Source organism: Ochrobactrum sp. P6BSIII (assembly GCF_014138065.1).
In the GTDB taxonomy this organism is placed as follows: Bacteria; Pseudomonadota; Alphaproteobacteria; order Rhizobiales; family Rhizobiaceae; genus Brucella.
The window spans coordinates 1-91338 of the sequence record NZ_JACGXB010000020.1; the positions used below are offsets into that span (position 1 = coordinate 1).

Below are 91338 nucleotides of genomic sequence, written 5' to 3' on the forward strand. Positions count from 1 at the left end.
CCGGATCAGGTAATCCTGGTTGTTGATGTTGTGGAGAAGTCTACCGGTGAATTCTCCATCGGCGGCGGCTACACCACCGGCGGTGAAACGCCGGGTGCGTCGGTCGAAGGTGCGATCACCGAGCGTAACTTCCTCGGTCGCGGCCAGTATATTCGTCTTAGCGCCGGTGCCGGTCAGGACGATATGCGCAATTACGGCCTGTCCTTCACCGAGCCTTACTTCCTCGGCTATCGCGTCTCCGCAGGTTTCGACGTGTTCCGTCGCAGCTATCGCGTGAACGACGACTACGATGTCGAGCAGACCGGTGGTACGATTCGTTTCGGCCTTCCGATCACCGAGAACTTCTCGGTTGGTCTCGCCTACAACCTGGTTCAGGAAAAGTATGACCTGTTCCGTGACAACATCGATAATTACTACGCTCCGGCTCTAGTCGAAGCAGCCGAAAACAGCCCATGGTTGCGTTCGTCTGTCAGCTACTCGCTGACGTATAATTCCATCGATGACCTGAAGAACCCGCATGACGGCCTCTATGGCAAGTTCACGCAGGAATTCGCGGGCCTTGGTGGCGATGCGAAGTTCATGAAGACGACCTTCAAGGGTAACTACTACAAGACGCTTGCTCAGGAAGCCGACATTGTCGGTATGCTGGGTGTCGGCGGTGGTTATATCCATGAATTTGGTAGCGATGGCGTCCGTATCTTCGATCTGTTCAAGAACAATTCGGACATTATTCGCGGCTTCAAGTTCAACGGTATTGGTCGTTACCAGGATTCGGCTAGCGGCCAGCGTTACTGGCTCGGTGGTACGACCTACATTAACGGTACGGCTGAAGTTCAGTTCCCGATGCCTGTTGTTCCTGAGAGCCTCGGCATTCGCGGTGCATTCTTCGCAGATGCGGCGATGCTCTACGGCGGTGCAGACGAATTGGGCGGCTCGCCGGTTTTGGGCGACGACAAGAAGCTTCGCGCTTCGGTCGGCCTCAGCCTGATGTGGGCTTCGCCGTTTGGTCCGCTGCGCTTTGACTATGCATTCCCGGTCGCGAAGGCTGATACCGATAAGGTTCAGAACTTCAACTTCGGTGTTTCGACCAAGTTCTAACCGATTTGCCTTTCCCCGGGGCGGCTACGCCCCGGGAGAGAAAGTGTACTGATGGCAGATCCTGTCTTTTTCTCGCCTTCTCGTGAACTCACGATTGGCGATGTGGCTGATTTCACCGGTGCAAGACTTCGTGACCCGAAGCTTGCACCGCGTTCTGTTGAGCGCCTGGCTTCCATGAAGGATGCCGGAGAGGGTTCGCTTATCTTCGTGGAAGGTAAGAAGAACGCCGAGGCGCTGGCCGGAATCAAGGCTGCTGGTGTTCTTTGCAAGGAAGACATTGCGCCAAGCGTGCCTTCGCATATGGCTGCGCTGATTACCCGCAACCCGCATCGCGATTTTTCGGCTGTCGGACGCATGTTATTTCCAACGTCGGCCAAGCCGGAAAGCTGGTTTGGCGAAACCGGCATTTCCCCACAGGCATTCATTCATCCGTCGGCACATATTGAAGATGGCGCAACGATTGAAGCGGGTGCGGTGATCGGTAAGGGCGTGACCGTCGGTTCGGGCACCTTGATCGCTGCTACGGCTGTGATTGGTGAAAACTGCCAGATTGGACGCGACAGCTATGTTGCGCCGGGTGTGACCGTCCAATGCTCTTTCATCGGCAATCGCGTTTTGCTGCATCCGGGCGTGCGCATCGGACAGGACGGTTTTGGCTACGTGCCCGGTGCTGCCGGTCTTGAAAAAGTCCCGCAGATCGGCCGTGTCATTATTCAGGATAATGTGGAGATCGGCGCCAATACGACGGTTGATCGTGGGGCGCTGACCGACACGGTGATCGGCGAGGGTTCCAAGATCGATAATCTTGTCCAGATTGCGCATAATGTGCGCGTCGGTCGGTTCTGTCTTATTGCCGCGCATTGCGGTATTTCCGGAAGCTGTGTGATCGGTGACGGGACCATGCTGGGTGGTCGCGTCGGCATTGCGGATCACCTTATTATCGGCTCGGGCGTGCAAATTGCAGCTGGCAGCGGCGTTATGAACGATATACCCGATGGAGAACGTTGGGGTGGTCTTCCCGCACGTCCTATCAAGCAGTGGTTCCGCGATATCGCGAACATTCGCAGCATCGGGCAATCAAGAAAGGAGCAATCCTCAGATGAGTGATACGGAACAGACGAAACTCGAAGCAGCAGATATTCAAGAACTTCTGGCCGTGCTTCCGCACCGTTATCCTTTTCTGCTGATCGATCGCGTCGTTGATATCAATGGCGATCTGTCGGCAACCGGTATCAAGAACGTCACGATCAATGAGCCGCATTTTACCGGACATTTTCCGGAAAAGCCGATCATGCCGGGCGTATTGATCATTGAGGCCATGGCGCAGACCGCCGGTGCAATCTCGCTGCTTCAGCGCAAGACTGGCCGCCCCGGCGTTGTCTATTTCATGACCATCGACAATGCGAAGTTCCGCCGTCCGGTCATTCCGGGTGACCGTCTGCTTCTGCATGTCAAAAAAGTGAAACAGCGCGCCAATATTTCGAAGTATGAATGCGTGGCTGAAGTTGATGGTGTGAAAGTTGCCGAAGCAGAAGTTGCGGCAATGATTAATGCCGGTGAAGAAAGCCAGTGAGCATTACAATGAAAGAAACAATCATTCACCCCACCGCTCTTGTCGAGCCGGGCGTGGAACTGGGCCAGGGTGTGTCTGTCGGGCCTTTCTGTCATATTCAATCGGGCGCCGTCATTGGCGACAATTCCGTTCTGATGAGCCATGTGGTTGTCACGGGCGGAACCACGCTTGGCGCGGGCGCGAAGGTCTATCCACATGCTGTTCTCGGTTGCGATCCGCAGAACGGCAAGCACAAAGGTGGCCCAACGACACTCACGGTCGGCGCGAATTGCCTCATCCGTGAAGGCGTCACCATGCATCGCGGCTCGGACAGCGCGCGCGGCTATACTTCGGTGGGCAGCGATTGCACCTTCCTCGCTTATGCGCATGTGGCGCATGATTGTGATGTTGGCGATCACGTCACCTTCTCGAACAATGTCATGATCGGTGGTCACACGACCATCGAACACCACGCCATTCTGGGCGGTGGTGCGGCCGTGCATCAGTTCGTGCGTGTCGGCCATCATGCATTTGTCGGCGGTATGGCTGGCGTTGTGGGCGATGTTATTCCTTATGGCATGGTCATTGGCAATCACGCGCATCTGGGCGGTCTCAATATTGTCGGCATGAAGCGTTCCGGCATGCAGCGCGCGGAAATTCACATGCTGCGTCATGCCGTGCGCATGCTGTTCGATCGTACCAAGCCGGTTCGTGATCGCGCTGCCGACGTGCTGGCAGCGTTTCCTGAATCTCAGGCTGTTGCCGATATGATTACTTTCATCAGTGTCGACGCGAAACGCGCCTATACAACGCCACCACTCGACGCGGCTCATGGCGGAGTCGGGCATGACAGCGACGAAAGCTGAATCTTTGGCACGTCCGCCCCTTGAGGGCGGACGTGTCGGTATTATTGCGGGCAACGGCCTGTTGCCCATTGCGGTGGCCGAGGCGCTTCAGAGCGCCGGTACCCCCCCATTCATCGTCCCCCTGCGTGAAGAAGCCGACCGGGTGCTCTACAATTACGAGCATCAGGAAATTTCAATGGTCGAATTCGCAAAGCTGATTCGGTCCATGAAGGCTGCTGGCGTTTCGCAAGTCGTTCTCGCTGGCGGCGTGCGCAACAGGCCGCATCTTGGCGATCTGAAGCTCGACTGGCCGACATTGCGGGGCATTCCCTATGTGCTGCGGGCACTGGGGCAGGGTGATGACGCTTTGCTGCGTGCCTTTATAGGCCTGCTCGAGTCATTCGGCTTCAAGGTCGTGGGCGCGCATGAAGTTGTGCCCGATCTTCTGTCTCCTTCGCCTGCTCGTATTCTCACCAAAGTTGCGCCCGATGCGCGCGAAACTGCGAATATGAAGCTGGCTATGGAGTCCGCTTTGCGGCTTGGCGATCTCGACGTCGGACAGGGCGCTGTTGCAACGGGCGGTCGTGTTGTGGCGCTGGAAGGCGCGGAAGGCACCGATCTGATGATCGAGCGCGTTCGTGAACTGCGTGAAGCCGGGCGCATTCCCAAGCGTGGCGGAGTCCTTGTGAAAATGGCCAAACCTCGTCAGGATGAGCGGGCGGATTTGCCTGCCATCGGCATTTCCACTGTGCTGAATGCCAAACGTGCCGGTCTTGCAGGAATTGCAGTTGAGGCGGGGCGCACATTTATCCTAGGTTTCGGCGAAACTATTGCGGCTGCAAATGAAAGCGGTCTCTTCATAGAGACGATCAGTCGGGACAAAAAGGACGCTTAAGCTTGAGTAACACCAGCCGGCCATTGAAAATAGCAATCGTGGCCGGTGAAGAATCCGGCGATCTTCTCGGTGCGGATTTGATCGACGCCTTGCGTCAACAGACCGACAGGCTGGTCGATCTTGTTGGTGTGGGTGGCGATCATCTGGCGGCACGTGGCCTTAAAACCTTCTTCGACCCCCATGAAATTGCTCTCATGGGGCTTGGCGCGGTCATCAAGAACCTGCCGGGACTGGTGTTGCGCATCCGGCAGACGGCGCGGCAGATCGTGGCGGAGAAGCCGGATTGCGTTCTGCTCATCGACAGTCCGGATTTCACTCATCGCGTGGCAAAGAAGATCAGAGCCGCCGCTCCGTCCATTCCGATTGTCAAATATATAGCTCCCAGCGTCTGGGCCTGGCGTCCGCAGCGTGCACGCGCGATGCGCGCCTATATCGACCATGTGCTCACGGTATTGCCGTTCGAGGTTGATGTGATGCAGCGGCTGAATGGCCCTCAGTCAACCTATGTCGGGCATCGCCTGTCGAGTTACGCGCCTATCCTCGATACGCGTGCCGCGCAGCTGGCGCTTGAACCGCAGCGGTCTGAAGCCGGCAAACATACATTGCTTTTGCTGCCCGGTTCGCGTCGCACGGAAATCCAGATGCTGATGGAACCTTTCGGCAAAACGGTCGAAGAGCTTTCGTCGCGGGTTGAAAAGCTTGAGGTTATTCTGCCCACCTTGCCGCGTATCGAGGCAATGGTGCGTGAACTTTCGCGTGACTGGACAGTCAAGCCGTTGATCGTCGTCGGCGACGAAGAGAAATGGAAGGCTTTTGCGCGGGCCGATGCTGCGCTTGCCGCTTCCGGCACCGTTTCGCTAGAACTGGCGCTGTCGCGCATTCCAAGTGTGCTTTCCTACAAGGCGGATTGGTTTGCGCGCAAATTTCTGGTGCCGAAGATTACGATCTGGAGCGCAGCGCTGCCTAACATCATTGCTGACGAGCCGGTGGTGCCGGAGTTTTTCAATGAATTCGTCCGTCCGGGGATGTTGGCCCGCAATGTGGAACGCTTGATGCGCCCCGGTTCGGCACGTCAGGCGCAGCTGGACGGCTTTGACGCGGTTGCTTCTGTCATGTCGACAGAGCGGCCTTCCGGCGAGATTGGAGCGCGGGTTCTGCTTGATGTTATCGAAAGCGGTCGCAAGGGCTGAACGGCTTCGTCAATACGGGAACTGCTACGGATAAAAAGAAACCCCGGTCGCCATTGGCAACCGGGGTTTTGTTTTCAGCGTTTGCCGCACTTATTTGCGCTTTGCAACCGGTACGTAGTCGCGTTCTGTGGCGCCCGTGTAGAGCTGGCGCGGACGGCCGATCTTCTGCTGCGGATCTTCGATCATTTCCTTCCACTGTGCGACCCAGCCGACGGTGCGGGCGAGTGCAAAGAGAACTGTGAACATTTCGGTCGGGAAGCCGAGAGCCTTCAGCGTGATGCCGGAGTAGAAATCGATGTTCGGATAGAGCTTCTTCTCGATGAAGTACTCGTCCGTCAGAGCGATCTTTTCCAGTTCCATTGCAACGTCGAGCAATGGATCGTCCTTGATGCCCAGTTCGCCCAGAACCTCATGGCAGGTCTTCTGCATGATCTTGGCGCGCGGATCGTAGTTCTTGTAGACGCGGTGACCGAAGCCCATCAGACGGAACGGATCGTTCTTGTCCTTGGCGCGCGCGACGAATTCCGGAATGCGATCTACCGAGCCGATTTCGGCCAGCATGTTGAGCGCTGCTTCGTTTGCGCCGCCATGGGCAGGGCCCCAGAGGCAGGCAACACCAGCTGCGATGCAGGCGAATGGGTTGGCGCCCGACGAACCGGCAAGACGTACGGTCGAGGTCGATGCATTCTGCTCGTGATCAGCGTGCAGGATGAAGATGCGGTCCATGGCGCGGGCCAGAACCGGATTGACCTTGTAATCCTCGCAAGGAACGCCAAAGCACATGTGCAGGAAGTTCGAAGCGAAATCGAGATCGTTCTTCGGGTACATGAACGGCTGGCCGATATGGTACTTATAAGCCATTGCAGCGAGCGTCGGCACCTTGGCGATCAGGCGGATCGAAGCGACCATGCGCTGATGCGGATCGGTGATGTCGGTCGAGTCGTGGTAGAATGCGGACATGGCGCCAACGCAGCCAACCATGACGGCCATTGGATGCGCATCGCGGCGGAAGCCGGTGAAGAAGCGCGTCATCTGTTCGTGGATCATCGTGTGACGGGTCACGCGATAATCGAAATCGGCCTTCTGGGTTGCCGTCGGCAGTTCACCGTAAAGCAGCAGGTAGCAGGTTTCGAGGAAGTCGCCGTGCTCGGCAAGCTGGTCGATCGGATAGCCGCGATAGAGCAGGGTGCCTTCGTCGCCATCGATATAGGTGATCTTGGACTCGCACGAAGCGGTCGAGGTGAAACCTGGATCGTAAGTGAACGCATGCGAATTCTTGTAAAGCGGACCGATATCGACGACGTCCGGCCCGACAGTGCCTTGTCGCACAGGCAGATCGAACGTATTGCCGTCGAGAGTAAAGCTGGCTGTCTTAGCTGACATCATGTTTCCTTTCATGTCCACTTTGCCGCCTTAGGCGGCAGTATTGCATTCGCTGCTATAACTTGTCTCGTATCTCTTGGCGGGCACCCCAAAACAGCGGGATGCCCGATTTTTAACGCATTACGGCTACGATTTTGATCGCCAAACTATCCCAAACCGTCCGTGATGCAATGCGAAATTTGAACTATTTAAGCAAGCTACGTCACGTCAGCGTGAATGATAGCACCTTAACCGATTTGATCGCGAATACGGCCCAAAGACTCTTCACGACCCAGTACAAAAAGCACATCAAAGACGCCCGGTGAGGTAGCGCGACCGGTCAGAGCAGCACGCAGCGGTTGCGCAATCTTGCCCAGTTTCAGTCCGGTTTTCTCTGCATGGGCTCGAACCACCGCATCCAGTGATTCAATGGTCCAATCTCCGGCAGCTTCCAGATCGGGCAGCACGGATTTTAAAACGGCGCGGCCCTCTTCGTTAAGTAGCGAGGCTGCCTTTTCGTCCAGATCGAGCGGGCGGGTTGCAAAGATGAACTTCGCGCCGTCTGCCAGTTCAACGAGCGTCTTGGCGCGGTCCTTGAGGCCCGACATGGCTGCGAGGAGCTGCGCGCTGCGCTTGTCGTCGAGCGCTGCGGCGAGTTCCTTGCCGCCTTCGATTTCCGGCAGGACAGCCACCAGAGCGTCGAACAGTGTCTTGTCGTCGCTGCCACGCATATAAAGACCGTTGATCGCTTCGAGCTTCTGGAAGTCGAAACGGGCAGCGCCCTTGTTGATGTCCGTCACGTCGAACCATTCGATCATCTGTTCGGTCGACATGATTTCGTCGTCACCATGGCTCCAGCCAAGACGGACGAGATAATTGCGGAGTGCCGCCGGCAGGTAGCCCATGGCGCGATAGGCATCGACGCCGAGAGCGCCGTGACGCTTGGAAAGCTTCGCACCATCCGCGCCGTGGATCAGCGGAATATGCGACATCTGCGGCACATCCCAACCCATGGCGTCATAGATCACGGTCTGGCGCGCTGCATTCGTCAAATGATCGTCGCCGCGGATGATATGCGTGACGCCCATGTCATGGTCGTCAACGACAACCGCGTGCATGTAGGTCGGCGTGCCGTCGGAACGCAGAATGATGAAATCATCGAGATCCTTGTTGGGGAAGCGCACATCGCCCTGTACGGCGTCGCGCACGAGTGTTTCGCCTTCCTGCGGCGCCTTGATGCGAATGACAGGCTTTACACCTGCAGGCGCTTCGGACGGATCGCGGTCGCGCCAGCGGCCATCATAACGCGGCGGGCGGCCTTCGGCACGCGCCTTCTCGCGCATTTCTTCCAGCTCTTCCGGCGTCGTGTAGCAGTAATAGGCTTTGCCTAGAGCGACGAGTTCTTCGGCGACTTCGCGGTGACGCGGAGCGCGTTCGAACTGCGAGATCGCATCGCCTTCCCAGTCGAGACCAAGCCAGGTCAGACCGTCGAGAATGGCCGCGGTGGCTGCATCGGTGGAACGTTCACGGTCGGTGTCTTCAATACGCAGCAGCATCTTGCCGCCCGTGTGCTTGGCATAAAGCCAGTTGAACAGGGCAGTACGGGCACCGCCGATATGAAGATAACCCGTGGGCGAAGGGGCAAAACGGGTGACGACCGGTTTCGACATGGTAGCTCCACTTTATTGCGCGCCCGTCAAGACAGCGGCAATTGCCGGGGCAGGGGCGCAAAACTGAATTCCGATACTCGCTTCCAAAGAGCGAGAACGAGGATTTCTATAACGAAACCCTCTCGATTTCGACTGGCGTTCATGTAGCATAGGCAGCACTACGCGCAAGGGCTTCGCGTTTGTTTCGGCGCCTTGCGGCATTGTTCTTTTGGGGTATTTCGACAAAAAGACCTTTTTTGCAGTCAGGCGGGGGCATGACGCGCTTAGGTGATATGGCCAAGGCTTCGGATGAGGCCAATGAGCGGGCGCTTGTCAAAAGCCTGCCCGATGGCCTGACGTGTTCTTATCTTCCAGAACCGTGGCCTGAACCCACAACCGCGCCTGCCGATCATGATGGCCAAAATCAGCCGCCTGACGTTCAACCAACCGGCTGGCGCGACACCGTTGCCGACATGGCGCGGAGAACTCCCGCTGCTTTCGCGGAAGCCATCCATCTCGAAACGGCGCGCGGAATTTTCTTTCTGCTGATTCCGATTTTCAGCGGATTGGGTGCGGTGATCTATTTCACTTTCTCCTTCGAACCTGATTGGACGCCCATTCTGGCCTTACTGGTCGGGCTGGTTATCATTCGCATACTGATGCGGAAGCACTTCTTTGCCGGGCAGGTGCTGACATTGGCAGTTGCTTTCCAGCTTGGTCTTGTGAGCGGCAAATGGGAAACCGTACGCATGGCAACGCCGATGCTCGGTTCCGATGTGTCGACGCGTGTCACTGGCCGGGTTGTTGCACTGGATGCACAGGATAATGGAAGCTGGCGTATCACACTGGATTTGCTGACAACAGAACGCCCGACACTGCGCTTTTCACCGACACGTATTCGCATCAATGCGCGAGATATACCGGCGGATACATCGATCGGTGGCGGATTGACCGGCTTTGCGCGGTTGCGGGTGCCGTCAGGCCCGGTGCGTCCGGGCAATTACGACTTTTCCTTCCATGCCTATTTCAACGGTATCGGAGCAAACGGGTTCTTTCTGGGAAATCCGAAGACGGCAAATGTTCCGCCACAGACAAGTCTGACGGCAGAAATCAGCGAATGGATTGCCTTGCTCCGCGTGCGCGTGTCGGAACGGGTCGAGGAGGTGATCGGCGGTGAAGATGGCAATGTCACCGCCGCATTGATCGCCGGTACGCGCGGTGGCATCAGCGAGGAGACCAATGAGGACCTTCGCAAGGCCGGTCTGGCGCATATTCTCTCAATATCAGGTCTGCACATGGCGCTGGCGGCGGGTGTCGTGATGTTTGCTCTCAGGTCTGCCTTTGCGCTCTTTCCAGCCTTCAGCGTCCGGCACCCGGTCAAGAAATATGCCGCTTTCCTGTCGTTGCTAAGCTGCACGTTCTATCTCGCCATGTCTGGTGCCGACGTTGCAGCCCAGCGCAGCTATGTGATGATCGCCGTCATGCTTAGCGCATTGCTGTTTGACCGCGCTGCACTCAGCATGCGCAATGTGGCAGTCGCCGGTGTGGTGACAATAGCAATCTCACCGCATGAAATACTCGGGCCGAGTTTCCAGATGTCCTATTCGGCAACGGCGGCGCTGATTGCTGGCTATGCGTGGTGGGGAGCGCGTAAAGCCAAAAAATTGCAGCATGTGGAGAGGCGTGCGGCTTCGCCAGCGGCCGGTTTGCCAATGAAGGTTGTTAAATCAGCTATTGCTGCTGCCGGGACATCGCTTGTGGCAGGAATTGCGAGCGGCATTTTCGCCGCCTATCATTTCAACAATACCGCACCGTTCGGGCTGATCGGCAATGTGCTGGCCGATCCGGTGATCGCCACACTGGTCATGCCTTTTTCCGTTCTGGGCCTCGTATTGATGCCACTTGGCCTAGATTGGCTGCCATTGACCATTGCCGGGTCTGGTATCTGGATTGTCCGCACCCTTGCGAGCATGATCGCGTCATGGTCGCCTGATGGCAATCCGGGAGCGATGCCGATAGCAGCGCTCGCATTCTGGACCATAGCGCTCGTGATCGCTGTATTGTTCACAACGCGATTCAAGATTCTGGCGTTACTATTTGTTTTGGCGGGATTTATTGCCTTCGTGCACGAGCCGTTTCCAGATGTTGTGATATCCGAAGATGCAAAGCTGGTTGGGGTTCGTCTGCCCGATGGGCGTTTTGCTGTGAACCGCGACAGGCCGTCAAAGTTCACAATAGACAACTGGAAAACAGCCTATCTCGCAACGCAATTCCTGATACCACAGCACGCAAAAGACAGGCTTCGCGGAATACCGACTGACGGCTTTATCTGCGAAGACGAATTATGCGCGATTACATTACGCGATGGGCGTGTACTGGCCTATACGGCTGATCCTGCCGTTCAGGACGTCGCTTGCGATGTCGGTGATATCGTTATCCTCGCGATAGCCGGGAAAATACCGGGATGTGCACATCAAAAGAGGCTCGTCATCAACCGCCGTGATCTGGCGTTGCGAGGCACAGTGGAGATGAGACTTGGCGACAAGAAAGACACGACCGGCAATTCTATCGTGGCTCTTGCTGGCGATCTGACGTCCGTAAACGACAGCACACCTCAGCGGCGCAATTTTACCGATCCGCGTTATGACGACAGGCTAGCTTTCGCCATCGATGAGCCACGGCGTCCGTGGCATCTGTTCCGGCTCTATTCGCGCGCGGCACGTGGCTTACCTGATCGGGAATATAAGAAGAAGCAGCCTACTCAAAAGGCAGAAACGCAATGCCTGGCCACTGACGATCAGGGGCCGGGCAGATGCGAATGATAATAGTGTTTTGAGCGCGTTGCAATTCAACTAGTCGGCGGTTCAAGCCGCATTTTGCGCATGTCCGTCCGAAAACGCGGTTCCATTTTCGGACCTAACGATCAGTACCGGCGGATCAATCCGACCAGCTTGCCCTGCACGCGAACGCGGTCTGGGCCGAAGATACGTGTTTCATAAGCTGGGTTTGCGGCTTCAAGCGCAATAGATGCGCCCTTGCGGCGGAACCGCTTCAAGGTTGCTTCTTCATCATCAACCAGTGCGACAACGATTTCACCCGGGTTGGCGATATCGCCGCGCTTGATGATGACTGTATCGCCATCGAAAATCCCGGCTTCGATCATCGAGTCGCCCTTGACCTCCAGCGCATAATGTTCGCCCGCACCAATCATCTCCGGGGGGAGGCTGAGCGAATGCGTCTGGCTTTGAATGGCTGAGATCGGCACACCGGCGGCGATGCGACCCATGACCGGTACCGATACGGTCGCCGAAACATCATCATTGGTCGCAACAGGTGCGGAGCGTAACGGCTGCACCGGTGCAGGAGGGGCCTTGCCCAGGCTGCCTTCGATGACGCTCGGCGCAAATTTCTTCTGCGCGTTCAGTCCCGGTGCAATCGAATCCGGCAGGCGAAGCACTTCCAGCGCACGTGCCCGGTTCGGCAGCCTGCGAATGAAGCCCCGTTCTTCCAGAGCGGTGATCAGCCGATGAATGCCCGACTTGGAAGCAAGGTCGAGCGCTTCCTTCATTTCGTCAAAAGATGGCGGAATACCTGTTTCTTTCAGACGATCATGAATGAACAGCAGAAGCTCGTGCTGCTTACGGGTCAACATGCGCGACACCCTCCGACCAGATAAGAATCGAGAAAAACAAAACCAGAACGAACACTATATGTTCCAGTCTTGTTCTGCAATGGTTTTAAAATGATTAACGGGCTGGCGGCTTGTTGCCGGAACGTTCACAGGGCCCCGTGACGGGCCGGTCCTTATCCAAGGAAGCGTTTTATTTTCAATCCATTGTGGCTTTTGCTTCGCGTTGTTTCGAGGCAGCAAAAGTGACCATTCTGGTGCTTTTTAACGTAGCATAAGCACGCGGCACGAACTGCCTGCATCTGCTGCCGGGGCATTTTCGTCACGAATGAGCAATGCATTGGAGCCGACGAGGGCTGTCAGCATGGACGAATCCTGTACTGGAAATGGTGTTGCCAGCAGCGTTCCATCGCTTTGCGATTCGACCGTGGCGCGTACAAAATCGCGCCGATGGTCATTGGCAGGCATCGCCTGACCGAGTTTCGCAGGGCGGATATCTGCCGTCAGATCGGTGCCTGCAAGTTTCGCGATCAGCGGGCGAAGAAAAACGAGGCTGCAAACGAGGCTTGAAACCGGGTTTCCGGGCAGGCCTATCACATGGACGGTGCTGCCGTCGACAGTCTTGCGCCCGTACATAAGTGGTTTTCCGGGACGCATGGCGATTTTCCAGAAACCGAGATCGACACCGCAATTGCGTAGAGCACTATGCATGTAATCGCGATCACCGACCGATGCGCCGCCAACGGTCACCAGAATATCGGTTCCACTGTTCAGAGCGCTGGCAATAGCCGATTCAATCTGTGTCGGATCGTCCGGAATGATGCCCATATCTTCGGAGTAGCCGCCAGCGCGGCGCACGATTTCGGCAATGCCCACACTGTTCGAAGCGACGATCTGGTCCGGTCCGGTCGTGGCTCCGGGCGGAACAAGTTCATCGCCGGTAGCCAATATGGAAATGCGCGGTTTGCGAAACACATCGAGCGATGGATTGCCGCTTGCAGCAGCCAGTGACAGGGCGGGTGCGTCCAGTTCGCGACCGACCGGTATGACGGTCTTGCCGGGAGCAAAATCGAGACCGGCCCGGCGGATATGCCGTCCGGGTTCGATGCCTTCCAGAATGGTCAGCTGATCGCCGGAACGTTCGGTATGTTCCTGAATGACAATCGTATCAGCGGCTTCAGGTATCGGCGCGCCGGTGAAAATGCGCACGGCCTGTCCGGGCAGCAGGGAGCCTTCGAAACGCTTGCCAGCAGCGGATTCACCGATAATGGTCAACTGAAGGGGATAGGCGATTTCTGCAGGCGCTATCAGCGCATAGCCATCCATGGCCGAGCAGTCGAAAGGTGGTTGCAGGAAACGGGCCTCGACGGCGCGGGCAACAACGCGCCCGCCAGCTTCATTCAGCGTAAGAGTTTCAAGGCCATGCGGTTCTGCGGAGGAGAGTATACGCGCCAGAGCATCTTCGACCGGGAGAAGGGACATCGTATTTCCTCTCGAACTCAGTTTTGTGAGGCCGCTTCAGACCTTCCAGTCGCCGGACTTGCCACCGCTCTTTTCCACAACGCGAATATTGCCGATTTCCATATGGCGATCGACAGCCTTGGCCATGTCATAGATCGTCAGGCACGTCACGGAAACGGCTGTGAGCGCTTCCATTTCAACGCCAGTGCGGCCGTTCAGTTTGGCAAGCGCACGCACGCGCAGACCGGGCAATGCGTGATCCGGGACTATATCCACCGCGACCTTGCTCAGCATGAGTGGATGGCAAAGCGGAATGAGGTCGGCGGTTCTTTTCGCAGCCATGATGCCTGCAAGACGCGCTGTGCCGATCACATCGCCCTTGGCTGCATCGCCCGCCAGAATGAGCGCCAGCGTTTCCGGTTTCATGGTCACGCTGCCTTCGGCAACGGCCTGCCGCTCCGTCTCATCCTTGGCGCCGACATCCACCATATTGGCAGCGCCGGTCTGGTCGAGATGGGTGAGCTTGGCCGCATCCGAGGTCATGACATTAAGCCTTGCCGGTCAGAAGCTCGCGCGTGGCGGCGGCAACATCGTCCTTGCGCATCAGGCTTTCGCCGATGAGGAACGTGCCGATGCCGGACTTTTCCAGACGCAGGCAATCGTCATGGGTGAAGATGCCGCTTTCGCCAACCAGCAGACGGTCGGCAGGGGCCGTTTTCGACAGGCGTTCGGAAACGGTCAGGCTGACTTCAAACGTGCGTAGGTTGCGATTGTTGACGCCCAGCAGACGCGAAGAAAGCTTGAGCGCACGTTCCATTTCGGCCTCGTCATGCACTTCGAGGAGCGCATCCATACCGAGTTCGAAAGCGGTTTCTTCCAGTGCCCTGGCCAGATCGTCATCGACGCTTGCGAGGATGATCAGAATGCAGTCCGCACCCCAGCTGCGCGCTTCATAGACCTGATAGGTGTCGAACAGGAAATCCTTGCGCAAAGCAGGCAGGCTGCATGCTTCTCGCGCTGCCATCAGGAATTCCGGCGCGCCCTGGAAGGATGGCGTATCGGTCAGAACTGAAAGGCAGGCAGCGCCACCGTCTTCATAGGCTTTTGCCAGTGCTGGCGGATTGAAATCCGGGCGGATCAAACCTTTGGAAGGGCTGGCCTTCTTGATTTCAGCGATCAGTGCAAACTGATCGGCTGCACGTTTCGCTTCAAGCGCCTTGAGAAAACCGCGTGGTGCGGCCTGATCCTTGGCGCGCGCCTTCAGGTCTTCAACCGTGTGACACGCCTTGGCAGCAGCGATTTCCTCGCGCTTATAGACTTCGATCTTACGGAGAATGTCGGTGGACATGATGCGCTTCCTCTCGTCAGACTGTCTTGTCGTTTGAGACAGCGATTACTTTTTGCAAAACGGCCAATGCCGCGCCGCTATCAATGGAATGGGCTGCCTGAGCGATGCCGTCCTTCAGATCCTCGGCCTTGCCTGCGATCACGAGCGCAGCGGCGGAGTTGAGAAGCACGATGTCGCGATAGGCGTTCTTGGCGCCTTCGAGAACGGCGATCAGCGCCTTGGCGTTCTCCGCAGCATCGCCACCTTTCAGCTCTTCCGGCTTGCAACGGCGTAAACCGACTTCCTCAGGCGTGATTGTGAACGTGCGGACAGTGCCGTTTTCAAGCGCCGCGATCTGCGTGGTGCCAGCGGTGGTCATCTCATCAAGGCCGTCGCCATAGACGACCCAGACGGCTTCCATGCCAAGCTCGTTGAGCACATGCGCCAGAGGCTCAACCCACTGGGCCGCAAATACGCCCAAAAGCTGGCGCTTCACGCTTGCCGGGTTGGCGAGCGGTCCAAGTATGTTGAAAATCGTGCGCGTTCCAAGCTCGACGCGGGAAGGGCCGACGTGGCGCATGGCGGAATGGTGCATCGGGGCGAACATGAAGCCGAGACCGGCTTCCCGGGCGCTACGGCCGATTGTTTCCGCATCGGCTTCGATATTGACGCCAAGTGCGGCAAGCGTGTCTGCAGCGCCGGAGCGCGAGGACAGGGCGCGGTTGCCGTGCTTCGCGACCGGTACGCCAGCGCCAGCCACGACGAAGGCCGAGCAGGACGAAACATTATAGGAACCGGACTGATCGCCGCCCGTGCCGACAATGTCGATGGCGTTTGAAGGGGCGACGACCGGCAGCATGCGCGACCGCATGGAAGCGACTGCGCCGACGATTTCCGGCACGGTTTCGCCACGCACGCGCAAAGCCATCAGAAAGCCGCCGATCTGCGAAGGCGTTGCCTGACCGGACATCATGATGTCGAACGCGGCCTTGGAATCCTCCTGCGACAGTGGTTCGCCGGAGGCCGCTTTCGCGATGTATGGTTTCAGATCAGCCATTTTCTTTCTGCCGCTTGTTTATGTGAATTCTCGCGTTAGGGAGCTGTGCTCAGCAGAACCTAGAATGCGAGAGCATTGTTGATGACGGTCTGGTTGATCTTCACCGGATACTGCTTCTGCAATTCTCCAACCATCTGTTCCAGCACATCGTCGGAAAGAGCGGTCGACAGATAGTTGCGCTGCTGTTCAGAAATGGTGTCCGGACCGGCACTTGCTGGTTCGGTCACTTCCGTCACCTTGAAGAGAATCTGCGCGTCGTCGGAAGGCGCTGCCGCGGTGCCGGTGAACCCGTTCGGGCCGCGGAAAATCTGCGCTGCCGCAGCCGAGCCGATATCCGCATCGTTCGTCGAGCGGGTCACGCCACGCTTGGTCTGCTTTTCAAGGCCAAGCTCGGATGCAATCGCATCAAGCGTTGCGCCGCCATCGAGACGCTTCTTCAGGTCTTCCAGACGCTGATTGAGGCGCTTGACGGCTTCTTCACCCTTCCATGCAGCCACAACCTTGTCCTTGACTTCGTCGAGGGTACGGTCGCGGGCAGGGGTGACGCCATCGATCTGGTACCAGAGATAGCCGACATTGCCCATGGTCAGTGCGTCATTGTCAAAGCCCTGTTCCGCCTGGAAAGCAGCGGCCAGAAGCGCCTGTCCGTTCGGCAGTTCAACCGGCTTGCCGGACGGGTCGTTGCCTTCGGTATCGACTGCATCGATGGTAACGGTCTTGAGGCTCAGGCCCTTGGCGACATCGGCCATCGATGCACCATCAGAGCGCTGCTGCTCGTAGGAGTCGTGAATGCCGCTGATGCTGCTTGCCGCGATGTTGTTGGCAAGGGTCGTGCGGATTTCAGCTTCAACTTCCGAGAGCGGCTTGACATGCGCCGGGTCGATCTTGGTAACGCGCAGAATGACCGGGCCGAAACCGCCCTTGACGACAGGGCTTACGCCGTTTTCCGCCAGCGCAAAGGCTGCATCGGCGATGGTCTGGTCAGGAATGGCGCTTTTCTCGAAGGTGCCGAGCTTCAGATCGTCTTCGGTCTTGCCCTGTTCCTTGCCGATATCGAGGAAGCTGGTGCCAGCGGCAATCTTTTCCTGCGCTGCATTGGCCGCAGCTTCATCCGCAAAGCTGATCTGCTCGATGGTGCGCTGCTCGATCGTGCCGTAGCGCGCCTTGTTCTTCTCGTAATATTCGTTGATTTCTTCCTGCGTCACGGCAGCCGGATCGGCAATGTCGGCTGGCTCCAGCTTGACATAGGTGACCTTGCGGTATTCAGGCGCCTTGTACTCATCTTTATGCGCATCGAAATAGGCCTTGAGGGCGTCGTCCGACGGGGCAGGGATCGCGTCTGATTTTTCCACAGTAATGGTGATGTAGTCGACGCTGCGGCTTTCGCCCTGATAAAGCGCCAGTGCCTTGAGCATCGCGTCAGGCATCTTGATGCCATCGGTCGCCGCTTCGACCATCTGCTGGCGGCGGGCAACCTTGGCGCGATTTTCGAGATAATCCTGGGCGCGAATGCCAGACTGGCGCAAAACCGCATCAAACTGCGCGCGGTTGAAATTGCCGCTGGCATCCTGGAAAGCCGGGTCTTCCGCCGTCAAGCGCGCAATGCCGTCCTTCGACAGGCCGAGCTGCATGTTGCGTGCGCCTTCATCGAGCACGACGCCGGCTGCGAGCTGCGCCAGAACCTGGTTTTCAACGCCGATAGATTTTGCCTGTTCCCGCGTCAGACGCTGGCGGAACTGCTGCGACAGGCGCATGACCTGCTGTTCATAAGCGAAGCGGTAGTCGGTCGCGCTGACTTCGGAACCGCCTGCTGTCAGCGCGGCATTGCCTGTCATGCCACCGCGGAAAACATCCGCGATACCCCAGACGCCGAAGCTCAGGACGAGCACACCAAGCAGAAGCTTGGAGATCCAGGAGCGAGAGGCAGAGCGCAGGCTGTCGAGCATGGGAAACCCTTCGATTATGATATAAAGCTCGGCTTTGGTTGAGTTGAGCCAGTCATTGAATTGAACCGTTCAGGGGATAACCCCAAGCAAGCCCCATATGCAAGGTCTCATTGAGGCTCTGCAACCAAGAACATTTGCATTGCGACACGAATATGCTTAGTCAGTGGCAAAATTCGGCGCAGCCATGCGTTATTCGCTGGAAGCGCCTGCCGTTTACAAAGGCGAGGAGAATACAATGACTCCGGGTATCCGTCCGTTGGTCGCTGGCAACTGGAAGATGAATGGCACGGGAGAATCTCTCACCGAACTGCGCGCGATTGCAGCCGGTCTGAGCTCCGATTTCGGCAGAAAACTCGATGCCGTGATCTGTGTGCCTGCTACTCTTTTGTCACGCGCTGCCGAAACGCTCTCTGGCGAAACCACGGTCGGCCTCGGCGGACAGGACAGCCACTCGAAGGTTTCCGGTGCGCATACCGGCGATATTTCGGCTGAAATGCTGAAAGAAGCGGGCGCAACCCATGTCATCATCGGTCATTCCGAGCGCCGCACCGATCACTGCGAAACCAACGATGTTGTGAAGGCAAAGACCGAAGCCGCCTGGGCAGCAGGTCTTGTGACCATCGTTTGCGTCGGCGAAACGGCTGACGAACGCAAGTCGGAACGCACACTCGAAGTCATCGGCTCGCAGCTTGCAGGTTCCCTGCCGGATGGGCTGACCGCCGAAAACACCATCATTGCCTATGAGCCTGTATGGGCGATTGGCACGGGCCTGACACCGACGGTGCAGGATGTCCGCGCCGCTCATGCCTTCATGCGCGAGCAGCTGACCGAGCGCTTCGGAGCCAAGGGCGCGCATCTGCGTCTTCTCTATGGCGGTTCGGTCAAGCCGTCCAACTCCACCGAACTGCTCGGCATTGCCGATGTGGACGGTGCACTTGTTGGCGGTGCGAGCTTGAAGGCGACCGACTTCCTCGCCATATGCGAGACCTATCGCAACCTTTAAGCGGTGCCTTGCCCTGCCGTGCTCTAACTTGGGCGGCGGGGCTTGGATTATCACGCAATAGCGTGTAAAGAGCCGCATCTATTCTGTCTGCAGTCTGGACATGTTCATGTGATGTGTCCTGAAATTGCTTTAGTTCAGGGACGTAAAGACCGTTACCCATGCAAACCGTACTCATTGTCATTCATTTGTTGATCGTGCTGGCGCTTGTCGGCGTTGTGCTTATCCAGCGCTCTGAAGGCGGCGGCCTTGGCATTGGCGGCGGTTCTGGCTTCATGACGGCGCGGGGTGCAGCCAATGCGCTCACCCGTACGACTGCCATTCTGGCAATCGGCTTTTTCGCGACGTCGCTGGTTCTCGGCATCATGGCGCGTTATGGCGAACGCCCGACCGACATTCTGAACCGTATTCCGGCAGCATCCGGCAGCCAGACGGCTCCGGCAGGCGGCAACGGCACTGGCGGCGGCATTCTCAATCAGCTTGGTGGCGAGTCTTCGCGCACCGACTCGAATGGGACTGCACCCGCTGCACCGGGCGCTGCTCCAGCCGCTCCGACGGGAACCACCGCACCGCAGGCACCGGCTACGCCGGAAGCTCCGGCCAACCCGGTTCCGAGCTCACAGTAAAAAGAGCTCTATGAATCAAGAGATTGTGAAACCGGCCCACTGGGCCGGTTTTCTTTTTGTTAACCGTCAAATTGCAAAGTGTTGCAAGCAGGCAATAGGCTTTCACGAATCGCATTGCACAACCGTTGCAACGAATTGAGTCGTACCTGCGTTTACAGTATGGAAAGCGAAAGCTTGGTCGCAGAGTTGCGGCAGCTATTTTCCGCTTGTGCTTGAATTTTCGGGAACTGATCATGTTTTCACGTCGTATTCTTATGGCTGGCATTGCAAGCCTTTGCGTTGGAGTTTCCGCGCCGGCTTTTGCCGCTTCGCCGGTCGGTGCCGAGGCACAGCTGAATGAAGCCGCTGCCGCTAACGTGCAGCAGGTTGCGCTTTCGAGCGACGCCAAGGCCAATCCGGACAAGCCGAAGAAGAAGAAAAAGAGCGCTTCCAACGGCAATGCCGGTGTGAAGGCCAACAAGTACAATATCGATCCAAAGTTCCGCGCGCAGGAAGTGGCCTTCACGGGCTACAAGCCGGGCACCATCGTGATCGATCCGAAGCAGCGCTTCCTCTATTATGTGGAAACCTCGACGACCGCGCGCCGCTATGGCATCGCAGTTGGCAAGCAGGGTCTTGAGTTCAAGGGTTCCGCTACGATCAACGCCAAGCGTGAATGGCCGCGCTGGATCCCGACCAAGGAAATGGTCGAGCGTGATCCGGGCCATTACGGTCGCTTCAAGAACGGTATGGATGGCGGTCCGGGCAATCCGCTCGGCTCGCGCGCCATGTATCTGTTCCAGGGCAACAAGGATACCTATGTCCGTATTCACGGCACGGTTCAGCCATGGACTATCGGCAGCTCCGCTTCGAACGGCTGCTTCCGTATGATCAATGAAGATGTCATGGATCTTTACGAGCGCGTCGGTCTCGGCACCGAAGTCGTCGTTCTCTGATCCATATTGACGATCTGATAAATGGCCGGGCTTTTGGGCCCGGTTTTTCTTTGGCCGTTCCATCCATGACGCTGTGCCTCGGTTGAGGCCTTATCTGTGGATTTCGGGCTTCGGCATGGAAATGTCGGGCAGGGGCCATTAAGACGTTACTACGTATTCGCTCCGGAGGTCGTGCTCCGGTCATGTTCAGCGTATGGCGTTCACATTCGTGCAATACGCTGAAGGTCTCGTGTCGCTCTCCAAACGTTCCGTTTTGGGGTGGCATGTCTGGGTTCAACAACGATTACCGCATCGCTTCGGTGAAAAATCACTTCGAGGCGCATTTTTTTGTGGCGGAATCAATTAAGAAAGTCTAACGAGATAAGCCCATGGCGCGATATGTTTTCATCACTGGCGGCGTGGTTTCTTCCCTTGGAAAAGGCATAGCTGCTGCAGCACTGGCTGCACTCCTTCAGGCACGCGGTTACCGCGTGCGTATCCGTAAACTCGACCCTTATCTGAACGTCGATCCCGGCACGATGTCGCCTTACCAGCATGGTGAGGTGTTCGTCACTGACGATGGTGCCGAAACCGACCTCGATCTCGGTCATTACGAGCGGTTCACCGGTCGTCCTGCCAACAAGCAGGACAATATCACCACCGGTCGCATCTACCGTAACATCATCGAAAAGGAACGCCGCGGCGACTATCTCGGCGCGACGGTTCAGGTCATTCCGCACGTTACTGACGAGATCAAGAACTTTGTTCTCGAGGGCAACGAGGATTATGATTTCGTCCTGTGCGAAATCGGCGGCACTGTTGGCGACATCGAAGCCATGCCGTTCCTCGAAGCGATCCGTCAGCTTGGCAATGAATTGCCACGCGGAGCAGCGGTTTACATCCATCTGACGCTGATGCCGTATATCCCGGCGGCGGGCGAACTCAAGACCAAGCCAACGCAGCATTCGGTCAAGGAACTGCGGTCTATCGGTATTGCTCCGGATATTCTTCTGGTGCGTGCGGACCGTGAAATTCCGGAATCCGAACGCCGCAAGCTGTCGCTGTTCTGTAACGTGCGTGAAAGCGCCGTTATCCAGGCGCTCGACGTGGCAACGATCTATGATGTGCCGATTGCTTACCACAAGGAAGGCCTCGATTCGGAAGTCCTTTCGGCGTTCGGTATCGACCCGGCTCCAAAGCCGCGCATGGATCGCTGGGAAGAAGTTTCCCATCGCCTGCACAATCCGGAAGGCGAAGTCACCATCGCTATCGTCGGCAAATATACGGGTCTGAAGGACGCGTATAAGTCGCTGATCGAAGCGCTTTATCACGGTGGCCTTGCCAACAAGGTGAAGGTCAATCTCGACTGGATCGAAGCCGAAGTCTTTGAAAGTGAAGATCCGGCTCCGCATCTTGAAAAGGTTCACGGCATTCTGGTGCCGGGTGGCTTTGGCGAGCGTGGCGCAGAGGGCAAGATTCTTGCGGCGAAGTTTGCTCGTGAGCGGAAAGTTCCGTATTTCGGCATTTGCTTCGGCATGCAGATGGCCTGCATTGAAGCAGCGCGTAATCTGGTTGGTATCGAAAACGCGTCTTCGACCGAGTTCGGCCCGACCAAGGAGCCGGTTGTTGGTCTTATGACCGAATGGCTCAAGGGCAACATGCTCGAGAAGCGCGCAGCAGCGGGCGATCTTGGTGGCACGATGCGTCTTGGCGCCTATGAAGCAGCCCTTGCTCCGGGTTCCAAGATTGCGGAAATCTACGGTTCGACCGATATTTTCGAGCGTCACCGTCACCGCTACGAAGTCAATGTCGACTATAAGGCGCGTCTCGAAGAGGCTGGCCTCAATTTCGCAGGCATGTCGCCGGATGGCGTTCTGCCGGAAACGGTCGAATACCCTGACCATCCATGGTTCATCGGCGTTCAGTACCATCCGGAACTGAAGTCCCGTCCGTTCGAACCGCATCCGCTCTTCGCTTCGTTCATCGAAGCGGCGATTGAACAAAGCCGTCTGGTTTGATGCATGAATAGCGATCTCGCGCGCAACGCTCGTTCGGTCGACCATCTGGTTCTGCCGGTTGAACAACTGGACGAAGCGCGCGCGAGACTTTCCCTCTTGGGATTTACAGTGGCCCCGAATGCCCAGCATCCATTCGGCACCGCCAATGTGTGCAGCTTTTTTGCTGACGACACCTATCTGGAAATGCTGGCAGTCGACCGCGAACCGCTTTATGTGGCCGCCGCCCGTCGCTCGAATAGTTTCATTCTCCGCGATCAGGCCTACCGCTTCCGTAGCGGACAGGACGGCTTTTCAGGAATAGCCTTCAAGACCGATGATGCCCGCGCCGATCATGCCGAGTTCAAAAGGCGTGGGGTTTCAGGTGGCCGTATGGTCGAGTTTTCCCGCGCGTTTCTCAGCCGGGAAGGCAAGCGCGAGATCGCGAGTTTCCGTCTGGCTTTTGCTGCGGATTTGCGTGCGCCCGATGCTTTTTTCTTCTGTTGCCAGCGATTGGCCTATCCGAAAACGGATCGTTCGCATCTGATTGCGCATGAGAATGGCGTCACCGGCCTGCGCAAAATCCTGATCTGCGAGGAAAATCCGGCAGAGTTTTCGGAATTGCTGCAAGGTGTGTTTCATGCGCCTGCGCGCAAGCACGACGGTGGTTCTCTGGAAATCACCGCTGGCAATGCCGATATAGAGATCCTTCCTTCCAAACAGTTTGAACAGAGCTTTGGATGGTTGCCAGAACTGCATGGCCGTGGTTTGCGGCTTGCGGGACTGGTCTTCACGGTTGCTTCACTTTTGACAGTCGAGCAGCTTCTTGACCGCAATGGTGTCACGTTTCTGAAAAGAGATGGCCGTATCATCGTTTCTCCGGCTAAGGGCCAGGGTACGTTGTTCGTATTTGAAGGTGTTGAGTAAATGACGACCGCCAATTCCTCCGTCAAAGTCGGTAATGTTACCTTCTCCAACAGCGCGCGTTTCGCGCTGATCGCTGGCCCCTGCCAGATGGAAACGCGGGAGCATGCCTTCGATATGGCAGGCCGCCTGAAGGAAATCACCGACAAGCTGGGTATCGGTCTCGTCTACAAGTCCAGCTTCGACAAGGCCAACCGCACGTCGCTGAAAGCAGAACGCGGTATCGGTCTCGAAAAGGCGCTGGAAGTCTTTGCCGATCTGAAAAAGGAATTCGGCTTTCCGGTTCTGACCGATATTCACACGGAAGAACAATGCGCTGCCGTCGCACCGGTTGTTGATGTGCTTCAGATTCCAGCCTTCCTTTGCCGCCAGACCGACCTGCTGATCGCCGCCGCAAAGACGGGCCGCGTGGTCAATGTCAAGAAGGGCCAGTTTCTGGCGCCTTGGGACATGAAGAATGTTCTGGCCAAGATCACCGAAAGCGGCAATCCGAATGTGCTCGCAACCGAGCGCGGCGCGTCTTTCGGCTATAATACGCTGGTTTCCGACATGCGCTCGCTACCGATCATGGCTGGCCTTGGCGCGCCGGTGGTGTTCGATGCGACCCATTCGGTACAGCAGCCGGGCGGGCAGGGCGGTTCGTCAGGCGGACAGCGCGAATTTGTGGAAACACTGGCTCGCGCAGCAGTGGCTGTCGGCGTGGCCGGCCTCTTCATTGAAACCCATCAGGATCCCGACAATGCGCCGTCGGACGGACCAAATATGGTGCCGATCGACAAGATGCCAGCATTGCTGGAAAAGCTGGTGGCTTTCGACCGGATTGCCAAGGGGCTTTAGTGTCTGTTCCAAAAGCCGTCATGCCGGGCTGCAAATGGCAATTTCTGCGCTTCCGGTGCTCACGTACCCAAAAGTACGCTGCGCTCCGGTTCTCGAAATCACCATTTTCGCCGCTGCCTGCCATCTTTTTGATTCAGACACTCGGAATTCAAAGCGAATTGTGAAAGGCGGGGGATTTTCCTCCGCCTTTTGTTTCGCTAAGGATGTGCCCACATCGGATTTGTTCAGCAGCTTCGCGGATAAGCGGAGCGATCTATAGGGAAGGACTGGCTCCTATGACTGCAATTATCGACATCGTCGGCCGCGAAATTCTTGACAGCCGCGGCAACCCGACCGTCGAAGTGGACGTAGTGCTTGAAGATGGCTCTTTTGGCCGCGCCGCTGTTCCATCCGGCGCATCGACCGGCGCCCATGAGGCCGTAGAACTGCGCGATGGCGGCAGCCGCTATCTCGGCAAGGGCGTGGAAAAGGCTGTTGAAGCCGTGAATGGCAAGATCTTCGACGCCATTGCAGGCCTCGATGCTGAAAGCCAGCTGCTCATCGACCAGACGCTGATTGACCTCGACGGCACTGCCAACAAGGGCAATCTCGGCGCCAACGCCATTCTCGGCGTGTCGCTGGCTGTTGCCAAGGCCGCCGCTCAGGCAACCGGCCTGCCGCTCTATCGCTATGTTGGCGGTGCGAATGCACATATTCTGCCAGTGCCGATGATGAACATCATCAATGGCGGCGCACATGCCGACAATCCAATCGACTTTCAGGAATTCATGATTCTGCCGGTTGGCGCATCGTCGATCCGTGAAGCCGTGCGTTATGGCTCGGAAGTCTTTCACACGCTGAAGAAGCGCCTTAAAGACGCTGGCCACAACACCAATGTCGGCGACGAAGGCGGCTTTGCTCCGAACCTCAAGAGCGCACAGGCTGCACTCGATTTCGTTATGGAATCGATCGAAAAGGCCGGTTTCAAGCCGGGTGAAGACATTTCCATCGGCCTCGATTGCGCATCGACCGAGTTCTTCAAGGACGGCAACTACGTCTATGAAGGCGAACGCAAGACCCGCGATCCGAAGGCGCAAGCCAAGTATCTGGCCAAGCTCGTTGCCGATTATCCGATCGTCAGCATTGAAGACGGCATGGCCGAAGACGATTGGGAAGGCTGGAAGTACCTGACCGATCTCGTTGGCAACAAGTGCCAGCTGGTTGGCGACGATCTGTTTGTTACCAACTCGGCCCGACTGCGCGATGGTATCCGCATGGGCGTTGCCAATTCGATCCTCGTGAAGGTCAACCAGATCGGTTCGCTGTCGGAAACGCTCGATGCCGTCGAAACCGCGCACAAGGCCGGTTACACCGCCGTCATGTCGCACCGTTCGGGCGAAACCGAAGATTCGACCATTGCCGATCTCGCAGTTGCCACGAATTGCGGTCAGATCAAGACCGGCTCGCTGGCCCGTTCGGACCGTACGGCGAAGTACAACCAGCTCATCCGTATCGAAGAAGAACTGGGCAAGCAGGCTCGCTATGCAGGCCGCAGCGCGCTGAAGTTCCTCTAATCGGAATAAAGTAATTGATGAAAGGCGGGCCATGTGCCCGCCTTTTTCGTTGCCCCTGACTGAGGCCGCATCGATATGTCATTCCGTCCTGGTTTTGACTCTTCCCAATTATATTGATATCAATGTTATTGTCGTTGCCATTGGCTGGCCCTGAACTGGGCGCAGAATGGCGGACATGAAGCGGCTCAATCCTGTACCGACCCGAGCCGTATTGGGGGGGAAATCAAAGGGAGAGAGAAAATGGCTTATATTGAAGGTTTCGTCGTCGCCGTTCCTAAAGCGAACAAGGAAATCTATCGCAAACATGCCGCGACCGCTGCCGAACTGTTCAAGGAGTTTGGCGTCACGCGCATGGTCGAAGCTTGGGGAGACGATGTCCCCGATGGCAAGGTGACTGACTTCCGTCGGGCCGTGCAGGCAACGGACGACGAGGAGGTGGTTTTCTCCTGGTTCGAGTATCCCGACAAGGCCACGCGCGATGCGGCCAATCAGAAGATGATGAGTGATCCTCGCATGGCGGCGATGGGCAGCGAGATGCCTTTCGATGGCAAGCGCATGATCATGGGCGGCTTCTCAACGATTCTCGATGTGTGATCGTTTGGACGTCTGACAAGGAATAAATCGGCAATCAAGGATTGATCATGATTGCCGATCTCCCTCTTTAAGGGTGAATTTTAGAAAATACACCGTCTTGTGAACACCTAATCTGTTTCACAAAAATAGGGTTAATCTTTCCCTGACATATGGCTGCGGTAAAGCTCTGTTAAGCAAAATAATGCTTCATGGTGGAATTCGGATTGGCGGTTACAGCTTGAGATTCGCTACCGTCAAAAACATCCGGGAAGGAAGCCGCAATGTGGACCAAGCAGAAACGTAAATCGATCCGTGGGCGCTTTATTTTGCCCATCCTGACGGCTGCGTTTCTCAGCTATTTCGGCTTCCACGCCTATCACGGCGAATTCGGGCTTTACGCCCGTATCCAGCTTGAAGAGCAAAAGGCGAACCTGACAAAGCAGCTCGAAAAAATCAGCGGCGAGCGTGCCGCACTCGAAAAGCGCGTCGGGCTTCTGCGTGATGGATCCATTGAAAAGGATATGCTTGACGAGCAGGCGCGCAGAGCGCTTAATCTCTCCCATCCCGATGAAGTGACAATTATTACCTCTCGGGAAGACAGATCGAATTAACTGAATTCCGGTTAATTGTCTTTTTGTGATATGTTTTTAAGGGCTTGGTAGCATAGCAGCTATGCTCTGGGTGCATATTGTATCTTGTAATATGCCCGTATAACGTCACAATATAACGACAATCTTAGGGAGCGAGATATGGCACCGAGGGCTAAAAGGGCGCCTGCTGGCAAAACGCAGACGTCTTCCGTCACTACCCCCAAGGCACCTGCGCCTGTAAACTTCACCAAGGAGCAGGAGCTGCACGCCTATCGCGAGATGCTGATGATCCGGCGTTTCGAAGAAAAAGCCGGCCAGCTTTATGGCATGGGCTTCATTGGTGGCTTCTGCCATCTCTATATCGGACAGGAAGCTGTCGTCGTTGGTATGCAGACCGCGCTGAAGGAAGGTGATCAGATCATCACGTCCTATCGCGACCATGGTCACATGCTGGCAACAGGCATGGAAGCGCGCGGCGTTATGGCCGAGCTGACCGGACGCCGTGGAGGCTACTCCAAGGGCAAGGGTGGCTCCATGCACATGTTCTCCAAGGAAAAGGGCTTTTACGGCGGTCACGGTATCGTCGGCGCTCAGGTTCCACTTGGTACCGGTCTTGCCTTTGCGAACAAGTATCGCGGCAATGACAACATTTCCGTCACCTATTTCGGCGATGGCGCTGCCAACCAGGGCCAGGTCTACGAAGCCTTCAACATGGCATCGCTGTGGAAGCTTCCGGTGATCTACGTCATCGAAAACAACCGTTACGCCATGGGCACCTCGGTTTCGCGTTCTTCCGCTGAGACTGATTTCTCCAAGCGCGGCGTTTCGTTCAACGTTCCGGGCATCAAGGTCGACGGCATGGATGTTCGCGCCGTTGCTGCCGCTGCCGCACTCGCTGCCGAATGGACGCGTTCCGGCAAGGGTCCGCTGATTCTCGAAATGGAAACCTATCGCTATCGCGGTCACTCTATGTCCGATCCTGCAAAGTATCGCTCGAAGGACGAAGTGCAGAAGATGCGTTCGGAGCATGATCCAATCGAGCAGGTCAAACAGCGCCTGATTGAAAAGAACTGGGCCACCGAAGAAGAGCTGAAGGAAATCGACAAGGAAGTCCGCGACATCGTCGCTGATTCGGCCGATTTCGCTCAAAACGATCCGGAGCCGGATGTTTCCGAGCTCTACACGGATATTCTGCTCTAATTCGGGAAAGGTGTTGTCATGCCCGTAGAAATTCTCATGCCCGCCCTTTCTCCGACCATGGAAGAAGGCACGCTTTCCAAGTGGGTGAAAAAGGAAGGCGACAAGGTTACGTCCGGTGACGTGATTGCCGAGATCGAAACCGACAAGGCGACGATGGAAGTCGAAGCCGTCGATGAAGGCGTCATCGGCAAGATCCTGATCGCAGAAGGCACCGAAGGCGTGAAGGTCAATACGCCGATCGCCGTGTTGCTCGGCGACGGTGAAAGCGCTTCCGATATCGGTTCGGCTCCGGCTGCCAAGGCTGAAGCGCCGAAAGAAGAAGTCAAGGAAGCTCCGAAGACCGAAGACAAGCCAGCTGCCAGCGTTCCTGCTGCGCCGAAGGTTGAAGTCGCGTCCGATCCTGATATTCCGACTGGCACGGAAATGGTTTCGATGACCGTGCGTGAAGCACTGCGTGACGCCATGGCCGAAGAAATGCGCCGTGACGAGAACGTCTTCATCATGGGTGAAGAAGTTGCCGAATATCAGGGCGCTTACAAGATCACCCAGGGTCTTCTCGACGAATTCGGCCCGCGCCGTGTTGTCGATACGCCGATTACCGAGCATGGCTTTGCCGGTGTGGGCGTTGGTGCGGCTATGGCTGGCCTCAAGCCAATTGTTGAATTCATGACCTTCAACTTCGCCATGCAGGCGATTGACCAGATCGTGAATTCGGCTGCCAAGACGCTCTACATGTCGGGCGGCCAGATGGGCGCTCCGATGGTGTTCCGCGGTCCTTCGGGCGCTGCTGCACGCGTCGCCGCACAGCATTCGCAGTGCTATGCCGCATGGTACAGCCAGATTCCGGGCCTCAAGGTCGTTATGCCTTACTCGGCTGCTGATGCGAAGGGTCTTCTCAAGGCTGCAATCCGCGATCCGAACCCGGTCATCTTCCTCGAAAACGAAATCCTCTACGGTCATCATTTCGAAGTGCCGAAGCTTGATGATTTCGTTCTGCCGATTGGCAAGGCCCGCATTCACAAGCAGGGCAAGGACGCGACCATCGTTTCGTTCGGCATCGGCATGACCTATGCGGTCAAGGCTGCTGAAGAACTGGCGGAGCAGGGCATCGATGTTGAAGTCATCGATCTGCGCACCATTCGCCCAATGGATATTCCGACGGTTGTGGAATCGGTCAAGAAGACCGGTCGCCTCGTCACCGTTGAAGAAGGCTATCCGCAGTCGTCCGTTGGTACCGAAATCGCCACCCGGGTCATGCAGCAGGCCTTCGATTATCTCGATGCGCCGATCCTGACCATTGCGGGCAAGGACGTTCCGATGCCTTACGCCGCAAATCTCGAAAAGCTGGCGCTGCCGAATGTGGCCGAAGTCGTGGAAGCGGTGAAAGCCGTGACCTACTCCGCTTAACGAAAGGGTCTGGACATGCCGATCAATATCACCATGCCAGCGCTTTCTCCCACGATGGAAGAAGGCAACCTGTCGAAATGGCTGGTTAAGGAAGGCGACAAGGTTACATCCGGCGATGTGATTGCCGAGATCGAAACCGACAAGGCCACGATGGAAGTCGAGGCTGTTGACGAAGGCACCGTTGCCAAGCTGGTTATTCCGGCTGGCACCGAAGGCGTCAAGGTCAACGCGCTGATCGCCATTCTGGCCGCTGACGGCGAAGACGTCGCGGAAGCAGCAAAGGGCGGCGGCGCTGCCGCTCCCAAGGCTGAAGCAAAAGCCGAGGCTCCGAAGGAAGAGCCAAAGGCCGAAGCCAAGAAGGACGCTGCACCTGCTGCAGCGCCTGCTCCGGCAGCCGCTGCGCCCGCACAGGCACCTGCGAAGGGAGAACGCGTTTTCGCTTCTCCGCTTGCTCGCCGTATTGCCAAGGACGCCGGCGTCGATATCGCCGCAGTGAAGGGCACCGGTCCGCATGGCCGCGTCGTTCAGCGCGATGTGGAATCCGCTATTCAGTCGGGCGGTGCGAAAGCAGCTGCCGCTGCGCCGCAGACTGCGGCCAGTGCTCCTGCTGCCAAGCCGATGTCGGACGATGCCGTTCTCAAGCTGTTCGAGGAAGGTTCTTACGAAATCGTGCCGCATGACGGCATGCGCAAGACCATTGCTCGTCGTCTGGTGGAATCGAAGCAGACCGTTCCGCATTTCTATCTGACGATCGATTGCGAACTCGATGCACTTCTGGCGCTTCGCGCACAGATCAACGCGGCTTCGCCGATGATCAAGACAGAGAAGGGGGAGGTTCCGGCCTACAAGCTCTCCGTCAACGACATGATCATCAAGGCTACTGCTTTGGCGCTTCGTGATCTCCCGGAAGCCAATGTTTCCTGGACCGAAGGCGGCATGATCAAGCACAAGCGTTCGGATGTCGGCGTTGCCGTTTCCATCCCGGGCGGCCTTATTACGCCAATCGTCCGCCACGCGGAAAACAAGACGCTGTCCGCCATCTCCAACGAGATGAAGGATTTGGCCAAGCGCGCGCGTGATCGCAAGCTGAAGCCAGAGGAATATCAGGGTGGTTCGACCTCGGTCTCCAACCTCGGCATGTTCGGCGTCAAGGATTTTGCCGCCATCATCAACCCGCCGCATGCGACCATTTTCGCAATCGGCGCAGGTGAAGAACGCGTCGTGGTGAAGAAGGGCGAGATGAAAGTGGCGACAGTCATGTCGGTCACGCTTTCCACCGATCACCGCGCAGTCGATGGCGCTCTTGCCGCCGAACTGGCGCAGGCCTTCAAGCGCCACATCGAAAATCCGATGGGCATGCTGGTCTGATGGAATTGAAGCCGCGCCCTTCTTTTTAGATGGGCGCGGCCTTTCCGCTTTCAGGAATAAGGGCAAGAACTATGGCCGACATTTACGACGTTATTGTTATTGGATCGGGACCGGGCGGTTATGTAACGGCGATCCGTGCTGCGCAGCTGGGCCTCAAGACGGCAATCGTCGAGCGCGAGCATCTGGGTGGCATCTGCCTCAACTGGGGCTGTATTCCGACCAAGGCGCTGCTGCGTTCGGCGGAGATTCTGCATTTCGGTGAACATGCCAAGGACTACGGTCTGAAGCTGGAAGGCACCATCACGCCTGACGTGAAAGCTGTTGTGCAGCGTTCGCGCGGCGTTTCGGCGCGTCTTAACGGCGGCGTCGCCTTCCTCATGAAAAAGAACAAGATCGACGTGATCTGGGGTGAAGCCAAGCTCGTCAAGGGTGCTTCCGGCTCCAATCCCGCCGAGATCACCGTCGGCAAGACCACGAAGCAGCCAATGCTCCCGCAGAACCCGGTGCCGAAGGGCGTGCTGGGCGAGGGCAGCTACAAGGCCAAGCACATCATCGTCGCGACTGGTGCGCGTCCGCGTGCGCTGCCTGGCATCGAGCCGGACGGCAAGCTGATCTGGACCTATTTCGAAGCTATGGTGCCGCAGGACTTGCCAAAGTCGATGCTGGTCATGGGTTCGGGCGCAATCGGCATCGAATTCGCGTCGTTCTATCACGACATGGGCGTCGATGTGACGGTTGTGGAAGTGATGCCGCAGATCATGCCGGTGGAAGATGCGGAAATCTCCGCCATCGCTCGCAAGCAGCTTGAAAAGCGCGGCCTCAAGATCATCACCGACGCCAAGGTTACGAAAGTGGAGAAGGGCGCCAACAACGTCACGGCCTCCATCGAAACCAAGGACGGCAAGGTGCAGAAGCTGACTGTCGACCGGATGATTTCGGCTGTTGGCGTTCAAGGCAATATCGAGAATCTCGGCCTTGAAGCGCTCGGCGTGAAGACGGATCGCGGCTGCATTGTCATTGATGGCTATGGCAAGACCAATGTCGAAGGCATCTACGCCATTGGCGACGTTGCCGGTCCGCCGATGCTGGCGCACAAGGCCGAGCATGAAGGCACGATCTGCGTCGAAAAGATTGCAGGCGTTCCGAATGTGCATTCGCTCGACAAGGGCAAGATCCCGGGCTGCACCTATTGCAACCCACAGGTTGCTTCGGTTGGCCTGACGGAAGCCAAGGCCAAGGAACAGGGTTTCGACATTCGTGTCGGTCGCTATTCCTTCACGGCCAACGGCAAGGCGATTGCTCTCGGCGAAGATCAGGGTCTGGTCAAGACGATCTTCGACAAGAAGACAGGCCAGCTTCTGGGCGCACATATGGTTGGTGCGGAAGTCACCGAGCTTATCCAGGGCTTCGTGATTGCCATGAACCTTGAGACCACCGAAGAAGAGCTGATGCATTCGGTCTTCCCTCATCCGACCCTTTCGGAAATGATGAAGGAAAGCGTACTCGACGCTTATGGCCGTGTGCTGAACGCATAATCCCGAAAAGTTGCAGACTTTTCGGATAGGATTGTGCGGGTGAATACCGCTTAAACAGCAGGAGTTGCGCATATTCCGCTGATCGAAAATGGAGAGCCATGGCGGCGTGCCGCCTGGCCGATCATAAAATGGTGTACCGTCATCGGTCTGGCGCTGGGATTTGTAGCTGGCGTCTTGAGTCTGCTCGGCGGTAACACCATATCGGTCAACGGATTGGCGCTCGCTGGCTGGTACGGTGTCTGGACGCTTACTTTGGCGCTTGGCGTTGGCGGCTTGGTCTTCGGCCTGATCTGGGCTCTGGTTTTCAGGGCTCTCGGCATGGCTGCGCGGCGATGAGTAGCAAATGGTCCAAGTTGACAGGTCTGTGGTCAGGGCTTAGGACCGGACCGAATTAAGGAGCGTTCCACATTCTCTTGGGAACAGGCTCCGGATAGGCAGGAAACAGCATGGTTACAGTTCTCAATACGGTCAACCAGAGCGGACGTCTGCGGCACCCGGAAAAGGCGCACCGCCCGGACAATGAAGTCCTGAAGAAGCCCGACTGGATTCGCGTCAAGGCTCCGGTCTCGCGCGGCTATAATGAAACGCGCGAAATTGTGCGTTCCAACAAGCTCGTGACCGTCTGTGAAGAAGCTGGCTGCCCGAATATCGGCGAGTGCTGGGAAAAGAAGCACGCCACTTTCATGATCATGGGCGAAATCTGCACACGCGCCTGCGCGTTCTGCAATGTTTCGACTGGCATTCCGACGCCGCTTGATCCGAATGAACCGGAAAATGTGGCCAAGGCCGTCAAGCAGATGGGTCTGACGCATGTGGTTATCACCTCAGTGGATCGCGACGATCTGGCCGATGGCGGCGCACAGCATTTCGCCGACGTTATTCTCGCTATCCGTGCGGCTGCGCCTGCAACGACTATCGAAATTCTGACGCCGGACTTCCTGCGCAAGGAAGGCGCATTGGAAATCGTCGTCAAGGCACGCCCGGACGTGTTCAACCACAATCTGGAAACTGTGCCGTCGCGTTACCTGAAGGTTCGTCCTGGCGCGCGTTATTTCCACTCGATCCGCTTGTTGCAGCGCGTCAAGGAACTCGATCCAACCATTTTCACCAAGTCTGGCATTATGGTTGGCCTCGGCGAAGAGCGGAATGAGATCTTGCAGCTGATGGACGATCTTCGTTCGGCTGACGTGGATTTCATGACCATCGGTCAGTATCTGCAGCCGACCCGCAAGCATCATCCGGTCATTCGCTTTGTGACGCCGGACGAGTTCAAGTCGTTCGAAACCATCGGCAAGACCAAGGGCTTTCTGCTGGTCGCCTCCAGCCCTCTGACGCGTTCTTCGCATCACGCTGGCGACGATTTTGCAAAGCTAAAAGCCGCCCGCGAAACGCAGATTGCGAACCGGGCATCGTAACACATGCCGCAATTTACGACCGTCAGACGGGTGCATCACCGGGCCGATCAGATGTTCGCGCTCGTTGCGGATATCGAGAAATACCCGGAGTTCTTACCAATGTGCGAAGCCTTGTCGATCCGCTCCCGTAAGGAGCGTGACGGCAAGGCTTTGCTGATTGCCGACATGACGGTCGGGTACAAGCTGATCCGCGAGACCTTCACAAGTCAGGTGCTGTTGAAGCCAGACGATAGCGTCATCGACGTCAAATATCTCGACGGCCCGTTCCGCTATCTCGATAATCGCTGGACGTTCAAGTCTGTCGAGGACGAAGCCTATTGCGACGTTGAATTCTTCATCGATTATGAATTTAAGAGCCGCACACTCGGCCTGCTGATGGGCACCATGTTTGATCTGGCCTTCAAGAAATTCTCAGAAGCCTTCGAAAAGCGCGCCGACCAGATCTACGGTCTCTAATCAAACGACGCTTACTGCGCCGTATAGCCCCCATCCACCATCAGTGACGATCCTGTGATGAATGAGGCCTCGTCGCTGGCGAGGAACAGAACGGCGTTTGCCACTTCCTCGGCGCGGCCGAGGCGGCCCATCGGGTGCAGGGCAACCAGAGCGTCCTTCTTGTCGTCCGGAACATCTTTCAGAAGCGGTGTGTCGATATAGCCGGGGCAGACGGCATTCACGCGGATGTTCTGCGTGCCATAATCGATAGCCAGCGTCTGGGTCAGAAGCTTCACACCGCCTTTTGCCGCTGCATAGGCCGTCACGCCCGACTTGCCGACATGGCTGTGGATCGATCCGCAATTGACGATGACGCCGCCGCCTTGCGAACGCATCTGGTCGATTGCGTATTTATCGCAGAGGTAAACGCCGGTCAGATTGATGTCGATGGTCTTCTGCCAGGCGCTTTCGTCAAGCTCGTCGATGGGGCCGTCCGCCGCAATACCCGCATTGGCGAACATGATGTCGAGACGACCGTAATTTTCCACTGTTCGGGCAATAAGCTCCTGAACAGCTTTGGTTTTTGTTACATCTGTCTTGATGAAGATGGCCTGCTGGTGTGTTCCGGCAAGCTCGTCGGCCAGTCGTTGGCCGTGATCGGCATAATCGGCAATGACGACATTGGCGCCTTCACGTACAAAAGCCCGGGCCGTCGCTTCCCCAATACCGCTTGCCCCGCCCGTTACGATGGCCACTTTGCCTTTGAAACGCATTGCCTATGTTCCTCATCTTGAACTGATAAGCAGAGGATAGGGCGACAGTGCGGAAAGTACATGCGTTGGCGTCAGGCGTTGCGCAAATTTGTCAGTATCAGCTCCAGCGCGGCAAGAACCGTTGCACGGCGAATGTCCGCACGGCTTTTCGGGCCGAAGCGGCATTCGCGGTGCAGCGTTGGGTGACCATTGCGTGCGGAAGCGATATGGACAAGCCCAACAGGCTTTTCGTCCGAGCCGCCGCCGGGTCCCGCAACACCGGTCACTGCAATGCTGATGCCTGCGCGCGAATGCTTCAGCGCGCCTTCGGCCATGGCAATCGCCACTTCCTTCGAGACCGCGCCGACCTGACCGATCAGTTCCATCGGCACGCCGATCATTTCATTCTTGGCTTCATTGGAATAGGTGACAAAGCCACGATCGACCACATCGGACGAACCGGCAATGTCGGTCAAGGCGCCAGCAATCAGCCCGCCGGTGCAGGATTCCGCGGTCGCAATCATCAGACCAGCCTTGCGGCAGGCTTCCAGCACTGCGATTGCTTCTTTCTCTGCGACGAGTTCGCTCATTCCGGCACCTCGCCGGGATAAATGACGGTCGCCGTCGCAATGGCGGCAATGCCTTCACGGCGTCCGACAAAGCCGAGCTTTTCGTTGGTCGTGGCCTTGATCGATACGCGGTCGGCGGCAATGCCGAGCATATCGCAGAGCGCTTCCGTCATAGCGGCGCGATGTGGACCGACTTTTGGTGCTTCGCTGATCAGTGTCACATCGACATTGGCGATGCGCCCGCCAGCCTCGCGAACGATCTTGGCCGCATGTTCGATGAAGATGCGCGAGGCTGCGCCCTTCCATTGCGGGTCCGATGGCGGGAAATGCGTGCCGATATCGCCTGCGCCGCGCGTGGCGAGCAGGGCGTCGGTGAGGGCGTGAAGCGCCACATCGGCATCGGAATGGCCATTGAGCTTTGCTTCATGCGGGATTTTCACGCCGCAGAGCGTGACATGGTCGCCCGGCTCGAAGGAATGTACGTCATAGCCATTGCCCGTGCGAATATCCGGAAAGGCGGCGTGGTCTTGCCGCAGGCGCTTGTCTGCCATTTCGATGTCCTTTGCCCAGGTAAGCTTTGTATTGTCGGCCGAGCCTTCGATGATGCGCACGGCGAGGCCCTGCCATTCGGCAATGGCGGCATCGTCGGTGAAATCCGTGCGACGGATAGCGAAGGCTTTTTCATGTGCGTCGAGTATAGGCGCATAGGGAAATGTCTGCGGGGTCTGCGCCGCAAACAGACCGGCGCGGGGAACGGTGGTCTTGACTGTTCCGTCGATGGCCGATTGTTTCAGCGTATCTGAAACGGCCAGCGCGGGCAGAACGCCTTCCTCCGGTGTCAGATTGCCAACGATCCGTTCGAGCAGTCCCTGCGTGATGAAGGGGCGCACGCCGTCATGGATCATCACATAATGCGGCGCGTGGTCCTTGAGGGCGAAGAGCCCTAGTCGCGTGGATTCCTGCCGTGTCGGGCCACCAGTCACGACGATGACGTCTTCGTGGCTCTCCGGTACGGCGCGTTCATAAAGCAGGTGATCGTCGGGATGGATGACGACAACGATCTTGTCGACCAGCGGACAGTCGATAAAGGCGCGCAACGTCCGCGCGAGCACGGCTTCGCCGCCGATGCGCCGAAATTGCTTCGGCCCTTCGACGCTTTGCCCCGCCCGTTCGCCCCGGCCGGCTGCCACAATGACCGCTGCTGTTTTCGAAATGATCTTCGCCTTTGCCAAAGTTGGTCGCTTGGAAGCCGAATAATGCCTTGCATCGACAAATGCCAGACTGCAATTGATTTATTGCATATTCCAGAAGCATGCCTCCCAAAAGCGGAAGCTGCTTTCGGAGTAAAGATACGCATAAAAACAATAAGTTAAAGCGTACTTCTCAAATGCCGCAAAATGCAACGCTATCTGCGTGCTTTTCCTTGCGTTCAAAAGACGAACTGATTAAAGTGTGTGCGTTATGCATCATGCACATGAAATAGGCATTTATTTGTGACTTCTATCGATCAGCCCTTGGATATCCGTGGCGTGGTGCTCAAGAATCGCGTTTTTCTGGCGCCGATGTCTGGCGTCTCCGATTTGCCATTTCGCAAGCGCGCAGCTGCTGCCGGAGCGGGAATGGTCGTTTCGGAAATGGTCGCCAGCGCGGAACTTTGCAATCGTCACAAGGAAAGTCTGCTGCGCCTGTCGGGCGAAGGTCTGGGCACGCATGTGGTTCAGCTCGCCGGGCGTGAAGCGCATTGGATGGGCGAGGCCGCCAAGATCGCCGAAGGCGAGGGCGCGGATATCATCGATATCAATATGGGCTGCCCGGCCAAGAAAGTGACCGGAGGCTATTCGGGATCGGCGCTGATGCGCGATCTGGATCACGCCATGACGCTTGTCGAGGCGACTGTGGCTGCCGTGAAGGTGCCGGTCACGCTGAAGATGCGGCTTGGCTGGGACGAAAACAGCATCAATGCGCCGGAATTGGCCAAACGTGCCGAAGATGCGGGTATTGCAATGGTCACCGTGCATGGACGTACACGCTGCCAGTTCTATGAAGGTCATGCCGACTGGGACGCCATTCGCGCCGTGCGCGATGCAGTGAAAATTCCGCTCGTCGCCAATGGCGATGTGACGTCGCGTGAAGACGCTGAAGAGATTCGCCGCCGGTCCGGTGCGGATGCGGTGATGGTTGGACGGGCTACCTATGGACAGCCATGGCTGCCGGGTTTGATTGCGGGCAGTTCACCATCGGCGCAATCCGAAACAGAGATTATCGATTATATTATAATGCATTACGAAGATATGCTCGACCATTATGGTAGCAAAACGGGTATTCGCCATGCGCGCAAGCATCTTGGCTGGTATCTGGATCGTCATGCCGGAGAGGCTTTGACCTCAGCGGATAAGGCGGAAGTGATGACGCTGACCGATCCCGCAAAGGTTGTTGACGCGCTGCGCCGGATTTTTGCGACGCGGACGACTGATGCGCCAGAGTTGAAATCGGCGTTCAGAAAGGTCGCCTGATGCGCGAAAGAGAAGAAAAGGGCAGCATCCCTTCAGTTATTCTGGATGCGATCAGCCAGCCGGTCATTATGGTCGGGCCTGACAATCACATTGTCTATGCCAATCTGGACGGCGAGCAGTTTTTCCGCTCCGGTTCGTCCATCTTGGCGCGCAACCGGCTGGAGAGCTTTCTGCCTTTCGGCAGCCCGCTTCTGGCTCTTATCGATCAGGTTCGCGCCAGCCAGATGCCAGTCAATGAATATCGCGTCGATATTTCCTCGCCGCGTCTTGGTGCTGAACGCATTGTTGATCTTTATGTTGCGCCCGTCGTTGAAATGCCGGGCGCTGTGGTCATCCTGTTCAAGGAAAAGACCATGGCGGAAAAGATCGACCGCCAGATGACCCATCGCGGCGCGGCGCGTTCGGTTACCGGTCTTGCCTCGATGCTGGCGCATGAGATCAAGAACCCGCTATCGGGTATTCGCGGCGCGGCCCAGTTACTTGAGCAGGTGGTTGGCGATGAGGATCGTGCTTTGGCGCGGCTCATCACCGATGAAACCGACCGTATCGTGTCACTGGTGGACCGGATGGAGGTTTTCTCCGACGAACGACCCATCGAGCGCACCGCGGTGAATATTCACGCGGTTCTGGACCATGTGAAGGCCGTGGCGCGCAATGGTTTTGCCCGTCATATCCGTTTCTCGGAAGATTACGATCCGTCACTGCCGCCGGTTTTCGCCAATCGCGACCAACTTGTGCAGGTGTTTCTCAATCTGGTGAAGAACGCAGCTGAGGCCATTGGCGACCGCGACCACGGAGAAATTCTTCTCTCAACGGCCTATCGTCCGGGTATTCGCCTTCAGGTGCCAGGTGCGCGCGACCGCGTGGCGCTGCCGCTGGAATTCTGCGTGCACGACAATGGACCCGGCGTGCCGCAGGATATGCTGCCGCATCTCTTCGATCCGTTTGTGACGACCAAGACCAACGGTTCGGGCCTTGGATTGGCCCTGGTGGCAAAAATCATCGGCGATCATGGTGGCATCATCGAATGCGACAGCCATCCGTCGCGCACCACTTTTCGTATTCTTATGCCTGCCTGGAAAAGCTCGGATGTTGCTTCCCGGCCAAGCAAATTCACGACTGATTATACCGGAGACGATGCATGATAGCAGGACGCCCGACGGGTACCGTATTGGTGGCGGATGACGATGCGGCGATCCGCACTGTGCTCAATCAGGCACTCTCCCGGGCCGGTTACGATGTGCGAGTGACGTCGAATGCCGCGTCGTTGTGGCGTTGGGTGGCGGCAGGCGATGGCGATCTGGTGATCACTGACGTCATGATGCCGGACGAAAACGCTTTCGACCTGCTGCCGCGTATCAAGAAGATGCGGCCTGATCTGCCGATTGTGGTGATGAGCGCCCAGAACACGTTCATGACGGCCATTCGCGCCTCGGAAGCCGGCGCTTATGAATATCTGCCGAAACCGTTCGACCTGACGGAACTGATCAATATTGTCGGTCGCGCGTTGTCCGAACCAAAGCATAAGCCGATTGCCACGCTTCACGACGAGCCCGGCGAGAATATGCCGCTTGTCGGCCGTTCGCCTGCGATGCAGGAAATCTATCGCGTTCTGGCGCGTATGATGCAGACCGACCTGACCATGATGGTGACCGGCGAATCCGGTACCGGCAAGGAGCTGGTCGCCCGCGCGCTGCATGAATATGGCCGCCGCCGCAAGGGACCATTCGTTGCGATCAATATGGCTGCCATCCCGCGCGATCTGATCGAATCGGAACTGTTTGGCCACGAGAAGGGCGCGTTCACGGGCGCACAGAATCGCTCGAGCGGCCGCTTCGAACAGGCCAATGGCGGCACGCTCTTCCTCGATGAAATCGGCGATATGCCGATGGAAGCGCAAACCCGCCTGCTTCGCGTGTTGCAGCAGGGCGAATATATGACAGTCGGCGGACGCACGCCCATCAAGACCGACGTGCGCATTGTGGCGGCGACCAACAAGGATTTGCGCCAGCTGATTGCTCAGGGCCTCTTCCGCGAAGACCTCTATTACCGTTTGAATGTGGTGCCGTTGCGGCTGCCGCCGCTACGTGAGCGCAGTGAGGACGTGCCCGATCTGGTGCGTCATTTCTTCAAGCGCGCTGCTGAAGAAGGCTTGCCTGAAAAGCGCATTACCAATGCCGGTCTCGACATGATGCGCCGCTATCCATGGCCGGGCAATGTGCGCGAACTGGAAAATCTGGTGCGCAGGTTGGCGGCGCTCTATCCGCAGGAAGAAATCTCGCCGGAAATCATCGAAACCGAACTGAAGGCGGAACTGTCGAAGCCCGACACGATTCCAGCGGTAACGGGCGATGCGGAGAATGTCACGATCTCGCAAGCGGTCGAGCAAAACATGCAGCGTTATTTCGCTTCATTCGGTGCCGACTTGCCGCCACCGGGGCTTTATCACCGTGTGCTGGCTGAGCTTGAATATCCGCTGATCCTAGCCTGCCTGACGGCAACGCGCGGCAACCAGATCAAGGCAGCGGATCTACTTGGCCTCAACCGCAATACACTGCGCAAGAAAATCCGCGAGCTCGGCGTGAATATTTATCGCGGCGGCAAGGGAAACTAAGTCCGTTCGCTGATCTTTACGTTGTGATTTATTATATTTGCTCTTGTTAGAGCCACCGTCGCCTCGACGTGGGAAGCGGCGATGGCATTTCCATTCAGATCGACCGCGTGTTAATGCCGGATCGGCTTCTTAACAGGCTTTCTGACAGGCTTTTTCGCGCGTTTTTTAGGCGCTGGCTTTTTTGCCTTAGCCTTTTTGATTACCTTGACCTGATGGACAAGACCGGAGGAAATGTGGCTTTGGGCAGCAAATGCAGTGGGAGCGGCAAGAAAGGAAAGCGCGATTGCTGCGGCAAAGATTTTCTTCATAATCAGTATCCTCATTGATTTCAGTAAATCAATAATACATCTACAGATTGTTCTGTTTGGGGCTAAATTGTAAATGAATGTTTCTATATGGGTATTTCGTCTATATTTCCGATACTGATAAATGAAATATAGCCTGTTTTGAAAACGCGAAAATATTTCGTCATCCATCAATCGAATCAAATATCGGAAAAATCAGCCGGAAGTATCTCTGATGAGGTAGTATTTCTTTGCTGAGACGAATTACCAATGACACGATGCGCAAATTCGTTAGGGATTCGACGGTTAGTACTGTAACGCAGCTAAATGGCGTTCATGAAAAATATGGCGATGACCACCAGAATAAATGAAAGCCCAAATGCGAATAATGCAATGTCGAATAGAAACATTGGTAAGTATCAACTCGTTTGGTCGTGAGCAGGTGTTTCGTCGCGACGACGGTCTTTCCTTAATTTCACGATGTGGAGCGAGAGACACGAGTGTGTAGAAACCGTGCCTCTCGCGGGGGCGGGCAATTGCTTAGGCTGCCCGGCGCTGGCCATATCGCCTAGGTGTTTTAGCTGCAACTTTTAAACGCAATGCGTGTGCCGTATTGGGTCAGAACCGGATATCTCGGCGTGATTAGACAAGGCATGAGCCGGCATTTGCCATTTGCGTTCCTATCTTGTTCTCGCCCACATTAGAGAACTGTTGAGGAAAGGGGCTGGAGTGCCCGCAGATCGCTGAAGCAGACGCCGAGATGTCATAAGGTGAGGGGGCGTTTCAGGTTCGCCAGTAGAATCCATGGCCAGCTTGTGACGCAAAGTGAGAGACAGTTCCGAATCGGAACTCGTTCAACTGCCTGAAAATAAATGGAAATATCTCTTGCCAGAGAAAATAATGGTGCCCCCAGAGAGACTCGAACTCCCGACCCCCTGATTACAAATCAGGTGCTCTACCAACTGAGCTATAAGGGCACTTCACGATACAGTGTGTATCGAACCGCTTTTGGTTGCAAATCGCTTCCGTTATACGGTCTGCGCTCGATTAGCATAAATGACGCGTCTGTAAAACGAAAAATCATCGCAAAGAGGTCATGGCAACAGGGTTTTTCATGTGATAGCCAATAGACCGCGATGAGGACATGGCAAACTTATCAGGGTTGAGCCGGGGAGCGAGACAGTAGACATGAACGACAAATCACTCGCGCTTCATTTTCTCTCGTCCGGGACCGAAGAATCACTCGCGGCCCAGAAAGATCTTGTGAATCGCTACGGGCATGTGTCGGGCGAAGATGCCGACATTATTGTTGCGCTCGGTGGTGATGGCACCATGCTTCAGGCACTGCGGGATTTCATGAATAGCGGTACACCGATTTATGGCATGAACCGCGGGTCTGTTGGCTTTCTGATGAATGAGTTCAGTGTTGATAATCTGTGCGAGCGCATTCTGGCCGCGCAGATGGAAACAATCCGCCCGCTTGTGATGATTGCAGAGACCGAAAATTCTGCTCCGGTCGAGGCGCTTGCAATCAATGAAGTCTCATTGTTCCGCCAGTCCTATCAGGCGGCGAAGGTGCGCATAACCATTGATGGTAAAGTCCGGCTGGAAGAATTGGTCTGTGACGGCGTGATGGTTGCGACGCCTGCTGGCTCAACGGCCTACAATCTCTCGGCGCAAGGGCCGATTCTGCCATTGGAAGCGCCGCTTCTGGCGCTGACGCCGGTCAGTCCCTTCCGCCCGCGTCGCTGGGGTGGTGCATTGCTGCCCAAGCATGTGACCGTTCGCATGGATTTGCTGGAAACGGAAAAGCGTCCGGTCAATGCCGTTGCCGACAATAATGAGGTGAAGTCCGTAACTTCGGTTACGGTACGCGAGGCGCCGAACAGTCAGGTGGCTATTCTGTTTGATAAGAACCACTCCTGGGACGAGCGAATTCTGACAGAACAATTCCGGCATTGATCTGAATAGTCGACAGGTTTTCGAGTAAGATTACGCACAAGCAAAGTTGTCAAACTACCGTGGCTGACAATCCTCTAATTGTCATCAATTTGATTTAATTCGATTAGAAAAGACGTAGATTGGCGTCATTTGTCGTTATCAGCAGGAATATCAAAGCAATTTGATATCGGATGTTGGTATTTTGGTTGACTTTTGCACGCTGCGGACGTAGGCGATGCTGCAAGAAAACGCTAGATGCGTTGCAGACGCCTTTTCTGCTTTGGTTCCTGCGCCGGATGACGCGGCTGCAATGACAGGATGGGCGGAACACGTTTCCGAACCAGAGAGCTGCGCCTCCATTGACGACATTTGCCGAACTCGGTCTTTCCCCGAAAGTGCTTGCTGCTGTAGAAGCGGCTGGATACACCGCGCCCACACCTATTCAGGCAGGCGCTATACCGCCCGCGCTCGAGCGCAAGGATGTGCTTGGTATCGCCCAGACGGGAACGGGCAAGACGGCTTCTTTCGTTCTGCCGATGCTGACGCTGCTGGAAAAGGGCCGGGCTCGCGCCCGCATGCCGCGCACGCTCATTCTTGAGCCGACCCGTGAGCTTGCTGCGCAGGTTGAAGAGAATTTCGTCAAATACGGCGTCAATCACCGCCTCAATGTTGCTCTGCTGATCGGCGGCGTTTCGTTCGACGAGCAAGAGCGCAAGCTTGAGCGCGGCGCAGACGTTCTCATCGCCACGCCGGGCCGTCTTCTCGACCATTTCGAACGCGGCAAGCTGCTTTTGACCGGCGTTGAAATTCTGGTCATCGATGAAGCCGACCGTATGCTCGACATGGGCTTCATTCCGGATATCGAACGCATCTGCAAGCTGATTCCGTTCACGCGTCAGACGCTGTTCTTCTCGGCGACCATGCCGCCGGAAATCACCAAGCTAACCGAGCAGTTCCTGCATTCGCCAACGCGTGTCGAAGTGGCCAAGGCTTCGTCCACGGCAAAGACCGTGACACAGCGTCTGGTCAAGTCGAGCAGGAAAGATTGGGACAAGCGCGCTGCCCTGCGCGATCTCATCCGCGCCGAAGGCGACACGCTCAAGAATGCGATCATCTTCTGCAATCGCAAGAAGGATGTGTCGGAATTGTTCCGTTCGCTGGTGCGTCATGAGTTCAACGCCGGTGCATTGCACGGCGATATGGACCAGCGCGCCCGCATGACGATGTTGGCCAACTTCAAGGAAGGCAAGCTGCAACTGCTGGTCGCTTCCGATGTGGCAGCACGCGGCCTCGACATTCCGGATGTCAGCCACGTCTTCAATTTCGACGTTCCGATCCATTCGGAAGACTATGTCCACCGCATTGGCCGCACGGGTCGCGCTGGCCGCTCCGGCAAGGCGTTCACGATCGTCACGCCATCGGACACAAAATATCTTGCCGCTATTGAGAACATGATCGGCGAGAAGATTGAATGGGTCGATGGCGATCTGTCCACGCTTGCACCGTCCGACGAGGCTGACGATCAGCCGCGCAAGGGCAAGAATGCGCGCGGCAAGGGCAAAGACTCGCAAAGAGATAACAAGGGTAAAGATAAGGGGCGGGACAAGAGCATGGACAAGCCAAAGGAAAAGGTAGCTTCGACCGAAGCGCTCGATCCGGCGGAACAGCCGCAGCCCGTTATCGAAACCCACGACCGCCGCGATGCGATCCGCGCTTCCAACGACGAACGTCGTGGCAAGCCGCAGCACGACCAGCATAAGCGCCGCCGTGATCGCGATGATGATGGTCCGTCGCCTGTTGGTTTTGGCAACGACATTCCTGCTTTCATGCTCATTCCAACGGGCATGTAAGCGGAAAGCACTGTTAGATTTATTATTCGGCCGTGGGGGATCGCTTCGCGGCCGATTTCTTTTGGGGTTTGGACTGACCGCTGCGTAGAGCCGCTTCATAGGCGAGGCGGGCCCATTCGGTCATGATTTCAGGATCATCGAAGGCTTCGCTCGGCACGCTCCAATAGGGCATGCCAATGGGATCGCCGCCCTTGCGTCCTTCATAGGTCCATTGCACCGATCCGGCGTCGATAAAACGCGGGATGGTCAATTCGTCGGCTTTGAAAAGCAGTTCATCGCGAACGACAAGCGCGAAGATCAGTCCCTGATGATAAATGCCTTTGCCGCCGAACATGCGACGGATGGTGACCGGGCCGAAATCCTGCAACAAATCGCGGAGGGTTTCGTCATCCATTGGGGAGATTCCTTCGGAAGACTATCCTCGTGGATCAGGTCAGGCCGCGCCCTGCATCTGGCGAAGGCTTTCTGCCGAGGCAGGGGTCAGTTCAACCGATTCACCGCAGCCGCAGGCAGAGGTCTGGTTCGGGTTGTTGAACACGAAACCGGTGCGGAGCGTCGTCACTTCGAAATCCATCTGGGTTCCGAGCAGGAAAAGAACGGCTTCCGGGGCGATAAAGACCTTGGCGCCATCTTTCTCGGCAACATCATCACCGGCTTTCGCTTCGCTGGCGACATCGATGGTATATTCCATGCCCGCGCAGCCGCCTTTTTTCACGCCGACACGAATGCCCAGCGCGCCTTCGCGCGACTCAACAATTTCGCGAACGCGATTTGCTGCGGCTTCGGTTAGCGTCATGACTGCGAAACGGCCCATGGTTCTTCTCTTCCGGTGCTATGCAGTGGCCTTGAGGCTGTGGCTTCACGGGCGAGAATCAACCAATCTCGTGTGAAACCAGCGAGTTTCAAACCTCGCTGCCACGTTTTCACTATAGTTAGTGTTGTAACATCATTACCGCAAGACACCAAATCGAGAGCGCAGGCCGCGTGTCCGGCTGGCGGGTATTGGGGAAAGAGGAGGTATAAATGTCGATTGATCGGATGAAATCTCTGAGGCTGGCTGTTTTCGTGAGCGCGCTCGGCCTGTCCGTTGCTCTCCCGCAAGCCTATGCACAGGAAGCGCCCAAGCCTGCCGCGAAGGAAGCGCAGAAGCCTGCATCGAAGGAAAGCGCTGAACCGACGGCACAGAAAAAGCCTGAAGCCGAGAAAAAGGATCAGGCTGAGGAAACAAAAGCGCCTGTAGAAGAGACAAAGCCGTCTGAACAGACGCAGGACGCGGCCAATGGCGTTACCGTGCCGGAATATCACGATGACCGATCCTCGCCGCAGGCGCTGATCGAATCCTATTATAATGCGATCAACCGCAAGGAATATACGCGCGCTTACGGTTATTACTCGGAAGAAGGGCGGGAACCCGACTTCAAGACCTTCGTGAAGGGCTATGAGAATACCAAGAGCGTCAAGGTCGCCTTGCGCAAAACCGAGCCGGACCCGGGTGCAGGCCAGATTTACTGGAGCCAGCCGCTAGCTATTGAAGCCGAGAGCAATGATGGCAAGAAAGAAGTCTTCGGCGGTTGCTACACGATTCACCTTACCAATCCCGCCATGCAGGAAGAGCCGCCATTCAAGCCGATTGAGATCATGACCGGATCGTTGAGCAAATCGGAACTGGAGCTTGAAAAGAGCGTGCCGGAAGCCTGTGAAGCCCCGTAATCTTCCGAAGGCGACCTGATTTTCTGGTCGCCTCTTTGGGAATGATCACCGGAACAGCACTGTTCAGAGAAAGCATTTTTAGCGCTTGACCTTACCACGATGGAAAGGTGCATGGTGCTTTTGGTTGGAGCTATTGTCTTGAGGTGAAATCTCGAAAATCGCTCTATCTCTTTGTTTATAAACATTTCCAGCCCGTATCGGTGCGTTTTTCTGGAAATGTTCAGGTGTGGAGTCAGTCAATGATGAAGTTTTCCGTTCCCAAGATGAAATGCGGCGGCTGCGCCGACAGTGTGACTGCCGCTCTGCGTAAGCTCGATGCGACAGCGCCGATTGAAATCGACCTCGACGCCAAGGAAGTCGAATTTGGTGGCAATGCATCCAGAGATGCGGTTGTTTCCGCGCTGGCGGCTGCGGGTTATCCGGCTGCAAACGCTCAATAATGTGATTTTGCGGGTGCTTGCGCCAATGCAAAGCAGGATGTACGTGCCGGGAAGCCTCGCTTTCCGGCATTTTCTTTCCGTAACGGGAGCCGGACCGCAAAGGTTCATTCCGGTGAGTTCAAGTGCCGCAAATGCGGGTGTTTCGCAGCTGTTTCATTGACTGCACTGGCGATTTTTGCCACATCAACGGCAAATCTCGTTTATGGTGCACTCGCAGCGAGGTTTGGACCAACGCTGCGGAGTGCTTTGTGATATGAAACATCGCGTTAGGCGATAAAGAAGGGTTGAGGGCTATGGCAGCCGATTTCCAGGATCTTCGCACAAAGATGGTCGACAATCAGATCCGTACGACGGACGTAACCGATCTGACGGTTATCGACGCTTTCCTGGCCGTTCCGCGGGAAGCCTTTGTGCCGACCGTCCGTCAGGCAGTTGCCTATATTGACGAAGATCAGCCGCTCGAAGCCGAAGGTGGCGCGCCGCGCTATCTCATGGAACCGTCGCCTTTCGCAAAGCTCATCCAGCTTGCCCGCGTAAACAAGAACGATGTCGTGCTCGATATCGGCTGCGGCACGGGTTATTCCTCGGCCATTCTTTCGCATCTGGCTGGTTCGGTGATCGGTCTTGAGAGTGATTCTGCGCTTTCTGCCGCTGCGACCGCTCGTCTTGCCGAGCTAGGCTATGACAATGTTGTGATTGTTTCTGGAGATATGCACGCCGGCTATCCGTCGGAAGCTCCTTACGATGTCATCATGATCGAAGGCGGTGTGGATTTCGTTCCCGACACCTTGTTCGCGCAGTTGAAGGAAGGCGGACGTCTCGTCGCCGTCGAAGGCCGTGGAAACGCTTCGGTTGCCCGGATTTATGTTAAAGAAAATGGTGTTGCATCGGGGCGAATTGCGTTCAACACTGCGGTGCGCCCACTTCCGGGATTCGAGCGGATTCCTCAGTTCGAATTCTAATTTTCGGGATTGGTACAATTCTGCAACGCTGCGGAATTTCTTTGTGCATGCTCTGGGCGGGGCGATGGAAATAACCGATTTTAAAGGTTATTTAAGGTTGCCCGAACTGATTGGTTCGATTTACTGAATTTGGCTATTCTTAAGATGAGGTACCCGGTGTTCAAAACGTACAAAGGACTGGTCGCAGCGGCAGCATTGTTGGCCGGCACCGTTTTATCGGGGCAGTCCGCCTGGTCTGAAAACCTCTCCGGTGCTCTGGTCAAGGCTTATAAGAATAACGCTACGCTTAATTCTTCACGCGCAGGTGTGCGCGTTCAGGACGAAAACGTGGCTATCGCCAAGTCGAATTACCGTCCGCAGATTACCGGTACGTATGATGTAAGCCGCAGTCGCGCGCCGACGAGCGGTTACCGCACCAGCGGCACGGTCGGCATCCAGCTGAACCAGATGCTGTTCGACGGTTTCCAGACCAAGAACAACGTCGCTGCAGCAGAAACGCAGGTTTTTGCGCAGCGCGAGAATATGCGCAACGACGAGCAGAACACGCTTTATAGCGCTGTCGCTGCCTATATGGGCGTTTACCAGAATCGTCAGATCGCAGTGCTTCGCGAGAAGAATCTGGCTGCGATGAATGAACAGGTGCGTGCAGCCCGTGCGCGTCTGGATGTTGGTGAAGGCACGCGCACAGACGTTGCACAGGCCGAAGCCAGCCGTTCGACCGCTGTTGCCGAACTGAACAGCGCTCGTGCCAACGTCAAGTCGGCTGAGGCAACCTATATCCGCATCGTCGGTGCACAGCCGGACCGGCTTGCCGCTGCCGCTGCTGCGAAGAACCTGCCGAAGTCGCCGAACGAAGCTTACGCTATCGCACAGGCCGGACACCCGGGCATTCTCGCAACGCAGTATGCTGTCAACGCTGCAGGCTACAATGTGAAGGCCAAGGAAGGCGCAATGCTGCCGACCGTTGGTCTGTCGGCTGGCGCCAGCCGTCTGGATACCTTTGCTGGTCTGGATACGGGTGATGGCAATTCCGCTTCGGTCGGTATCGGCGTGACCATTCCGATTTATACGGGTGGCCGCACCTCGGCGCAGATTCGCCAGTCCAAGGAACAGCTTGGTCAGGCACGGATTGAAGTCGATGTCGTACGCGATCAGGTTCGTGAAGCCATTGGTTCGGCATGGTCGCAGCTTGAAGCTGCCCGCGCTTCGGTCAAGGCAAACCGCGATGGTATCGCCGCTGCCCAGCTCGCACTGGATGGCGTGATCGAAGAACGCAAGGTTGGTCAGCGCACCACGCTGGACGTGTTGAACGCCCAGAACGATCTGACCGCTGCCGAAATCACTCTCGTCCAGTCGGAGCATGATGTGGTTGTCGCCAGCTATGCGCTTCTCAATGCGACGGGCCGCATGACCTCCAAGCAGATGGGCCTTCAGGTGGCTGAATATAAGCCTGAAGAACACTACGACGCCGTCAAGGACAAGTGGTTCGGTCTGCGCACGCCGGATGGTCGCTAATCAGCGAGAATTTCAGATTGAACGGCGCCTTCGGGCGCCGTTTTCGTTTGGCGACGATTCGCTGGCGGTTGCGGCTAATCCTTAACAAAATGATAAAGCTGTGGGTTGAATTGCGCAGCGTTCTTGCGGGGATTCTCAAATCGCCGAACGTCCGGTACCCTTAATTCATTGATTCTCTGTCCTTTGCAGGATGCGGCTTTGGAAGCTACGGAAGGTTTTTCCGCGCGAAACCAGCCTCTCCACACAGAGAAGGAGAACTATGTGCGGCCCTGCGGGCGCGCATTGCTCTATTCTGAAATAGGGAAGATGGACAGCTATGGCACAGACATCCAGCGCATCACGCGAACCGTCCATGGAAGAGATTCTCGCTTCCATTCGGCGCATTATCGAAGACAGCGATGTTAGCCGCCACCCTGTGTCCACGTCGGCGAATTTTCCGTTGCGCGGCGAGGTGGCTGAATTCCGTCGCCCAACGCCCGCACAGGAACAGCCTGCAGCGGAAGCACCAGTTTCAAGACCGGCTGAGAAGCCGGCCATGATGCGCGATATCCTCAAGGACGAGCCAGTCTTGCGCGGACCGATTGACGAGCCGGTGAAAGCTGCGCCCGCATTCGAACCGGAAATCGAAGAGGAAGAAGAGGACATTGTCCTCGACGCGCAAAATGATGACCGGCGTGCAGTTGAAGTGCAGCAGGCAGCGTCCGCCGCAATTGCGCCCGAAACTGCGACTGAGGACAATTCCATGGAAGCGCTTGACCGTTCGCTTGAGGACGGAATTGCCGAAGCCATTGAAGAGTTACTTGAGCCTGATCTGGACGAGCCCGTCGAGGCGTATGTTGAACCGGTTGTGGAAGCAGCTCCGGAAGCACCGGTCGCTAGCACGGCTCCGGCAGCGCCCATATCCGAACCACTGGCAAATGCGACCGTGGCTCCCCATATTCTGTCACAAGTGGCAGAACGCCAGGTGGCCGCAGCTTTTCAGGATCTGAGCCACGTCGTGCGTGCAGAGCCGCGTCGTTCGTTTGACGATATCGCAGCCGAGATTTTGCGTCCCATGTTGCAGGATTGGCTGGACAACAATCTGCCGACCCTTGTGGAGCGGCTTGTTCGCGAAGAAATCGAACGAGTGGTGCGCGGCGACCGATAATCGACGTGTTGCCTGAATAAAACGGCCTTTGAGTTCAAAAGCCCGTCTGTCTCGCAGGCGGGTTTTCACTTTTAAAGTGATTTATCACCCGTTTGTTGTTATTGAGCGCTCAATCCTTTCATTGCGCAAAAAGACCGGATAATTCCATGCTTGAGAAGACTTATGACGCCGCGGCCATAGAGCCGAAAATTGCCGAACGCTGGGAAGAAGCAGGGGCATTTAAAGCGGGAGCAGGAGCGAAGCCAGGAGCCGATCCTTTTGCCGTGGTCATTCCGCCGCCGAATGTAACCGGATCACTGCATATGGGCCACGCGCTCAACAACACGATCCAGGACATCATGGTTCGTTTTGAACGCATGCGCGGCAAGAATGTGCTGTGGCAGCCGGGCATGGACCATGCCGGTATCGCAACCCAGATGGTTGTCGAGCGTCAGCTTGCCGAGCGGAAGGAGCCGAACCGTCATGCCATGGGCCGCGAGAAGTTCATCGAGCGAATCTGGCAGTGGAAATCCGAATCCGGCGGCATGATCTCCAATCAGCTGCGTCGCCTTGGCGCGTCGTGCGACTGGTCGCGCGAACGCTTCACCATGGACGAAGGCCTGTCGCGCGCTGTTCTGGAAGTTTTCGTCTCGCTCTATAAGCAGGGCTTGATCTATCGCGACAAGCGTCTGGTCAACTGGGACCCGAAGCTGCTGACCGCTATCTCTGATATCGAAGTCGAATCCCGCGAGACGAAAGGCCATCTCTGGCACTTCCGCTATCCGCTGGAAAATGTGCCCTTCGATTCAGAAGACCCGCACACTTATATCGTTGTTGCAACGACTCGCCCTGAAACCATGCTGGGCGATACAGGTGTTGCTGTTAATCCGAAGGATGAGCGCTATCACGCTCTCGTTGGTAACGATGTCGTTCTGCCGCTGGTTGGCCGTCATATTCCGATTGTTGCCGATGATTACGCCGATCCGGAAGCCGGTTCTGGCGCGGTCAAGATCACGCCTGCTCACGACTTCAACGACTTTGAAGTCGGCAAGCGCAATGATCTGCGCGCAATCAATATTCTGACGCCGGCAGCGGCCGTCACGCTGAAAGACAATATCGACTTCCTTGAAGGCCTCCAGCTGACGCCGGAATTGAAGGCGCTGATTGCCGAGCTGGACGGGCAAGATCGCTTTGCTGTTCGCAAGCGCATTGTCGAACTGATGGACGAGCGCGGCTATCTAGAAAAGATCGAGGATCACACTCACGCCGTTCCGCATGGTGATCGCGGTGGCGTGCCGATCGAGCCTTATCTGACTGACCAGTGGTATGTGAATGCAGCCGAAATGGCGAAGCCAGCCATGGCCGCTGTTCGCGACGGTCGCACGCAGATCGTGCCGAAGAACTGGGAAAAGACCTATTTCGACTGGATGGAAAACATCCAGCCTTGGTGCGTTTCGCGTCAGCTCTGGTGGGGACATCAGATTCCAGCTTGGTACGGCCCCGATGGCAAGTGCTTTGTCGAGAAGAGTGAGGCGGAAGCCAAGGCCGCAGCAAAGGCGCATTACGGCGAAGACGTTGCGCTCGAACGCGATACCGACGTTCTGGACACGTGGTTCTCATCGGGCCTTTGGCCGTTCTCGACGCTCGGCTGGCCTGACAAGACCCCGGAACTCGCAACCTATTACCCGACCAGCGTTCTGGTGACCGGTTTCGACATTCTGTTTTTCTGGGTTGCCCGCATGATGATGATGGGCCTCCACTTCATGGAGGAAATCCCGTTCCATACGGTCTATCTGCATGCGCTTGTTCGTGACAAGCACGGCGCAAAGATGTCGAAGTCCAAGGGCAATGTTATCGACCCGCTGGAGCTGATGGACGAATATGGCGCAGATGCGCTGCGTTTCACGCTGGCCATCATGGCCGCGCAGGGCCGTGACGTTAAGCTCGATCCGGCACGTATTGCAGGCTATCGCAATTTCGGCACCAAGCTCTGGAATGCGACGCGTTTTGCGCAGATGAATGGCGTCAAGCTTGATGCGGATTTCCGTCCGGAGAACGCAAAGCTTGCGGTCAATCGCTGGATCCTGACCGAACTGACCAAGGCGACGCGCGCCGTTACCGAGGGCATTGCCAATTACCGTTTCAATGAAGCGGCTGGTGCGGCCTATCGCTTTGTCTGGAACCAGTTTTGCGACTGGTATCTGGAATTGCTCAAGCCGATCTTCATGGGCGACGATGAAGCGGCAAAAGCCGAAGCCCAGGCAACGGCTGCTTACTGTCTGGATCAGATCTACAAGATGCTGCATCCGTTCATGCCGTTCATGACGGAAGAACTCTGGTCGCTGACGGCTGGCGAAGGCAAGACGCGCGACACGGTTCTGGCACTGGCTGATTGGCCGGAGCTTTCCTTCGCAGATGAAGATGCGGCTGCCGACATCAACTGGCTGGTTGATCTCGTCACGGGTATCCGTTCGGTGCGCGCGGAAATGAACGTCCCGGCTGGTGCCGTAGCGCCGGTTGTCGTTCTTGAGGCCAATGCAACGACTACGGAGCGCTTTGAACGTCACGACGCTGCGATCAAGCGTCTGGCTCGCGTTGAAAGCGTGGCCTTCGAAGCGCAGGCCCCGAAGGGCGCTGCACAGATGCTGCTCGGCGAAGCGACGATCTGCATTCCGCTCGGCAAACTGATCGATCTCAAGGCTGAATCGGCACGTCTCGCCAAGGAAGCTGGCAAGATTGCTGCTGATATCGACCGGATCGAGAAGAAGCTTTCGAACGAGAAGTTCGTCGCCAACGCCAAGGAAGAGGTCGTGGAAGCCGAACGCGAGCGCCTGGCTGAACTTAAGGAAGCCGCCGAACGGGTTGCTACGGCGGAATCACGCATCCGTGACGCGGGTTGATTTGACCCGTTCCGTAACGTAAGAGAAGTGCGAATCACACACCCGGCAGTGCACGCTGCCGGGTGTTTTTGTCTCGCTTATCCCGGAAAGGTTGCGTTTCAAGGGGCTTGAACGCCAATCGAACCAGCGTTTCGATTGTTTTTTGATGTTGTTGCGCTTTCGCAACAAAGCTAAAATTTGGCCAAAAAAGGGCCAATTTGGGCAAATTTCCGGCCACTATTTGTCGGAATATTTCCGGCAGACATAAAAATCCAACACATTTTAGGCATTTTTGATGTGGCCGCTCTAAGCAAGCAACTGGCCCGCGAATGATTGGATATTGCAGGTCTATTTCATCCTGTTTTACGTTTGCGTCAACGTTAATGCCGTTGCTATCTGGGAGGACATTTATGAGCGGACGCGGCTTAAAAATAGGGGGAATTGCGGCGGTACTGCTTGGGAGCGCGGTTGTCGCTCATGCAGGTGGTTTTGAACGCAGCTCGCAGGATTTCGATATTCTGTTCGAACAGGGAAATGCTGTCGATGCGTCCGGCACCTTTGTCGCTCCGCAACGTAAGCTGAAAGATATCCGTGGCTCGGCCATCAGCGGTATGACTGGCGGCATCAATCCCGCGACGGGGCGTCCTTTTGAGACGAGCGTTGATGAGGCGAAGAGCTACTGGGTGCCGAAACTGTCGGCCAAGTTCGATCTGACCACTGATCTTGCCTGCGCTGCGCAATATCGCCAGCCATGGGGCATCAGCACGGATGTCGGCATTGATACGGTCCGTTCTTACACCGCTATCGAACAGAAGATCTCGTCGAACGACTACGGCCTGAACTGTTCTTATCGTTTCGCTGCAGGCGAAAAGGGTTATTTCCGTCTTCTCGGTGGCGTGAGCTATCAGGAATTGCACGGCGAACAGACCAAGATGATCCCGGGCTTGCCTCAGGGTAATCCCTACGGCATTCCGGCAGGTCCATTTCGCGTCGGCTCGCTGGACGTAGATGACCATGCCTTTGGCTGGCGTCTCGGTGCAGCCTATGAAATTCCTGAATATGCTGTTCGCGCCAGCGTCGTTTATCAGTCCAAGATCAACTATGATCTGGAAGGCACCGTTGATAATCTGGTTCTGAATCCAATCACTGGCCAGAGCATTCCAATCAATGTGGGCAGCGACGTTTCGACCCCGCAGTCGGTTGAGTTCAAGTTCCAGACTGGTATCGCGCCAGATTGGCTCGCTTTTGGTTCGGTCAAGTGGACCGATTGGTCCAGCATTGAGGCCGTCAATTTTGTCGCATCCGATAGCAAGGTTCTTCCGACTGGTACCAAGGTCACCAGCTTGAACCTTTATTATCAGGATGGCTGGACTGTGAGCGGCGGCGTTGGCCACAAACTGAACGACCAGTGGTCAGTTGCAGGAACTGTGACCTGGGACCGCGGCACGAGCACTGGCCTGACCTCGCAGACCGACATCTGGCTGTTTGGCCTCGGCACCAACTATAAGCCGAACGATCAGTTTGAAGTTCGTCTGGCTGGTGCTGCTGGCTGGCTGACTTCGGGCGAAATCGACGACACGGTTGTCAATAATGAGCTCAGCCTGCTCGGTTCGAAGGGTACCTTCGGTAACGATTTCGTCGGTGGTCTCTCGCTGACGGCAAAGGTCAAGTTCTGATCGAACTGATCAAGTCTATATCAAGAAAAGCCCGGCTGCGATGCCGGGCTTTTTTCTTTTGAATATGTCAGGTGGTGACTACTTCTGCTCCAGACGAGCCAGCAGCGAAGACGTATCCCAGCGATTGCCGCCGATCTTCTGCACTTCCTTGTAGAACTGGTCGACAAGCGCTGTGACAGGCAGAAGCGCGCCATTGCGATCTGCTTCGTCGAGGCAAATCCCCAGATCCTTGCGCATCCAGTCGACAGCGAAGCCGAAATCATATTTGCCCTGGTTCATCGTGCCCGAGCGGTTTTCCATCTGCCAGGAACCGGCAGCGCCCTTGGAGATGACTGCGATGAGCTTTTCGATATCAAGGCCAGCCTTCTTGCCAAAATGAATGCCCTCGGCCAGCCCCTGAACGAGACCGGCGATGCAAATCTGGTTCACCATCTTGGCAAGCTGACCAGAACCGACCGGACCCATCAGGCCTACAGATCGTGCATAGGCATCGATAATCGGCTTGGCTCGCTCGAAGACGGCTTCGCTGGCGCCAACCATCACGGTCAGTACGCCGTTTTCTGCGCCAGCCTGACCACCCGAAACCGGTGCATCAATGAAGTGAATTCCACGCTTCTGCGCTTCTTCCGAAAGCTCACGCGCAACTTCGGCAGAGGCCGTCGTATTGTCGATGAAGATCGCATCCTTTTTCATTGTCGAAAAAGCACCGTCCGCGCCGATGGTGACAGAACGCAGGTCGTCGTCATTGCCGACGCAGGCGAATACATAATCCGCATCGCGCACTGCCTCTGCGGGCGTGGCCGCGAAGCTGCCACCAAATTCTTTCGCCCATTTTTCCGCCTTGGCTGTCGTGCGGTTAAAAACCGTAACGTCGTGGCCACCCTTGTTCTTCAGGTGCCCAGCCATCGGGTAGCCCATCACGCCCAGGCCGAGAAAGGCTACTTTTGCAGTGGTCGTCATTCGTTCATTCCTCTGGATAGATTATGGACCGTATGATCAGGTGAGGGGTGTCATCACAGCCGAACGGTAGGCAGGGCGCTCTTTCAGCCGCTCATACCAGTTTTCCAGCTGCGGAAGGGAAGGACGTTCGATGGGGAACTCGAACCAGGCATAGGCATAGCAGGCAACCGGAATGTCGCCGATGCCGAACTCTTCTCCAGAGAACCAGGGCGAATGGTCCAACCCGCTATTGGCAATCGTCATGGAACGCGCAAGGCCATCGAGACCCCGTTGCAGGATTTCCGGATCACGCTTGTCTACGGGCAGGCGGATCATATGCTTCATGACATTGCTGAAATCGGTGTAGAGCGTATTGGAGGCCCAATCCATCCACTTTTCCGCCTGTGCGCGCTTGGCCGGATTTTCGATCCACAGGCTGTCCTTGCCATATGTCGCCGCCAGATAGCGCGTGATGACATTCGATTCCCACAGCACGGTTTCGCCGTCTTCGACAAGCGGAATAAGTCCGTTGGGATTACGTGCGAGGAAGGTCGGGTCATCCAACCCGCCAAACTGACCGCCAACGTCGAATTGTTCGTAATCAAGGCCAAGTTCCTGCGCTATCCAGAGCGCTTTCTTGACGTTGGTGGAATTGGTGCGACCCCAGATTTTCAGCATGATATTGCCCATTGCTATGGTTCAGGAATTGGATGCGCCCACCTTTTGGCGAAGGCACACACCAGTTGCTTATTTTAACGCACATCTCGTCCGAAGACCGTTGCACACTTTTCGGCATGTGCTCCAGTTTAAACAGATAGCCCCCAGAAGCTGCAAGGCTGCCGGGGGCTAATTCAGAACGTTCTCATTAAATCAGCGAACAAGATGTCGTGTCAGCCGTCGCTCGAGATAATCCCAGATGTGTCGCAGCACTTCGACCATCAGCAGATAGATCACTGCTGCCCAGAGATAGGTCTGGAAATCGAAGGTGCGAGAATAAGCGCGCCGTGTTTCACCCATCAGGTCGAGAACCGTGATGATGGCGACGATAGCCGATCCCTTGATCATAAGAATGATTTCATTGCCGTATGGACGCAGGGCAACGATCAGCGCCTGAGGAAGAATGACTTTCCAGAATGTCACACGCTTGGAAATGCCGAGCGCTGCTGCACCTTCCCACTGGCCCATGGCAACACTCTGGATCGCGCCACGCAGGATTTCGGCCTGATAGGCAGCCGTGTTGAGCGAGAAAGCGAGAATCGCACAGTTCCATGCATCACGGAAAAACACCCACAGGCCGATGCTTTCGAGGAAAGGCCGGAAAGTGCCGAAACCGTAATAAATCAGGAAGGTTTGCGCCAGAAGCGGGGTGCCGCGGAAGAAATAGACATAGCCAAACGCAATGGCTTTCAGCCAGCGATTGTTCGACATGCGTGCGGCTGCAATTGGGACCGAAAGCACTGCGCCGACAAGGATCGACACGACGACGAGCTTCAGCGTGATCAGAAGGCCGGACCAGTAGCGCGGACCATAGGTCTCGAAGAGATCGATACGCCAGACATTGTAGAGATAGATGGCCAGACCAGCGAAGAGCAAAGCCCAGATGCCGACGAAGATATGACCTGCAATGCGGGCGCGGGTCCATTGGCGGGCGACCGGCGGTGGCGCTATGACAGCAGCACTGTTTTGTGTGACAGCTTCGCTCATGATCATGCGCCTCGCGACCGGTTGCTGCCCGCATCAGCCCATTGGGCGATACGGTTGATGAAATAGGACGAGATAATCGCAAGAGCGAGATAAAGCAGGCAGGCAACGCCGAAGAACAGGAATGGCTCTTTGGTCACGCGGGCTGCGATGGATGTCTGCCGCATGATGTCGGACAGGGTGATCACCGATACCAGCGAGGTGTCTTTCAGCAGCACCAGCCACAGATTGGCAAGGCCCGGCAGGGCGATGCGGATCAATTGCGGCAGGATGACCTTGCGCATGGTCTGCCAGTGCGACAGGCCGACGGCATAACCGCCTTCATATTGCCCCCGTGGAATGGCGCGGAAAGCGGACAGGAAGACTTCACTCGAATAGGATGAGAAAACGAAACCGAGCGCTACCATACCCGCGGCGAAGGCATTGATCTCGACATTGGCATTGATGCCAAACAGTGCCAGGAGTTTCTGCAAACCAAGAGAGGCGCCGAAATAAACCAGGAACAGTGTCAGCAGCTCAGGCAGGCCACGGAAAATGGTCGTGTAGATATTCGAAGCCAGTCGGATCGACGGTTCGCTCGATTGCTTCCCCAAAGCAACCAGAAATCCGAGCACGAGGCCGATGGGCAGGGTGGCTATTGCGAGAGTAACCGTTACCAGAAGCCCCCAGGCGATACTTCTCGACCAACCTTCAGGGCCGAAACTCAATAATGTGGCGTAATGTTCCATCGCCTTTTTTCTTTTTTCTGGGCGTTTATTCGTCCGGTGGTCTCTGTTTCGAGCGCTTCTACCGAACTGTCCGCCATAAATGATGTGCGCCGGTTTGTTTGATACAAACCGGCGCATACGTCTTCAAAGAAACCTAGTTTTCGGCGCCGTAAGCGTCGAACTCAAAGTACTTATCGTTGATTTCCTTATACTTTCCGTTGGCACGGATCGCCTTAATAGCTGCGTTGAACTTTTCAACCAGTTCCGGGCGGCCCTTCTTGAAGGCAACGCCTGCGCCGGGACCGTGAATTTCAACAACTGGCGGGAAGGTGCCGACCATCTTGCAGCATGCGCCATCCGGGGTCTTCAGCCATTCGCCCAGCGTGACGCTATCGTCATTGGCGGCATCGAGACGGCCATTGGCCAGATCGAGACGATATTCCTCAGCGGTTGGGTAGGCCTTGATCGTGCTGTCGGTAAAGGTCTTTTCCGAGTAATTGGCATGGGTGGTGGAAACCTGAACGCCGATCGTCTTGCCAGCGAGATCTTCCTTGGTCACACCCTTGATGTCGCTATCCTTTGGAGCGACGATACCCGGAGGCGTATTGTAGTATTTGTTGGAGAAATCGACCTGCTTCTTGCGTTCATCGGTGATGGACATGGAAGCGATAAAGGCGTCGAACTTGCCAGCCTGAAGTGCTGGAATTGCGCCATCCCATTCCTGGGTGATGAAGGTACATTGCGCCTTCATTTCATCGCAAAGTGCCTTCGCAATATCCACGTCAAATCCCGACAGGGTGCCGTCCGGCTTGATGAAATTGAAGGGGGGATAGGCGCCTTCCGTGGCGATGGTGAGCTTCAAAGGCTCCTGGGCATTTGCGGCGCCGATGGCCAATCCGCCAGCCATGGTTGCAATGGTCGCAACCGAAGCTGCTACTACGATACGCTTCAATACGCGCATATTTAGTCCTCTCGTTTACTCTGGCTGGTTCCCCGATTATTTTTCTGGTCAGCCATTTGTCGTGCAATTGCAATTTATAATTGAGGATTATCGATCGATAGACATTCCTCCAGCCGCTACCAATAGATGGTTCAGCGGAGGCTGCGCAATAATTTTTCGCATGTTCGCCGCCGCCCTCCAACATGATCGCAATATTCCCACCACTTTTCACCGGAAGGCAAGATGGCTTGCGTAATAATTTTGCGTATAATTATTGCTGAATTCACAGCGTATTCCGCCGAAAGTGGCAGCAAAATAGTGAAAGCTGACGTTTTGGCGGAAAGTGGTAGGGAATTGCTCAAAGCGCCATTTCATTTTGGATGAAATCGGCAATTTCATCGACCATATTGATATCGAAGACCGGCAGGCTCAAGCCCGGTTGTGGATAATTGGTTGCAATCGCGACGATGCTTGGGTCGTTTTCGGCGAGCGGTGGGCCGTCATGACTGCCTGTTCGGCGTAGCTCGATTTTCTTATGCGGCTCGCGTTTATAGCCTTCGACGAGAATCAGATCGCAGGGCGCAAGCTTGTCCGCGATGTCTTGCAGCGAGATTTCCGGCCCGTCGAGATTTTCATGCATGATGGCGAAGCGGCGGTCTGAAACGATGGCGACTTCTGCTGCGCCCGCTTTGCGATGCCGCCAGGAATCGGTGCCTTCGTGATCGATGTCGAAATTATGATGCGCATGTTTGATTGTCGCGATGCGATAGCCGCGTTCGGTCAGGCAGCGCACGAGCTTTTCGGTCAGGGTGGTCTTGCCGGAATTCTTCCAGCCCGTAATGCCGAAAAGCTTTTGCGTCATGGCATCTCTCCGTTCAGTCGATTCAATCGCCGGGCTTCGACAAGATCATCGGGCCGGTTGATATTGAAGAATGGATCATAGGTTTTCGAGCGATCCTTGGTGGTTACAAGCGGAAAGTCTACCATTTCGAAATCAACATCGCGTGCGAATGCCAGAACACTGGCTTTCTCCGCCGTCGAAAGCCAGTCTCTCAGCCGATCCGCCAGTTGCGTGCGCCACAGGCCAAAAATGGGATGAACATGCCCGGCGGAACTGGCAAGGATGATGTCCTTGCCACTCTGTCTTTGGCATTCAAGGAGCCGGTTTCCGAGATCAGCAGGCAGAAACGGCGTGTCAGCCGCTGCGGTCAGCAGCCATGGGGAACCTTTTGCGTGGATGAGCGCGGTGAGAATGCCCGGCAGAGGGCCGCCGTGCTCTGCGGGGATATCAGCGACAATGGTCGAGCCGAGGCTGGCCAGCCGCGATGGGTCGCCATTGGCATTGATGAAAAGCGATCCCACCTGTGGTTTCAGTCGCGAGGCAACTTCGGCAATGATGGTGCCCGAACCCAGAACCTGCAGGAACTTGTCTCCCGCAATTCCGCCTTCGCGCATCCGGCTCGACAATCCACCGGCAATGATCGCACCGGCGATATCTGACTGATCGACCATTATTTCGGTCCGAGACCAGTTGGAATGGAAGCCAGTGTGCTCTTGTTCTTCTCACGCTTCTTCAGCGCGTTTTCGCGATAGACCATGTAGATACCGCTTCCGACGACCATGACAGAGCCAATGATTGTATAGCTATCCGGCGCTTCGCCAAAGACCGCTATGCTCAAGCCTATCGCCCAAAGCAGGCTGGAATAGCGGAACGGGGAGACGAAGGACACTTCACCTTCACGCATGGCCAGAATGATGAAGTGATATCCGATTAGCAACAGCACGGCCGCGCAGAGCATGGCGGCAACAGGAACAAGGCCGATAGGCTGCCATCCGCCCATGGGGACAGTCAGCACGCCTCCGGTTATGGCAATCGCGCCGGCGGTCAGCGTGGAAAGATAAAGCGTTGGCACATGGGCCGGTACGCGGCGTGTGGCAATGTCACGTAGTGCCGCAAAGCCGACGCTCGCCAGCAAGACGGCCACAGCGGCGAAACTTGCCGCACCGGCTGAACCGGGGCGGATGATGATGAGGACGCCGACAAAGCCCATCAGAATACAGGCCCAGCGCCGCCAGCCGACTTTCTCCTTCAGAAAGATCGCGGCTCCAAGTGTCACCACCAAGGGTGTTGCCTGAAACACAGCAGAGCAGAAGGCCTGAGAAAGATGACCGAGCGAAACGATGTAAGTGACTGTCGCAACCACTTCGCCCAGCACGCGCAGGACCGTCATTCGTTCCAGAGAAAGTTTGCGCAAGGCGCCGTGACGCCAGGCCAGAAAGCCGATCATCAACGTCGCGAAGACGCCGCGGATCAGCATATACTGACCGCTGTTCATTTCCGTGAGAAGGAATTTGGTGATGCTGTCCCCGATGGTGAACACACCCATGGCGAGAAGCATATATATACTTGCGCGGAAATTCTCTGACTGCAGCACGGTATAGAATCCAGTTTAGAATCCAATACCGTGTTAAAGTTTATTTCGCGACAATTATTTGCGAGTATTTTCACTCAAAAGTATAAATGCGCTTTATCCGCCGGTCAGGCTCATATGGCGCGCCACAGCTGGCCGGTTATGATCGCGGTCGATGATGAAATCATGGCCCTTTGGCTTGCGCGAAATAGCCTCGTCGATAGCCTGGCTCAGGAATGCATCGCTGTCACTCTCACGCAGCGCCTTGCGAAGATCAGCATCATCATTCTGGCCGAGGCACATATAGAGCATGCCGGTACAGGTCAGGCGAACACGATTGCAACTTTCGCAAAAATTATGGGTCAACGGCGTGATGAAGCCAAGACGTCCGCCGGTTTCCTCTATCGTCACATAGCGGGCAGGGCCGCCCGTGCGATAGGGGATATCATTCATCGTGAACTGACCAGACAAGTCGCTGCGCACCCGCGATAACGGCAGATATTGGTCAGTGCGGTCGAATTCGATTTCACCCATCGGCATGGTTTCGATCAGTGTCATATCCATATCGCGGCCATGGGCCCAGCGGATAAGGTCCGGAATTTCGAATTCGTTGAAATCTTTCAGGGCAACAGCATTGATCTTCACGTGGATGCCTGCCTTTTGCGCGGCATCGATACCCTCAAGCACACGGGCAAGATCGCCCCAGCGGGTAATTTCGTGAAACTTTTCGGGGTTGAGCGTATCGAGGGAGACATTGATGCGCTTGATGCCGCAGTCAGCCAGTTCTCCGGCAAAACGCGAAAGCTGCGAGCCATTGGTGGTCAGCGTCAGTTCTTCTAGCGCTCCGGATGCCAGATGGCGTGAGAGCCCACGGATCAGATGCATGATGTTCTTGCGCACCAATGGTTCACCGCCAGTCAGGCGCAGCTTGCGCACGCCCTTGTCGATGAACACAGTGCAGAGCCGTTCCAGCTCTTCCAGCGTCAGCAGATCCTTCTTGGGAAGGAAGGTCATATGTTCCGCCATGCAATAGGTGCAGCGGAAATCGCAACGATCCGTCACCGAAACGCGCAAATAACTGACCGTCCGCCCGAAAGGATCGATCATCGGTCCGGTCGGGGAAACAAAGGGCTGTGCCTGCAAGGTTCTCATCTGTGAAGCCATTGTTCCCATAAGGTACGACGCAGTATCCTCCTGCTCTTATGAGATAGGACTTCCGCTTCGCCTTGTCCAGTTTTGCCGGGCTGAAGCAGTTTCAACGCACTTGCGGTATTTTGACATGCGGCCTATCACATGCAAGCTCCGACGATTGCGGAGTGCGCTTTGATATGGAGAACAGCAATGAGCGACGTCTGGCCGACCGAACTGCGCGTTTCCAGCGACCGCAAATTGCTGACGGTGGCTTTTGACAGCGGCGAGCGATTTGAACTGACCGCAGAGCTGCTGCGTGTGCTTTCTCCATCGGCAGAAGTGCAGGGCCATTCGCCCGAACAGCGCATTACGGTTGGCGGCAAGCGCAATGTCGAGATCATCAAGGTCGAGCCGGTGGGCAATTACGCGGTGCGTATCACCTTTGACGATATGCACGATACCGGCCTTTTTTCATGGACCTATCTGCATAAGCTCGGCACCGAAAAAGAGACGCTTTGGCAGACCTATCTCGATGAACTGGCCGAAAAAGGGCTTAAGCGCGACCGCTAGAGCGGTTTCCATTTTTACGGAATCGTCGAAACCGCTCTATCCATTTGTTTTCACGCATTATTCTACGCAAAACCGCTTCGCACTTTTGCTGGAAATGCTTTAATCGCGCGTCATTCTTTCTCTAGCATTTCCGCGATGCGTCGCATCATGTCGCCCATGGCGTTGCATTGCGATGCAGTCGAGTGGGCCATAACGCGGTCGATCAACTCGCTATAGACCGCCAGTGCTTCACCGAGCAGCTTCTCACCATCCTGTGTGAGGGTGAGGCGGATGATACGCTTGTCGGTCGCATCGCCGGTGCGTATTAGCAGTCCGCGATTCTCCAGCTTCGGCAGCAACATCGTGATGTTGGACCGCCCGACCAGAATTCTACGGGCGAGATCGTGCTGCGATTCGCCCGGATGGCGATAAATATTCATCAGCACATCAAGGTCGGCGATCTTCAGATCGAATGGCGCAAGCCCCTGTGCCAGCGCGCGTTCAACCGCCTTGCCAGCTCTCGCAACAGCAATCCAGTTTTTGAAGCGCGGATTATCCCACGGCAGCTTTTGTATCTTGTCTTGCATTTTGTTCATTCTTGTACAATTATTTGTTCAGGATTGAACATGATGAGGCCCCGCTATGGCAACGTTATCTCTTCAGGTTACGCGATTCGGTCTGGGCGTGCTCGGACACATCGCGCCGGAACGTGCCGGTCGCGCGGCGTTCAAGATTTTCTGCCGCACGCCCAGCCGCAAGCCGAAGACGAAAGCCTATGCGGAAAAGTTGCAACAGACGAGCGAAGAGTTGCTCAAGGCCAAAAGGCTTGATCTGATTATCGATCGGGGCGTTGTGGCAACCTATTTGTTCGAACCCGCAGGCGTGGACCGGCACAATGTTCGCACATCGCTCGTAGTGCATGGCTGGGGTTCGCGCAGCGCGGATATGATGGCCATTGTCAGTGCGCTGGTCGCACGCGGTGAGCGAGTGGTCGCCCTTGATCTGCCAGGACACGGCGCTTCGGCGGGACGCGAACTGCATTTCGTTCAGGCTATCGCGGCTGTGGATGCCGCGTGGCGTCAATATGGGCCGTTCTACGCCATGGTGGGGCATTCCTTCGGTGGCGCGGTCGTGGTCAATGCGGCTGCCGGGCCACTGGGCTGCTACCGCGAGCGGCGCCCCGCCAAGCTGGTCACGATTGCGTCACCGCATTCCATGAATGGTGTTTTCGAAGGGTTCGGAAAGGTGCTTCGCTTGAACGCTGATGTGCGTCAGGCGATGAAGGACACTGTTCAGCAAATTGCCGCGCGACCGATCCATGATTTCGATACCGATGTGCATCTGCGCCGACTGTCGATCCCGACACTTGTCATTCATGCGCGCGACGACAAGGAAGTTCCAGCGCGTTGTGCTGAAATGGTTGCCAAAGCGGGGTCGCATGTCCGGCTGCACTGGGCTGATGGTCTTGGGCACCGACGGATCATAGCCAGCCCGGATGTGGCCGGAAAAATTGCAGATTATGTGAGTGGCCCCGTGCCTTTGCGGGCTGTGGCATAGGGGCAGAAACCGATCACGCTGCGGTAAGTCTGTCCCATGCCGCCATTGCGCCATGCGCTGCGGCGATCAGACTTTCAGCGCTACCACCGTCGCGGGCGAGGATGGACATGCCGTTCTGCACTGTCGCGTAAAAGGTGGCGATAGCGCCTGTGTCGATAGTCGCGGGCAGGGAACCTTCATCGATACTGCGCTGAAGGCGGGTGCGCAGCACCTCAATATTGTTGTTGCGGCGTTCTTTCAGGACATTGCAGACATTCTGGCTGGACTGGGTACGGTTAAGCGCATCCAGCGCGATCAGGCATCCACGTGGCTTGTCGGTGACCGAGAAAGTCTCGGCGCTCACAATCAAAAACCGTTCAAATGCCTGCTTCACGTCAGGCGTTTCTTCCAGTTGCGTCCAGATATCGGTGCCGACCTCGTTCGAATAGAGCGACAGGGCATCCATATAGAGCCCCTCCTTGCTGCCAAAGGCGGCATAAAGGCTGGGCGCATTGATGCCCATCGCGGCTGTCAGGTCCGACAGCGATGCACCGTCAAAGCCCTTTTCCCAGAAAACATACATCGCAGCGCGCAATGCCTGTTCCCGGTCAAAATTGCGAGGTCTACCGCGTTCCGACACGCCAATCTCCTTTTTGTATTGATCGTTAAATAAACATCTTGACGATATTCGGCAAGCCTGACACCTATTATGTATCAATCGATACAGAAAGGATGCCTTCATGTCTGGAAAGCCTTTGGATGGAAAAGTGGCCTTCGTAACCGGCGGTAGTCGCGGTATCGGCGCCGCGATTGCGCGACGACTGGCGAAAGACGGTGCAAGTGTTGCAATCACCTATGTAAGCTCGAAGGAAAAAGCCGACGCAGTCGTATCGGCGATCACTGCCGAAGGTGGTCGAGCAGTCGCATTCAAGGCGGATAACCGTAACGCCGATGAAATTGCTGCAACGATTGAAGCGACGGTCAAAGAGCTGGGTCGTCTGGATATTCTGGTCAATAGCGCTGGCATCTGGAAAGCCGCGCCTCTGGATCAGGTGACGCTTGCGGATTTCGATGAGGTTATGGCGGTTAATTTCCGCGCGGTGTTCGCGGCTATATCCGCAGCTTCGCGGCATCTGGGCGAGGGTGGACGCATCATCACCATTGGCTCTAACCTGGCTGACCTTGTCGCTTGGCCGGGCATTAGCCTCTATGCCGCCAGCAAGTCGGCATTGATTGGTCTGACGAAGGGGCTTGCCCGCGATCTTGGCCCCAAGGGTGTTACGGTCAATGTCGTACAGCCGGGGTCTACCAATACGGATATGAACCCCGCTGGCGGTGATCACTCTGGCCCGCAGCTGGAGCGTATCGCGACGGGAAGCTATGGCTCGCCGGATGATATTGCAAATCTGGTGGCATGGCTTGCAGGTCCCGAGTCGCGTTTCGTGACGGGTGCCACGCTGACCGCCGATGGCGGAGCGAATGCCTGATATAAAAAGGGCGGCTCTAACAGCCGCCCTTATTCGTTTCGGAGATCAATCGGGCCAGATCAACCCAGATTGAGTTCCTTGAAGAAATCATTGCCCTTATCGTCGATGACGATGAAGGCCGGGAAATCTTCCACTTCGATCCGCCAGATGGCTTCCATACCCAGTTCCGGATATTCGACCACTTCAACTTTCTTGATGCAGTCCTGCGCCAGACGAGCAGCCGGGCCGCCGATGGAGCCGAGATAGAAACCGCCATGGCTTCCGCAGGCTTCGCGCACCTGACGCGAACGGTTGCCCTTGGCGAGCATCACCATGGAGCCGCCGAACGACTGGAACTGGTCGACATAGGAATCCATACGGCCTGCCGTGGTTGGGCCGAACGAACCGGATGCATAACCGGCTGGCGTCTTTGCCGGACCAGCGTAATAGATCGGGTGGTTCTTGAAATAATCGGGCATGGATTCGCCGTTTTCCAGCCGCTCGCGAATTTTCGCATGCGCCAGATCGCGGGCGACGATAATCGGACCGGTCAGCGAAAGCTGCGTCTTGACGGGGTGCTTGGACAGTTCTTTCAGGATCTCGGCCATTGGCTGGTTGAGATCGATCTTCACCACATGCGACGACAGCTTTTCTTCGTCGATTTCAGGCATGTATTGTGCTGGATTGGTCTCCAGCTGTTCCAGGAAAATGCCTTCCTTGGTGATCTTGCCCTTGGCCTGACGATCTGCCGAGCAAGAAACGCCGATGCCGATTGGCAACGATGCGCCATGGCGCGGCAGGCGGATAACGCGCACGTCATGGCAGAAATACTTGCCGCCGAATTGTGCGCCGACGCCCAGCGACTGGGTCAGCTTGTGGATTTCAGCTTCCATTTCCAGATCGCGGAAAGCATGGCCGGTTTCCGAACCTTCCGTCGGCAGGCTATCGAGATAGCGCGTGGAGGCAAGCTTGACGGTCTTGAGGTTCATCTCGGCTGATGTGCCGCCGATGACAATTGCCAGATGGTAAGGCGGGCAGGCGGCTGTACCGAGGCTCAGGATCTTGTCCTTGAGGAAATCGATCATGCGGTCATGGGTCAAAAGCGAAGGCGTACCCTGATACAGGAACGTCTTGTTGGCCGAACCGCCGCCTTTTGCCACGAACAGGAATTTGTAGGCGTCTTCGCCTTCTTCATAGATGTCGATCTGCGCAGGCAGGTTGTTCTTGGTATTTTTTTCCTCGAACATCGACAGCGGTGCGAGCTGCGAATAACGCAGGTTCTTCTTGTTATAGGCGTCGAGCACGCCGCTGCCGAGCGCGTCGGCATCGCCGCCTTCGGTCCAGACGCGACGGCCCTTCTTGCCCATGATGATCGCGGTGCCGGTATCCTGACACATCGGCAGGACGCCGCCTGCGGCGATATTGGCGTTTTTCAGAAGATCATAGGCCACAAAGCGATCATTATCGGTCGCTTCCGGGTCTTCCATGATCTTGGCAAGCTGCTGGAGGTGTCCCGGGCGCAGCAGATGGTTGATATCGGCAAATGCCGCTTCAGAAAGAAGACGCAGACCTGCCGGGTCGACGGTCAGGATTTCCTGGCCTTTGAATGTATCGACCGAAACAAAGTCGGAGGTCAGTTTGCGATAAGGGGTGATGTCTTCGCCAAGAGGAAAAAGATCGGCGGCGCTTGCTTCTGCCATCGTGGTACCTCGCTTGCTTGCCTGCCGCGCTGGCCGGAAATCGCGAGATCGCCGCCTGCACGTTATGTTGCTCAACCCGGATTGCTGGGTAGCGTTCGGGATAAATTCTGAGGGGCTTTTAGCGCGATGAGAAGCGGAAGCCACTGCGGCACATTGCGCAATGGGATAAACACGGGCCGACCGTTGTAGGCCACATGTTGCTTTAATACGTCTCCCTCAAAGTTTTGTGATTAATTTAGAGCAAGAAATTGAAAGAAGTGGCGTTAGCGTTAAAACTTTCTATACGAGATTCATAAAATCTACGCGAAATGATTGAGACGGATTCGCCTTTTGGCGGACATGCTAACTTTGGCGGTTGAAATGCAGTTTTCTCGGCGCGCGCAGATGGATGCAAAGGAAATTCGCACGAGCGGGTCTTATATCCGCAAAGCGATGGTATTGGCTCTGGCTGCATCAGCCTTGTTCCCTGTTACGCAGGCGCAGGCAGCGAATTCACTTTTCGAGCTGTTCCAGCAGCGCCGTCAGCAGGCCGAGCAGCCTGTTGCTCCGCTTCCGCCCGCCGCCGTCGCTCCCCGCGCTGCAGCCGCGGCTGCGCCAAAGGCGCCAACGCGCATCGCGCCTCCAGTACAGCGTGTGACGGTCAAGGGACCGGAAATCTATGATTACAAGCCGGAAACGCTGATCAAGATCGATTTCACGGCGCTCGACATGCAGGTTACGGCTGCAACGGCTCCGACAACTGCTGTTGATCCGCTGACATCCGGCATGTCTCCAATCCGCGTGGATAAGGCGCCAGAAGCCAGCGAAACGGCTGGCAATCGCGCTTTCGACGCAGCGATGGATTATTTGAAGTCGGTCGATGTGAAGGCTGAGAAACCCATCGCGGAAGCGATCGTTTCCTATTATTCGACCAACCGCTCTTTCATGTGGTCGGCAGACGGCAAGGTGCTTGATCGCGCCAAGGCCGTTGCAGCTTTTTTCGCACGTGCAGGCGAAGACGGTCTCAACGCCGACGAATATGCGGTGACGATCCCGTCTGACAATTTCGATCCGGCGCAGAACGAAGAACGTCAGCAGAAGCTGGCCGAGTTTGAAGTTCGCATGTCGGCCCGTGCGCTGCGCTATGCGATGGACGCGGGCGAGGGACGTGTAATCGCCGACCGCCTGAGCGGTTTCCATGATCTGCCGCGTGATCGCGTCGATCCGAAAGCTGTGCTGGCCAAACTGGCGGATGAAGCTGATCCGTCCGCTTATCTGCACGGGTTCCAGCCCGACAATGCGCAATATGCGGCTTTGAAGCAGGCTTTGTCCGAGACGGACGCGCCGACGGGTGAAACCGTTCGTGTGTCTCTCGATGGCGCTATTCGTCCGGGTGACAGCAGTGATCAGCTGGCCAAGATCGTCGCGCTCATTACCAAACATGCACCTGCCGACTATCTGGAAAAGCACCGCGATATCTTGCAGGCTCATGCCGATACGAGCCTTTACGATCCGGAACTGGTTTCTGCGATCAAGGACTATCAGAAGCTTTCCGGCAGCGCGCCCGATGGCGTTATCGGACGCAACACGATTTCCGCGTTGCAGGGTGAGCAATCATCGGTCAAGCGTGACCGCATTCTCTATTCCATGGAACGCCTGCGCTGGCTGCCGCATGATTTTGGCACACGCTATGTGATGGTCAACCAGCCTGCCTACCGTGCCGAATATTTCGAAGGCGGTCAGGAAAAGCTCGGCATGAACGTGGTGATCGGTTCACCGACCCACCAGACCTATTTCTTCTACAACAAGGTTCAGACGGTTGTGTTCAACCCGTCCTGGGGCGTTCCGCGTTCGATTATCTTGAACGAAATGCTGCCCAAGGTGATGCGCGACACCAGCTATCTCGACCGGAATGGCTATGAAGTCTATGTCGGCGGCAAGAAGGTTTCGGCGAGTGCCGTCAACTGGAGCGCTGTGGCATCGGGCAAGGCGCATGTCGGTATCCGGCAGAAGCCGAGCCTGGACAATGCACTGGGCGAGCTGAAGATTCTGTTCCCGAACGAACACGATATCTACATGCATGACACACCGGCAAAGTCCTATTTCAGCCGCGACATGCGCGCGCTGAGCCATGGCTGCATTCGTCTGGAACGTCCGCGTGACATGGCTGCCGCCGTGCTTGGCAAGCCCGTTGGCGATCTGGAGAAATATTTCGGCAAGAACGAGCGCGGCATCAAGGTACCTGAGCCCGTGCCGGTCTATATTTCCTATTTCACGGCATGGCCGGATGCGAATGGCCAGATTCGTTATTACGGCGACGTTTATGATCGCGACTCTGGCATGCAGAAGGCTTCCGACAAGACGGCAGCTTCGCGGCTGGCAGCGCTTTAATCGGCGCTCTGCCGCTGGCGTTCAGTGGCAGCACGGATTTACAGGTCTTGGATATGGCGGTTATCGTTCGGTAGCCGCCATTTTCGTTGAAGCGTACCGAACTGATTTCAGTGCTGAAAATCATTTTGGGAAATGAGATTGCGGGTGCTTGACTTTGCCCCGAGCGGGACCGTATACGCGTCACCTTGATTGAGCACATAGAAGGCTCTAAGGGCGCGTAGCTCAGCGGGAGAGCATTCGCTTCACACGCGAAGGGTCACAGGTTCAATCCCTGTCGCGCCCACCATTTCCAAATCTCTTTTGAATTCATCTCGTTGGCACGCCTAAGGGCTCGTCAATGCGCTTGCACGAGCCTTCAGTTGCCGGTCGGTGCGGTGGCTCCTGGCACGCCGGTATTCGTCACGATATTTCTATCGCCATCATATTTGGTAATGAGCAGAAGGGCGGTGAGGGCGACTAAAATTGGCACAACAAGACAAAGCACCCTGACCGCGATCAGAGCAGTATGCCATGTCCTTGTCAGCGCTCTAGCTCTCATAGCTAATATTATCTCATGGATACGCTTGATCCGCCAGAATGCGCAATATTAACAATAAGCAATCTTGTGCAGAAACTGCCTGCCCTTATCGCGTGCACCGCTGCCGGTTAAGACGGACTTTGATCTTGTCAGGCTTGCCGGTTTCGGTCGCTTTGGAAGAGACGATATGTGCCCGCACCGTGCAGGTTCCGGCGAGAACCTCGAAATTGTTGGCGCGGATGTACATGACTGTGTTGATCGGGTTCTTCGGGAGTTCGCGAGAAACCGCGTCTACGACCGCTTTCACTTCGGCGGCGCGCTGCTTGGGAGAGGTTGCAGCCATAACTGTGTTGGTGGCTGCGAAGCCGCCTGCCGATAATGCCGCGATGCAGATGAGAATAGCTTTCTTCATTGGCGAAGCCTCCGATTGAGCTGAGTGGATGAAAGCGCGGCTCTGGCCTGAAGAAAAATATCGTCGCTTTCGCTTGTCAGGAGACAGGTAATGCATTTGTCGCTTGGTGCAAGCCTAATAGGCCGCCCGGAGCAAGAAATGTGGAAATTTAAGGCTACTGAAAGTGCATTGCCGGCTAACTGTCGGAACGTTTCGCAAACATAAACTGATCACGCGCTACCGGAATCACCGCTTATTGCACGGGTGGAAGAGACGGAGCAGGCTCGGATTGCACTGGAGCGACAACCGGCGCCGAGGGCGAAGCTCCACAGCGGTTTACGCGGGTATGGCGAACACCTTTCGACAGGAATACGATCTCAAGAGCATCGCCTATCGGGGTGATCGTCACATTCTCGCTGACCTGTTGGGCGTTGCTACCGCAAACCAGATTGAGCGTGAATGTTCCCTTGTAGTTGTCGAGTTTCATCACCGTACACTGCATGTCACGGCTATCGAACCGCTCCTGCGAAATCGTGTAGCGCTTGTCATTATTGCTACACCAAGTGCCAATGATCGGCGTGGGATCGACGGGCGGCTTGGGCGGATTGACGTTGGCTGAAGGCGACGCCGTGCAGGAGGCCAGCGCGGGAAGCGCCAATGCACAAGCAACAACATTCAGTTTACGTGACATTTCATACCCCTGCGATGCAGATCAGACTGGAACGGTCAGGACTATTGGATATCGGGAAAGCTGGACAGGCTCAAGCGTCTAACGCGAGCAGGCTTTCGGTTGGCCATATAAAAAGGGAGGCGCGGCAAGGGCATGCCACGTCTCCCTATAGCTGCATACCAGTTCAACGAAATACGCAGCAGGTCGCAATATGACCCGCTTTGAACGATATTCCGCCGGTTGAAGAGCGCAATTGCATATTTGTAACGAATTGTTGCTGGTCCGATCCGGAGCGGCAATGCCCCTAAAGGTCAATCGCCTTTGACCGACACAACAACGCTGTCGTCGTAAATCTCGACATAAATCAACGGCGTGCCGTTCAGAATGTCGTGCTCTGCGCGTCCGTAGAAGCTTCCATTGGCAACCATGCGCTCAAGACGCGCCCGGTTGGCCTTGTTGTTGAAATAATCATCCAGATCGTCTTCGGAATCGCGCTTGCCATAGACATATACATTCGCCCGATCCTGACGAATAATGGCCGCTGCCGTGGTCAGCCGCTCGCCAGACGAGTTGAAATGATCGGCAGCGCTGAGGCGCGCATAATATGAATCGATTGGTTTCTCAGCCGCACTGGCCGCAGAAGCCGAAGCAAGCAGAAGCGCCGCGACTATAAATCCCCGCATGGTTTCCCTCATATCTATTCAAAAGCTAAAGCAATTGGAGCGGGATAAAAACTGAGTCGCAAGTATAAGTCGAGTGGCTGAAAGGATGAACTTTTAAAAGTGGCGGAGGGTCACGAAAAACCCCGCTAATGCGGGGTTTCGTTCAGGACAACCATCGCTGGCGGTCATACCAGTCGTCAATTTCGGATTTGGCGCGGTCTTTGGCTATGCCGTACCGTTCCTGAATCTTGCCTTCAAGCTGTTCGCGACGCCCGCTGATCTGGTCCAGATCGTCGTCGGTAAGCTTGCCCCATTGTTCCTGGATCTTGCCTTTAACCTGCTTCCAGTTGCCTTCAACACGGTTCCAGTCCATCGGGATTTCCTCCGTTTTGCGTTTTGGGGACAGAGGAGTAACGCACGAATAGCCGGATAGTTCACCGTTCATTGCCAAACGCGATCAGATTGACTGAAACTGTAGGGAGGCGGAAACCAAAAGGAGAAACCCCGACGTTTGTGTTTGGTGCATAATGACGCCGGGGTGCGCTTCACCGCTGATGCAACGAAGCGCGTGTGGAGATGATTGCATAAAGGCGGCAGAAAAATGAACCCGTACAGGTTGCATCGAGAAGATGGAGTGGGAGACGCTCAACAAGGGCAGCGTGGCGTCTCCCATGTCAATTGCGTGTCATTGGGGCAACACGCAATTTAACGGACTGGTGTGTCTTCCAGTCGGGGCGGTTGCTTGGGCCGCCGAAGATGAATTTACAGCGGACCGCATTTATCTCAATCGAAGATTTGTAACGAATATTTGCTGCGTATTTCCTGGCTTTTCCATCGCGGTAACTAATTGTTATCGCGCTAAAAATATTTTGAAGAATATTGATGGTTTTATTAAGATGATCACAGATGGTTGAAAAGTCAAAGCTGTTCATTTTGAGTTCATGCGCTAAGTTTCATGATGCTTCCATCGAGAGGAGTACAGGAAATGAAGCTCTTTAGTGGACTTATCGCAGGAATTGTTGGCGTCGGCTTGTTAGTGGGTGCCGGAGCGGCTTCCGCTGCGCCAGTGGCCAATCTGGCAAAGCCCGGCGTAACCTCCAATGTTGAACAGGTTCGCGACCATCGCGGTTACCATTCGCATAAGCATTGGAAGAAGCGGAATTACCACAGACGGGATCATTGGCGTTCCGATCGTCGCCACTACAGAGATCACCGCTGGCAATCGCACCGTCATTACAAGCGCGATTACTATCGTGGACATCACCGGCATCACGGTGGCCGGTGGAATGGCCCGGGCAGTTCCAATCGATAAAATAATGAGGGGCGCGCGAGCGCCCTTTTCATATGGTGAGCCGTGCACATCGTTTCTGTAAAACGTCAGTAATTGACTGAATCTCCGTTTCGCTGAAACATGCACTCAGTGTGGTCAGACTCGGAGAGCGGCATGTCGGAAGCGGACGATAAAACCAGCAAGTTTCGTCAGGAAGTTCTCGATAGGGTGTTGCGCTATCTGGGGCGATCGCCGGAGACGTTAACCGCCCGGGAAAAGTCCGTTCTCAAGCGATTGGCCGAAAGGCAGACCATCGCGCAAGATATCAACCAATCCTTCGACGAAAAGCGAACCACCGGGCAGCGTTTGGCCGACAAGGTCGCCGAATTTGGCGGCTCATGGACCTTTATCATTGTCTTTGGTGTCATTCTTGCGGCCTGGGTGGTGTTCAACAGCTTGCTCGCGACCAGAGCCTTTGACCCTTATCCGTATATTTTTCTCAACCTGGTTCTCTCCATGCTGGCGGCGGTTCAAGCGCCAATCATCATGATGAGCCAGAACCGGCAGGCGGCTAAGGACCGGCTGGACGCGTCGCACGATTATGAAGTGAATTTGAAAGCCGAAATCGAAATCATGGCTCTGCATGAGAAATTCGATCAGCTGCGCTCGAACGAACTGCGAGGGCTGATTGAGAAACAGCAGCAGCAAATCGAAATTCTGTCAGGTATCCTGCTGGAGAAAAATCAGAAGCAATCCTGATTGCGCAGCAACATTGATCTTCGTTTAGACGTGTTTTTTGCAAGTGCATTGTCCCGAAACGGATGCGGTTCTTGCTCTGAAAAGAAGACGGTATTTCATGTCGAAGTTTTTAAAGCGGTTCCTGCAATCCGTCTTCGGTTTGGTCGTTCTGCTGCTTGTCGGCGCGGCGGCATGGCTTGGTTTCAGCCCACCGGAGCTTTTGCGGGTTGGCACGGGTTATGCGGCCAAGATCGTCTGCTCCAATGTTTTTATCGCCAAGCGTGACGCCGACGCGGTTCTCGCCGATGATGTTCAGGCACCCGGAAATCCACTGCTGAAATTCCTCAATGTTGCCGTGGACGACAACACCAACACCGTAACGGTGCGGATTTTCGGATTCTTCGCGCCCAGCAAAGCTGTGTTTCTTCCCGGGCAGGGATGCGCCAATATTCAATCGACGGATAGTCGTAGCATGGTTAGCGATGAGGCGGCATCAGCGGCAGCGCCGTCGCTGGATATCGCGATCTCCGCAAAGGTGCAGAGCGTTATCGAGGACAACGAACTGGCGGGCCCCGGTATGCGAGCGGTCGCGGTTATTCAAAATGGTCAGCTTGTCGCCGAAACCTATGGAGAAGGCTTCAACGCCGATACGCCGCTTCTTGGCTGGTCGATGACCAAATCCGTCATGGCGACGCTGATCGGGATGCGCGTTGCTGAAAATCGCATGGATCTGGGCAAAAGCAATCTTTTGCCGGAATGGCAAAAGGACGAGCGCGCCAAGATTACCGTTGCCAATCTGATGGCCATGGAAAGCGGGTTGCGGTTCAACGAGAATTACGGAACAGTGGCGGATGTTACGCGCATGCTGTTTCTCGAAAAGGATATGGCTGGATTTGCGGCTTCGCTTCCGCTGGAGGCGCAACCGGGAACGAAATTCAACTATTCCAGCGGTACGGCGAATATTCTGTCCAAGCTGTTCATGGAGAGTTTTGACGACCGGAATGAGGCACTCGTCTATCCGCGCATCGCTCTGTTCGAACCGCTGGGCATGACCAGCGCCATATTGGAAACCGACGCCTCGGGCGTGTTTGCCGGCTCATCCTATATGTATGCGACGGCGCGCGACTGGGCCAAGCTGGGCGCATTTCTGGCAGATGGGGCGAAACTCGATGGCAAGCAGGTTCTGCCAGCGGATTTCGTTTCGTTTATGCGCAAGCCTTCATCGGCCTCAGGTGGTCGTTACGGTTCTGCGCAAGTCTGGTTGCGGGCAGGCGGGGCCAAGGCGGGCGAGGGCAGCATTCCAGACGATGCATTCTGGATGTCCGGCCATGACGGACAAACCGTCATGATCGTTCCATCCATGCATCTGGCCGTGGTGCGTCTGGGGCTGACGCCCACCCGTTCAGGCTATAGCGTCCAAAACCTTGACGCGCGCGTTGTGGAGGCCCTTCGCTAAAGCTTTACTCCGCCAGCACTAGTGGTCTGATTCCAACACTTGCATCCCTCAGTTCACGCGCTGAGCAAATGTTGGAATCATAAAAACCACCAGCAACTATATGTATCTATTTGATTTTTCGAATTTTACGTTTGAAACCGTATATGTGTCAGCGGAGATTCAAACGTCAAATTCAATCCACCAGCTTGCGGAAATCCTTGCCGCTCGGGTTCTGGAAGGCACTCAGGCCGAATTCGGGCAGCACCGCATAGAGGTGATCGAAAATATCGGACTGTATCTGCTCGAAAGACGCCCAGACGGTAGTGTTGGCGAAGCAGTAAATTTCGAGAGGCAGTCCTTCCGGCGTCGGGTCCATCTGACGCACGAGCAGCGTCATGCCCTTATGAACGCCGGAATGATTGCGCAGATAATTTTCCACATAGGCACGGAACGTGCCGATATTTGTGAAACGCCGCGTGTTGACGGGATTTTTGGCGCGGTCGCCTAGCTTGTCGTTCCATTCCGCGATTTCCTTGGCCTTTTTGGGGAGATAATCAGCCAGCCAGTCGACGGATGCCATGCTTGCGCGTTCATCGTTGGAGAGAAAACGGATTGAGTTCTGATCGATGTAAAGCGCACGCTTGATGCGACGACCGCCCGATTCCTGCATGCCACGATAATTCTTCATCGGTTCTGTGATGAGCTTGCGGATCGGGATGGTGGTGATCGTTTTGTCGAAATTCTGCACCTTGACCGTATAAAGCGCGATTTCCGTCACATCACCATTGGCATCGAGGTTCTTCATCTCGATCCAGTCTCCCACGCGAACCATGTTTGACGAGGCGATCTGCATACTGGCGACCAGTGAGAGCAGCGTGTCCTGAAAAACGAGGATCAGCACGGCAGCCATTGCACCGACACCGGAAAGTAGAATAACCGGCGACTTATCAAGCAGGGTTGCGATGATGAGGACGGCGGCGATGATATAGACCGCCAGCTTGGTGACCTGAATATAGCCCTTGATGGGCCGATAACGCGCTTCCGGACGTCGATGATAAAGCGTGTCGACCACACCGAATGCAGAATTGACCGCTAAGGCCAGCGTCAGAATGATAAAGGCGATCGCAACATTACGAATGATCGTGATCGCGGTATCCGGCAGTCCTGGGATCGCCAGAATGCCGGAAGAAATGATCAGGGCAGGAATGATATTAGCCAGACGACTGATGACGCTGTGCTGCTTCAGCTCTTCGTCCTGACCGAATGAAGTTTTCCGAACAATCCGGTCGAGCAGCTTGAGCAGAATTGCCTTGATCAGAAAATTTGCGATGAATGCGGAGAGAAACAATCCCCCAAGAGCCGTAAGCGTCTCCGCCCACGGATGTGCAATAAAGAATTCCGACAATAGATTTTCCCGAGACGTGTTTTCGCGAGTGTTGATGGTTGCCGTTCAACGACCACCACAGTTTTGATGATTGTATCATCGAGATTTATTGCGAAATAAGGCGGTGCGGCCTCCAAATCAACCGCCGGGAGTATTTTTAAGAGATGCCGATCCCGTTAAATTATCCACGGACCGGCATCTGTATGCGAATTGCTACAGTCTTTGATCTTCAAAGAGAGGCGGTGATGCCGCCATCCACGTAGAGCACATGGCCATTGACGAAGGATGAGGCATTGGACGCAAGGAAGATGCAAGCGCCGACAAGCTCATCAACCTTGCCCCAGCGCCCGGCCGGGGTGCGCTTTTCAAGCCAGTTGGAGAAAGTCGGATCTGAAACCAGAGCGGTGTTCAACGGCGTGTCGAAATATCCCGGCGCGATAGCATTGCATTGCAGGCCGTATTTGGCCCAATCGGTGGCCATGCCCTTGGTGAGATTGCCGACCGCGCCCTTTGTGGCGGTATAAGGGGCTATGCCCGGTCTAGCGAGGGCAGTCTGGACGCTGGCGATGTTGATGATCTTGCCCGCGCCGCGCTTGATCATGTGTCTGGCAACAGCCTGCCCCACGTTGAACACGGTGGAGACATTGGCTTTCAGCAAACGTTCAAAAGCATCGGCTGGAAAGTCCTCCAGCGGGGTGCGGTGCTGCATGCCCGCATTGTTGACGAGAATATCTATGGGGCCGAAATCCGCTTCGAACCCGTCTATGGCCGCGCGAACGGCTTCATGGTCCGTCGCATCGAAGGCCAGTGTGTGCTTCACTCCGAGGCTTTCGGCTGCCGCCTTCAGCTTGGCCGCATCGCGACCATTGAGAATAACGTCAGCCCCAGCGGCGGCGAGGCCCTTTGCCAGCGCATAGCCGATCCCTTGCGAAGAGCCGGTCACAAGCGCGCGTTTGCCTGTCAGATCGAAGAGTTGAACGCTCATAGTTCCTCCTGAAGCAGTTCAGTCAGCACAAAGTGATAGAACCTGCCTCGCACTTTTTTGAAGTTCTTTAGTTGAATGCAATCTGGGTTTTCATCGATTGCGTTTTATCCGACGCGATATCGAAGGCTCTCAGCGCATCGGCCAGCGGCAGGGTCTGCGTGATGAGCGGTTTGACGTCGATCAACCCGTCCTGCATGAGCTTTACAGCGAGACCGAATTCTTCGTGGAATCGGAAAGAACCGCGCAGATCGAGTTCCTTGGCCGTTATCGTGTTGATCGGCAGGTTCATCTCGCCGCCCACTCCGAGCTGTACGATGATGCCGCGCGGTCTAAGCGCGTGAATGCCTGCCACAAGAGCAGAGGCTGCGCCTGAACACTCATACAATATGTCGAATGCACCCTTGTTCTGGCTGAATTCGGCCAACCCTTCCGGGTTCTGCGAAAGATTGATCGTGCGATCCGCACCAGCTTTGCGCGCGAAATCCAGCGCTGGCCCGGAAATATCCGCCGCGACGATCTCCGCCGCTCCTGCGCGACGGGCCGACAGGATAGACAGAGTACCGATGGGACCGCAGCCGGTCACCAGCACACGCTTGCCCAAAATCTCGCCCGCGCGGCGCGTGGCATGCAGTGTGACCGCGAGCGGTTCAGCCATCGCCGCTTCACCGGCACTGAGACCATCGGCCTTCACACATTGGCTCGCCTGCGCGACGAGCCGTTCCCGAAACGCGCCTTGAATATGCGGGAAGGGCATCGCCGATCCGTAAAAGCGCATGTTGAAACAGTGGTTGGGCAGCCCTTTGAGGCAGTATTCGCAGTGACCGCAGGGACGGGACGGCGATATGGCGACCAGATCGCCGATGGCTAGCCCGGAAACGCCTTCGCCGAGCGCCGCGATATGACCGGAAACCTCGTGACCGAGGATCATCGGTTCCTTGACGCGCACGGTGCCGAAGCCGCCATGGTTGTAATAATGTAGGTCGGAGCCGCAAATTCCGCCAGTGGCGAGACGGATTTCAACCTCGCCGGGACCGGGCGTCTCGGGCTCACGCTCGTCAATGCGCAAATCCTTTGCAGCGTGGATGACAATCGCTTTCATCGCGTCCTCACAAAACCGGAATGTGGAGGGCCGGCCCACGAAGTGAGCCGACAAATGATTGAAGACCAGTATGCCCACAAGTCGCCCGTTTGAAACCCTTCATCGCGGCAAAACTCACAATTCATACGGCCTTGCTTATGCGCCAGAATGTACGGGCTGCTTCCTCCCATCACAAACAGAAAGAGCGGCCCGGTTTAGGGACACCGTTCCAGCTAGATGATCTTGTCATCCTTTCCATCTCCACACCGGTTCCGTTGTGACGCAAGTCAGGATTTGCATGACAGGTCCTTAACCATGAGTATCCATTCGCCCTCATCTGAACCTGGAAAAGGAAGAAACGAGCGTCTCGCCCATTCGGTGAAACCGCATCTTTGATATAGCTGATAGGCTCCGGTGTTGAAGCTTCCGACCAAAAGCGTCAGACGGTTGTAGCCCGCCAATCTTGCGATGCGTTCCGCCTCCGCGAGTAGCTGTGAGCCAAAGCCCTTGCCTTGATGTTCGGGATGGATCGCGATGGCAGAAATATACCATGTCCCTGCTGCCATATTCTTCAGCTCGTTCAATGGCACCACAATGTCTGGGACGGGTAGCGCCGACGTGGTTGGTTCAGGGATGACATATCCGTTCAAGGCTCCCACAGTCTCGCCTTGATGTTCGGCCACACGCCAATTCGAAAAGTGTGTGAAATGGTTTTCGACATTACGGATCACGTTGCGGCCGACCTCGAATGCGGATTGCCCCGGCGCAGCCATCTGTCCCCACAGAAATGAAGTCAGGCGGCGTGTCGCCATGTCGGCAAAAAGGACAAGATGGGCGCAATCCTCTTGGGTTGCAGACCGGAAAGTGATGGGTGGGAAGCTAGGTTGCAAGGGCATCTTTTCTCCAGGTTTCGACTGTCCAGACAATAAAAAACCCGCCGACCGAGAGGTGGGCAGGTTGCGAAAAACCCTATGATGACAAGGAGAACTAGCTCTCCAGAAACTCACGCCATCGCAGAATCAAAGCGCCACGCTGCACGATTATGCAGCGTCGGCGTCGTATAATGCGTGTAAAGCCAAGATTGATATTCATGGCAGTCAGAATGTTCGAAGATGTAAGAAAGGTCAATAGTTTTGGTTTTCGGCTGGTTGTTCTCGCAAAATTCCAAAACACTTGGAGGTCTGCTGCGTGGTCTTGGTTGCTGCCTTCGCCAATAAGATGAGGGCGCGCATTGGATGCGCGCCCTCAAATTCGTTACTCACTTGTTACTCGATCAGCTACAGCCGCTCGTTGCGCCGCATGTGTCACACTTCAGGCAGGTGCCGTTACGCACCATTGTGAAGTTCTGGCACTCGGTGCAGCTGTCGCCCGTATAACCCTGCATCATCGACTTGATGCGACGGTCGGCTTCGATCTTCTTTGCCGAGTTGGCGCTTTCGGCGCGGGCCGAAGCGGCGTCGGCAGCAGCCTTGTCGGAGAACAGTTCGGTTGCAGCCGAAGTTTCCTGCTGCTGCACCGGAGCGGTCTGTTCTTCAAACTCACGCTTGAAAGCCGTTGCACCTTCCGTCACCAGACCGATGGTCGCCGGGCGACCAGCCGGAGTGGCACTGGACTTCAAGGTCGTGACATTCGAAGCCTGTGGCGCCGATGCCGACGAACCCTTGGCTTCGCTGCCCGGCGTCGTGTTGGTCACCAGTGTCGGCTTGTAGCCGCGCGTCCAGCCGGTCGAAACCAGATTGGTCTTGCCTTCCTGGATACCCTTGCCGAGCGCCGTGTTAGAGAAATCGCTCGTGTCGACATGGGCGAGGTCGTTGCGGCCCAGATAGGACACGGCCAGTTCGCGGAACACATAGTCGATGATCGACGTTGCGGTCTTGATCGCGTCATTGCCGATGACGATGCCAGCCGGTTCGAACTTGGTGAAGGTGAATGCCTCCACATATTCTTCCAGCGGCACGCCATATTGCAGGCCGAGCGACACAGCGATGGCGAAGTTGTTCATCATCGCACGGAAAGCAGCGCCTTCCTTGTGCATATCGATGAAGATTTCGCCGAGGCGTCCATCACCGAACTCGCCGGTGCGCAGATAGACCTTGTGTCCGCCGACAACTGCCTTCTGGGTGTAGCCCTGACGGCGGTTCGGAAGCTTTTCGCGCTCATGTACGATCTTCTCGATGACCTTTTCGACGATGCGTTCCGTCACCTGAACGGCGCGGGCTGCGGCCGGTGCTTCGATCAGCGCTTCGACTGCATCATCTTCGTCTTCATCGTCCGAGATCAGCGCGGCGTTGAGCGGCTGCGAAAGCTTGGAACCGTCGCGATAAAGCGCATTGGCCTTCAGAGCCAGCTTCCAGGACAGCATGTAAGCGTTCTTGCAGTCTTCGACGGTCGCGTCGTTCGGCATGTTGATCGTCTTGGAGATCGCACCCGAAATGAATGGCTGTGCGGCAGCCATCATGCGGATGTGGCTATCCACCGACAGGTAACGCTTGCCGATCTTGCCGCATGGATTGGCGCAATCGAACACTGCGTAGTCTTCTTCTTTGAGGAACGGTGCGCCTTCGAGGGTCATTGCGCCGCAAACATGGATGTTGGCAGCTTCGATGTCCTTCTTGGAGAAGCCCAGAGCTGGCAGCATTTCAAACGAGAAATCGTTCAGCTGTTCGTCGGTGAGCTTCAGCACGTCCTTGCAGAAATCTTCGCCCAGCGTCCACTTGTTGAAAGCGAACTTGATGTCGAACGCGCTCTTGAGCGCTGCATTCAGGGCTTCGATCTTCTCATCGGTGAAGCCTTTGCCGCGCAGCGACGAAGGATTGACGCCCGGAGCCTGATTGATGTTGCCGTGGCCGACAGCATAGGCTTCGATTTCGGCAATCTGGCTTTCCGAGTAGCCGAGCGTGCGGAGTGCTTCCGGCACGGCGCGGTTGATGATCTTGAAGTAGCCGCCACCGGCCAGTTTCTTGAACTTCACCAGCGCAAAGTCAGGCTCGATGCCGGTCGTGTCGCAATCCATGACGAGGCCGATCGTGCCGGTTGGCGCGATAACGGTCGACTGGGCGTTGCGGTAGCCGTGCTTTTCACCGAGTTCCAGTGCCTTGTCCCAAGCCGCACGGGCGTGGGTGATCAGGTCCTGATCCGGGCAGTCTTCAGCAATCAGTGCAACCGGATTGACGGCGAGGCCTTCATAACCTTCCGTCTCGCCATGGGCGGCCAGACGATGGTTACGCATGACGCGTAGCATATGCTCGGCATTCGGCTCATAGCTTGGGAATGTACCCAGTTCCTTCGCCATTTCGGCGGAGGTTGCATAGGCAATGCCGGTCATGATGGCGGTCAGCGCACCGCAGATGGCGCGGCCTTCATCGGAGTCATAAGGAATACCGGATGTCATCAGCAGGCCGCCAATATTGGCATAGCCGAGGCCGAGCGTGCGGTATTCGTAGGAGAGGCGGGCAATTTCCTTGGACGGGAACTGCGCCATCATCACCGAGATTTCGAGAACGATGGTCCACAGGCGCGCCGTGTGCTCGTAAGCCGCAATGTCGAACGAACCGTCCTTGTTGCGATAGGTGAGCAGGTTGATCGACGCCAGATTACAAGCCGTGTCGTCAAGGAACATGTATTCCGAGCACGGGTTGGAGGCGCGGATCGGACCAGCGACCGGGCAGGTGTGCCAGTCGTTCATGGTCGTGTTGTAGTGCAGACCCGGATCAGCGGAGGCCCATGCGGCATAACCGATCTTTTCCCAAAGATCGCGCGCCTTCAAGGTCTTCATGACCTTGCCGTCCTTGCGTGCGGTCAGGTTCCAGTCGCTGTCGTTTTCGACGGCGCGCAGGAATTCGTCCTTCAGCGAGACGGAGTTGTTCGAGTTCTGGCCCGAAACCGTGAGATAGGCTTCCGAATCCCAGTCCGTGTCGTAGGTCTTGAACTGAATATCGGTATAGCCCTGACGCGCAAACTGGATCACCCGCTTGACGTAGTTTTCCGGAACCTGGTTCTTCTTGGCTGCCTTGATTTCGCGCTTCAGGGCAGGGTTCTTCGACGGATCGAAGCAATCATCATTATCGGCTTCGCAGTTGACGCAAGCCTTCATGATCGCGGCCAGATGCTGCTTGACGATCTTGGAACCGGTGACGAGCGAAGCGACCTTCTGCTCTTCCTTCACCTTCCAGTCGATATATTCTTCGATATCCGGATGGTCGATGTCGACAACCACCATCTTTGCGGCGCGACGCGTGGTGCCGCCCGACTTGATGGCGCCCGCAGCGCGGTCGCCGATCTTGAGGAAGCTCATCAGGCCAGACGACTTGCCGCCGCCGGAAAGCTTTTCGCCTTCGCCGCGCAGATGGCTGAAGTTGGACCCCGTGCCGGAGCCGTATTTGAACAGGCGCGCTTCGCGAACCCACAGGTCCATGATGCCGCCTTCATTGACCAGATCGTCAGCGACGGACTGGATGAAGCAGGCATGCGGCTGCGGATGTTCGTAGGACGACTTGGATTTGGTCAGCTTGCCGGTCTGCCAGTCGACATAGAAATGGCCCTGACCGGGACCGTCAATGCCGTAAGCCCAGTGCAGGCCGGTGTTGAACCATTGCGGGCTGTTCGGTGCGACGCGCTGGGTGGCGAGCATATAGGCAAGCTCATCACGGAAGGCGAGGGCGTCTTCTTCCGAACCGAAATAGCCGCCTTTCCAGCCCCAGTAGGTCCAGGTGCCGGCAAGACGGTCAAAAACCTGACAGGCATCCATCTCGGAGCCATAACGCTCGTTCTGCGGCAGCGATGCAAGCGCATCTTCATCGGCGACCGAGCGCCACAGCCACGACGGGACGTCGTTTTCTTCAACTTTCTTCAGATGGGCAGGCACGCCAGCCTTGCGGAAATATTTCTGCGCAAGAATGTCTGCTGCAACCTGGCTGAACTGAGCCGGTACATTGATGTTTTCCAGGCGGAATACGATGGATCCATCGGGATTTTTGATCTCGCTGGTCGCAGTCCGAAACGCGATGTCCGCATAGGCCGACTGATTCTCTTTCGTGAAACGGCGTTCGATCTTCATCTTTTCCATCCAAACGTTCTATATATAGTAGCGCCAAAGGTGAGTTTCCACCATGGCCCGCCACTTGCTGTCTGTACCGCGTCTCTGTTTGAAAGCCCTCCTGCGAGGAAGGGCTTCTTGGTGAGGATTCCGGCACATAACCGGGATCCCGAATTCTGTTTCTGCTGCATCCGGCGCATAACAAAACACCCCAAGGCAGCCAGAGCTATCCTCGTCAGGGGTATTGCAAACCAACAAATCAGCAGATCGAAAAATACTCTATCTTGTAAGAAGCATGAGCGCAAATACTAAATCTAGTGTTAACGCTCTTTCGTCATGTGGCTGCATCTGCTTCTCCAAAGGTGGTCCGGCCCGGAAATCGGGCACGACGAAGCCCGGAGCGACAACTACGCTGAATAAGCGCAACGCCCGTTCCAGAACTTGACTAACCTGAAAGAAAGACCGGCTATTCAGACGCCCGGCCACGCCACTTACGCAACGATAAGTTCATAAAAAACGACTCGGCTGCGAGCGTCAAGCATTGGTTTGTTGTAAGGCGCCTAACGCTAGATATTGTGCGTAAGGCGCTGGGGCTAATGTGGATAACGGGGAGAAGAGAAGCTTTTGTGAACGAAGCCGGCTAAAACGCTTTTACCCCTTTTTAACCAATCATTGAGGGCAATTATTGCGCAAAAACAGTGGGATCGAACGACGTTCTGATGCAGGGTCTGAGCAAAAAGCGCGAGATGGCGGCTCGAAATAGTCTGCTGTGAGCGATTGAAGCCTTGCACAGGACGCTGTGAATTTCGTTCCGGGAGCGATGCGGATAGTGATCACGAGGCTCTATAGGTGGATTTCCCGCTGGAAACGCTACGGATAGGCCGAGCAAGCGCAGATATGTAGCGTTAATGGAGAAATGACGCCGCTATTCAGCAGCGACTCTCATACCCGAATCACCAAAGCGCAGAAGAATCTGCTTCAGCTCGGTCTCTTCGACGCGCCTTGCCGCTTCATCCGGGCACACCCATTCGCAGATGCGCTGATCTTGTTCGGGCCAGCTTTTCTCCTGACCAGTAAAGCGGACAGCATAAACCGCGACCGAAAACTGGTTGATCCGCTCTGGCGGCATATCCATTTTGCAATAATTGAAGCTGCCGATGGGTTCGGGCGTGACATCGCCGCGAATGCCTGCTTCTTCGAAGGCTTCGCGCAAGGCTGTTTCAGCGAGTGTGCGACCGACTTGCGGCCAGCCCTTGGGGATGATCCAGCGGCCCGTACCGCGGCTTGTAATGACAAGCACCTGAAGAGCGCCCATTTCGCGACGATAGACGAGGGCCGCAACCTGCTGCAAACGGCCAGAAGGCGTAAGAATACGCTTTTCCGTTGCAATAAGTTGTTTGGCGACCGTCTTCACTGCGAAATTCCCTCTTTTCCTTAAAATGGAATGATTCGTCAAAATAACAACTGTTCAAATGCGCAACAGACCTTACAAAAGGACAAAAAAGTCCTTTATTTTAAAGCTACTATTGAAATACAGGGAGGGCGCGTTGCTATTCAACGCCGAACCTGACCGCTATCAGCGCCATTTCGACCATTTTCTTATAGCACGCGATTACGGCAGAAATATCCTTTTTTCTGTTTTCGTTTATTTTCGTTTTCCGCGTTTTTTGAGAGTGCCTTCTTTCTTTAAGAAAGCCCTCCATCCTGCTGGTTTTATACGCAGAACAATTGTGCCCAATAAAAAATGCCAGCCGGTTAGGGCTGGCATTTCGAATGTCTCAAGGTGCGATATGCTGGAACTTATCCGCGCTTGTCGCCGGCAATCGGCTCCAGATAGGTGTAGCCCATATCCCACGGGAAATAGATCCAGGTGTCCTGCGATACTTCGGTCACGAAGGTATCAACCAGCGGGCGGCCTTTCGGCTTGGCATAAACCGTTGCAAAATGCGCCTTTGGCATCATTTCACGGACGATGGCGGCAGTCTTGCCGGTATCGGTAAGGTCGTCGACGACGATCACGCCTTCGCCGCCATTTTCCAGAAGCTGTTCGCCGATGCCTTTCAGGATCTGCATTTCGCCCTGCGACGTGTAGTCGTGATAGGAGGCAATGCAGACGGTTTCGATAAGGCGGATGCCGAGTTCGCGGCAGATAATGGCCGCAGGCACCAGGCCGCCGCGCGTAATCGCGACGATTGCACGCCAATCGCGCCCCATGCCGGAAATGCGCCAGGCAAGCGCGCGGGCATCGCGGTGGAACTGATCCCAGGATACGGGAAAGGCTTTATCGGGCAAGGACATCGAAACGCTCCATGGAACAGTCCGTGGGCTGTGGCCCACAGACTGGCTAAACCAAAAATGCGCGATGACCACCGTCAAGCGCGCTGAACTGTGTAGACCTTTGCTTCCACCGTCTGCGCCCACGTTAAGGGGCTGCAACACGATGAAAAGGTTTCTTCAACCCGGCACAGTCAGCGCCGGGTAGTGCTGATAACCGCAAAAACACCGATCTTGCAAGTCTGTTATGGCTTGAAGGGGCTTGATGCGACGAATTGGGGATAATTGCCCGCTCGATATGAGCGGACATGTTACCGCGAAAACAATGTCAGAACGGGAAGTTCATTGAGCATTGAACGAGTCACGCCACCGAATACCAGCTCGCGCAGACGCGAATGGCTATAGGCGCCCATGACGAGCAGATCGGCACGCTCCGCGATGATATGTTCCCGCAGCGCATCCTGTGCATAGCGTCCATTCGAACCGAGCGGCGTGACATTCACCTCGATACCATGGCGAGCAATGGATTCAGCCAGCTCGGTGCCGGCGAGCGCCTCGTCCTCGCCCTCGGCTTCTGGCGGGTCGACCCATACGATTTCAGTACGGCCAGCCTGTTTCATCAGGGGCAGGGCATCGAATGCGGCGCGCGCCGCTTCTCGCTTGCCGTTGAAGGCAACAACAATCCGGTCCAGTGACAATGGCTGTGTCACAGGTGCATAAGGTACGAGCAGAACCGGGCAGCTTGAATTGAAGACAATCGTGTCGGCGGTTTCGTCATTGGTGGCCGGATCGTCGGGATCCGGCTGGCCTGCAACCAGCAATTCCGCACCGAGACACGAGGTCAGAACGCCATCGGCAGCGGTGCCGGTTTCCGAGCGGGTGATACGGAATTCGAAATGCGCATCCTGACGGCGCATCTCTTCTTCAAAAACATGTTTCAGCCGCTCTGACAGTTCCTTGTGCTGCTTGTCATGCAGTTCGAACATGCCGGGATCGATAAACCCGTTGGGATCGGCATATACGATGGGAGAGGGGATGGAATAGAGGCCGATGACATGAAGATCGGGCACTTTTCGCATCAAAAGCGCGATGGCGGACAGAACCCGCTTCAGCTCGGCTTCGCTCCGGGAATAGGCAACCACCGTTTTGTAGGTCATGACCGATCTCCTTCCAGCTGTGTTTCCATTTTAGCATAGAATGCAACGAGTTGCGCACGCAAAAGGTTGCAAGACTTAAAGGAAGTGTTTTCGAATATGCCAGTTTGGTCAGCTTGCGCCGGAAGCCACCAGCCCGGCAATCATGGCGTCAATTTCGGCAGCTGCCGCATCGATCTTCTGCGGATCGCTGCCGCGCACCACAAGCTCGGTGCTGAAGCGTCCATTCTCGAATTTCGGATAGGAACCGATGATCGTATCGAGGTTCTGCTTCTGGATTTCGGCCAGCGGCGCGCCGATGACGCCTTCGCCGAAGGGGCAGAGCACAGCGCGTGACAAAAGCTTGCGGCCGGTCCGCAAGGTGGGGATTACATTGTCCAGCATGGCCTGAAATACCGACGGAACGCCCGCCATCACATAGACATTGCCAATGTGAAAGCCTGGCGCGGAAGAAACCGGATTGTCGATATGTTCCGACCCTTGCGGCATACGGGCCATGCGCTTGCGGGAATCGGTGAATTCCAGACCGCGCCGCGCATAATTGTCGCCGAGAAGCTTCATGGCCTTTTCATCATAGATGCAGGGCACACCAAAGGCTTTTGAAACGGCGTCGGCAGTGATGTCGTCATGGGTCGGGCCAATACCGCCCGAAGTGAAGACATAATCAAAATTCGGACGCAGGGCATTGAGCGCGGCGACAATGGCGTCTTCCTCGTCCGGTACGATGCGCACTTCCTTGAGATCGATACCCACAGCGGTCAGCAGATCGGCGAGATGCCCGATGTTCTTGTCCTTGGTGCGCCCGGAGAGAAGTTCGTCGCCAATGGCGAGCATTGCAGCCCTGACGGCCTGCTGCGAAGTGTCGGTCATGCCCAGACTCCATTTCAATTTGGCGACAGTTAAGCCTCAGGCGCACCGCGCCGCAACCGGTTTGTCGCAAAAGACAAAATGTTCCTCCGTTCGGTCATCTTCCCAAAATAAAAATGCTCTCTAGTTGAGTGAATGCGGAAAAGGGGTTCCGCAAAACCGAAAACGGAGACGTCAGATGGTAAAAGTTCTGGTGCTGTACTATTCGTCCTACGGGCATATGGAGCAGATGGCCAAGGCTGCGGCAGAAGGCGCGCGCGAAGGCGGCGCGGAAGTCACGATCAAGCGGGTGCCCGAACTGGTTCCGCTCGAAGTCGCCAAGGCCTCGCATTATAAGGTCGATCAGGACGCAGCCATCGCATCGCCGAACGATCTGGTCGAATATGACGCCATTATATTGGGCACCGCGACCCGCTACGGCATGATGGCCGCGCAGATGAAAAACTTTCTCGACCAGACCGGTGGTCTGTGGGCCAAGGGCGCGCTGCTCAACAAGGTCGGCTCGGTGATGGTTTCAACGGCGACGCAGCATGGCGGCGCGGAACTGGCCTTGATTTCGGCGCAGTGGCAGTTGCAGCATCATGGCATGATCATCGTGCCGCTTTCCTATGCCTATCAGGGGCAGATGGGCAATGATGTGGTGCGTGGCGGGGCGCCTTACGGCATGACGACGACGGCAGATGGCGACGGTTCGCGCCAGCCATCGGCACAGGAACTGGAAGGTGCACGTTTTCAGGGCAAGCGTGTCGCAGAAATCACCGCCAAACTGCACGGCTGAAGGCATTTCATCAAAAACAAAAGCCGCCGGGAAAACACGGCGGCTTTTGCATGAAAAATTGTGGTGCGGTCGGCGGGAAACAGCGGGTTTTCACAACAACCGTTGATTTTAAAAGGTTTTTCGTTACCGAAAGTCTACGTTTTGTAGCGATCTTTGTAGCGGTAGTCAACGATCTACGTACGCATCGCGAAAGGCCGTGGAAATCGGATGATAAAATTCAAGACTAGTTGAAGTGCGCTGTGTTCCAGCTAATCTATAACTACTTATGTAACGGATTGAGCGCGCCATAAATGTCCCAAATTCCAACTGTTAATGTTCCGACAAAGAGTGGACAATATCCATTATTGATTGAGCTAGGACGATCTCTGGTTATCGTTGGGGCTAATGGTGCCGGTAAAACGAGACTTGGAGTTTTTATCGAAGATACTCTCCCATTTGATCAAGTAATGCGTATTGCCGCGCATCGTTCTCTTCATTTGTCTGATAAGCTGTCGGCTGTAAGCTTTGATAGAGCTGTCATAGGATTAAGAACTGGCTTTATCGATAGTAGCAGCAATTTCGCGGGCAGTAGAAAATCTTCAAAGTATCAACAAAAACCTGCGGTGACTCTTGTAAATGATTTCGATTTTTTATTGCAAGCATTATTTGCGGAGCAAAGTCGCGCTGCAATTTCACACCTTACAGAGCACAGTAGAAATTTAAAGGCGCTGCCGCCAGTTACGTTGCTCGGAAGGTTGGTCCGTATTTGGAGTGAACTATTACCTCATAGAAAATTAATGCCACGAGAATTGGATGTTCAGGTTGGGTTGCCAGACACAGAGACAACTTTGTCTTACTCCGGCTCAGATATGAGCGATGGAGAAAGGGTAATTTTTTACATGATTGGACAGTGTCTGCTAGCCCCTGAAAACTCAGTGATCATCGTTGATGAGCCAGAGCTGCATGTACATAAAGCAATACTTTCAAAATTATGGGATACCATTGAAGCTGAGCGAGCAGACTGTGCTTTCGTCTATATTACTCATGACTTGGATTTCGTCACAGCCAGACCCGCAGCGCAGAAGGTTTATGTCTCATCATACATTCCGAAACCTCAATGGGAAGTTACAGAAATTCCCTCGGATACCGGATTGTCCGAACGACTCATAGCCGAGTTAGTTGGCTCGCGTCAGCCGATTCTTTTTGTTGAAGGCAACAGGGAAAGTTTGGATGCAACAATTTATCGGTCAGTATATTCAAACTTTCTGGTGGAGCCAATAGGAAGCTGTACATCTGTAATTCACGCTGTTTCATCCTTTGCTAGCCATTCAGCGTTCCACCGCATGGGGTGTATTTCAGGATGTGTGTTGATTTGTACTGAGAAGTGACCCGGCATTTGCGCCGAGAATTGACCCGCCTGTTAGTTATGTTTCGGGTCGATAGTAGTGGTCAAGTTCCT

The 91338-nt window shown here is 55.9% G+C and carries 84 protein-coding genes and 2 tRNA genes; 46 read left to right on the plus strand and 40 right to left on the minus strand.

What is annotated here, in order from left to right:
• The 6 genes from bamA to lpxB all read left to right on the plus strand — a co-directional run.
• On the plus strand, positions 1–1098 hold a 1098-nt coding region (gene bamA / locus FHW00_RS21355), incomplete at its 5' end, for an outer membrane protein assembly factor BamA (protein WP_182514694.1).
• Between the two features lie 51 nt (positions 1099–1149).
• Positions 1150–2205, plus strand: a complete 1056-nt coding sequence (lpxD, locus tag FHW00_RS21360) for a UDP-3-O-(3-hydroxymyristoyl)glucosamine N-acyltransferase (RefSeq protein ID WP_078340382.1) — start codon at positions 1150–1152, stop codon at positions 2203–2205.
• Positions 2198–2671 (plus strand): 3-hydroxyacyl-ACP dehydratase FabZ, encoded by a 474-nt coding sequence (fabZ, locus tag FHW00_RS21365; protein WP_078340383.1) that lies wholly within the window; start codon positions 2198–2200, stop codon positions 2669–2671. Before lpxD ends, fabZ begins: the two co-directional genes overlap by 8 nt.
• A gap of 8 nt (positions 2672–2679) precedes the next feature.
• Positions 2680–3516: an acyl-ACP--UDP-N-acetylglucosamine O-acyltransferase gene (lpxA, locus tag FHW00_RS21370; protein ID WP_078340384.1), complete on the plus strand. Its 837-nt coding sequence runs from the start codon at positions 2680–2682 to the stop codon at positions 3514–3516.
• The gene (locus FHW00_RS21375; RefSeq protein ID WP_078340385.1) at positions 3497–4390 is read left to right on the plus strand and encodes an LpxI family protein; all 894 of its coding nucleotides are present in this window, start codon (positions 3497–3499) and stop codon (positions 4388–4390) included. The genes lpxA and FHW00_RS21375 overlap by 20 nt, the downstream gene beginning before the upstream one ends.
• A gap of 2 nt (positions 4391–4392) precedes the next feature.
• A complete protein-coding gene (lpxB, locus tag FHW00_RS21380) occupies positions 4393–5580 on the plus strand; it encodes a lipid-A-disaccharide synthase (protein ID WP_078340386.1) in 1188 nt (395 codons plus the stop codon).
• A gap of 90 nt (positions 5581–5670) precedes the next feature.
• On the opposite strand, the gene gltA is transcribed toward lpxB, so the two are convergent.
• Positions 5671–6963, minus strand: a complete 1293-nt coding sequence (gltA, locus tag FHW00_RS21385) for a citrate synthase (RefSeq protein ID WP_078340455.1) — start codon at positions 6961–6963, stop codon at positions 5671–5673.
• A gap of 227 nt (positions 6964–7190) precedes the next feature.
• Complete coding sequence (gene gltX, locus FHW00_RS21390; protein ID WP_078340387.1) at positions 7191–8612, minus strand: glutamate--tRNA ligase; 1422 nt, start codon at positions 8610–8612, stop codon at positions 7191–7193.
• Between the two features lie 254 nt (positions 8613–8866).
• Here gltX and FHW00_RS21395 point away from each other — a divergent pair, with 254 nt between their 5' ends.
• The gene (locus tag FHW00_RS21395) at positions 8867–11413 is read left to right on the plus strand and encodes a ComEC/Rec2 family competence protein (RefSeq protein ID WP_078340388.1); all 2547 of its coding nucleotides are present in this window, start codon (positions 8867–8869) and stop codon (positions 11411–11413) included.
• Between the two features lie 101 nt (positions 11414–11514).
• Here the strand turns inward: FHW00_RS21395 and lexA are convergent, their stop codons facing one another.
• From lexA to FHW00_RS21425, 6 genes are all read right to left on the minus strand, one after another.
• The gene (gene lexA, locus FHW00_RS21400; protein ID WP_078340389.1) at positions 11515–12243 is read right to left on the minus strand and encodes a transcriptional repressor LexA; all 729 of its coding nucleotides are present in this window, start codon (positions 12241–12243) and stop codon (positions 11515–11517) included.
• A gap of 240 nt (positions 12244–12483) precedes the next feature.
• Positions 12484–13701 (minus strand): molybdopterin molybdotransferase MoeA, encoded by a 1218-nt coding sequence (locus tag FHW00_RS21405; RefSeq protein ID WP_078340390.1) that lies wholly within the window; start codon positions 13699–13701, stop codon positions 12484–12486.
• A gap of 36 nt (positions 13702–13737) precedes the next feature.
• A complete protein-coding gene (moaC, locus tag FHW00_RS21410; RefSeq protein ID WP_078340391.1) occupies positions 13738–14223 on the minus strand; it encodes a cyclic pyranopterin monophosphate synthase MoaC in 486 nt (161 codons plus the stop codon).
• Positions 14224–14227: 4 nt separating this feature from the next.
• The gene (gene trpC / locus FHW00_RS21415; RefSeq protein WP_078340392.1) at positions 14228–15028 is read right to left on the minus strand and encodes an indole-3-glycerol phosphate synthase TrpC; all 801 of its coding nucleotides are present in this window, start codon (positions 15026–15028) and stop codon (positions 14228–14230) included.
• 16 nt (positions 15029–15044) lie between these two features.
• Positions 15045–16064, minus strand: a complete 1020-nt coding sequence (gene trpD / locus FHW00_RS21420) for an anthranilate phosphoribosyltransferase (protein WP_078340393.1) — start codon at positions 16062–16064, stop codon at positions 15045–15047.
• Between the two features lie 59 nt (positions 16065–16123).
• The gene (locus tag FHW00_RS21425; protein WP_078340394.1) at positions 16124–18010 is read right to left on the minus strand and encodes a peptidyl-prolyl cis-trans isomerase; all 1887 of its coding nucleotides are present in this window, start codon (positions 18008–18010) and stop codon (positions 16124–16126) included.
• A gap of 235 nt (positions 18011–18245) precedes the next feature.
• Here FHW00_RS21425 and tpiA point away from each other — a divergent pair, with 235 nt between their 5' ends.
• The 16 genes from tpiA (at position 18246) to FHW00_RS21505 (ending at position 34402) form a co-directional block, all read left to right on the plus strand.
• Entirely contained in the window at positions 18246–19013 is a 768-nt protein-coding gene (tpiA, locus tag FHW00_RS21430; RefSeq protein ID WP_078340456.1) for a triose-phosphate isomerase, read from the plus strand.
• A gap of 158 nt (positions 19014–19171) precedes the next feature.
• Positions 19172–19636: a preprotein translocase subunit SecG gene (gene secG / locus FHW00_RS21435; RefSeq protein WP_078340395.1), complete on the plus strand. Its 465-nt coding sequence runs from the start codon at positions 19172–19174 to the stop codon at positions 19634–19636.
• Positions 19637–19869: 233 nt separating this feature from the next.
• Complete coding sequence (locus FHW00_RS21440; protein ID WP_078340396.1) at positions 19870–20571, plus strand: L,D-transpeptidase; 702 nt, start codon at positions 19870–19872, stop codon at positions 20569–20571.
• A 368-nt stretch (positions 20572–20939) separates the two neighbouring features.
• The gene (locus FHW00_RS21445; protein WP_078340397.1) at positions 20940–22568 is read left to right on the plus strand and encodes a CTP synthase; all 1629 of its coding nucleotides are present in this window, start codon (positions 20940–20942) and stop codon (positions 22566–22568) included.
• A gap of 3 nt (positions 22569–22571) precedes the next feature.
• Positions 22572–23471, plus strand: coding sequence for a VOC family protein (locus FHW00_RS21450; RefSeq protein WP_078340398.1), 900 nt, complete (start codon positions 22572–22574; stop codon positions 23469–23471).
• Positions 23472–24305: a 3-deoxy-8-phosphooctulonate synthase gene (gene kdsA / locus FHW00_RS21455; RefSeq protein WP_078340399.1), complete on the plus strand. Its 834-nt coding sequence runs from the start codon at positions 23472–23474 to the stop codon at positions 24303–24305.
• A gap of 275 nt (positions 24306–24580) precedes the next feature.
• Positions 24581–25858: a phosphopyruvate hydratase gene (eno, locus tag FHW00_RS21460; RefSeq protein ID WP_078340400.1), complete on the plus strand. Its 1278-nt coding sequence runs from the start codon at positions 24581–24583 to the stop codon at positions 25856–25858.
• 240 nt (positions 25859–26098) lie between these two features.
• Positions 26099–26452, plus strand: coding sequence for a DUF1428 domain-containing protein (locus FHW00_RS21465; protein ID WP_078340401.1), 354 nt, complete (start codon positions 26099–26101; stop codon positions 26450–26452).
• Positions 26453–26712: 260 nt separating this feature from the next.
• Positions 26713–27042: an FtsB family cell division protein gene (locus tag FHW00_RS21470; RefSeq protein ID WP_078340402.1), complete on the plus strand. Its 330-nt coding sequence runs from the start codon at positions 26713–26715 to the stop codon at positions 27040–27042.
• Between the two features lie 138 nt (positions 27043–27180).
• A complete protein-coding gene (pdhA, locus tag FHW00_RS21475) occupies positions 27181–28221 on the plus strand; it encodes a pyruvate dehydrogenase (acetyl-transferring) E1 component subunit alpha (RefSeq protein WP_078340403.1) in 1041 nt (346 codons plus the stop codon).
• A gap of 18 nt (positions 28222–28239) precedes the next feature.
• A complete protein-coding gene (locus FHW00_RS21480; protein ID WP_078340404.1) occupies positions 28240–29628 on the plus strand; it encodes a pyruvate dehydrogenase complex E1 component subunit beta in 1389 nt (462 codons plus the stop codon).
• Between the two features lie 15 nt (positions 29629–29643).
• Positions 29644–30996: a pyruvate dehydrogenase complex dihydrolipoamide acetyltransferase gene (locus tag FHW00_RS21485; RefSeq protein WP_078340405.1), complete on the plus strand. Its 1353-nt coding sequence runs from the start codon at positions 29644–29646 to the stop codon at positions 30994–30996.
• A 71-nt stretch (positions 30997–31067) separates the two neighbouring features.
• Positions 31068–32531: a dihydrolipoyl dehydrogenase gene (gene lpdA, locus FHW00_RS21490; protein WP_078340406.1), complete on the plus strand. Its 1464-nt coding sequence runs from the start codon at positions 31068–31070 to the stop codon at positions 32529–32531.
• A 174-nt stretch (positions 32532–32705) separates the two neighbouring features.
• Positions 32706–32867, plus strand: coding sequence for a hypothetical protein (locus FHW00_RS21495; protein ID WP_176168365.1), 162 nt, complete (start codon positions 32706–32708; stop codon positions 32865–32867).
• Between the two features lie 110 nt (positions 32868–32977).
• Positions 32978–33946, plus strand: a complete 969-nt coding sequence (lipA, locus tag FHW00_RS21500) for a lipoyl synthase (protein WP_078340407.1) — start codon at positions 32978–32980, stop codon at positions 33944–33946.
• A 3-nt stretch (positions 33947–33949) separates the two neighbouring features.
• Positions 33950–34402, plus strand: coding sequence for a type II toxin-antitoxin system RatA family toxin (locus FHW00_RS21505; RefSeq protein WP_078340408.1), 453 nt, complete (start codon positions 33950–33952; stop codon positions 34400–34402).
• A gap of 11 nt (positions 34403–34413) precedes the next feature.
• Here the strand turns inward: FHW00_RS21505 and FHW00_RS21510 are convergent, their stop codons facing one another.
• The 3 genes from FHW00_RS21510 to FHW00_RS21520 all read right to left on the minus strand — a co-directional run bounded on the left by FHW00_RS21510 (position 34414) and on the right by FHW00_RS21520 (position 36934).
• Positions 34414–35154 (minus strand): SDR family NAD(P)-dependent oxidoreductase, encoded by a 741-nt coding sequence (locus tag FHW00_RS21510; protein WP_078340409.1) that lies wholly within the window; start codon positions 35152–35154, stop codon positions 34414–34416.
• Positions 35155–35225: 71 nt separating this feature from the next.
• A complete protein-coding gene (locus FHW00_RS21515) occupies positions 35226–35723 on the minus strand; it encodes a CinA family protein (RefSeq protein WP_078340410.1) in 498 nt (165 codons plus the stop codon).
• A complete protein-coding gene (locus FHW00_RS21520) occupies positions 35720–36934 on the minus strand; it encodes a bifunctional 2-C-methyl-D-erythritol 4-phosphate cytidylyltransferase/2-C-methyl-D-erythritol 2,4-cyclodiphosphate synthase (RefSeq protein ID WP_078340411.1) in 1215 nt (404 codons plus the stop codon). The genes FHW00_RS21515 and FHW00_RS21520 overlap by 4 nt, the downstream gene beginning before the upstream one ends.
• A gap of 261 nt (positions 36935–37195) precedes the next feature.
• Between FHW00_RS21520 and dusB the strand changes: the two genes are divergently transcribed.
• Genes dusB through ntrC form a run of 3 tightly spaced genes read left to right on the plus strand, consistent with a single transcriptional unit; the run spans position 37196 to position 40829 of the window.
• The gene (gene dusB / locus FHW00_RS21525) at positions 37196–38215 is read left to right on the plus strand and encodes a tRNA dihydrouridine synthase DusB (protein WP_078340412.1); all 1020 of its coding nucleotides are present in this window, start codon (positions 37196–37198) and stop codon (positions 38213–38215) included.
• Complete coding sequence (locus FHW00_RS21530; protein WP_078340413.1) at positions 38215–39360, plus strand: two-component system sensor histidine kinase NtrB; 1146 nt, start codon at positions 38215–38217, stop codon at positions 39358–39360. The genes dusB and FHW00_RS21530 overlap by 1 nt, the downstream gene beginning before the upstream one ends.
• The gene (ntrC, locus tag FHW00_RS21535) at positions 39357–40829 is read left to right on the plus strand and encodes a nitrogen regulation protein NR(I) (protein ID WP_078340414.1); all 1473 of its coding nucleotides are present in this window, start codon (positions 39357–39359) and stop codon (positions 40827–40829) included. The genes FHW00_RS21530 and ntrC overlap by 4 nt, the downstream gene beginning before the upstream one ends.
• Positions 40830–40939: 110 nt before the next feature.
• Here the strand turns inward: ntrC and FHW00_RS21540 are convergent, their stop codons facing one another.
• Both FHW00_RS21540 and FHW00_RS21545 read right to left on the minus strand, forming a co-directional pair.
• On the minus strand, positions 40940–41137 hold the full coding sequence (locus FHW00_RS21540) for a hypothetical protein (RefSeq protein WP_078340415.1): 198 nt from the start codon (positions 41135–41137) through the stop codon (positions 40940–40942).
• 877 nt (positions 41138–42014) lie between these two features.
• Positions 42015–42090 (minus strand) — tRNA-Thr (locus FHW00_RS21545).
• Between the two features lie 211 nt (positions 42091–42301).
• Between FHW00_RS21545 and FHW00_RS21550 the strand changes: the two genes are divergently transcribed.
• Both FHW00_RS21550 and FHW00_RS21555 read left to right on the plus strand, forming a co-directional pair.
• The gene (locus tag FHW00_RS21550) at positions 42302–43075 is read left to right on the plus strand and encodes an NAD kinase (protein WP_078340416.1); all 774 of its coding nucleotides are present in this window, start codon (positions 42302–42304) and stop codon (positions 43073–43075) included.
• Positions 43076–43413: 338 nt separating this feature from the next.
• Positions 43414–44904: a DEAD/DEAH box helicase gene (locus FHW00_RS21555; protein ID WP_078340418.1), complete on the plus strand. Its 1491-nt coding sequence runs from the start codon at positions 43414–43416 to the stop codon at positions 44902–44904.
• 22 nt (positions 44905–44926) lie between these two features.
• Here FHW00_RS21555 and FHW00_RS21560 read toward each other — a convergent pair whose 3' ends face one another.
• Positions 44927–45298: a TfoX/Sxy family protein gene (locus FHW00_RS21560; protein WP_078340419.1), complete on the minus strand. Its 372-nt coding sequence runs from the start codon at positions 45296–45298 to the stop codon at positions 44927–44929.
• Between the two features lie 39 nt (positions 45299–45337).
• Positions 45338–45718 carry a Fe-S cluster assembly scaffold SufA gene (gene sufA, locus FHW00_RS21565; protein WP_078340420.1) on the minus strand — a complete coding sequence of 127 codons (381 nt, stop codon included), beginning with the start codon at positions 45716–45718 and terminating at the stop codon, positions 45338–45340.
• 209 nt (positions 45719–45927) lie between these two features.
• Here sufA and FHW00_RS21570 point away from each other — a divergent pair, with 209 nt between their 5' ends.
• The 7 genes from FHW00_RS21570 (at position 45928) to FHW00_RS21600 (ending at position 55212) form a co-directional block, all read left to right on the plus strand.
• Complete coding sequence (locus tag FHW00_RS21570; RefSeq protein WP_078340421.1) at positions 45928–46614, plus strand: hypothetical protein; 687 nt, start codon at positions 45928–45930, stop codon at positions 46612–46614.
• 239 nt (positions 46615–46853) lie between these two features.
• The gene (locus FHW00_RS21575) at positions 46854–47054 is read left to right on the plus strand and encodes a heavy-metal-associated domain-containing protein (RefSeq protein ID WP_078340422.1); all 201 of its coding nucleotides are present in this window, start codon (positions 46854–46856) and stop codon (positions 47052–47054) included.
• A 293-nt stretch (positions 47055–47347) separates the two neighbouring features.
• Entirely contained in the window at positions 47348–48016 is a 669-nt protein-coding gene (locus tag FHW00_RS21580; RefSeq protein ID WP_078340423.1) for a protein-L-isoaspartate O-methyltransferase family protein, read from the plus strand.
• A gap of 144 nt (positions 48017–48160) precedes the next feature.
• Positions 48161–49531 carry a TolC family outer membrane protein gene (locus FHW00_RS21585; RefSeq protein WP_078340424.1) on the plus strand — a complete coding sequence of 457 codons (1371 nt, stop codon included), beginning with the start codon at positions 48161–48163 and terminating at the stop codon, positions 49529–49531.
• 316 nt (positions 49532–49847) lie between these two features.
• The gene (locus FHW00_RS21590; protein WP_078340425.1) at positions 49848–50678 is read left to right on the plus strand and encodes a PopZ family protein; all 831 of its coding nucleotides are present in this window, start codon (positions 49848–49850) and stop codon (positions 50676–50678) included.
• 146 nt (positions 50679–50824) lie between these two features.
• Complete coding sequence (locus tag FHW00_RS21595; RefSeq protein ID WP_078340426.1) at positions 50825–53557, plus strand: valine--tRNA ligase; 2733 nt, start codon at positions 50825–50827, stop codon at positions 53555–53557.
• A 590-nt stretch (positions 53558–54147) separates the two neighbouring features.
• Positions 54148–55212, plus strand: coding sequence for an OmpP1/FadL family transporter (locus tag FHW00_RS21600; RefSeq protein ID WP_445557986.1), 1065 nt, complete (start codon positions 54148–54150; stop codon positions 55210–55212).
• A 78-nt stretch (positions 55213–55290) separates the two neighbouring features.
• Here FHW00_RS21600 and FHW00_RS21605 read toward each other — a convergent pair whose 3' ends face one another.
• From FHW00_RS21605 to moaA, 9 genes are all read right to left on the minus strand, one after another.
• A complete protein-coding gene (locus FHW00_RS21605; protein ID WP_078340427.1) occupies positions 55291–56172 on the minus strand; it encodes an NAD(P)-dependent oxidoreductase in 882 nt (293 codons plus the stop codon).
• Between the two features lie 36 nt (positions 56173–56208).
• A complete protein-coding gene (locus tag FHW00_RS21610) occupies positions 56209–56829 on the minus strand; it encodes a glutathione S-transferase family protein (protein ID WP_078340458.1) in 621 nt (206 codons plus the stop codon).
• A gap of 192 nt (positions 56830–57021) precedes the next feature.
• Complete coding sequence (locus FHW00_RS21615; RefSeq protein WP_078340428.1) at positions 57022–57855, minus strand: ABC transporter permease; 834 nt, start codon at positions 57853–57855, stop codon at positions 57022–57024.
• Between the two features lie 2 nt (positions 57856–57857).
• Positions 57858–58580: an ABC transporter permease gene (locus tag FHW00_RS21620; RefSeq protein ID WP_078340429.1), complete on the minus strand. Its 723-nt coding sequence runs from the start codon at positions 58578–58580 to the stop codon at positions 57858–57860.
• A gap of 133 nt (positions 58581–58713) precedes the next feature.
• Positions 58714–59520 (minus strand): ABC transporter substrate-binding protein, encoded by an 807-nt coding sequence (locus FHW00_RS21625; RefSeq protein ID WP_078340430.1) that lies wholly within the window; start codon positions 59518–59520, stop codon positions 58714–58716.
• Between the two features lie 337 nt (positions 59521–59857).
• Entirely contained in the window at positions 59858–60361 is a 504-nt protein-coding gene (gene mobB, locus FHW00_RS21630; RefSeq protein WP_113533578.1) for a molybdopterin-guanine dinucleotide biosynthesis protein B, read from the minus strand.
• Entirely contained in the window at positions 60358–61011 is a 654-nt protein-coding gene (gene mobA, locus FHW00_RS21635; RefSeq protein WP_113533577.1) for a molybdenum cofactor guanylyltransferase MobA, read from the minus strand. Before mobA ends, mobB begins: the two co-directional genes overlap by 4 nt.
• Positions 61011–61898 carry a DMT family transporter gene (locus FHW00_RS21640; protein ID WP_078340432.1) on the minus strand — a complete coding sequence of 296 codons (888 nt, stop codon included), beginning with the start codon at positions 61896–61898 and terminating at the stop codon, positions 61011–61013. Before FHW00_RS21640 ends, mobA begins: the two co-directional genes overlap by 1 nt.
• Positions 61899–62027: 129 nt before the next feature.
• Positions 62028–63062 carry a GTP 3',8-cyclase MoaA gene (moaA, locus tag FHW00_RS21645; RefSeq protein WP_078340459.1) on the minus strand — a complete coding sequence of 345 codons (1035 nt, stop codon included), beginning with the start codon at positions 63060–63062 and terminating at the stop codon, positions 62028–62030.
• Positions 63063–63251: 189 nt separating this feature from the next.
• On the opposite strand from moaA, the gene FHW00_RS21650 reads away from it, so the two are divergent.
• Complete coding sequence (locus tag FHW00_RS21650; RefSeq protein WP_078340433.1) at positions 63252–63611, plus strand: gamma-butyrobetaine hydroxylase-like domain-containing protein; 360 nt, start codon at positions 63252–63254, stop codon at positions 63609–63611.
• Positions 63612–63721: 110 nt separating this feature from the next.
• Here the strand turns inward: FHW00_RS21650 and FHW00_RS21655 are convergent, their stop codons facing one another.
• On the minus strand, positions 63722–64186 hold the full coding sequence (locus FHW00_RS21655; protein ID WP_113533576.1) for a MarR family transcriptional regulator: 465 nt from the start codon (positions 64184–64186) through the stop codon (positions 63722–63724).
• 46 nt (positions 64187–64232) lie between these two features.
• On the opposite strand from FHW00_RS21655, the gene FHW00_RS21660 reads away from it, so the two are divergent.
• Complete coding sequence (locus FHW00_RS21660) at positions 64233–65147, plus strand: alpha/beta fold hydrolase (RefSeq protein WP_078340435.1); 915 nt, start codon at positions 64233–64235, stop codon at positions 65145–65147.
• Between the two features lie 13 nt (positions 65148–65160).
• Here the strand turns inward: FHW00_RS21660 and FHW00_RS21665 are convergent, their stop codons facing one another.
• Positions 65161–65766, minus strand: a complete 606-nt coding sequence (locus FHW00_RS21665) for a TetR/AcrR family transcriptional regulator (protein WP_078340436.1) — start codon at positions 65764–65766, stop codon at positions 65161–65163.
• A 100-nt stretch (positions 65767–65866) separates the two neighbouring features.
• On the opposite strand from FHW00_RS21665, the gene FHW00_RS21670 reads away from it, so the two are divergent.
• Complete coding sequence (locus tag FHW00_RS21670) at positions 65867–66613, plus strand: 3-oxoacyl-ACP reductase family protein (protein ID WP_078340437.1); 747 nt, start codon at positions 65867–65869, stop codon at positions 66611–66613.
• A gap of 59 nt (positions 66614–66672) precedes the next feature.
• Here FHW00_RS21670 and FHW00_RS21675 read toward each other — a convergent pair whose 3' ends face one another.
• On the minus strand, positions 66673–68292 hold the full coding sequence (locus tag FHW00_RS21675; protein WP_078340438.1) for a fumarate hydratase: 1620 nt from the start codon (positions 68290–68292) through the stop codon (positions 66673–66675).
• A gap of 360 nt (positions 68293–68652) precedes the next feature.
• Between FHW00_RS21675 and FHW00_RS21680 the strand changes: the two genes are divergently transcribed.
• Together FHW00_RS21680 and FHW00_RS21685 are read left to right on the plus strand one after the other, a co-directional pair.
• Positions 68653–70662: a L,D-transpeptidase family protein gene (locus FHW00_RS21680; protein WP_078340460.1), complete on the plus strand. Its 2010-nt coding sequence runs from the start codon at positions 68653–68655 to the stop codon at positions 70660–70662.
• Positions 70663–70873: 211 nt separating this feature from the next.
• Positions 70874–70948: transfer RNA gene (locus tag FHW00_RS21685), tRNA-Val, on the plus strand.
• A gap of 337 nt (positions 70949–71285) precedes the next feature.
• Here the strand turns inward: FHW00_RS21685 and FHW00_RS21690 are convergent.
• From FHW00_RS21690 to FHW00_RS21705, 4 genes are all read right to left on the minus strand, one after another.
• Positions 71286–71591, minus strand: a complete 306-nt coding sequence (locus tag FHW00_RS21690; RefSeq protein WP_078340439.1) for a hypothetical protein — start codon at positions 71589–71591, stop codon at positions 71286–71288.
• Positions 71592–71823: 232 nt separating this feature from the next.
• Positions 71824–72261, minus strand: a complete 438-nt coding sequence (locus FHW00_RS21695; protein WP_176168366.1) for a hypothetical protein — start codon at positions 72259–72261, stop codon at positions 71824–71826.
• Between the two features lie 290 nt (positions 72262–72551).
• Positions 72552–72923, minus strand: coding sequence for a hypothetical protein (locus FHW00_RS21700; RefSeq protein ID WP_078340440.1), 372 nt, complete (start codon positions 72921–72923; stop codon positions 72552–72554).
• Between the two features lie 142 nt (positions 72924–73065).
• Positions 73066–73275: a CsbD family protein gene (locus FHW00_RS21705; RefSeq protein WP_078340441.1), complete on the minus strand. Its 210-nt coding sequence runs from the start codon at positions 73273–73275 to the stop codon at positions 73066–73068.
• Between the two features lie 256 nt (positions 73276–73531).
• On the opposite strand from FHW00_RS21705, the gene FHW00_RS21710 reads away from it, so the two are divergent.
• The 4 genes from FHW00_RS21710 (at position 73532) to FHW00_RS21725 (ending at position 76366) form a co-directional block, all read left to right on the plus strand.
• Entirely contained in the window at positions 73532–73816 is a 285-nt protein-coding gene (locus FHW00_RS21710; RefSeq protein ID WP_078340442.1) for a hypothetical protein, read from the plus strand.
• A gap of 71 nt (positions 73817–73887) precedes the next feature.
• Positions 73888–74214: a hypothetical protein gene (locus FHW00_RS21715; protein ID WP_078340443.1), complete on the plus strand. Its 327-nt coding sequence runs from the start codon at positions 73888–73890 to the stop codon at positions 74212–74214.
• Positions 74215–74346: 132 nt separating this feature from the next.
• Positions 74347–74931: a DUF1003 domain-containing protein gene (locus FHW00_RS21720; RefSeq protein ID WP_078340444.1), complete on the plus strand. Its 585-nt coding sequence runs from the start codon at positions 74347–74349 to the stop codon at positions 74929–74931.
• 97 nt (positions 74932–75028) lie between these two features.
• On the plus strand, positions 75029–76366 hold the full coding sequence (locus tag FHW00_RS21725; RefSeq protein WP_078340445.1) for a serine hydrolase domain-containing protein: 1338 nt from the start codon (positions 75029–75031) through the stop codon (positions 76364–76366).
• Positions 76367–76538: 172 nt separating this feature from the next.
• On the opposite strand, the gene FHW00_RS21730 is transcribed toward FHW00_RS21725, so the two are convergent.
• The 9 genes from FHW00_RS21730 to FHW00_RS21770 form a co-directional block, all read right to left on the minus strand.
• A complete protein-coding gene (locus FHW00_RS21730; protein ID WP_078340446.1) occupies positions 76539–77750 on the minus strand; it encodes a mechanosensitive ion channel family protein in 1212 nt (403 codons plus the stop codon).
• A gap of 208 nt (positions 77751–77958) precedes the next feature.
• The gene (locus tag FHW00_RS21735) at positions 77959–78714 is read right to left on the minus strand and encodes an SDR family oxidoreductase (RefSeq protein WP_078340447.1); all 756 of its coding nucleotides are present in this window, start codon (positions 78712–78714) and stop codon (positions 77959–77961) included.
• A 67-nt stretch (positions 78715–78781) separates the two neighbouring features.
• Positions 78782–79813 carry an L-idonate 5-dehydrogenase gene (locus FHW00_RS21740; RefSeq protein WP_078340448.1) on the minus strand — a complete coding sequence of 344 codons (1032 nt, stop codon included), beginning with the start codon at positions 79811–79813 and terminating at the stop codon, positions 78782–78784.
• Between the two features lie 266 nt (positions 79814–80079).
• Positions 80080–80688 carry a GNAT family N-acetyltransferase gene (locus FHW00_RS21745; RefSeq protein ID WP_078340449.1) on the minus strand — a complete coding sequence of 203 codons (609 nt, stop codon included), beginning with the start codon at positions 80686–80688 and terminating at the stop codon, positions 80080–80082.
• Positions 80689–81065: 377 nt separating this feature from the next.
• Entirely contained in the window at positions 81066–84848 is a 3783-nt protein-coding gene (locus FHW00_RS21750; protein ID WP_078340461.1) for a vitamin B12-dependent ribonucleotide reductase, read from the minus strand.
• Between the two features lie 904 nt (positions 84849–85752).
• Positions 85753–86241 (minus strand): NUDIX hydrolase, encoded by a 489-nt coding sequence (locus FHW00_RS21755; RefSeq protein WP_078340450.1) that lies wholly within the window; start codon positions 86239–86241, stop codon positions 85753–85755.
• A 386-nt stretch (positions 86242–86627) separates the two neighbouring features.
• The gene (gene gpt, locus FHW00_RS21760; RefSeq protein ID WP_078340451.1) at positions 86628–87125 is read right to left on the minus strand and encodes a xanthine phosphoribosyltransferase; all 498 of its coding nucleotides are present in this window, start codon (positions 87123–87125) and stop codon (positions 86628–86630) included.
• A 287-nt stretch (positions 87126–87412) separates the two neighbouring features.
• Complete coding sequence (locus FHW00_RS21765) at positions 87413–88258, minus strand: universal stress protein (protein WP_113533573.1); 846 nt, start codon at positions 88256–88258, stop codon at positions 87413–87415.
• Between the two features lie 108 nt (positions 88259–88366).
• The gene (locus tag FHW00_RS21770; protein ID WP_078340452.1) at positions 88367–89125 is read right to left on the minus strand and encodes a competence/damage-inducible protein A; all 759 of its coding nucleotides are present in this window, start codon (positions 89123–89125) and stop codon (positions 88367–88369) included.
• 175 nt (positions 89126–89300) lie between these two features.
• Between FHW00_RS21770 and wrbA the strand changes: the two genes are divergently transcribed.
• Positions 89301–89900 carry an NAD(P)H:quinone oxidoreductase type IV gene (wrbA, locus tag FHW00_RS21775; RefSeq protein ID WP_078340453.1) on the plus strand — a complete coding sequence of 200 codons (600 nt, stop codon included), beginning with the start codon at positions 89301–89303 and terminating at the stop codon, positions 89898–89900.
• 290 nt (positions 89901–90190) lie between these two features.
• Positions 90191–91267, plus strand: a complete 1077-nt coding sequence (locus tag FHW00_RS21780; protein ID WP_078340454.1) for an AAA family ATPase — start codon at positions 90191–90193, stop codon at positions 91265–91267.
• The last annotated feature ends 71 nt before the right edge of the window (positions 91268–91338 follow it).

Bases quoted from the DNA above. Each gene is read 5' to 3' on its own strand.
- lpxD (WP_078340382.1), top strand. From the start codon at position 1,150: ATGGCAGATCCTGTCTTTTTCTCGCCTTCTCGTGAACTCACGATTGGC.
- fabZ (WP_078340383.1), top strand. From the start codon at position 2,198: ATGAGTGATACGGAACAGACGAAACTCGAAGCAGCAGATATTCAAGAA.
- lpxA (WP_078340384.1), top strand. From the start codon at position 2,680: ATGAAAGAAACAATCATTCACCCCACCGCTCTTGTCGAGCCGGGCGTG.
- FHW00_RS21375 (WP_078340385.1), top strand. From the start codon at position 3,497: ATGACAGCGACGAAAGCTGAATCTTTGGCACGTCCGCCCCTTGAGGGC.
- gltA (WP_078340455.1), bottom strand. From the start codon at position 6,963: ATGTCAGCTAAGACAGCCAGCTTTACTCTCGACGGCAATACGTTCGAT.
- gltX (WP_078340387.1), bottom strand. From the start codon at position 8,612: ATGTCGAAACCGGTCGTCACCCGTTTTGCCCCTTCGCCCACGGGTTAT.
- FHW00_RS21395 (WP_078340388.1), top strand. From the start codon at position 8,867: ATGACGCGCTTAGGTGATATGGCCAAGGCTTCGGATGAGGCCAATGAG.
- lexA (WP_078340389.1), bottom strand. From the start codon at position 12,243: ATGTTGACCCGTAAGCAGCACGAGCTTCTGCTGTTCATTCATGATCGT.
- FHW00_RS21405 (WP_078340390.1), bottom strand. From the start codon at position 13,701: ATGTCCCTTCTCCCGGTCGAAGATGCTCTGGCGCGTATACTCTCCTCC.
- moaC (WP_078340391.1), bottom strand. From the start codon at position 14,223: ATGACCTCGGATGCGGCCAAGCTCACCCATCTCGACCAGACCGGCGCT.
- trpC (WP_078340392.1), bottom strand. From the start codon at position 15,028: ATGTCCACCGACATTCTCCGTAAGATCGAAGTCTATAAGCGCGAGGAA.
- trpD (WP_078340393.1), bottom strand. From the start codon at position 16,064: ATGGCTGATCTGAAACCATACATCGCGAAAGCGGCCTCCGGCGAACCA.
- FHW00_RS21425 (WP_078340394.1), bottom strand. From the start codon at position 18,010: ATGCTCGACAGCCTGCGCTCTGCCTCTCGCTCCTGGATCTCCAAGCTT.
- tpiA (WP_078340456.1), top strand. From the start codon at position 18,246: ATGACTCCGGGTATCCGTCCGTTGGTCGCTGGCAACTGGAAGATGAAT.
- secG (WP_078340395.1), top strand. From the start codon at position 19,172: ATGCAAACCGTACTCATTGTCATTCATTTGTTGATCGTGCTGGCGCTT.
- FHW00_RS21440 (WP_078340396.1), top strand. From the start codon at position 19,870: ATGTTTTCACGTCGTATTCTTATGGCTGGCATTGCAAGCCTTTGCGTT.
- FHW00_RS21445 (WP_078340397.1), top strand. From the start codon at position 20,940: ATGGCGCGATATGTTTTCATCACTGGCGGCGTGGTTTCTTCCCTTGGA.
- FHW00_RS21450 (WP_078340398.1), top strand. From the start codon at position 22,572: ATGAATAGCGATCTCGCGCGCAACGCTCGTTCGGTCGACCATCTGGTT.
- kdsA (WP_078340399.1), top strand. From the start codon at position 23,472: ATGACGACCGCCAATTCCTCCGTCAAAGTCGGTAATGTTACCTTCTCC.
- eno (WP_078340400.1), top strand. From the start codon at position 24,581: ATGACTGCAATTATCGACATCGTCGGCCGCGAAATTCTTGACAGCCGC.
- FHW00_RS21465 (WP_078340401.1), top strand. From the start codon at position 26,099: ATGGCTTATATTGAAGGTTTCGTCGTCGCCGTTCCTAAAGCGAACAAG.
- FHW00_RS21470 (WP_078340402.1), top strand. From the start codon at position 26,713: ATGTGGACCAAGCAGAAACGTAAATCGATCCGTGGGCGCTTTATTTTG.
- pdhA (WP_078340403.1), top strand. From the start codon at position 27,181: ATGGCACCGAGGGCTAAAAGGGCGCCTGCTGGCAAAACGCAGACGTCT.
- FHW00_RS21480 (WP_078340404.1), top strand. From the start codon at position 28,240: ATGCCCGTAGAAATTCTCATGCCCGCCCTTTCTCCGACCATGGAAGAA.
- FHW00_RS21485 (WP_078340405.1), top strand. From the start codon at position 29,644: ATGCCGATCAATATCACCATGCCAGCGCTTTCTCCCACGATGGAAGAA.
- lpdA (WP_078340406.1), top strand. From the start codon at position 31,068: ATGGCCGACATTTACGACGTTATTGTTATTGGATCGGGACCGGGCGGT.
- lipA (WP_078340407.1), top strand. From the start codon at position 32,978: ATGGTTACAGTTCTCAATACGGTCAACCAGAGCGGACGTCTGCGGCAC.
- FHW00_RS21505 (WP_078340408.1), top strand. From the start codon at position 33,950: ATGCCGCAATTTACGACCGTCAGACGGGTGCATCACCGGGCCGATCAG.
- FHW00_RS21510 (WP_078340409.1), bottom strand. From the start codon at position 35,154: ATGCGTTTCAAAGGCAAAGTGGCCATCGTAACGGGCGGGGCAAGCGGT.
- FHW00_RS21515 (WP_078340410.1), bottom strand. From the start codon at position 35,723: ATGAGCGAACTCGTCGCAGAGAAAGAAGCAATCGCAGTGCTGGAAGCC.
- FHW00_RS21530 (WP_078340413.1), top strand. From the start codon at position 38,215: ATGCGCGAAAGAGAAGAAAAGGGCAGCATCCCTTCAGTTATTCTGGAT.
- ntrC (WP_078340414.1), top strand. From the start codon at position 39,357: ATGATAGCAGGACGCCCGACGGGTACCGTATTGGTGGCGGATGACGAT.
- FHW00_RS21540 (WP_078340415.1), bottom strand. From the start codon at position 41,137: ATGAAGAAAATCTTTGCCGCAGCAATCGCGCTTTCCTTTCTTGCCGCT.
- FHW00_RS21550 (WP_078340416.1), top strand. From the start codon at position 42,302: ATGAACGACAAATCACTCGCGCTTCATTTTCTCTCGTCCGGGACCGAA.
- FHW00_RS21560 (WP_078340419.1), bottom strand. From the start codon at position 45,298: ATGGATGACGAAACCCTCCGCGATTTGTTGCAGGATTTCGGCCCGGTC.
- sufA (WP_078340420.1), bottom strand. From the start codon at position 45,718: ATGGGCCGTTTCGCAGTCATGACGCTAACCGAAGCCGCAGCAAATCGC.
- FHW00_RS21570 (WP_078340421.1), top strand. From the start codon at position 45,928: ATGTCGATTGATCGGATGAAATCTCTGAGGCTGGCTGTTTTCGTGAGC.
- FHW00_RS21575 (WP_078340422.1), top strand. From the start codon at position 46,854: ATGATGAAGTTTTCCGTTCCCAAGATGAAATGCGGCGGCTGCGCCGAC.
- FHW00_RS21580 (WP_078340423.1), top strand. From the start codon at position 47,348: ATGGCAGCCGATTTCCAGGATCTTCGCACAAAGATGGTCGACAATCAG.
- FHW00_RS21585 (WP_078340424.1), top strand. From the start codon at position 48,161: ATGAGGTACCCGGTGTTCAAAACGTACAAAGGACTGGTCGCAGCGGCA.
- FHW00_RS21590 (WP_078340425.1), top strand. From the start codon at position 49,848: ATGGCACAGACATCCAGCGCATCACGCGAACCGTCCATGGAAGAGATT.
- FHW00_RS21595 (WP_078340426.1), top strand. From the start codon at position 50,825: ATGCTTGAGAAGACTTATGACGCCGCGGCCATAGAGCCGAAAATTGCC.
- FHW00_RS21600 (WP_445557986.1), top strand. From the start codon at position 54,148: ATGACTGGCGGCATCAATCCCGCGACGGGGCGTCCTTTTGAGACGAGC.
- FHW00_RS21605 (WP_078340427.1), bottom strand. From the start codon at position 56,172: ATGACGACCACTGCAAAAGTAGCCTTTCTCGGCCTGGGCGTGATGGGC.
- FHW00_RS21610 (WP_078340458.1), bottom strand. From the start codon at position 56,829: ATGCTGAAAATCTGGGGTCGCACCAATTCCACCAACGTCAAGAAAGCG.
- FHW00_RS21615 (WP_078340428.1), bottom strand. From the start codon at position 57,855: ATGAGCGAAGCTGTCACACAAAACAGTGCTGCTGTCATAGCGCCACCG.
- FHW00_RS21620 (WP_078340429.1), bottom strand. From the start codon at position 58,580: ATGGAACATTACGCCACATTATTGAGTTTCGGCCCTGAAGGTTGGTCG.
- FHW00_RS21625 (WP_078340430.1), bottom strand. From the start codon at position 59,520: ATGCGCGTATTGAAGCGTATCGTAGTAGCAGCTTCGGTTGCGACCATT.
- mobB (WP_113533578.1), bottom strand. From the start codon at position 60,361: ATGACGCAAAAGCTTTTCGGCATTACGGGCTGGAAGAATTCCGGCAAG.
- mobA (WP_113533577.1), bottom strand. From the start codon at position 61,011: ATGGTCGATCAGTCAGATATCGCCGGTGCGATCATTGCCGGTGGATTG.
- FHW00_RS21640 (WP_078340432.1), bottom strand. From the start codon at position 61,898: ATGCTTCTCGCCATGGGTGTGTTCACCATCGGGGACAGCATCACCAAA.
- moaA (WP_078340459.1), bottom strand. From the start codon at position 63,062: ATGAGAACCTTGCAGGCACAGCCCTTTGTTTCCCCGACCGGACCGATG.
- FHW00_RS21650 (WP_078340433.1), top strand. From the start codon at position 63,252: ATGAGCGACGTCTGGCCGACCGAACTGCGCGTTTCCAGCGACCGCAAA.
- FHW00_RS21655 (WP_113533576.1), bottom strand. From the start codon at position 64,186: ATGAACAAAATGCAAGACAAGATACAAAAGCTGCCGTGGGATAATCCG.
- FHW00_RS21660 (WP_078340435.1), top strand. From the start codon at position 64,233: ATGGCAACGTTATCTCTTCAGGTTACGCGATTCGGTCTGGGCGTGCTC.
- FHW00_RS21670 (WP_078340437.1), top strand. From the start codon at position 65,867: ATGTCTGGAAAGCCTTTGGATGGAAAAGTGGCCTTCGTAACCGGCGGT.
- FHW00_RS21675 (WP_078340438.1), bottom strand. From the start codon at position 68,292: ATGGCAGAAGCAAGCGCCGCCGATCTTTTTCCTCTTGGCGAAGACATC.
- FHW00_RS21680 (WP_078340460.1), top strand. From the start codon at position 68,653: ATGCAGTTTTCTCGGCGCGCGCAGATGGATGCAAAGGAAATTCGCACG.
- FHW00_RS21690 (WP_078340439.1), bottom strand. From the start codon at position 71,591: ATGAAGAAAGCTATTCTCATCTGCATCGCGGCATTATCGGCAGGCGGC.
- FHW00_RS21695 (WP_176168366.1), bottom strand. From the start codon at position 72,261: ATGTCACGTAAACTGAATGTTGTTGCTTGTGCATTGGCGCTTCCCGCG.
- FHW00_RS21700 (WP_078340440.1), bottom strand. From the start codon at position 72,923: ATGCGGGGATTTATAGTCGCGGCGCTTCTGCTTGCTTCGGCTTCTGCG.
- FHW00_RS21705 (WP_078340441.1), bottom strand. From the start codon at position 73,275: ATGGACTGGAACCGTGTTGAAGGCAACTGGAAGCAGGTTAAAGGCAAG.
- FHW00_RS21710 (WP_078340442.1), top strand. From the start codon at position 73,532: ATGGAGTGGGAGACGCTCAACAAGGGCAGCGTGGCGTCTCCCATGTCA.
- FHW00_RS21715 (WP_078340443.1), top strand. From the start codon at position 73,888: ATGAAGCTCTTTAGTGGACTTATCGCAGGAATTGTTGGCGTCGGCTTG.
- FHW00_RS21720 (WP_078340444.1), top strand. From the start codon at position 74,347: ATGTCGGAAGCGGACGATAAAACCAGCAAGTTTCGTCAGGAAGTTCTC.
- FHW00_RS21725 (WP_078340445.1), top strand. From the start codon at position 75,029: ATGTCGAAGTTTTTAAAGCGGTTCCTGCAATCCGTCTTCGGTTTGGTC.
- FHW00_RS21735 (WP_078340447.1), bottom strand. From the start codon at position 78,714: ATGAGCGTTCAACTCTTCGATCTGACAGGCAAACGCGCGCTTGTGACC.
- FHW00_RS21740 (WP_078340448.1), bottom strand. From the start codon at position 79,813: ATGAAAGCGATTGTCATCCACGCTGCAAAGGATTTGCGCATTGACGAG.
- FHW00_RS21745 (WP_078340449.1), bottom strand. From the start codon at position 80,688: ATGCCCTTGCAACCTAGCTTCCCACCCATCACTTTCCGGTCTGCAACC.
- FHW00_RS21750 (WP_078340461.1), bottom strand. From the start codon at position 84,848: ATGAAGATCGAACGCCGTTTCACGAAAGAGAATCAGTCGGCCTATGCG.
- gpt (WP_078340451.1), bottom strand. From the start codon at position 87,125: ATGTCCTTGCCCGATAAAGCCTTTCCCGTATCCTGGGATCAGTTCCAC.
- FHW00_RS21765 (WP_113533573.1), bottom strand. From the start codon at position 88,258: ATGACCTACAAAACGGTGGTTGCCTATTCCCGGAGCGAAGCCGAGCTG.
- FHW00_RS21770 (WP_078340452.1), bottom strand. From the start codon at position 89,125: ATGACCGACACTTCGCAGCAGGCCGTCAGGGCTGCAATGCTCGCCATT.
- wrbA (WP_078340453.1), top strand. From the start codon at position 89,301: ATGGTAAAAGTTCTGGTGCTGTACTATTCGTCCTACGGGCATATGGAG.
- FHW00_RS21780 (WP_078340454.1), top strand. From the start codon at position 90,191: ATGTCCCAAATTCCAACTGTTAATGTTCCGACAAAGAGTGGACAATAT.